The sequence below is a fragment of the Paenibacillus sp. JT22N12 genome, assembly GCF_056269365.1.
Map to the genome: position 1 here is coordinate 862891 of NZ_JBWDNU010000001.1, position 115343 is coordinate 978233.

The 115343-nt window shown below is 51.7% G+C and carries 103 protein-coding genes and 2 pseudogenes (1 of these 105 running past the window's edge); 21 read left to right on the plus strand and 84 right to left on the minus strand.

Annotated elements, in window-relative coordinates:
- The 3 genes in view from AC0YOA_RS03535 to AC0YOA_RS03545 are tightly spaced (at most 57 nt apart) and all read right to left on the minus strand, a layout consistent with a single transcriptional unit that may run on beyond the window.
- Positions 1–403, minus strand: partial view of an amidohydrolase family protein gene (locus AC0YOA_RS03535; RefSeq protein ID WP_475785427.1) — the 5' end (the start) only. The gene continues 581 nt to the left of window position 1, outside the view; the window shows 403 of its 984 coding nt (coding positions 1–403); its start codon is at positions 401–403; the stop codon falls past the left edge of the window.
- A 35-nt stretch (positions 404–438) separates the two neighbouring features.
- Positions 439–1338 carry an aldo/keto reductase gene (locus tag AC0YOA_RS03540; RefSeq protein WP_475785428.1) on the minus strand — a complete coding sequence of 300 codons (900 nt, stop codon included), beginning with the start codon at positions 1336–1338 and terminating at the stop codon, positions 439–441.
- 57 nt (positions 1339–1395) lie between these two features.
- Entirely contained in the window at positions 1396–2289 is an 894-nt protein-coding gene (locus AC0YOA_RS03545) for an AraC family transcriptional regulator (protein ID WP_475785429.1), read from the minus strand.
- Positions 2290–2410: 121 nt separating this feature from the next.
- Between AC0YOA_RS03545 and AC0YOA_RS03550 the strand changes: the two genes are divergently transcribed.
- Together AC0YOA_RS03550 and AC0YOA_RS03555 are read left to right on the plus strand one after the other, a co-directional pair.
- Positions 2411–3478: a Gfo/Idh/MocA family protein gene (locus AC0YOA_RS03550; protein WP_475785430.1), complete on the plus strand. Its 1068-nt coding sequence runs from the start codon at positions 2411–2413 to the stop codon at positions 3476–3478.
- 92 nt (positions 3479–3570) lie between these two features.
- On the plus strand, positions 3571–4314 hold the full coding sequence (locus AC0YOA_RS03555) for a phytanoyl-CoA dioxygenase family protein (RefSeq protein WP_475765876.1): 744 nt from the start codon (positions 3571–3573) through the stop codon (positions 4312–4314).
- A 239-nt stretch (positions 4315–4553) separates the two neighbouring features.
- On the opposite strand, the gene AC0YOA_RS03560 is transcribed toward AC0YOA_RS03555, so the two are convergent.
- The 5 genes from AC0YOA_RS03560 to AC0YOA_RS03580 all read right to left on the minus strand — a co-directional run bounded on the left by AC0YOA_RS03560 (position 4554) and on the right by AC0YOA_RS03580 (position 9125).
- Positions 4554–5885 carry an arsenic transporter gene (locus AC0YOA_RS03560; protein WP_475785431.1) on the minus strand — a complete coding sequence of 444 codons (1332 nt, stop codon included), beginning with the start codon at positions 5883–5885 and terminating at the stop codon, positions 4554–4556.
- Between the two features lie 661 nt (positions 5886–6546).
- A complete protein-coding gene (gene yidC / locus AC0YOA_RS03565; protein WP_475785432.1) occupies positions 6547–7467 on the minus strand; it encodes a membrane protein insertase YidC in 921 nt (306 codons plus the stop codon).
- The gene (locus AC0YOA_RS03570) at positions 7380–7754 is read right to left on the minus strand and encodes a hypothetical protein (protein WP_475785433.1); all 375 of its coding nucleotides are present in this window, start codon (positions 7752–7754) and stop codon (positions 7380–7382) included. The genes yidC and AC0YOA_RS03570 overlap by 88 nt, the downstream gene beginning before the upstream one ends.
- Positions 7755–7874: 120 nt before the next feature.
- Positions 7875–8294, minus strand: coding sequence for a DUF2203 family protein (locus tag AC0YOA_RS03575; RefSeq protein WP_475785797.1), 420 nt, complete (start codon positions 8292–8294; stop codon positions 7875–7877).
- A gap of 90 nt (positions 8295–8384) precedes the next feature.
- Positions 8385–9125 carry a GTP pyrophosphokinase gene (locus AC0YOA_RS03580; protein ID WP_475765870.1) on the minus strand — a complete coding sequence of 247 codons (741 nt, stop codon included), beginning with the start codon at positions 9123–9125 and terminating at the stop codon, positions 8385–8387.
- Positions 9126–9311: 186 nt separating this feature from the next.
- On the opposite strand from AC0YOA_RS03580, the gene AC0YOA_RS03585 reads away from it, so the two are divergent.
- From AC0YOA_RS03585 to AC0YOA_RS03600, 4 genes are read left to right on the plus strand one after another with little or no spacing between them, the layout of a single operon-like run.
- Complete coding sequence (locus tag AC0YOA_RS03585; RefSeq protein WP_475785434.1) at positions 9312–10838, plus strand: spore germination protein; 1527 nt, start codon at positions 9312–9314, stop codon at positions 10836–10838.
- Between the two features lie 5 nt (positions 10839–10843).
- A complete protein-coding gene (locus tag AC0YOA_RS03590; protein WP_475785435.1) occupies positions 10844–11971 on the plus strand; it encodes a Ger(x)C family spore germination protein in 1128 nt (375 codons plus the stop codon).
- 4 nt (positions 11972–11975) lie between these two features.
- Positions 11976–12221 (plus strand): hypothetical protein, encoded by a 246-nt coding sequence (locus tag AC0YOA_RS03595; RefSeq protein ID WP_475785436.1) that lies wholly within the window; start codon positions 11976–11978, stop codon positions 12219–12221.
- Between the two features lie 29 nt (positions 12222–12250).
- Positions 12251–13348, plus strand: a complete 1098-nt coding sequence (locus AC0YOA_RS03600) for a GerAB/ArcD/ProY family transporter (protein ID WP_475785437.1) — start codon at positions 12251–12253, stop codon at positions 13346–13348.
- Between the two features lie 164 nt (positions 13349–13512).
- Here AC0YOA_RS03600 and AC0YOA_RS03605 read toward each other — a convergent pair whose 3' ends face one another.
- The 3 genes from AC0YOA_RS03605 to AC0YOA_RS03615 form a co-directional block, all read right to left on the minus strand.
- On the minus strand, positions 13513–14481 hold the full coding sequence (locus tag AC0YOA_RS03605) for a 2-hydroxyacid dehydrogenase (protein ID WP_475785438.1): 969 nt from the start codon (positions 14479–14481) through the stop codon (positions 13513–13515).
- A gap of 344 nt (positions 14482–14825) precedes the next feature.
- Positions 14826–15782, minus strand: coding sequence for a phytanoyl-CoA dioxygenase family protein (locus AC0YOA_RS03610; protein WP_475785439.1), 957 nt, complete (start codon positions 15780–15782; stop codon positions 14826–14828).
- 55 nt (positions 15783–15837) lie between these two features.
- Positions 15838–17973, minus strand: a complete 2136-nt coding sequence (locus tag AC0YOA_RS03615; protein ID WP_475785440.1) for a glycoside hydrolase family 52 protein — start codon at positions 17971–17973, stop codon at positions 15838–15840.
- Positions 17974–18146: 173 nt separating this feature from the next.
- On the opposite strand from AC0YOA_RS03615, the gene AC0YOA_RS03620 reads away from it, so the two are divergent.
- Positions 18147–19064 (plus strand): AraC family transcriptional regulator, encoded by a 918-nt coding sequence (locus AC0YOA_RS03620; RefSeq protein WP_475785798.1) that lies wholly within the window; start codon positions 18147–18149, stop codon positions 19062–19064.
- On the opposite strand, the gene AC0YOA_RS03625 is transcribed toward AC0YOA_RS03620, so the two are convergent.
- From AC0YOA_RS03625 to AC0YOA_RS03645, 5 genes are all read right to left on the minus strand, one after another.
- On the minus strand, positions 19053–19811 hold the full coding sequence (locus tag AC0YOA_RS03625) for an SDR family NAD(P)-dependent oxidoreductase (protein ID WP_475785441.1): 759 nt from the start codon (positions 19809–19811) through the stop codon (positions 19053–19055). The two genes, AC0YOA_RS03620 and AC0YOA_RS03625, sit on opposite strands and share 12 nt — an antisense overlap.
- 272 nt (positions 19812–20083) lie before the next feature.
- Complete coding sequence (locus tag AC0YOA_RS03630) at positions 20084–21184, minus strand: SDR family oxidoreductase (protein ID WP_475785442.1); 1101 nt, start codon at positions 21182–21184, stop codon at positions 20084–20086.
- 113 nt (positions 21185–21297) lie between these two features.
- Positions 21298–22092, minus strand: coding sequence for an SDR family NAD(P)-dependent oxidoreductase (locus AC0YOA_RS03635; protein ID WP_475785443.1), 795 nt, complete (start codon positions 22090–22092; stop codon positions 21298–21300).
- Positions 22093–22253: 161 nt separating this feature from the next.
- The gene (locus AC0YOA_RS03640; protein WP_475765851.1) at positions 22254–22559 is read right to left on the minus strand and encodes an ArsR/SmtB family transcription factor; all 306 of its coding nucleotides are present in this window, start codon (positions 22557–22559) and stop codon (positions 22254–22256) included.
- Positions 22560–22712: 153 nt separating this feature from the next.
- A complete protein-coding gene (locus AC0YOA_RS03645; RefSeq protein ID WP_475765847.1) occupies positions 22713–23213 on the minus strand; it encodes a GNAT family N-acetyltransferase in 501 nt (166 codons plus the stop codon).
- A gap of 276 nt (positions 23214–23489) precedes the next feature.
- On the opposite strand from AC0YOA_RS03645, the gene AC0YOA_RS03650 reads away from it, so the two are divergent.
- From AC0YOA_RS03650 to AC0YOA_RS03660, 3 genes are all read left to right on the plus strand, one after another.
- Positions 23490–24671, plus strand: a complete 1182-nt coding sequence (locus tag AC0YOA_RS03650) for an FtsW/RodA/SpoVE family cell cycle protein (RefSeq protein WP_475785444.1) — start codon at positions 23490–23492, stop codon at positions 24669–24671.
- A gap of 263 nt (positions 24672–24934) precedes the next feature.
- Positions 24935–25561 (plus strand): SCO family protein, encoded by a 627-nt coding sequence (locus AC0YOA_RS03655; RefSeq protein ID WP_475785445.1) that lies wholly within the window; start codon positions 24935–24937, stop codon positions 25559–25561.
- Between the two features lie 30 nt (positions 25562–25591).
- Positions 25592–25960 carry a c-type cytochrome gene (locus AC0YOA_RS03660; protein ID WP_475785446.1) on the plus strand — a complete coding sequence of 123 codons (369 nt, stop codon included), beginning with the start codon at positions 25592–25594 and terminating at the stop codon, positions 25958–25960.
- A 130-nt stretch (positions 25961–26090) separates the two neighbouring features.
- Here AC0YOA_RS03660 and AC0YOA_RS03665 read toward each other — a convergent pair whose 3' ends face one another.
- The 8 genes from AC0YOA_RS03665 to AC0YOA_RS03700 all read right to left on the minus strand — a co-directional run bounded on the left by AC0YOA_RS03665 (position 26091) and on the right by AC0YOA_RS03700 (position 35211).
- A complete protein-coding gene (locus AC0YOA_RS03665) occupies positions 26091–26513 on the minus strand; it encodes a VOC family protein (RefSeq protein ID WP_475785447.1) in 423 nt (140 codons plus the stop codon).
- A 245-nt stretch (positions 26514–26758) separates the two neighbouring features.
- Positions 26759–27991 carry a hypothetical protein gene (locus AC0YOA_RS03670; RefSeq protein ID WP_475785448.1) on the minus strand — a complete coding sequence of 411 codons (1233 nt, stop codon included), beginning with the start codon at positions 27989–27991 and terminating at the stop codon, positions 26759–26761.
- Positions 27992–28210: 219 nt separating this feature from the next.
- The gene (locus AC0YOA_RS03675; RefSeq protein WP_475785449.1) at positions 28211–29284 is read right to left on the minus strand and encodes a Gfo/Idh/MocA family protein; all 1074 of its coding nucleotides are present in this window, start codon (positions 29282–29284) and stop codon (positions 28211–28213) included.
- On the minus strand, positions 29284–30138 hold the full coding sequence (locus AC0YOA_RS03680) for a phosphogluconate dehydrogenase C-terminal domain-containing protein (protein WP_475785450.1): 855 nt from the start codon (positions 30136–30138) through the stop codon (positions 29284–29286). The genes AC0YOA_RS03675 and AC0YOA_RS03680 overlap by 1 nt, the downstream gene beginning before the upstream one ends.
- Before the next feature lie 116 nt (positions 30139–30254).
- A complete protein-coding gene (locus AC0YOA_RS03685) occupies positions 30255–31589 on the minus strand; it encodes a glycoside hydrolase family 140 protein (RefSeq protein WP_475785451.1) in 1335 nt (444 codons plus the stop codon).
- 39 nt (positions 31590–31628) lie between these two features.
- Positions 31629–32513 (minus strand): carbohydrate ABC transporter permease, encoded by an 885-nt coding sequence (locus AC0YOA_RS03690; RefSeq protein ID WP_475785452.1) that lies wholly within the window; start codon positions 32511–32513, stop codon positions 31629–31631.
- 12 nt (positions 32514–32525) lie between these two features.
- Complete coding sequence (locus AC0YOA_RS03695) at positions 32526–33386, minus strand: ABC transporter permease (protein WP_379113148.1); 861 nt, start codon at positions 33384–33386, stop codon at positions 32526–32528.
- A 190-nt stretch (positions 33387–33576) separates the two neighbouring features.
- On the minus strand, positions 33577–35211 hold the full coding sequence (locus AC0YOA_RS03700) for an extracellular solute-binding protein (protein WP_475785453.1): 1635 nt from the start codon (positions 35209–35211) through the stop codon (positions 33577–33579).
- A 469-nt stretch (positions 35212–35680) separates the two neighbouring features.
- Between AC0YOA_RS03700 and AC0YOA_RS03705 the strand changes: the two genes are divergently transcribed.
- Both AC0YOA_RS03705 and AC0YOA_RS03710 read left to right on the plus strand, forming a co-directional pair.
- Positions 35681–36496 carry a sugar phosphate isomerase/epimerase family protein gene (locus tag AC0YOA_RS03705; RefSeq protein WP_475785454.1) on the plus strand — a complete coding sequence of 272 codons (816 nt, stop codon included), beginning with the start codon at positions 35681–35683 and terminating at the stop codon, positions 36494–36496.
- 1 nt (position 36497) lies between these two features.
- Positions 36498–37130 (plus strand): GntR family transcriptional regulator, encoded by a 633-nt coding sequence (locus AC0YOA_RS03710; protein WP_210039347.1) that lies wholly within the window; start codon positions 36498–36500, stop codon positions 37128–37130.
- A gap of 189 nt (positions 37131–37319) precedes the next feature.
- Here the strand turns inward: AC0YOA_RS03710 and AC0YOA_RS03715 are convergent, their stop codons facing one another.
- From AC0YOA_RS03715 to AC0YOA_RS03740, 6 genes are all read right to left on the minus strand, one after another.
- Positions 37320–37529, minus strand: a complete 210-nt coding sequence (locus tag AC0YOA_RS03715; protein ID WP_475785455.1) for a cysteine-rich CWC family protein — start codon at positions 37527–37529, stop codon at positions 37320–37322.
- A 183-nt stretch (positions 37530–37712) separates the two neighbouring features.
- Complete coding sequence (locus tag AC0YOA_RS03720) at positions 37713–38657, minus strand: DnaJ C-terminal domain-containing protein (RefSeq protein ID WP_475785456.1); 945 nt, start codon at positions 38655–38657, stop codon at positions 37713–37715.
- A 182-nt stretch (positions 38658–38839) separates the two neighbouring features.
- A complete protein-coding gene (locus AC0YOA_RS03725) occupies positions 38840–40891 on the minus strand; it encodes an MMPL family transporter (RefSeq protein ID WP_475785457.1) in 2052 nt (683 codons plus the stop codon).
- Between the two features lie 25 nt (positions 40892–40916).
- Positions 40917–42059, minus strand: coding sequence for an NAD(P)/FAD-dependent oxidoreductase (locus AC0YOA_RS03730; RefSeq protein WP_475785458.1), 1143 nt, complete (start codon positions 42057–42059; stop codon positions 40917–40919).
- Positions 42056–42799, minus strand: coding sequence for a methyltransferase domain-containing protein (locus AC0YOA_RS03735; protein ID WP_475785459.1), 744 nt, complete (start codon positions 42797–42799; stop codon positions 42056–42058). The genes AC0YOA_RS03730 and AC0YOA_RS03735 overlap by 4 nt, the downstream gene beginning before the upstream one ends.
- Positions 42792–43943: a type III polyketide synthase gene (locus AC0YOA_RS03740; protein ID WP_475785799.1), complete on the minus strand. Its 1152-nt coding sequence runs from the start codon at positions 43941–43943 to the stop codon at positions 42792–42794. The genes AC0YOA_RS03735 and AC0YOA_RS03740 overlap by 8 nt, the downstream gene beginning before the upstream one ends.
- Positions 43944–44155: 212 nt before the next feature.
- Between AC0YOA_RS03740 and AC0YOA_RS03745 the strand changes: the two genes are divergently transcribed.
- Positions 44156–45013, plus strand: a complete 858-nt coding sequence (locus AC0YOA_RS03745) for a hypothetical protein (RefSeq protein ID WP_475785460.1) — start codon at positions 44156–44158, stop codon at positions 45011–45013.
- Between the two features lie 213 nt (positions 45014–45226).
- Here the strand turns inward: AC0YOA_RS03745 and AC0YOA_RS03750 are convergent, their stop codons facing one another.
- From AC0YOA_RS03750 to hprK, 19 genes and pseudogenes are all read right to left on the minus strand, one after another.
- A complete protein-coding gene (locus AC0YOA_RS03750) occupies positions 45227–46858 on the minus strand; it encodes an NAD(P)H-hydrate dehydratase (protein WP_475785800.1) in 1632 nt (543 codons plus the stop codon).
- A gap of 186 nt (positions 46859–47044) precedes the next feature.
- Positions 47045–47713: a fructose-6-phosphate aldolase gene (gene fsa / locus AC0YOA_RS03755; RefSeq protein ID WP_475785461.1), complete on the minus strand. Its 669-nt coding sequence runs from the start codon at positions 47711–47713 to the stop codon at positions 47045–47047.
- Positions 47714–47840: 127 nt separating this feature from the next.
- Positions 47841–48818, minus strand: a complete 978-nt coding sequence (locus AC0YOA_RS03760) for an aldo/keto reductase (protein ID WP_475785462.1) — start codon at positions 48816–48818, stop codon at positions 47841–47843.
- A gap of 168 nt (positions 48819–48986) precedes the next feature.
- Positions 48987–49448: a DUF2269 family protein gene (locus tag AC0YOA_RS03765; RefSeq protein WP_475785463.1), complete on the minus strand. Its 462-nt coding sequence runs from the start codon at positions 49446–49448 to the stop codon at positions 48987–48989.
- Positions 49449–49454: 6 nt separating this feature from the next.
- Positions 49455–50057: a TetR/AcrR family transcriptional regulator gene (locus AC0YOA_RS03770; RefSeq protein WP_475785464.1), complete on the minus strand. Its 603-nt coding sequence runs from the start codon at positions 50055–50057 to the stop codon at positions 49455–49457.
- Between the two features lie 23 nt (positions 50058–50080).
- Positions 50081–50470: a DoxX family protein gene (locus AC0YOA_RS03775; protein ID WP_475785465.1), complete on the minus strand. Its 390-nt coding sequence runs from the start codon at positions 50468–50470 to the stop codon at positions 50081–50083.
- A 286-nt stretch (positions 50471–50756) separates the two neighbouring features.
- Positions 50757–51458 (minus strand): metal-dependent hydrolase, encoded by a 702-nt coding sequence (locus tag AC0YOA_RS03780; protein ID WP_475785466.1) that lies wholly within the window; start codon positions 51456–51458, stop codon positions 50757–50759.
- 109 nt (positions 51459–51567) lie between these two features.
- A complete protein-coding gene (locus tag AC0YOA_RS03785) occupies positions 51568–51972 on the minus strand; it encodes a CBS domain-containing protein (RefSeq protein ID WP_210039638.1) in 405 nt (134 codons plus the stop codon).
- Positions 51973–51996: 24 nt separating this feature from the next.
- Positions 51997–52338 (minus strand): annotated as a pseudogene (locus tag AC0YOA_RS03790) (YugN family protein); the annotation flags it as partial.
- Positions 52339–53150: 812 nt separating this feature from the next.
- A complete protein-coding gene (locus AC0YOA_RS03795) occupies positions 53151–54071 on the minus strand; it encodes a LysR family transcriptional regulator (RefSeq protein ID WP_475785467.1) in 921 nt (306 codons plus the stop codon).
- A 115-nt stretch (positions 54072–54186) separates the two neighbouring features.
- On the minus strand, positions 54187–54825 hold the full coding sequence (locus tag AC0YOA_RS03800; protein WP_475785468.1) for an HD domain-containing protein: 639 nt from the start codon (positions 54823–54825) through the stop codon (positions 54187–54189).
- A 181-nt stretch (positions 54826–55006) separates the two neighbouring features.
- Positions 55007–55357 carry a PH domain-containing protein gene (locus AC0YOA_RS03805; protein WP_475785469.1) on the minus strand — a complete coding sequence of 117 codons (351 nt, stop codon included), beginning with the start codon at positions 55355–55357 and terminating at the stop codon, positions 55007–55009.
- A gap of 128 nt (positions 55358–55485) precedes the next feature.
- The gene (locus AC0YOA_RS03810; RefSeq protein WP_475785470.1) at positions 55486–56304 is read right to left on the minus strand and encodes a hypothetical protein; all 819 of its coding nucleotides are present in this window, start codon (positions 56302–56304) and stop codon (positions 55486–55488) included.
- Between the two features lie 135 nt (positions 56305–56439).
- Positions 56440–58362, minus strand: coding sequence for an ABC transporter permease (locus AC0YOA_RS03815; protein ID WP_475785471.1), 1923 nt, complete (start codon positions 58360–58362; stop codon positions 56440–56442).
- Positions 58337–59116 carry an ABC transporter ATP-binding protein gene (locus tag AC0YOA_RS03820; RefSeq protein ID WP_475785472.1) on the minus strand — a complete coding sequence of 260 codons (780 nt, stop codon included), beginning with the start codon at positions 59114–59116 and terminating at the stop codon, positions 58337–58339. The genes AC0YOA_RS03815 and AC0YOA_RS03820 overlap by 26 nt, the downstream gene beginning before the upstream one ends.
- 197 nt (positions 59117–59313) lie before the next feature.
- Positions 59314–60468: a sensor histidine kinase gene (locus AC0YOA_RS03825; RefSeq protein WP_475785473.1), complete on the minus strand. Its 1155-nt coding sequence runs from the start codon at positions 60466–60468 to the stop codon at positions 59314–59316.
- Positions 60469–61173 carry a winged helix-turn-helix domain-containing protein gene (locus AC0YOA_RS03830; protein ID WP_475785474.1) on the minus strand — a complete coding sequence of 235 codons (705 nt, stop codon included), beginning with the start codon at positions 61171–61173 and terminating at the stop codon, positions 60469–60471.
- A gap of 147 nt (positions 61174–61320) precedes the next feature.
- A complete protein-coding gene (locus AC0YOA_RS03835) occupies positions 61321–61995 on the minus strand; it encodes an MBL fold metallo-hydrolase (protein WP_475785475.1) in 675 nt (224 codons plus the stop codon).
- Between the two features lie 122 nt (positions 61996–62117).
- Entirely contained in the window at positions 62118–63026 is a 909-nt protein-coding gene (gene hprK / locus AC0YOA_RS03840) for an HPr(Ser) kinase/phosphatase (protein ID WP_210039375.1), read from the minus strand.
- A gap of 166 nt (positions 63027–63192) precedes the next feature.
- Here hprK and AC0YOA_RS03845 point away from each other — a divergent pair, with 166 nt between their 5' ends.
- Positions 63193–63819, plus strand: coding sequence for an FMN-dependent NADH-azoreductase (locus AC0YOA_RS03845; RefSeq protein WP_475765795.1), 627 nt, complete (start codon positions 63193–63195; stop codon positions 63817–63819).
- A 201-nt stretch (positions 63820–64020) separates the two neighbouring features.
- On the opposite strand, the gene AC0YOA_RS03850 is transcribed toward AC0YOA_RS03845, so the two are convergent.
- Entirely contained in the window at positions 64021–64698 is a 678-nt protein-coding gene (locus AC0YOA_RS03850) for a TetR/AcrR family transcriptional regulator (RefSeq protein WP_475785476.1), read from the minus strand.
- Between the two features lie 203 nt (positions 64699–64901).
- Here AC0YOA_RS03850 and AC0YOA_RS03855 point away from each other — a divergent pair, with 203 nt between their 5' ends.
- The 4 genes from AC0YOA_RS03855 (at position 64902) to AC0YOA_RS03870 (ending at position 69099) form a co-directional block, all read left to right on the plus strand.
- On the plus strand, positions 64902–65942 hold the full coding sequence (locus tag AC0YOA_RS03855) for a ParB/RepB/Spo0J family partition protein (protein ID WP_475785477.1): 1041 nt from the start codon (positions 64902–64904) through the stop codon (positions 65940–65942).
- Between the two features lie 160 nt (positions 65943–66102).
- Complete coding sequence (locus AC0YOA_RS03860; protein ID WP_475785478.1) at positions 66103–66897, plus strand: SDR family NAD(P)-dependent oxidoreductase; 795 nt, start codon at positions 66103–66105, stop codon at positions 66895–66897.
- 42 nt (positions 66898–66939) lie between these two features.
- Positions 66940–67677, plus strand: coding sequence for an SDR family NAD(P)-dependent oxidoreductase (locus AC0YOA_RS03865; protein WP_475785479.1), 738 nt, complete (start codon positions 66940–66942; stop codon positions 67675–67677).
- A gap of 33 nt (positions 67678–67710) precedes the next feature.
- Positions 67711–69099 carry a mandelate racemase/muconate lactonizing enzyme family protein gene (locus AC0YOA_RS03870; RefSeq protein ID WP_475785480.1) on the plus strand — a complete coding sequence of 463 codons (1389 nt, stop codon included), beginning with the start codon at positions 67711–67713 and terminating at the stop codon, positions 69097–69099.
- 312 nt (positions 69100–69411) lie between these two features.
- Here AC0YOA_RS03870 and AC0YOA_RS03875 read toward each other — a convergent pair whose 3' ends face one another.
- The 4 genes from AC0YOA_RS03875 to AC0YOA_RS03890 all read right to left on the minus strand — a co-directional run bounded on the left by AC0YOA_RS03875 (position 69412) and on the right by AC0YOA_RS03890 (position 73640).
- The gene (locus AC0YOA_RS03875) at positions 69412–70374 is read right to left on the minus strand and encodes a mannonate dehydratase (RefSeq protein ID WP_475785481.1); all 963 of its coding nucleotides are present in this window, start codon (positions 70372–70374) and stop codon (positions 69412–69414) included.
- A gap of 98 nt (positions 70375–70472) precedes the next feature.
- Complete coding sequence (locus AC0YOA_RS03880; protein ID WP_475765783.1) at positions 70473–71813, minus strand: ABC transporter substrate-binding protein; 1341 nt, start codon at positions 71811–71813, stop codon at positions 70473–70475.
- Positions 71814–71850: 37 nt separating this feature from the next.
- Positions 71851–72684: a carbohydrate ABC transporter permease gene (locus AC0YOA_RS03885; protein WP_210039384.1), complete on the minus strand. Its 834-nt coding sequence runs from the start codon at positions 72682–72684 to the stop codon at positions 71851–71853.
- On the minus strand, positions 72681–73640 hold the full coding sequence (locus AC0YOA_RS03890; protein WP_475785482.1) for a carbohydrate ABC transporter permease: 960 nt from the start codon (positions 73638–73640) through the stop codon (positions 72681–72683). The genes AC0YOA_RS03885 and AC0YOA_RS03890 overlap by 4 nt, the downstream gene beginning before the upstream one ends.
- Before the next feature lie 313 nt (positions 73641–73953).
- On the opposite strand from AC0YOA_RS03890, the gene AC0YOA_RS03895 reads away from it, so the two are divergent.
- Positions 73954–74859, plus strand: a complete 906-nt coding sequence (locus AC0YOA_RS03895) for an RraA family protein (protein ID WP_475785483.1) — start codon at positions 73954–73956, stop codon at positions 74857–74859.
- Positions 74860–74935: 76 nt separating this feature from the next.
- Here the strand turns inward: AC0YOA_RS03895 and AC0YOA_RS03900 are convergent, their stop codons facing one another.
- The 11 genes from AC0YOA_RS03900 to AC0YOA_RS03950 form a co-directional block, all read right to left on the minus strand.
- A complete protein-coding gene (locus AC0YOA_RS03900) occupies positions 74936–76105 on the minus strand; it encodes a helix-turn-helix domain-containing protein (protein ID WP_475785484.1) in 1170 nt (389 codons plus the stop codon).
- Between the two features lie 56 nt (positions 76106–76161).
- Positions 76162–76818, minus strand: a complete 657-nt coding sequence (locus AC0YOA_RS03905) for a GntR family transcriptional regulator (protein ID WP_475785485.1) — start codon at positions 76816–76818, stop codon at positions 76162–76164.
- 356 nt (positions 76819–77174) lie between these two features.
- Positions 77175–77318, minus strand: coding sequence for a hypothetical protein (locus tag AC0YOA_RS03910; RefSeq protein WP_210039389.1), 144 nt, complete (start codon positions 77316–77318; stop codon positions 77175–77177).
- A 189-nt stretch (positions 77319–77507) separates the two neighbouring features.
- Positions 77508–79931 carry an alpha-mannosidase gene (locus AC0YOA_RS03915; RefSeq protein WP_475785486.1) on the minus strand — a complete coding sequence of 808 codons (2424 nt, stop codon included), beginning with the start codon at positions 79929–79931 and terminating at the stop codon, positions 77508–77510.
- Between the two features lie 21 nt (positions 79932–79952).
- Entirely contained in the window at positions 79953–81308 is a 1356-nt protein-coding gene (locus AC0YOA_RS03920) for a sedoheptulokinase (protein WP_475785487.1), read from the minus strand.
- 16 nt (positions 81309–81324) lie between these two features.
- Positions 81325–82590: an amidohydrolase family protein gene (locus tag AC0YOA_RS03925; RefSeq protein WP_475785488.1), complete on the minus strand. Its 1266-nt coding sequence runs from the start codon at positions 82588–82590 to the stop codon at positions 81325–81327.
- A 149-nt stretch (positions 82591–82739) separates the two neighbouring features.
- Positions 82740–84092, minus strand: coding sequence for an ABC transporter substrate-binding protein (locus tag AC0YOA_RS03930; RefSeq protein WP_475785489.1), 1353 nt, complete (start codon positions 84090–84092; stop codon positions 82740–82742).
- Between the two features lie 139 nt (positions 84093–84231).
- Positions 84232–85059, minus strand: a complete 828-nt coding sequence (locus AC0YOA_RS03935) for a carbohydrate ABC transporter permease (RefSeq protein WP_210039394.1) — start codon at positions 85057–85059, stop codon at positions 84232–84234.
- A gap of 12 nt (positions 85060–85071) precedes the next feature.
- The gene (locus AC0YOA_RS03940) at positions 85072–85944 is read right to left on the minus strand and encodes a carbohydrate ABC transporter permease (RefSeq protein ID WP_475785490.1); all 873 of its coding nucleotides are present in this window, start codon (positions 85942–85944) and stop codon (positions 85072–85074) included.
- A 13-nt stretch (positions 85945–85957) separates the two neighbouring features.
- Entirely contained in the window at positions 85958–86974 is a 1017-nt protein-coding gene (locus AC0YOA_RS03945; protein WP_475785491.1) for a LacI family DNA-binding transcriptional regulator, read from the minus strand.
- Between the two features lie 639 nt (positions 86975–87613).
- Complete coding sequence (locus AC0YOA_RS03950; protein WP_475785492.1) at positions 87614–88525, minus strand: AraC family transcriptional regulator; 912 nt, start codon at positions 88523–88525, stop codon at positions 87614–87616.
- 235 nt (positions 88526–88760) lie between these two features.
- Between AC0YOA_RS03950 and AC0YOA_RS03955 the strand changes: the two genes are divergently transcribed.
- Both AC0YOA_RS03955 and AC0YOA_RS03960 read left to right on the plus strand, forming a co-directional pair.
- Positions 88761–89786 carry an aldo/keto reductase gene (locus AC0YOA_RS03955; protein ID WP_475785493.1) on the plus strand — a complete coding sequence of 342 codons (1026 nt, stop codon included), beginning with the start codon at positions 88761–88763 and terminating at the stop codon, positions 89784–89786.
- A gap of 123 nt (positions 89787–89909) precedes the next feature.
- Positions 89910–89999: pseudogene (locus tag AC0YOA_RS03960) on the plus strand (ParA family protein); the annotation flags it as partial.
- A 43-nt stretch (positions 90000–90042) separates the two neighbouring features.
- On the opposite strand, the gene AC0YOA_RS03965 reads toward AC0YOA_RS03960, so the two are convergent.
- The 19 genes from AC0YOA_RS03965 to AC0YOA_RS04055 all read right to left on the minus strand — a co-directional run bounded on the left by AC0YOA_RS03965 (position 90043) and on the right by AC0YOA_RS04055 (position 115250).
- On the minus strand, positions 90043–92145 hold the full coding sequence (locus AC0YOA_RS03965; RefSeq protein WP_475785494.1) for an Ig-like domain-containing protein: 2103 nt from the start codon (positions 92143–92145) through the stop codon (positions 90043–90045).
- 360 nt (positions 92146–92505) lie between these two features.
- On the minus strand, positions 92506–93570 hold the full coding sequence (locus AC0YOA_RS03970; RefSeq protein ID WP_475785495.1) for a Gfo/Idh/MocA family protein: 1065 nt from the start codon (positions 93568–93570) through the stop codon (positions 92506–92508).
- Between the two features lie 135 nt (positions 93571–93705).
- Entirely contained in the window at positions 93706–93834 is a 129-nt protein-coding gene (locus tag AC0YOA_RS03975) for a hypothetical protein (RefSeq protein WP_475785496.1), read from the minus strand.
- An 89-nt stretch (positions 93835–93923) separates the two neighbouring features.
- Positions 93924–95483, minus strand: a complete 1560-nt coding sequence (locus AC0YOA_RS03980; RefSeq protein WP_475785497.1) for an ABC transporter substrate-binding protein — start codon at positions 95481–95483, stop codon at positions 93924–93926.
- Positions 95484–95621: 138 nt separating this feature from the next.
- Positions 95622–96500 (minus strand): carbohydrate ABC transporter permease, encoded by an 879-nt coding sequence (locus AC0YOA_RS03985; RefSeq protein ID WP_475785498.1) that lies wholly within the window; start codon positions 96498–96500, stop codon positions 95622–95624.
- 14 nt (positions 96501–96514) lie between these two features.
- On the minus strand, positions 96515–97483 hold the full coding sequence (locus AC0YOA_RS03990) for an ABC transporter permease (protein ID WP_475785499.1): 969 nt from the start codon (positions 97481–97483) through the stop codon (positions 96515–96517).
- Between the two features lie 228 nt (positions 97484–97711).
- The gene (locus tag AC0YOA_RS03995; protein WP_475785500.1) at positions 97712–100069 is read right to left on the minus strand and encodes a helix-turn-helix domain-containing protein; all 2358 of its coding nucleotides are present in this window, start codon (positions 100067–100069) and stop codon (positions 97712–97714) included.
- A gap of 516 nt (positions 100070–100585) precedes the next feature.
- Positions 100586–101344 (minus strand): glycerophosphodiester phosphodiesterase family protein, encoded by a 759-nt coding sequence (locus AC0YOA_RS04000; protein WP_475785501.1) that lies wholly within the window; start codon positions 101342–101344, stop codon positions 100586–100588.
- A 15-nt stretch (positions 101345–101359) separates the two neighbouring features.
- Complete coding sequence (locus tag AC0YOA_RS04005) at positions 101360–102709, minus strand: ABC transporter substrate-binding protein (RefSeq protein ID WP_475785502.1); 1350 nt, start codon at positions 102707–102709, stop codon at positions 101360–101362.
- A 58-nt stretch (positions 102710–102767) separates the two neighbouring features.
- Positions 102768–103601 carry a carbohydrate ABC transporter permease gene (locus AC0YOA_RS04010; RefSeq protein ID WP_379113111.1) on the minus strand — a complete coding sequence of 278 codons (834 nt, stop codon included), beginning with the start codon at positions 103599–103601 and terminating at the stop codon, positions 102768–102770.
- Positions 103602–103642: 41 nt separating this feature from the next.
- Complete coding sequence (locus tag AC0YOA_RS04015) at positions 103643–104521, minus strand: carbohydrate ABC transporter permease (RefSeq protein WP_210039407.1); 879 nt, start codon at positions 104519–104521, stop codon at positions 103643–103645.
- Positions 104511–105566: an ABC transporter ATP-binding protein gene (locus AC0YOA_RS04020; RefSeq protein ID WP_475785503.1), complete on the minus strand. Its 1056-nt coding sequence runs from the start codon at positions 105564–105566 to the stop codon at positions 104511–104513. The genes AC0YOA_RS04015 and AC0YOA_RS04020 overlap by 11 nt, the downstream gene beginning before the upstream one ends.
- 49 nt (positions 105567–105615) lie before the next feature.
- Entirely contained in the window at positions 105616–106377 is a 762-nt protein-coding gene (locus AC0YOA_RS04025) for a DeoR/GlpR family DNA-binding transcription regulator (RefSeq protein ID WP_210039409.1), read from the minus strand.
- A gap of 211 nt (positions 106378–106588) precedes the next feature.
- Complete coding sequence (locus tag AC0YOA_RS04030) at positions 106589–107737, minus strand: sn-glycerol-1-phosphate dehydrogenase (RefSeq protein WP_475785504.1); 1149 nt, start codon at positions 107735–107737, stop codon at positions 106589–106591.
- Positions 107734–108543: an HAD-IIA family hydrolase gene (locus AC0YOA_RS04035; protein ID WP_475785801.1), complete on the minus strand. Its 810-nt coding sequence runs from the start codon at positions 108541–108543 to the stop codon at positions 107734–107736. The genes AC0YOA_RS04030 and AC0YOA_RS04035 overlap by 4 nt, the downstream gene beginning before the upstream one ends.
- A gap of 343 nt (positions 108544–108886) precedes the next feature.
- Entirely contained in the window at positions 108887–109312 is a 426-nt protein-coding gene (locus AC0YOA_RS04040) for a DUF1284 domain-containing protein (RefSeq protein WP_475785505.1), read from the minus strand.
- A gap of 131 nt (positions 109313–109443) precedes the next feature.
- Positions 109444–110265, minus strand: coding sequence for a phytanoyl-CoA dioxygenase family protein (locus AC0YOA_RS04045; RefSeq protein ID WP_475785506.1), 822 nt, complete (start codon positions 110263–110265; stop codon positions 109444–109446).
- Between the two features lie 45 nt (positions 110266–110310).
- Positions 110311–112506: a heparinase II/III family protein gene (locus tag AC0YOA_RS04050; protein WP_475785507.1), complete on the minus strand. Its 2196-nt coding sequence runs from the start codon at positions 112504–112506 to the stop codon at positions 110311–110313.
- A 20-nt stretch (positions 112507–112526) separates the two neighbouring features.
- Positions 112527–115250, minus strand: a complete 2724-nt coding sequence (locus AC0YOA_RS04055) for an alpha-L-rhamnosidase (RefSeq protein WP_475785508.1) — start codon at positions 115248–115250, stop codon at positions 112527–112529.
- Between the last annotated feature and the right edge of the window lie 93 nt (positions 115251–115343).

Sequence of the window (115343 nt, forward strand, 5' to 3'; positions counted from 1 at the left end):
GATACTGCTCCAGCCAATTCAGATACATCCGGGTAAGCTCCTCCGAGTGGAAGGGAGTGAGGGCGAACACCCATTTCCCCTGCTCCCCGAGCAGCTTGAGAATGTCGGGATTGCCAAGCGCTTCGCCGGCTTCCATTCTGATGCCGATGACGCCCGCCTGAAGCTGCAGCAGAACAAGCTCCATACGCTGCTCCGGCGTTTGACCGAACGGGATTCCGACTCCCCGGATCGACTCCGGATAGTCGCGGATGCCTGCAAACAGGCTGGCGAACTCGGGAACGGCGTTGAACAGCACCATGACCGACTTCCGCAGTCCGAACCGCTTCATGTTGTTCACAAAATCCTCAATCCCGCCATAACGGGGCAGACCGATATGCGAATATGCATCTGCTGCATATGTCATGCGATCAATCCTCTCTCCTAGTATTTGGCTCATGCTCATAGCAGTCCGTTTCTCCTGTCATCCGATTCATAGATTTTGCCCGTAAAACGCGGTAGATCGGCAATATCGAACTCTGGTACAAATTCATCCAGAAGCCGGACGTTGCGCTCAACTTCCTCCGGCCATCTCGCGCCGACGTTCAGCATGTGGACTCTGGAATCCGACAGCAGAAACTTCAGGCAGAGCGCATATATATCCTCACTTGCAAGCAGTCCGGGAGCCAGATGCTCCAGCATCCGCTGAAAAATCCCCGAGGTCATCGGCCTCATAACGGCAACGCCGAGCTCTTTCTCCGCAGCCCTGTCAAGCAGGTGAAGCGCGGCATTCTGATAGATCAGGTTGTAATTGATCTGGATGACGTCGAACAAATCCGTATCGATCAATTCCAGAATGGAGCAGGCATCCTCCGTCGTGATTCCCAGCCATCTGACCTTGCCTTGCTCTCTTAATGTTTGCAGGGCCTCCATCGGCCCGCTGTTCAAGATGGCCTGCGAATCTTCATGCGAAAAGACGCCGCCATGAAACTGGATCACATCGACGTAATCCATTTTCAGCCGTGCAAGGCTGTCCTCCACGCCGCGAATGACGCCTTCCTTGCCGATGCCCGCCCAGGAATCGGGCCATGTCACCTTGGTAGCCACCAGGCATTGACTGCGTCTGCCCTGCAGGGCATCTCCGATGATGCTTTCGCTGTGTCCGCTGCCATAGGCGGGAGCCGTGTCGACATAATTAATGCCAGAATCCAGCGCTGCATGAACGACGCCGATCGCATCCGCTCTTCCCTGCTTGCTGTACGGGTCCCAGCCCTGCGCTTTGTTGACGCCCGAGAACGGATAGCCGCCCACGGCCAGACGGCTTACGTTCTGCCCTGTTTTGCCCAATGTCGTATACTTCACGGTTAACTCCTCCTTGTATGTAGCATGGTAGTTCGCGCCCACAAGCCCGGGATTCCGCTACAGCTGGCCGGCTTTCGCATAGGCCTGCTGCATCTTCAGCTTGCGGTAATCGGTGGGTACGACCCCTTTCTGTTCCCTGAACAAACGCGAGAAGGTTTTGTACGATCCGTATCCGACCTCATAGGCAATCTCCGTAATATTCATCATCGTCGAGACCAGAAGGCTGCAGGCATGGCGTATCCTCAGATCGTTCAAAAATTGAACGAATGTCAAATCCGTCATTTCCTTGATCCGTTCGCTGATCCGCGACATGCTCATGGAGAATTTCACCGCCAGATCGGACAGGGTAAGGCTTTCCTGGTAATGACTCTGAATATAGTGAATGATGCGCCATGTGGGATTGAGCTTGCCGGAGCCGTTTGCCGTCTCTGCGGACGCCAGTTGGCCTGCCCTGCGCTTCCGGTCGAAGAGCACCAAGAGCTCCGTCAGCTTCGCTCTGAGCATCGAGGCCCGCAGGCGCTCGCTTCCCTCATATTCATCAAGCATATCATGAAGATGATCGCAGAAGCGTTCATGATCGCGTCCGCCAAGCTGCACGAATGACGCCAGATCCTCATCTTCCGTCAGCAGACGGTCCAGTTCCGTTTGACCTCCCCCTTCCATGAGCAGACTCATGCTGAACATGCAGTTGACCAGGACAAGCGTCTGGCCTGGATCGGTATGAATCTCATGAATCTGGTAGGGCAGAATGAACGTGAAGGTACCCGGTATCATCGGATGCGGGATGCCGTTAATGGTCTCGTGCCCCTTCCCCTCGACCACATAAGAGAATTCGAGAAAATCATGCCGGTGGCTGGGATAGCCATTCTTAAGCCGGTTGATCTTGATATGCAGCGGAAGGGATGAATCCATGTTCGGGTACGATTTTAAATTTTTAGGGAAATAGGTCATGTGAGCGCTCCCCTATCGAAATATTGGGATATTCTTCGAAACAATTGGCATACATTTCTTCCGAATCTATTTTAACATGAAATGAAGCGTTTACGTACAAGCCAAAGGAGCGAAAAAACGAATGAGTAAAATCAGAATCGGGATTATTGGCGCAGGTAACATTGGTGGGGTTCATATGGGGGAATTCTCCAAACTCCCGCAGGAATGCGAAATCGCCGGTGTAACAGATCTTAATCTGGCACGCGCGGAGCAGCGCGCGGCGCAGTTCGACATCCCCAGAGTATTCCAAACGAACGATGAACTGATCAACAGCCCGGATATCGACGCTGTCATTATTGGAGTGCCGAATCAATTCCACGCTCCGCTTGCTGTTCAGGTGCTGGCTGCAGGGAAGCATGTGCTGCTGGAGAAGCCTATGGGACTGAATGTGGACGCAGCCCGTCAAATCGTAAGGGCCAGCCGCGAATCGGACAGAACCCTGATGGTCGCCCATCAGATGAGATGGGAATCGGTTCCCATGCAGATCAAGCAGCAGGTTGAAGCCGGAGAACTCGGCGACATCTATACCGCCAAAGCCGGTTGGTTCCGCCGCAAAGGCATTCCCGGCTGGGGAACCTGGTTTACCCAGAAGGAACAGTCCGGCGGCGGCCCTCTTATCGATATCGGCGTACATTTGCTCGATCTGGCTCTCCATCTGATGGGCAGTCCGAAGCCGGTTGCGGTCTCGGGTGCAACGTATGCCAAATTTGGTCCGGAACGCAAAGGCATCGGCACATGGGGAACCCCGGATTGGGATGGCCGCTATGATGTAGAGGATCTGGGAACGGCGATGATCCGGATGGAGGATGGCAGCACACTGACGCTGGAGGTCAGCTGGGCCGTTCATATGGATACCGACAATTCACCGTTCATTCATTTGATGGGAACGGAAGGCGGAGCCAGCTACCGGGGCGATGCAGGCAAGCTGCTGACAGAGAAATTCATGCGTCCGATTGATACCGAGCTGGGTACGCCGCAAAATGATGAAGGCGCACGACTTCGCCTGAGCCGCCACTTTCTGGAGTGCATCCGGGAAGGCAAACAGCCGCTGACAACCGCCATGACCGGCTTTACAAGCAATCTGGTGCTTGATGCGATTTACGAATCCTCCCGCACCGGACAAGAAGTGAAGCTGGACTGGACCATTTAATCCTTTTTTAATGGAGCATGAACGATAACAAGAATAAGCATCGCCGGTCTCCAAGCGGCGGTGCATTCTTGATATATAAGGAGGTACAGCCCATGAGTTTGCTCACATCAGAGCAGAAGCAATCCTTGGTCAATCAGGGTTTCCTTAAAGTTCCCGGTGTCATCCCGCCTATTATGGTGGATCATGCCATGCGTCATATCAACCATTCCATCGGGAACGGGATGAATGTCGAAGACATCACAAGGTACCGCGCACAGTCCTACTGCCCGGAGCTGCAGGGTGAAGCGCCGATCGTCGATTTGTTTAACCAAACGCCTGTCAAGAGCATGGTCGATTCGCTGCTCGGTGCGAATAACGCCCGTCCGGTCAACTATGGCCAGATTGCCATCCGTTTTCCTTCGCTGCAGGATCCGCCTAGAGCTTCCTCCCCCCATCTGGATGGCATGTATTCGCCGCACAACGGCGTTCCCGAAGGCACAATCGGCAACTTTACCATGCTCGTCGGCGTGCTGCTCTCGCCTGTCCGGCAGCAGCAAGCAGGCAATTTCACCGTTTGGCCGGGAACACACCGGATGTACGAGCAGTATTTTCGCGAGCATGGTGCGGACTCGCTGCTTAAGGGGATGCCGCCGGTTGAGCTTCCGCAGCCTGTTCAGACGACGGGGGAACCTGGAGATGTGTTTCTTGTACACTACCAGCTGGCGCATAGCGTTGCGCCTAATGTCTCGCCGTTTCCCAGATACGCTATCTTTTTTCGTGTGACGCATGTGGATCATCACAAGGATTGGCGGGCTCCTATGACCGATATTTGGCTTCATTGGCCTGGGGTCAAGTGAATTTTCGCACAGCAAGGCCGGAAACCTGCAGGTTCCCGGCCTCTATGCGGAGGTTTCCGTTTCGCCTCCTTTTCTTGCTGCACACGAATACCCATGCTTTTCGATTCATACTTACATAGAATGTGTTGTGCTTTACTCTCTTCTTGTGACCTTCTCTTTGGAGGTCTTTTTTTTGGGGTGATTCTGATTGAGTAATCCAATGTTAGCTTCCAGCCTGTTCAATTTAATTCCCTCCCGGATTAAAATAGCCAAGCGACCCAATAGGTCAGCACAACCAGTGTAAAAATAAGAGTGATCGGAATAACGATTGAAGTCACCTTAAAGTATTGGCCCCAGCTTATTTTCACGCCGCCCTTCTTGACAATATGCATCCACATCAAGGTAGCAAGTGTACCGATTGGCAGGAGCAGCGAACCGACATCGCTGCCGATTACACTCGCCAGATAGGAAATCTTCAGCATAAGCGGATCGAGTCCGATATTCGTCAGGGTAATCGTGCCGATCATCAATGCCGGATGGTTATTGAATAAATTGGATAGAATCGTCAGCAGAATGCCCATCGATACGCTTGCATTGAGCAGACTTCCCGTAACAATGGGATGGAGAAGCTGGATCAGCCACTGGGTTAAACCAATATTATTCAAGCCGTAAATAATTACATACATACCGAACGCGAAAATGAGGATATACCAGGGTGTTTTCTTTAACATATCTGCAGGTGAAATTTTCAAATACCTCCATCTCCACAGCAGCAAGAGCGTTGATCCGATTACCGCCATGACAGAGACGGGGAAATGAATGTAGGAAGCGACGAACAGACTTAGCCGAACGAGAAATACAAAAATCAGAATTTTGATCATAAATCTGTTCCGGTTCTCTTTTGGTGCGTCCCCCTTTAACGGATGGCTGCCCGGCATAAAATTCCATGTCGTCATTGTAGGTATTTTGGAGGGAATTACCCGGTAGAACACCGCGAACAGAAGAACGGCCAGCAGAACAAGTCCCAGCGATGCGGGGATGAACATCATCGCGGAATGCATATAAAGATCCATATGGACGATCTTGAGCGCAATCAGATTCACGATGTTGCTTACTCCTATCGGGGCGCTTGAGGCCGTAGCAATCAATGCGCCGGATATCAAATAAGGGATTTTTTGCGCATTCTTTAATCCCAAATTACGCAGCAGCATCAGCAGAATCGGGGTCGTGATCAGAATACTGCCATCATTATTCACGAACAGCGTCATGAGGAAACAAAACAAATTGGTGTACCAGAAAAGACGGATGCCTGATCCTTTCGCTTTTCTTGTCAGAATTTCGGCGGACCAGTAGAAGAAGCCGAAGCTCTCGAGCACAATTGCCATCACAATGGTGGCTATAATAGTAACGGCGGCGCCGCTTATGGTACCCGTGATGGTTCCAAGGTCAGCCAATGAAACACTTCCGCTTGCTATTACAAAAAAAGCTCCCACCGTTGCAGGTATTGCCTCATTGACATTCGGACGCCAGAATATAAAGCCGATCGTCAGCAGGAAGGAGCAGACGGTAATAATGACCATTAAGTCATTCATGATTAAACCTCTTTTCAGATTACGAGTTTTCTATTTATCCATTCTCCTTTGCCTTTAATGTTGTTTCACAGATTCATTACGTTCTCCCAAGGCCTCTCATAGATGGTCTCCCCCCTTAACATGCTTTAGATATTCAAGGATGTACTGTATGTATACGTGCAAGATAGATGGCTCGTACTGGTCAATAACCTCTATTCTATGAAAATCTGCTAGTATCAATCCTTGATGTTTATCTCTCAGTGATAGATGCAGAGCATAGATGATTACCTATATTTGCTGGACCCTGAATGCCAAAAAAAGCCCTTTTTCAAGGGCTCTGCCAAGGCGTATGTCTCATGACGGCTGTATTGCCTGTCACAATCGGCTTCCGTTTTACCTTTTCGGGAGAATGTCCTGATCTTCATCCTCGTCCCGGGGCAAACCTGCTTCCAAGCTCTGCCGAAGGCAGCAAGCAGGCATCCTTTCGGTCAAATAAGCGGTAGCGGCTGCCCGCGACAATGTCATCCACCTTGTCTCTGATCGTTTCATTTCTTTATTCAGCCGCTGCAGGCATGCAGCGCAAATAAGAAACAGGCTGGCGACGTCTATTGGCGGCGAAAGCTAAAAAACCCCGAAGCACAAGCTCCGGGGCTGTTCAATCCTATGATGTTCATGCTGATCGTTATGCTTTCAATCTGCGTTTGGGCGGATGCGCTTTGGGCGGATCAGGTATCACCGCAGGAACAATGTCCGGCGGATACAGCCGTTTGGCCAGCATCGTCTGCAGGACGACGATCAGACCGCCGACGCACCAGTAAAGCGGGATGGCGGCAGGAACCGAGAACGAGAAAAATCCCATCATCACCGGGGAAAGATAGATGATCCAGCTCATCCCCATTTGTCCGTTCATCGGAGGGTTGGCGGATTGCGTTATTTTAGCCTGAAGCAGATATACGGCTGCCGCCAGGAACGGCAGGATCTTATCCGGACTTCCCAGCTGGAACCACAAAAACGTATGCTGGGCCAGGTCCGGGGTCATCCGTATGGCATAATACAGTCCGGACAGAATCGGAATCTGCAGCAGCATCGGCAGACAGCCCAGGGCAAGCGGATTATACCCGTGCTTGCTGTAAACCGCCATCGTTTCCTGCTGCTGCTTGCGCTGCGACTCGGCATCCTTGTGTTTGGCGTACTTTTCCTTGATCGCATTGATCTCCGGCTGCATGGTACTCATCTTGCGTTTCATGATTTGCTGGCGCTTGTACTGGGATATCATGAACGGCAGCAGCGCCAGACGAACCAGCACCGTGATCGCGATCAGCGCTAGGCCGAAGCTGCCGCCGAACCAGTCGGCAAAATGTTCAATCATCCAGGAGAACGGAAATACGACGTAATGATTGAAAAATCCCGGCGTGTTGGCATCCACTGTGCCTGTTCCGCAGCCGGCAAGCAGCAGAATCATGGCGAAGCCACCGCCAAGCAGCACGATTCGCTGCCATTTACGGCGGCCTTTCTTTATGCCGCCTGCAGCCTCATTGCGCCGCTCTTCGCGGCGATTATTGTGAATAGCAGTTGCTTTCTTATCCAATTCCATGGTTTCCATAACCATCCTCCCTGTTGATCGTGTATGCACGTATTCAACAGGGTCGTACACGGGGATGAATCATCGTCGGGCGCTTCCTTGCGCTTGGTCTGCCGCGTGAGCCGCTGTCTCCTGGCCTGAACGATTCCGGAAGGCTGCGCAAGGCGCGGCAGCGGGTATGCCGCTTCGCCGACCTTTGTCCAATTCATCCCGGCTGCCGCCGGGACCCAGAATAAATAGAGATAAGCAAAAGAGCACAGAATACAAATGGACATAATATCCGCAAGCGCATCATGAAGCTCGAACAATGACAATCACCCCCATTCAAGTATTATCCGTTCATTCTAAACCAATTTGAAGCTGAAAGAATCGGTCGGAAGGCCGATGCAGATCCTTGTCGGAATATCTGCTTCTGCAGCTGCACTGCCTCATTCACCGGGAAGCGGCTTGCGTCCGGCAAATCCATCATGCCAGCCATGATAATGCGAGGCGCGCGGCTCCCCTTCCTTCCAGCATATCAGCACTTCCTCCCCATCCAGAACGGCGGGAAAATCTATCAACCCCGGGTTGATCATTTTCAGCAGCACGCCTTTTCTCGTGAAGTTCTCAATCAGCATTTCCGCTTCCATCTTGAGAAATTCGAGCCGACCCTCCCGTTCAAAGAAAGGATCCTGTGCGCCTCCTGCCGGGGCGGCTGCCTGCTTATGTAACGCCTTCCTCTTCTGCAGGTCGGAATACTGCTCTTCAAACCGTTTCGTCAATTCCTGCAGCTGGAGCAAGTCCTCCTTCAACTGCGGCAGAAGCGCATTTGCTTCATCAGGTGTAAACCCTCTCTTCTCCAGTTTAATCCTCTCCTTCGTGCAAGTATACGTTCATGCTGATTTCAACGAATATGTGCCTGGTCAGGCCCAGCCTATGGCATGATCAACGGGCAGGAATCAGGCTTTGTCTTCCATCAGCCTAAGAAAAGCCGGAGGAAGCTGGAACTGTTGATTGTTGATCACCAGCCGTTCTAATTCATCCATTTCATCCAGACGATGCTCTTCCTTTATGAGTCCGATTTCCTTATGCAGCCGTTCCATCTTCTGATCCAGCGCATTGGCCGATTCCGCGGCTTCCTTCAATTCCCGCAGAAGCTCCAGGGGTACGGACTGATTGTATTTATAAAATATTTTATGCTCCAGGCTGGCCCAGAAATCCATGGCGATGGTGCGGATCTGGATCTCCACGCATACATGCTCCTGGCGGTCGGACATGAAGATGGGCACATTGACCAGCAAATGAAGACTTTGATAGCCGTTTGACTTGGGCTTTTGAATATAATCCTTCACATCCAGAATTTCCAGATCATGCTGTTTCCTCAGCATATCGCTGACCCTGTAAATATCCGAAATAAACGAGCAGGTAATCCGCAGCCCCGCTATATCCTTGATATGGTGCCTGATGCTGGCAAACGAAATATCGCAATTCTTCCTCATAATTTTGTTCATGATGCTTTCCGGGGATTTCAGCCGTGATTTGGTATGCTCGATCGGATTGTAGTCATGCAGCATCTGAAATTCTTCCTGCAAAATTTCAATTCGGGTCTCGATCTCGCTCAAAGCAAATTTATACATCATCAGGAATCTCGTAATCTCTTGTTTAAAATTTTTGATCTGCGTAATCTGTTGAAAATCCATTCCTCAGTCATTCCTTTCGAATATGCGCCTTAAAAAACAAACTCTATCATTCCTTCATCATAACGTGCCGGTAGGAACAAAGCAAAACAGACAATTAACTGGATACGCTCCTGCATAAATATGATGCTTCGGCAAATAATACCATGGATCGAATATCAGCTCTTCCTTGGATGAGGGGGATTCTTAATGGAAATGAACTTTGAGGAGCATACAAAACAACAGAATAATGCCGATAGGATTTCCGTTGATCTTAAGACCAGTGAGCAGCATATCAAGGAAATATTTGCAAACTGCCAGGATATTATTTATGAACGCTTCCATTTCGGACCATCCTACGAGGGCTCTGCAGCCATGATTTATTGTGCGCCTCTTACGCAGGAGATGGATGGCGGCCAGTTGAACTCCGCGCTGCAGGATCTGGTTCCGGAATCTGGGGACATGGAAAGCATACAGATTGAAAATATACGCGAGTTCTTCGAGCGCAGAAGCTCGGCTTTCCAGTCTTACGAGCTGTTGACTGCTTATGACGAGATTACCGAGGCTGTGCTGGATGGTTACGCTATCCTGATTTTCGACGGCTGGGACAAAGTTGTCAGCCTGGACGCCGGCAGCGTCGAGAGGAGACAGGTGGAGGAGTCTACAAGCGAAGCCGTTGTCAACGGCCCGCGTGAAGGAATGGTCGAGCAGCTGGACAAGAATATTGCACTGATCCGTCTGCGCTTGCGAACACCGGATTTGAAGATTGAAATGTATCAGGCAGGCAAGCTGACCAAAACAAGATTTTTGGTGGGGTACGTGGATGGGAAAGTTGATCCTTCTGTTCTGGCAGAGCTGAAAAAACGCCTTGTGGGTGCAGACAAAGTCGATGCTCTGGATACCAATTACATCCGTGAATTTGTGGAGGACTCCGTCTATTCTCCCTTTTCCCAATATCGTGTTACAGAACGTCCGGATGTAGCGGTCGGCTCGCTTCTAGAAGGAAAAATCATCCTGATGGCCGACGGGACCACATCAGCCATGATTTGTCCGACCTTCTTTACCGAGCTGTTCCAGTCTGCCGAGGATTATTATCAGCGCCCGGTCTACGCATCGATGATCCGTTTCCTGCGGATTGCCGCATTCTTTATTGCGCTTACGCTGCCCAGCCTTTATATCGCCCTCTCCAATTTTCATCCGGAGCTGATACCGACTACCCTGCTGCTCAAGATTCTTGACACGAGGGAGGGCATTCCTTTCCCGGCTTTTATCGAAGCTGTAATCATGCAGTTCTTCTTCGAGCTGCTGCGCGAAGCGGGCATACGCCTGCCTCGTCCCATCGGCTCTGCTGTCAGTATCGTAGGCTGCTTGATCATCGGCGAAGCGTCGATCCGGGCAGGAATTGCCTCCCCCATCATGATTATCATTATTTCGCTGACAGGAATGGCGTCCTTCTCCATGCCGCAGTATGAGCTTGCGATCGCGCTGCGGATATTGTTATTTCCGCTTATGATTCTTGCATTCATGTGGGGAGGCTTCGGTCTGATGATCGGCTACATCCTCATTTTTCTCCATTTGGCGACTCTGCGGACCTTAGGAAAACCCTTCTTCTCCCCTATTGCTCCCATGCGGATGATGCAGATGCTTGACGTTTTCGTGCGCGTCCCGACCAAACTGAGAATGAGAGCGGCTGCTAAGGCAAAGCGGGCTGCGGATCTTAATACAGCAAAGGAATGATGAGGGTGAGATGGATAGCCTTGCTTCTATGCGTCTGTCTGCTTGGCGGCTGCAGCGGGAAAGAGTTGATTGAGCGGGGATTCATTCTGGGGGTTGCTCTGGATCTGGATGAGAACGACAACCTTATTCTGACTTCACAATTCTATAAGCCGTCGAGAGGTGAAACCGATCCATCCGGCTCCTATGTCAATATCCGCACGGGGGGCAGCACCATGTTTGACGCAGCGCGCAACATTACGATGCGTCTGGGCCGTAAAGCGCAATGGAGCCATATGCAGACCATATTAGTCGGTGAGAAAATGGTTAAGTCCGAAAGATGGAAAGAAGTTCTCGATTTTTTCTACCGCGACGATGAACCGAGGCTTACAACGCGGATTGCAGTCACAAAAGGAAATGCAAGCTCATACCTGTACGCCAAACCCTATATGGAAACGACCATCAGCCGGCAAACCCATGAGGTTGAAGGATCGTCCTATTACTATTCGGGCAAGACGATCCAGATGTCGCTGCTTGATCTCAGACTGGAGCTGGACAGCGCTGTAGAGACGGCGGTTCTGCCTTATATGACCTTTGACGATGTCCCGCGGAAGGATCCGTATTTCAAAGGAGCAGCCGTGGTCAATAAAAACAAAATGATTGAGCTTCTCAAGGCGAATGAGGTAGAAGCCTATCACATGCTCAAAAATACCTATCATGAAGGCATTATTGTTCTTCCCTGCGGTGAATCGGATAAAGGGGATTCCATTGAAGTCGTTTCCTTCCATACCAAGCTCTCCACCAGACTGAAGCAGGGAATACCTCAGGTTCATGCAGCTATCAAGGTTAATGTCACCGTGCGCGAGCTTATCTGCCATTCACTGGCAACAACCGCCGAAGCCTACGCTTACCAGGGTGAAATCGTCAAACAAATTGAAAAACAGCTGACATCCTTCACGCAAACCATGAAGAAAAGCAAGATTGATCTTCTTGGCATTGGAAACGGGATCTATCAGCATCATCCCCGGGAGTGGGATACCATGAAAAAAGATTGGGGCGATCATTTAAAGCAGGCAGAATTCAAATTTGATATCAAGGTCTCTTTATCCAACACGGGACTGGAAGACGGCAAATCGGCGCTGGATGAAGGAGGATAAGCAGTTGATAATCAGAATCATGATCTCGCTGTTGTTTTATCTCGTCACTGTTGTGGGAATTTATGCACGATCACATGCGAACACCCGCAAAGAGAACATGGTTATTGTCGTATTGCTGTGCTGTTCGCTGTATTTTTCACTCAGCTTTATTCTGGGTCAGACCTGGCCGGGTATTGATGATCTGGCAGTCGCTCTTCTGCTTAAGCCCATGAAAATGATTATGCAGTTGATTAATGTGCATTCGTATTAACCTGTTTATCCGTTGGAGGAGGCCAGTAAATGAATGAAAAAGAATGGGTAAGCCCATCCCAAATTGCCTTGCTGCTGCTGGCCTTTACGCTCGGCTCCTCGATTGTTTTTATTCCTGGTCCAGTCATCGCAGCTGCCGGCAACGGGGCCTGGCTGTCAGTAATCATCTCGGGAGCCGCAGGGATTCCCGGGCTTCTGAGCATCTTGTACCTGCATCATATTTACCCGAGCAAATCTTCCTTCCAATATCTTGGAGACGTTTTCGGCAAATGGATTGGTACGCTGTTCTCCTTGCTGATCCTGTTTGTACTCATTCTGATGATCTCTAATATTACCGTCGGTGTAGGGTCCTTCTTCTCCAGCACCATGATGGTGGAGACCCCTACCTATGTATTTAATTTCCTCATTCTGATGGTCTGCGCACTGACAGCTCTAGCCGGAATCGAAGTAACCGCCCGTTTATTTATCCTGTTCCTTATGATGATGCTGGCTACGATTTTCGTTATTTTGTTCCTCGACCTGGGGAAATACCATCCTGAAAATTTACTGCCACAGCTCACTAAGGGCATCTCTCCAATTATGCATGGAGCCATAATTACCCACGGCTTTCCTTATTCCGAGATGTTTGTCTTCTCCGCGCTGCTTTTTTTTATACGCCCTGCCAAAAACGAATCGATTGGCAAGTTTATGTTTTTCGCCTATTTCGCTAATATGATTATTTTTCTTGGAGTCGTATTATGCGCCAGTATGATCTTTGGAAAAGCGGCGGGAACACGCAACTTCACCTTGTATGAGATGGCACGGGTTATTGAAATCACCGGCGTCTTCGAGAGGATTGAAATGATTGCCGGTATTACGTTGATCGCCGGCTCCTATATCAAATCGACGATAGCGCTGCTCGCGCTCAGCTCGGGCTTCGCCCATATTTTCAAGCTGAAGGACAGCAGGACGGTCATCCTTCCCGTCTCGCTGCTGATGTTTTTCATTTCTATGAGCATGTTCTCGACGGAAATGGAATCCAACACCTTCTGGACGCTGATTTGGCCCGCCATCACGACCTGCGCCACAATTCCCATTGTGCTGGCAGCGGTTGTCACCCTGATCAAGAACGCATTTAAAGGAAGCTGATTATCGTTTTAAAAAAATAATTTCATCACATCCGTTCAAATAAAGCAGACATTGGCAGACATGACAATAAGATCGCCTGCTTCGGAACGGCTTTTTTGAACTGCTTGCCATTCATCCGTCAGACGACCTTTTTTTGTCAGAGATTCAACTATCCAACAAGCTGGTTATTTTAATTCTTCTACAATATTCGGCGGGGTTTGACCGCTTAATGCCGCGACCAGGTTTTGCGCTGCTAGCATCGCCATATCGAATCTGGTCCTGGCGGTAGCCGAACCGATATGCGGCAGTGTCAGCACCTGCGGCATTTGAAGCAGAGGATTGGAGACCTCGACCGGTTCCTTCGCGTAAACATCGAGACCCGCTCCCTTGATTCGTCCTTCCTGAAGCGCCTCAATGAGCGCTTTCTCGTCAACTGTTCCCCCTCTGGACGCATTGATGAAGATCGCCGAGCGCTTCATAAGCTGAAATTCGTCCCGCCCAATCAAGCCTTCTGTCTGCGGCGTCAACGGTGCCATCAGCACAATAAAATCCGATTCAGCGAGCAGCTGCTCCAGAGACGCATAGCTGACCCCAAGCTGTTCTTCCGCTTCCGGCTTCCGGCTGCGGTTATAATAGAGCACATTCATATCAAAGCCGTATCTTGCCCTCCGGGCAATGGTTTCTCCAATTCTCCCCATCCCGATAATTCCCAATGTGGCATGATGCACATCTGTACCGAACCATTTCTCGCCAACCTCCGGCTTCCACTGCCCCTGTTTTACATAAAGGTCCAGCTCCGCCACTCTTCTGGCCGTTCCCAGTATGAGTGCGAACACCAGGTCAGCAACAGTATCGTTCAGGACATCAGGCGTATTGGTGCCGATAATGCCCCGTTCCTTCATCGCTCCGACATCAAAATGATTGTAACCGACACTGATGCTGCTCACTACTTTCAGATGAGGCGCATGTTCAAGCAGTTCGGCATCAATTTTCGTGCCTGCCGTAAGCAGCCCCTTCACATGTCCAACCTTGGACAGCAGCGTTTCACGCGGTATCGGTCCCGTACCGTCCCATTTGTCAATCTCACAATGCTCGGCTATGTAAGCTTCTACCTCGTCCGGAATGCGCCGGTCGATAAATATGCCAGGTTTCATACTGATTCTCCTCTCAGGATCCTGCCCGCATAACTTGCGGCATGATCCAATTATAGAACCAAACGGCTGATTGCAAAAGCCATGAGTGGCAAATTTATACGATCATTGCTTGATTTCGCCGCATCATGTGTGTTCTGTAACAGGAGACAGTAAGAAGAAACAGCTGTACCGTCCTTTGGCGGCAAAGTTATTTTCTTCCCTCAAACCTTATACAATTTTACAGGTGTGAAACTTATAGATGCTATAAGGTCAAAAAAAAATAGAGCCCTGTTCCGGCAGGCTCTATCTTTATACATTCCTGGTTTCATTGCTGTAACTGCCCTGCCGCTTACCCGAAGCCGGCTTTAAGAATAAATACCCGCTTCCCTGATGCTGAGCTCAAGCGGCGAATATTCGCTGCTTCCGTCCCTCTTCAGCTGCAGGCGTTCCTGCAGCGGCGTCGTCCGGTTGCACATGAACCGCGGGACTCCCGAATGGTTCTGCGATGAAGCATGATACAGAAAAGGGTGGCAGAGAAATACATCCCCCGGTGAGCCGGTTGTCTCCAGCACTCTCAGCTGCACACCGTCTTCATCGGTATACCAGCGCTTCATGAAAGTTTCAATCCTGCTGCCGACGGTATCGCTCCCCCTCACGTCCCCGGCTTTAAGACCATTATGAAGCGGAAGCGAATCCGGGGCGGATGTACCCGTCAATTCGGCCAGCCACGGATGGCTCCGGTTGGCCAACGCGATTGCATCCTTATGCTCCAGACCGCCGGGATGCCGGGAGAGAAGCCTGGCGACGACTTTATGGGAGCCTTCTGCAATTAATGTGCCTCCCCCGCGGTGGCCAACCTCCGAAAACAAGCATAAACAGAGCAGCCCCTGATCCGGGCTGTCGACCGCGTGACGGAAGTGGATTCCGTCCCAATGCCAGCCTTTGACCGGAACATCCCATGGTTTATCGGCATCAAGGGCAAAATTGACCGGCCACCAGCCGTAAGCAGCCTGAAATTCCGTTTCCCTGTATACGCTTCGGTTCACCAGACGCCCTGCTCCTACCAAATCCTCAATTCCGTCGGCCAGCCGAGGCGTATTGCAGCGTTGAAATTCCTCTGTGGAATAGTTCTCGTTGATCCGGATCAACGACTGCATCCAGGTTGTGCGATCCTGCTTCCTTACTCCCCGATCCTCCAGCTTGTTCCACAAATAATCCTGCGCGGCAAGCGCTGCTTCGCGCGGGAATGCTTCATCGAGCTTCACCCAGCCGAGTTCAATAAACTGTTCGATCTGGCTCTTGTTCAACACCTTGCCTGTCATAGCGATCCCTCACTTTTCGCGATTGATAATGCCCTGCAAGCAGCCTCCGGCCTTCTTACTGGTGAACGAGCCGGTTTCCTTTTTTCTCAAATAGCCAAAGAATCGCCGTGACGCCGCGCGGGTAATATTTGCTGCCGATGATTTCCCCGGACAAAATTTGATCGCTCCAGCACCAGTAGGAGAGCTGCGGATGCAGCAGCCAGTTGACATGGGCCGCATCCGCCGCCGCGCCCTGCTCCTCCCATGGCAGATTCATAATTTCTCTGGCGATATACTGGGCCAAATAGATTTTGCTCAACCATGAATTGTTGCTCGTCGACGAGAGCTTCCACGCTCCGTCCCCGAACAGGCATACGCCCGGCTCAAGAACCGTCTTCAGATGTGTCGCCAGCGCCTCCAGATAACCGCCGAAGCGCCCGCCCGGACTCAGCGCATCCTCGCAGCCGGTAAAGTACGGGAAGATCAGACCTTCGATTGCCGGAATAATCCGGGAATCGTTATTCTCGCCGATGACCGCAGGAATGTATCCCTTCTCTGTCAGCTGTGCCGTTACGGACGCCGCGCAGCGGTCGGCCTGCCGGCCCGCTTCTTCGGAAAGCTCCGCCAGCTTCTCGTCTGCAAACAGCTTCTCCATCGCTACATAGGCAGCCCAGCATTTCCCGGCCAAATAAATATTGTTCCGCGACTGGCCCAAAGAAACGTCCAGGCTGTCGTAGGTGGAAATCTCCGCCCCTCCCTGCGTGCGGGAGCTGTCGAGTCCCATCAGACCATTGCGCTTCTCCGCTTCAGGATGATCCCTGTTCAGCATGCTGTCGAAGCATTGGCGGATTACAGGCAGCATTTCCTCCCTGAACCCGGCATCTCCGGTCTGCTCGATGTACACAAGGGCGCAGAGCAGCCAGTTGACGAGTTCCTCATGGCTCATATACGAGAAGCAGTCGTCAATACCGGCCAGCTCGTAGGCGGAATATTGGGGACGCGAGAAGACGTTCGCCACACCGACATCGTGGGTAAATGCTATTCCCCCGGGATATTCCCGTTCGTCGCCGGGGAAACGCACCTTGTCCTCGTAGCTGTAGCGCTTCACGAACAGCTCCAGCTCATTGCGGACCGTCCACGGATTCATCTTCAGTTCATAGAACAGCTGATCCGCCGTCAGGTCCAGCGTATTCATCATCCTGTACTCGCCTTCATTGACGATCCAGATCGGCTCATCCGCCGCCTCCAGCAGCTGGGTGCTGCCGTAATAGCTGTGAATCGCATGATTCAGCATGAACCGCTGATCCTCGCTCAGAGCTTCCGCCTCGATCCAGCGGTCGGCCGCCTCACAGGACGCGGTCAGTCCGGCAAAGCGGGCCAGAGCAAAGTCTGCCACATCCTCGATGCTCGCAAAATAACGCGAGTAGTAATAAGACGCGTCGATGCCGGAAGTGACCAGCCCTCCGCGGTAGAAGCATACCGCGAACCGGTAGGTCCGCTTCTTGCCGGCCGGCACCTCCATCAGCAGAGCCCCTGTGCCGCCGAGGCCAAAGGCCAGATTATGGGGAAGCCTCTCTCCCAGAATTTTTTCCAGCGAGAATCCGAGCGCCGGCGTCACGCCGTCATCATCGGAAACGATGGCGGTGGAGCGTCCTTGGCCAATCCCGGTGAAGTGGTCCCCGCCCGTATCGCTCAGTCGGCGCATGGCGCTGTACCGGTCGCTTCCTTCATAGCCGAAGAAGCCTCTGCGCGCGGACGTTCCATGCGTATTGTCGAGCGTCAGCTCGGCGAACACGGCGGGCACGATCGCCTCCTTCATTGCGGCTTCATCCGCTTTACCCGGCTCGGGCACGGGACGGACAGGCGAGTAGATGCGGAATGTCAAATCCCCCGCCTGCCAGGTGTCGGTACCGGTCCTGAATTCACGTGTAATCGCTTTCTCGGGAAAGTGAACGATTCCGGTTGTTTTATCCTTTTCTCCCTGCTTCTCAACATCATAGCGGGCGCTCTCGTCCTCTACCGAGCCGAAGAATGGAAGCGCTTCATAATAATCGCCGCCGCTGGCCTGAAAACCGATATACACATTCTCGTCGGCCGGTCTGCCCAGCTCGAGTCCAAGCCCTCCGTTCTTGCCGCGGAACCCCAATGTAAAGCTGGCAAAAGCGCCTATCGGCGAATGATGCGCGTTAAAAAATTTATTAGACTGTGCCATAAGTCGTATCCCCCTCATCTCCATGGTCGCCATGCTGACGTGGCGAGTCACGTTCATCCTAGCACAATCGAATAGGGGTGACCATTGCCAAATCGATCAACAATTTACCCAAATCGGGCCATTCATGCTATACTGGGACCAACCAAATCCGCAAGCCAAAGGGGATAACTATGATGGCCGGCTTCTTTCCTCCGCCGACTCTGGGCCATATTATCGAAGAAACGATACTGCCCGACGTGAATACCACCGTGAACCTGTTCGCTATCCACCTGCGCCGCGTCAGCGGGGGGTGGGAATATCCGCTTCACGAGCATACGCAATTCGAGATCAATTATGTATTGGAAGGCCAGCAGCTTATGAACGCGGACGGGAGCAGGCTGCTGCAGGAGGCAGGCGATCTGATCCTGTTCCGGCCCGGATATGCCCATTCCAGCAGAAGCGGCAATGACGAACCGTTCACTTATTTCTGTCTCCATTTCAATATTGACGACCAGCTGTTCCTGTCCATGCTCAGCAGGATCAGGCAGACGCTCTTCCGCCGCGACAGCATGCTGACGCGTCAAGTGGAGCCTGTCCTGTCCAGGCTGATCGACATCGTCCGTGTGGCCGGGAGCGCAACCATGACCCAGCGGATGCGGCTGCATTCGGCGATCTTCGAATTATTCGGGACATTGTGGGAAGCCGTATCGAATGAGGCCGATCTGCTCTCTTCGTCTGCGTATGAGAAAGCAGAACTGGCCCATCAGATCCGCAATCGATTGCAGGGTCTGATGAGCCAGCATTTCAAACAGGGCGCCGATGCCCAGAGGCATTACGGCATTGACGATATCGCAGCGGAGCTTGGCATCAGCGTCTCCCATTGCAACCGTGTATTCCGGAGCGTATACGGCATCTCCCCGCGCGCCTATCTGTCCGGACTTGTTCTGCACGAGGCCAAGCTGCTGCTGTCCAATCCGCTGCTGACCGTACAGCAGATCTCTTCTGTCCTCGGCTACCGGGACATCGCCCACTTCAGCCGCCAATTCAAGCGGTGGTCGGGGGTTTCGCCGAGCGATTACCGGCATTCGGCTCAAGGCGAATTAATCCATTAGCTGCCCGCCGTTGACCTCGATAATTTCGCCCGTGATGTAATTCGCAAAATCCGAAGCGAGAAATAAAGCCGCGCCTACCGATTCCCGGGGCGTACCCTCGCGTCCCATAGGAATGGTAGCCAGCGTCTTGCTCCTGATCTCCGGAGGCGTGAAGCGGTCATGGAAAGGCGTTGCAATGACACCCGGAGAAATCGCATTCACGGTAATGCCGTATTCGATCAGATCCTTGGCCAGCCCGCGCGTCAGTGTGCTGACTCCTCCCTTGGAGGCGGCATAGGCAGCCGAGCCGAAGCCGCCCCCGTTTCGGGCGGCTATCGATGTGACGTTGATTACTTTGCCCGCGGAGGAGTTTCTGAGCAGCGGAAGCGCCGCCTTCGTCACCAGATACACCGACTTCAGATTTACATTCATCACTTCATCCCATAACTCTTCATCCAGATCGACGAGACGGGCCCGTTTAATCAATGCACCCGCATTGTTCATCAATATATCGATGCGGTCCCAGCTTCCCCTGATCTCTGCCACCATCCGCTCCACCTCCGGACGGCTTCCCACATCGCCGGCGACCAGCATGGCCTTGCGTCCCAACGCGGTAATTTCCGCAGCGACCTCCTCCGCCTGCTGCATATTGCTGTTGCCATGAACGATAACATCGGCTCCATGCCTCGCAAATTCGACAGCCGCGGCTCTGCCGATGCCCGTGCTGCTTCCTGTCACCCAAACGACTTTTCCGGCAAACGTATACATCCACGCACTCTCCTTTTTTAACTTATAGAAGTTATATAATGATTCACATCTATATCCTTCTATAAGTTCTTGGTGAAGAAGCCTGCTTGCCGCCATGGGGACGAAAACAGGATTCTTCATGCTGAAAGCGATTGCTTATCTTAGAATTACTTCTACTTTGCCTCCTGCTTTCCTGCCTGAGGCCGGCTATTATACAGCGGTTTGCCATATCCGGCGCAGCAATAATAAAACAAAGAAGAGTGCATGATGCAGTTCGTCCGTACGTTCCTTCTTCAAGGAATCACCTTGCGCCTGCGCAAATCGTCGAAAATATCCATAAACATCGTTTCCGTCTCCACATACTCGTGGAAGCCGAAGCGGCGCGCCTTCGATCCGTCTGCGAACAGATCATAATCCCAGGAGAAGACAAAGTCAGCGAAGCCCCAGGAGGATACATCCTTATAGGCATGCCGTTCAAGGCCATGCCTCCCGATCATCGAATCCCACAAGCCCGCTTTGTCGGCCATGACGACATCAAGCTGCATGGGCAGGGGCGGCGCCGTCTCCAGATCAAAATAGCGGGCGATTTTCGGCCACATTTCGCTCCATCGGAACAAATCGCCGTTGTTGATGTTGAAGGCCTGATTCGCACAGCGTATGTCTGTGGCAGCCCAGACGGTGGCCTTGGCAAGTAGGCCGGCATCGGTCATTTCGAGGAGCTTGTCATAGGCCCCCGGCTTGCCGGGAAAACGCAGCGGCAGTCCCAGTTCCTTGCAGATCGAGGCATAGACGGCGATCGCTACAGCCAGATTCATCGGGTTGCCAAGCGCGAAGCCTCCGACAACCGAAGGGCGGATAGCCGACCAGGTCCAGTTTTTGCCCTTCTGCCGGTTCTCCAGATAGTTCTGCTGATCGACATTGAATTCAGGCGGCATGTGGCCGGCATCCGTCTCACGGGCCGGTGTCTTGAACGGACCCAGATGCGCGCCGTACACCTTGTAGCCCTGCATCAGACTTATATGCGTCAAGTGGGGAGAAGCCTCTTCAATCGCTTCAACCGCATGGACCAGCATCCTGAGATTCGGTTCCACAAGCTCAGCCCAGCCCGGACGGTCCTGATAAGCCGCATAGAAAATATGCGTAACCTGGCTGAGGCTTCCCAGCTTCTCACGGGTATCCTGCTGATCGAGCAAATCCACCGCCACATGCCTGACATGGCCTGCCGCCTCCCCGCCCCGCCTGGACAACCCGATAATATCCCAATCTCCTGTTCCCTCAAGATAATTGATAAGATTGCGGCCTATAATACCTTGTGCCCCCACTACAAGAGCTGTATTATTCTTTGCTGCCCGGCTGCCCGGTTCCGATGCTGCATATTGAGAATGGTTATCCATTATGATTATCCTCTTTTCTATTTATATAGATTTATAGATGTTATCAGCAGAAAAGAAAGCGTGCATCTCCACTCATTATGACTGAAGCAATGATGCAAGCTTTCAGATGACCATTAAATAACGCTTCGGACCAATCCACCATCCACTCTCAAGGCGGCTCCATTAACGGCAGAGGCTAACGGACTGCAAACGAACGCGGTAAAATCAGCGATCTCCTCAGGACGGATCAGCCTTTGAATGATGGAAGTCGGGCGGTTTTCCTTCATAAACTTTCTTTCCGCCTCGGCAACGGATAAATTCCCTTCCGGATACAGCGTCTCCAGCATCTGCTCCACCCCTTCAGTCAGCGTAGAACCCGGCAGGACGGCATTGACAGTCACATTGGTTCCTTTGGCAAGCTCCGCCAAGCTGCGCGACACGGCGAGCTGCATCGTTTTGGTCGCACTGTAGTGGGCCATCTCCGGCGCCGGCACAATAGCCGATTCGCTTGCCACGAAGATGATCCTTCCTTCTCCGCGCCCGATCATACCATTCAGATAATGACGGCTCAGCCTGACTCCGCTCATTATGTTGACCTCAAAAAATCTGAACCAGTCCTCATCCCGGATCTCAAAGAAATCAGCAGGCTCGAATATCCCCAAATTATTGACCAGGATCTCAATCTCGGGAAACTGTCCGATAATGTCCTGGCAGCCCTGCTCCGTCCCCAGATCAGCCGCCGCGGGCTTCAGCATGGAACCGGGATATTGCGCTCCGATCTCCTGAATGACAGCATTCACTTTATCCGGATGGCGTCCGTTAATTAACACGGTGGCTCCTTCACGGGCCAATGCGGCCGCAATCGCCTTGCCAATTCCGGCGGTTGATCCGGTTACCAGCGCAGTCTTACCTTTTAATTGCAAATCCATGATTGTTACCTCCTATTGTTAAAGTAATTAAAAATAGCTACCAAACCAAAGGCGTGCTCTTCCTATATTCTCCTTTAACCCTCTAATCATACTTACGAAAATCCAGATATCTAATATTCTAGATATAAAAGCTCAAAAAAAATGGGATGGAAGGCTGGCTGCTAAAGCTCCTTCTCTATGTACTCGGCAAATTCGCGAATCGTCTGTTCGTTGCGGCGGTAATACGTCCACTGCCCGACCCGCTCTGAGTCCAGCAGACCTGCCTTCTGCATCGTATGCAAATAACTCGAGATGACAGATTGGGCAAGCCCCGCCTTCTCCTGAATATCCTTTACGCACACGCCCGGTTTGGTTTGGGTGTCCGTCTCATAATGCCTGCCGAAATGTTCAGCGGGATTCCTGAGCCATAACAAAATCTGACGTCGGGTTTCATTGGACAGCGCTTTGAAAACAAGTAAATGTTCCATATTCATATTATATCTATATTTATAGATTTGTAAATATCTATTTGCAAAAAAAAGAATGATCCTGGAATGGACCATTCAAGCCTGCAGCGTTTTTTTTGACTCTTGAAGGAAGAGGTGCAACGGCTATCGCCGCGTTAGCTTCCGGGATGGCTTTCAAAGTGCCCCGGGATGAATGGCTTTACGGAGCAGATGCATCGTTCCGTCCCCATTATCGGTTTCGAAGGCATGAAAACGTTCATACCCTCTGCGTTCATACATGGACAGAAGCCAGGGATGTTTCTCCGCCGTCGCCAAGGTTACCGCAGATGCGCCCAGGCGCTCGCCTATGACCGTTTCCTCCACCCATGTGAGCAGCCTGCCTCCGAAGCCCCGGCCCTGATAAGCCGGATCTACGGCAAACCACTTGATGAAAGGAAGATCGGTTATGGACTTGATTTCGCCGTTCTTGGACAGCGTCACCGTGGCTGTGATCAAACCGTCAATTTCCAGCACATAACATTCATTATGCCTTATATTATCCTCAATCAGGGCAAGATCCGCATTCGCCGCGGGCCAATGAAGCTCAAGCTCCCGGATCGTTGCATAGGCTTCGTAGATAATGTGAAGCAGTCTGGGAGCATCCTGAAGGACGGCCAGACGATATATTTCGCTCATGTTTTCACCTCTGCTGTGTAATGTTTAAATATCCGCATTGTTTTAATTGGAATCGTAAAACAACTGTATCATCATCTCTTCCCTGCGGCTAATCAATTTATTCTATAAGCCTATACAAGCTTGTGAAAATATCAGCGTCTGCAAAGTTCGATTAAAGAGTTGGATTATGATAATATTGCTTAATGGGTATTCGGATAATTGCAGCAGCTAAAAATCGTAACTTTATGCCCTGCTCTATCGTCTATTTTATATCGCTGTATTTCCGGGAGGTCAAGGATGGTTTTTTTGCTTAAGAAAATACTAGGCAAGCTGGACGGGATGATTTTGCTCCTTTTGCTTGTCTTTATGACAATCAGTATATTCTGCATATACAGCGCAACATGGAAGGATCCCACCTTTGCCGGCTCCTATATAAAAATGATTTATTTTTATGTACTGGGCTTCGCCGTCGTTTTTGGCATGCTGTTTTTCAATTATAAAATTTTGTTGAAGCTGTCCCCTATTCTATATTTAATTGGGCTTGGTCTCCTGGTCTTATTGTTTTTTCGGGGACAAACCATTAACAATGCCCAGGGTTGGTTCACGGTCGGCCAGTTCAGCTTTCAGCCCGCCGAGCTTTGCAAGCTGCTTCTGATTCTGTTTCTGGCCTATTTTCTCTCCAAGCGCGAGGTGGAATCGCTCAGTCTGCTCAAGGAAGTTATCCCGATGGGCGTCATAACCTTCGTTCCGTTCCTGCTGGTGCTGATGCAGCCGGATCTGGGTAACTCCATCGGATATGTCATCATCTTCATCGTGGTTTGCTGGATGGGGAATATCCGTTACCGGCATGCCCTGATCGGTCTTGTCGTTGTCGCCGTGGTAAGCGGCGCTTCATTGTACAGCTACATCACATACCATGAACAAGTGAAAACCTTCATGACTTCTTACGGCAAAGCCTATTGGCTCGATCGGATCGATGCCGTGCTGCTGCCGGAGCAGGCCTCCGAGAAAGCGACCTATCATGTGGAACGTGCGGTCATTGCCATCGGATCGGGGTCGCTCGAAGGGGACGGCTATCTCAAGGGAAGCTCGATTCAAAGCGGACGCGTCCCGTATACCTATTCCGACTCTATCTTTGTCGTCATCGGGGAAGAATTCGGATTCCTCGGCTGCTCCATACTGCTCATGCTCTATTTCTTCCTGATTTACCGGATGACCATCATCTCTCTAAGCCTTTCAAGCAAAAGGGGCATCTACATTATAGCGGGAATCTCCGCCATGTTCCTGTTTCAAATCTTTGAGAACATCGGAATGCTGATCGGCATTATGCCCATCACCGGGATCACCCTGCCTTTCATCAGCTATGGAGGCACATCCTTATTGATTAACATGATTTCGATCGGACTGGTGCTGAACATCCGGATCTATGACGATGTGGAGACGGAAGCGATGACCGTCGGCCAGCCCTCAGTATCCTGACTGACCCCAAGGCCCATTCTCAACCCGCACGAGTATATGAAACGCGCAGCCCACGTGGTTTGCGCGTTTTTTTTCTGGCTCTTAACCCTGTCTGTTTGTGAATATTGTGTGAAACGAAAAAATCCGAATCATGGCTGAATTCCGCTCCCTGCGGGGGCGGAGACTTCGGGCTGCCGCAGCGCATAGCCCAAACGGGTCATAGCACGGAAACAGAGGGTTTGCTAGAATGAAACACATCTTGCAAGCGTCTGGGGGCCTTGATTTTGAAAATTAAACAATCGGATCGGAAATTTGTTGTCGCTGTCGTCATTCTGCTTATCGTCATGGCCGGTTATTTCGCTTACAGTATGCTCGGCAATAATACCGGCAAGCTTCCCGTTGTCATGGATTCACCGGACTTCACTCTTCAGGGTCTGGACGGAAATCCATTCACCTACAGCGCGAACAACACGGGGAATGTTCACATCATTGAATTTATGTTTACCCAATGCCCGGATATTTGTCCCGCAACGACCTACAATCTCGTGCAAATACAGGAGGAGCTCAAGAAAGAGGCCCTGTTCGGCAGTAAAGTGAATTTCCTGGCGATCTCCTTCGACCCTGCCAACGATACGCCGCAGGTTCTGCGCAAATATGCCGACAGGCTTGGCATGGACATGTCCGGCTGGTCCATTCTCACCGGGAAGGAAGAAGACACAAAGAAGCTCGCGGAGAAGTTTGGCATTTCCATCACGAAGATGCCCGACGGCACATTCGTACATACAGCCACCTCTCTGCTGCTGATTGACGACAAGCAGCGTGTTCGCAAGGTCTACCGGATGGGTAATGATATGGACAATGAGCTGATTCTCAAGGATATCCGTACGCTGGTCGACGAGAAAGGTGCCTGACTTTCGAATACACCATAAGGAGAGATGGCCATGCAAAAATGGACGATGTTTGTTTTAGTATGTATCGCAGGCGCATTATGTGTCGGTTTGCTGCTGTTCAACCTTCCTGCCAAGGAAGAGGAGACAGCGGGGAATGAACCGCCTGCTGTTTCCATACCTGATATCCCGGTGGATGCCCAGGCGGCGGAAGAAGTGTTCAAGAGCAACTGCGTCGCCTGTCATGGCGATCAGCTCCAGGGCGGAATGGGTCCCAATCTGACAGCCGTCGGAAGCAGCATGGACAAAGAGAGCATTTATACCCAAATCGTGCAGGGCGGCAATGGGATGCCGGGCTTTGAGGGCAAGCTGACCGATGAGGAAATTGCCAATCTGGCAAAATGGCTGGCTGCGAAAAAATGATACCCCGCAAAATGGTTTAAATTGTGCAGGCGTTCTGAATAAACCAAAAGAACCATCGCGGATTTTTGCGATGGTTCTTTATGGCAGCCGGCCGTTTCCTGCCAGCTATGAGGATACCCATTTTCAAACCTTAGCCTTGTTCCGGGTTGACTGCATTTTCATCCATATGCACGAACTCCCAGAGATGACCGTCAATATCCTGGAAACTCCATTGGTACATAAAACCAAGATCCACCGGATCGCTGGAAGGCGTTCCGCCTGCTGCCAGAGCGCGGTTTACGATTTCATTGATCTTATCCTTGCTCGCCGCCGACAATGCCACAATGACTTCCGTGCTTTTTGCTGTATCGGCAATTTCCTTGGTGGTGAAGGTTTTAAAGAAGCTTTCAACCAGCAGCATAACAAATATATTTTCGCTGACAATCATGCATGTTGCATTCTCATCGGTAAACTGCGGGTTGAATTCAAAACCGATGGTACTGAAAAAATCGACGCTTTTGTTCAAATCCTTAACCGGTAAATTCACAAAAATTTTATCTGCCGTCACTGCCATAACCGATCACCTCTATGGTTTAGTAGCTTGCCATTCTTTCCCTTGATCTTAAGCTCCCGGACATTGAACACTTGCTGATTTGGCGCCCTCCCTTACAAGCAGCTTACCAGTGCCTGAACTGTTTAACTCTATATTCGATCTGAGTATAACATAGAGAATATGAGATGATTTCTTATGAATTGCTATTTTCCCAGGTTCTGAACAGACAGCTCGGACATTGAAATAATCCGCCAATTGCGGGGACTTCAGGCGTTATCCGGTTCCTGCGTAGCCTCTGCCTCTTCCAGCGCCCGGATCATCCTGGACAGCCTCTTCTGAAGCTGGGCAATATCGGAATACGCGGCTGTGGTCAGCCTCATTAGCTCCGCGGCGGCTTTCTGACTGGCCGCCCTTTCTGCCGGACTCCGGTCATAGTCATCATCGGCAAGAAGCGAATGCGTGTCGAACTGGGCGAGCCTGCCGATCGGCCTTCCCTGGGCCAGCAGCTCGTATACGGCTGATACGTCGGCAGCGTCCATCGCGCCGCGCGCTCCCTTCAACGGGCTGCTGTCCATCAGCTGATCCAGCAATTCTGCAAGTCCGCTGTAATCTTCCGTTGATATGCCGGGATGTGCCATATACTCCGTTTCACGGCCAGCGGAAACAGCCAGTCCTCCGTACAGCTCTTTCAGAGAATACAAGGTTTCCCCGACATCCAGACCCGGATGCATGTCAATCTCGACAAGGATATCTGTCACCGTTCTCACATCGAGCCTTGGTTTCACGACCGTTTGTCTCTCAATAAGCGCCTCCGCCCTGACAGGCAGCGCGGGGACATTGACCTCTTTGAAACTGTACTGCAGCCTGAGATCGTCTGACAGCCTTCCTTTATATAAGCGGCCATCTTCGGATTCCATCCGGAATATTCGTCTGGCGGGATTCAACAAGATCAAGCTCCCCTTCACGCGAAACCTATCCGCCGATTCGGTTGTTTCATTGATCAATCCGCAGCCATCTTGAAGCTGGCGCATGCTCAGATCCACAGAATTCCGCTCACCGCCTGGCGCAGCCCATTCGATGCTTGCGGAAGCAGACAGATCCAGCAAAACGCGCAAAAAATGCTCATATGCGGCGGCAGCCATGAGGGGCAACTTTCCAAGCCGCTCCTGAAGCGCCTTCAGGTCCCCGGTATCGCCAAGCAGCCTGACCATATTCCCTGCCGCACGCGTTGCCGAGGTCACTCCGAACAGATCAGCAGTACCCTGGGAGGCAAGCCGGACGGCATGATCGCCGCGCTCCCTTATTTTGAAGATATTATCTGCGACAATGAAAGCCGGCGGCTTTCTTGAACCCCTCTTCCAGCGCTCGTCGAGGGAGTAGATAACGGCCTGCAGAGCTGCCACCAGCTCGTCCGTAACGCGTCCGGCCTCTTCATGGGGGCCGTCAGCGGCTGTCAGATACAAGCTGATCACATCCCGCCCGCTAATCCCGGCTTCCATTTCCGTTGTATTTTCAAAAAAACCAGACAGTTTGCCCACCTCAACGATCAAGTGAAAGTTATAGCATAACTATAGTATAAATCACCCAATCAGACAAAATAGTCCAAAAAAAAGAAAACCCAAATATATGGGCTTTCCCGATATGCTGCTGCCGCAGCGGCCTGCTTTGAATTCAAAGAATTCACTCTGCAATGACTGGAATGGCACGCTTGCGCTGATCTAGGGTTCAATCTGAACCGCTTGATGACTTTCAATGCTGCGGTACGTATCGAATACCAGCCGGAGCGTTCGGAGGTTGTCGTCTCCCGAGGTCTGAAATGGCCTGCCCGATGTGAGACAGTCGATAAAATGCGTCTGCAGCCGGAAGTGGCTTTCCTCATGATCAAGCTCCGTCTGTTCCGCCACTACCGTTTCATAGCCGTTATTATCGATGATAACGATTTTCCCTTGATCTCCATACATTTTAAGTGTCGCTTTGCTTCCATCGACAACGAAATGCTCGACGAAACGGGCATCGACCTGATCTTCAATGACGGGTCCCGTCAATTCCCGGCGCGATACCCAGCATAGGTCCATCATTCCGTAAAAGTCATCGTATCCCAGCGTGACGACGCCGGAATCCTCCCCATTTACATGTCTGCTGAACGACCTGGCTTCCGCATAAAGCCTCTTTGGTTCCCCAAAGAGAAAACGCCACGTATCGAACCAGTGCGGGCCCATTTCATAGAACATCAGTCTGGGCATTTCCGCCAGGAACGGCTGCGGGAGGCTCGCCCCCGGCACCATTCGTTCAGTGAAGAAATCCGAATGGATGAACCGGGCGACACGAATATCGCCAAGAGCGCCGGAATCCAGCACCTGCTTGATAGTCTGGATGGGCTGCAGCCAGCGCCAGTTCTCGGTCACCATCAGGCGTACGCCAGCATCCCGGGCGGCCGCAACTATCGCCTCCGCCTCCTCATAGCTCGGTGCGAAGGGCTTCTGGCACATGACAGCCTTGCCCGCCGCGGCTGCCGTTCTGACCATGGCAAGATGCGTTTCGGGAGGGGTGACGAGATCGACAATATCAATATCCGCTTTCGCCAGCATCTCTTCAAGCGAACTGTATAGACGTTCATGAGGAACCCCGTATTCGTCGGCCTTTTTCACCAGCTTCTCCGTGCTTCTGTTGCACAGGGCATGAATCTGAACACCGGGAATCCGGCTCCATGCCTTCAGATGCTTCCCGGACCAGAAGCCGGTGCCAACCAGTCCAACCTTATACATGCCATGCGCCTCCTGTTCCACTGCCATTATTTCAGCCCTTCCGCTCTGTCCGGATGAAGCATCATGTCTACCTGCTCATAGATCTTCTCGGGCTTGTAGAGGTCCTGCCAGCCTTCCTTGATCATGGCTTTGCGCCCGTAATCGATCGCGATCAGACAAGCGTCGGAGAACGGGTTTACTTTCTCGAATACGATGCCAAGCTGGATGTTGATATGTCCCAGCATGAAATCCTTGGCCGCCTCGTAAGGGACCCCGTTCTTCACCGCTTCCTCCATGGCCTCGCCCAGAATCGTCACCACCATCGAACCGATCGTTTCTGCCATTGCCGGCTCAAGCATGGCCATCTGCTCCAGGGTTATCCGGTGCGACCTCATGACAGGGGCGTACATCTCCCTGGCCAACTCTTCGCCAATTTGATAATGCTCCTCGGGTCCCTGCATCAGAGCGCATACGATAGCCTGCTTCGCAGCGACGCCGCCGAAGAAATCCCGTTTCGCCTCGGGCGTTACTTCATCGTTGAATACAGGCGGGTGGCAGGGGTGCGTGACAAAATAGGTGATATCCCCCCGCTGTGGAAGCTTGCCGAGATAAGCTGCCGCCGGATCGAGCATCATTAAGATAGCGCCCTTCTTCATAGCCGGCACGACGGAGGCAGACACGTCGCCGATAGCGGCATCCGGCACAGCCAGAATAATGATATCCGCATCAATCAGCGCTTCCTGCTGGGGAGTTGTCGCAAGTCCCCGTTCGGAGAGCCGTTCGATGCCCCGTTCGCTGATTTCCACATAATGAACATTTAATGTTCCTTTTTTCAAATTATCGGCAATTCTGCATCCCATTTTGCCGCCGGCGCCGATTAGCGCGATCGTTTGTGTACGCATAAATCCTCCTGATTATAGATGAATTTGAGTATGCCGGATTAGCAAACCGGGAAAATCGCGCCGGTGGTATCCTGAATATGGCTAAGACGAATGTCCCTGTCCTTCAACTCCTGAGCTTAAGGTGCCGCATAGCCCTTGGAATCATCGTCCAGGATCAGAACCCAGTCGTCGTTTCTTCCGCTTGATGGCGGGAAAAATTTGACCTCCGCTTCGTTCTTGTACAGGCCTGCCGGCTGCGTCTCGCCGGTCCGTGGATCATACCAGCTCGCACGGATACTCTCCCCCGCAATGATTCCCATCCTGACCTGGAAAGGGAGTCCATTCGGGCTGTAGATGAAGGCATAGTCGGCGCCGCGGCTTGCCTGGATATGATTGGCGCCGCTATCATTGCCGATAACCAGGCTTTGATCCGGAATACGGTCAAAGAACGGTCTGGATTCGATCAGCCTGCGGGCATGACGCATCTGCATGGCACCCGGACGGACGATGGCCTGCCTCCAATGCATAATAAAATAATCGCTTTGCTCCGTAGTCATCGACCAGACGCTGTGATGTCCGTACGTATGTCCGAATGCGCCGGCGAATAAAGCCCAATATGCCGCTTGTCTGACATCCGCCGCATCGAAGTAGCCGTTCAATGCCTTGAAATTGATCGGGTGATCCTCATAGCATGGCTCGGCATCCAGGGTCGGTTTGACAGGAGCCAATCCATAATCGTGGCTAACATGCTCGTTATTGGCGGTGTTGAGCGCACCGTGACCGGATTGAATCATATTGAAATCAAGCCAGCTCTCGTCATGAAGCTGCTGCGATGAGGATTTTCCGCCCATGGGATGGAACGTGATCAGGTGTTCTCCGCCATCCGCCTGCTTAATCCCTTCCGCCATGCCCTGGATAACATCGAAATGCTTGCTGGTCACAAGCGGCCTGTCTCCGCCAAGAATCCAGATAATATTGCTGTTCGCCTTGTATCTGCTGCCGATCCACTCCCCGTATGCCTTGGCATTGCTCTTCGTAAAGATCTCCGGACCTTTGCCCCACATGCCGTTGAACTTGTCCCCCCAGGTGGGCAGAAGCCCGATATAGAGTCCCAGCTCCGCTGCCGTATTAATGATGAAATCCATATGATCCCAATAGCCGTATGCCCCGTCTTGCGCCAGATCGGGCAGAAGCGGATCGTATTCCCCTTGGCCGTTCTGAAGCAGGGGCAATCTGCCGTATGCGTTCTCAACGGTGAGACCCTCGAACTCTGACAGGGCCACAGCCTGAATAACGGTAAAGCCCGCTTCCGCCCGGTTTTGCAAATATTCCAGCGCCTCTTCTTTATTTAATCTATGAAATAGCTCCCATGCTGTATCGCCCAGCCAGAAGAACGGAGTGCCGTCCTCCTGTGCCAGATAACGCCGGTTGTCGCTGACTTTCAACTTCTGAAGTTTGCTGCTTGTCGTCATGGTAACTATCAACCTCTCTTATTGGGATTTATTATGCAATTAACCTTTCACGCTGCCGAGCCGGATCCCGCTGACGAAATACTTTTGCAGGAACGGGTAGGCAAGCAGGATCGGAATAGCGGCAACAATCATCTGCGCGCCTTTAACGGAGCGGTCGTTCAGTTTGGCTAATCGCTCAGCTTCAGTGGCCGACATGGTGGCAAAGTTGAATTTCACAACAATCGTCTGCAAATAGCTCTGCAGCGGATAGTTCTTCGCATTTTGCATATAAATCAATCCGTCGAACCAGGAGTTCCAGTGTGCGACCAGACAGAACAGCGTAATCGTGGCGATTGCCGGCGTGGAGACAGGTACGTAAATCTGCCAGAGCGTTCTCCAGTGGCTGGCGCCGTCAATATTGGCCGCATCCTCCATCTCCTCCGGAACCTGGCGGAAGAAGTTCAACATGAGAATAACATTGAACACCGTCACGGCGCCAGGCAGCACAAGCGCCCAGATCGTATTCATAATGCCAAGCTCCTTGACCAGAATATAGGTCGGAATCAGACCGCCGTTGAAAAGCATGGTGAAGAAGAACACCCACACATACACCGCTCTCATGCGGAATTTTTCCTTGCTTTTGGACAGCGGATAGGCCAGCAGAATAACCAGCACGACGTTCAAGGTGGTACCGATTGCCGCCCGCTCCAGCGTGATGCCGAAGGCCCGCCAGAATGCCTCCCGGTTGAGAACGTATGAATAGGGCTCCCACGTGAAGCGAACGGGCCAGAAGCGTACCAGATTTCCCGTTACGGCGGAGTTGTCGCTTAAGGAAATCGCAAGAATATGGATGAACGGAATGAAGCAAAGGACACAGACCAGAGACAGGAAGATAATGTTGAATATGTTGAATACTTTTTGCCCTGTCGTTTGTCTTGCGGGCATAGTCTTCCCTCCTTAGAAAAGTCGGTAGTTGAACAGGCGGTATGCAGTCAGGTAGGATATCGAAATCAGGATAAAGGACACGAAGGATTTCAATAATCCGACGGCAGTCGATGGGCCGAATTGAGCTTGCAGAAGTCCCATGCGGTACACCATCGTGTCGACGATATCGCCTGATTCATAGACCTGCGGACTGTACAGATTGAAGATCTGATCGAAACCCGCATCCAGTACACTTCCGAGACTGAGCACCATCAAAAGTACGATGATCATATGCATGCCCGGCAGCGTGACATGCCAGGTCTGTTTCCATCTGCCCGCGCCGTCCACGGCAGCCGCTTCGTAGAGGGAAGGATCAATGCTCGTAATCGCCGCCAGATAAATAACGGTGTTGAAGCCAAATGTCTTCCACACGTCGGAAGCGACCATCGTATACGGAAACCAACTGTTCTCACCGAGGAAATAAATCGGCTTGATTCCGAAAATGCCCAGGAAGCTGTTCACGATACCTCCGGATGGGGATAAGATATCGACCAGAATGCCGCCCAAAATAATCCACGAAAGAAAATAAGGAAAATAAATAACGGTTTGCATGACACGCTTGAACAGCACATTGCGGATTTCATTCAATAACAAGGCGAATGTGATCGGTACGATCAGTCCCATAACGATCTTCATAATGGCAATGAACAATGTGTTCCAAATCACCTGCCAAATGTTCGGCATCGAAAAAACATACTTGAAGTTGCCAAATCCAACCCAGTCCTGGTTACCGAAAAGACCCTTGAGCGGTATAAAGTTCTGAAACGCAATCGTAACGCCGATCATCGGGATGTATGAGAAAATAATAACAAGAACCAGTCCCGGAAGCAGCATCAGATGGAGCGGCAGCTCTCTTTTCTTCCTGTATTTACCCCCGACTGCGCCGGTTTTCAGCTTCTTCGGGGCCGTTATTTCAGTTTGCATGCAGCTCCCTCATTCCAGCTTATAGTATAGATAACAGCTGCAGGTGCCCTTGCAATGCCATCCAGGCACCTGCGTAGGATCCATCGCAAATTTGCTGTCTTTACTTACCCAATGCGGCGTTTACCTCCTGTACGACCTGCTCGCCGCCGAGATTGTTCCATTCCTTCACCATATTGTCAAATCCGCTATCCGCATCGGTCTTGCCCAGAATGATGCCGGTGAGCGTCGTGACGATCAGCTCATCCATCGAGCTTCCTCTTGTAACCTCGGTCGGCGTCGGAGCACCCAAGTACGCATCCCACATAACCTGATCCGGATACGTATCGTCAATGAACGCAAACGGCGTATCTGTGGGGCCGAACATCATCGAGATGGACCAGTTGCCGTCCTCCATGGATTTGTAGAAGCCTTGCCCTGACCCCTTCAGGCTGTCCGTAGTACCATCCTTGAGCGCCTGCTTGATATCCTGATGTCCCTTAAGGTCAATCATCGGATCCAGCGTGTATACCGGAGACATCCACCAAATCCCGTCCACGCCATTCTCGCCGAAGTATTTGTTGAATTCGGCATTTTCGCCAAACAAGGCCTCAACGTAAACATTCATCATTTTGATCAGGTTCTCCGGATGCTGCGTTCCTTTCTTCACGACCAACCAGCCGTCGGCTGCAATCTTCAATGGAATAGTCGGTTTATCGCCAGTCTTGGTCGGGAGCGGAACAACGATCCACTTGGCCGCCTGATCATTCGCAAGTGTCTTCTCCGCAGTGAACGCCATCCAATGCGGCCCGTAAAACATGCCTGTCTTGCCTGCTGCTACGGATTCCATTGCTTTGGGATTGTCCTTCGACCCGAATTCCTTGTCGAGCAGACCTTCCTTGAACATCGTCTGGAGAAGGGCAAGCGGCTCCTTCATTTCCGGCTGTACGACACCGCGGTCCACCTTGCCGTCCTTCTCGATCCAATTGAGAGGGTAAGCGTTATAAGCCCAGAACAGCCCCTGCATGTTGTACCGGAAATCATTGTCGATTTCCAGACCGAAGGTGTCGTCCTGGCCGTTGCCGTCAGGGTCGTTCTTCGCGAATGCCCTTGCAATTGCAAGGACGTCATCCATTGTTTTGGGACGTGCGAGGCCAAGCTTGGTCAGCCAGTCCTCGCGGATCCAGAGATGATTATAGCCATTGGTTGAAGGCATCTTCAGCGGAATGCCGTATCTTTTGCTGTCGCTTGTGACGGGCTCGAAGATCCGGTCCGTTTCACTTTCGATGATGCTTTTGAGCAGCGGCGAGGCGTACTGGTCGTAGAGAGGACCCATTTCCTCAACGGCTCCCGCATCCATCAGCTGCTTCATATCGGCTGGCTGGTCGACCTGGAATATATCCGGCAGATCTCCCGAAGCCATGGACAGCTTGAGCTTCTGATCGTACGACGTAGTATCAGGGGCCAACATTTTGTATTCAACCGTTACCCCCACTTTATCCTTGAACATGCGGGTCCAGCGGTTGTCGGTAAGCGTTTCTCCGGTCTGCTCTTTCAATTTGGCGATATTCTCATCATTTTCATTCAAATTTCTGCCGAACGTATAGGTGATTGGTTCATTGCCTGAAGGGTCGGCTGCATTGCTGCCCTCTGCTGCTCCTTCGTTACCCCCTGCATTGTTACCATTTGAATTGGAACAACCAACGATTGCGGCGATCATAAGCATGGCTAGACACAATAGAGACCATTTTTTTATCACTAGCGCAAACCTCCCAGATCTAATTTTGTATTGATAACGCCAGCCTTGCGCATGATTCTTCTCAGGCAGATTTTTATGAAGCGCTTACAACTCAAATCAAATACATCTCGTTGTGATTAACCCCATACATATTGATTCGGGCATCCCGTCCATTTGGAAGCAGTGGCCTACCCGGATATGCGTTTGGCAATCCCCCTTTTCCTGTACCTGTAATGATCATCTTTGACCGGCAGCCTATCCCCGGCCGGCGCCAATGCCGCCTGCAGTGCTCACCGCTCGCTGGCTAGAGCCGGATTCAGCCGTCCACCAGTGTTTGACTCGCCCCATTGATATGCCTCAACCAAAAATCGTTTACGAATACACAATACAACATTGTATTCAAATTGTATACAATAAATATTTATTTTATTGACATGCGCTCTTTCCAGCTGTTAATCTAGAATTGTATTCAATAATGGAGGAGCCATTTATGAAATTTGGTCTCAGTACTTATACGCTTACTTGGTCCATCGGCGTACCCGGATATTCCGCACCGGTCCGTCCTCTTGGCGCAATTGGCCTGATCGAGCTTGCCGCCTCGCACGGTCTGGAGCTGGTGCAGATTGCGGATAATCTGCCGCTTCAACATTGCGGCACCGCGGAGCTTGCAAAGATCCGGAAAGCGGCTGAAAGCTGCGGCGTGCAGATTGAAATTGGAACGCGCGGCACGGAGCCTGCCCATCTTCTCCGGTACTTGTCCATAGCGCAGCAGCTGGATGCTGTCCTTGTGCGCACGCTGATTACAAGACCGGGCATCGACGAGGCCGGTCAGGAAATTCAAAGCATTCTTCCTGCTTTCGAAGCGGCCGGGGTGACTCTTGCAATCGAGAATCACGGGCTTCATACAACAGCACAGCTTGCCGGTCTGCTGCAGGGACTCGGCAGCGCCTATGCCGGCTGCTGTCTCGATACCGTCAATTCCTTCGGCGCGCTAGAAGGCCCGGAAATGGTTATTCAAGGGCTGGCCCCCTTCATCGTGAACCTGCATATCAAGGACTTCGAAATCACACGCGTCGATCACCAAATGGGCTTCGTCATCCTCGGTACGCCGGCAGGGGCAGGTCGCCTGGATATTCCCGGACTGTGGAAGGAAATCATGCGCCGCGACAGGAATCCGACGGCCATATTGGAGCTTTGGACGCCTTATCAAGGTTCCGTTGAGGATACAATTGCCCTGGAGAACCGCTGGCTGGCCGAAAGCATCGCATATTTGAATTCACTGGAACTGGAAGGAAGGAAGGACTGACATGGCCGTTACACTGAAGGAAAAAGCTTATGCCCAGCTTCGTGAGCTGATCATGAGCGGAGATATTCACACGAGCGGACATCTGACGGAGAAGTATCTGGTCGAGCTGCTCCAGATGAGCCGCACCCCGATCAGGGCGGCGCTGGAACGTCTGGCTGCCGAAGGCGTTGTGCTCTACTCGCCGAACAAGGGACTCAGCCTGCCTGAGCATTCCTTCCGGAGAGTCGTTGATTTTTTTGATTTCCGGATCGCCATTGAAGGTCATATTGTTTATAAATTGGCTTCGCGCATCTGGGAGGAATCGGAGATCGCCTGGTTCAGGAACAATCTGGCGGAGCAAAACGAGCATAAGCAGAATCTCGATTACGCTGCCTTCACCAAGGCGGACACGCTGTTCCACAGCCAGCTCGCGATTCTTTACGACAATCAGGAAATTGTCCAGACGATGGAGCAGCTCCAGGACAAGCTCTTCCTCGTCGCTTTGGGCGTGCTGAAGAAGGATAACGCCAGGATTCAACGCTCCTATGAAGACCACTGCGACATCTTCGAGTTCATATTGGCGAATAAGCCGGAAGAAGCACGGGCTAAAATGATCGAGCATCTGGAGTTTGGCGCGAGAATTCTCGTTTTCTAAAACTGTCTGCCCCGTACCGCAGCTGCTTCCCCGATCGCCGCTGGGTCAGATTTGAACCGGCCGCCATTCTGCCGCTCTTAAAGATGCGCGCCGGAAATAAAAATCAGCTCTGGCCTAAGCGCTCAATCACAGAAAAGGGATAAGGTTCTCGTCATCCGTAGATGTCAGCACCTTATCCCTTATGTTGTGTCACGCCTGCTCTGCTTCTTTCAGATGTTTATCGAGACAAGTGCTGCAAATACAGGATTTTCTCACCTGGCTTGCCGGTAAGCGTTCCAATAATTCTTCGGGAAATACTGCCCCGTAGCACCAGCACGAGCCCTGCGGATCACCCGCCGGATTTCCGCATTTGTTGTCCCCGCCGCAGATGGGACAGCGTTTAACATCCTCTTGTATCATGGCTTATTCGGCCCCTGTCGAGTCCCTGAACGGACATCTGCGGGCTTCCCCGTCCTTTCTCCAATAACTGGATCTGTCAATATGAGCTGGTGTTGTAAGCGCGAATGAGACCGCCGCGAAATGAAGCTGCAAACCATTCTCCGCATCATGCGCTCCATCACAAGGGGCAAACGCCTCACTCAATCAAGCAAGCCGCGGATCAAAGCTTTGCTCCTTGGCCAGCTCGCTGTACAGCTCCTTCACCTTCTCCGAGCCTGCGCTGGGCACGGTTACCTCCACCGTAATGTAGAGGTCCCCGGCAGTTCCATCAGGCTTGCGCATCCCTTTGCCCGATAGCCGCAGCTTCTGCCCTGCGCCGATACCTGGCGGCACCTTCACACTCAGCATGCTCCCGCCGGGCAGGCGAATCTTCGCCTCCGCGCCAAGCGCCGCGTGCCAGGGAGCTACCAGCAGCTTCGCGGCAAGATCGTAACCATCGACCGCATACTGCGGATCCGGTTTGATCTGCAAGGTTACATACAAGTCTCCTTTGATGCCTTTTGCGGTGACGCCGCCCATTCCCTTCAAGCGGATACGCTGGCCGCTGGCTACAGATTCCGGGAGCGTGATGTTCAATTCCTTCTCCCCCACTTGAACGCGGACCTTGCCTCCCCGGACGATTTCATCGAGCGTTACGGATAAAGCGGCATCCTGGTCCGCCGGATCATCGCGGGTATCCCAGCCGTTTTCATTGAAAAAACCGCGCCCGGCCTGCGATCCTCCAAAAAACTGCCGGTACAGATCATCAAAGTCCGCTTGTCCCGCCTGGGAATTGGCCGTGCGGAAGCTTCCTCCCGCCCCCTGCCCGTTGAAGCCGCCGCTTTGCCCATAACCTCCGTTTGCCGACTGTCCGGCATGAGTCCGTTCGCGCCAATGCTGCCCATAGCGGTCGTAGCTTTCCCTTGATTCATCGTCGGATAGCACTTCATAAGCTTCCTGTCCTTCTTTGAAGCGCTGCTCCGCTTCAGGCTTTTTGTTCACGTCCGGGTGATTGGCTTTAGCCATTTTTTTATAGGCTTTTTTGATATCTTCCTTGCTTGCCTTGCGGTCAACGCCAAGAATAGCATAATAATCCTTTGCCTGTGCCATCGGCTCCACCCCCTACACTTGGTCAGATAAGGTCAAACCAGCTTTAATAAAAAGCACACGGCATAACGGTCATACCACCCGCTGCTTGTGCGTTATCCATGTTCCTCTTGATTGTCTTTATTATACATCTTCTGGCTAAATCAATCAAAACAGCGCCTCTGAATAAGGGCACGGCAATGCCTTTATTTCAGCCAACGGGGCGCCCACCAGTTCCATTTGCCAAGCCAATTCATAAGGGAGGGCACCAGTATCAGGCGAATTACCGTCGCGTCGACAAAAACAGCCGCTGCAATGCCAACACCCAGCTGCCGCACACCGGCAACCTCTCCGAAAGCAAATGGAGCAGTGACTGCAACCATGATTGCGGCAGCCGAAGTAATAATTCTGCCTGTTGTGACAAGTCCCCATCTTACCGAGTACTCATTATCGCCTGTTTGCCGATGGATCTCATAAATCCGCGATACCAGAAATACGCCATAATCCATGCTGATGCCAAAAGCCAGTCCGAATATAAAAACAGGAATCATGATTGCAATGCTGCCCGGCCCCATGCCGAAGAATCCTCCCTGGAAGACCCAGACGAGAATGCCGAATGAAGCGCCAATGCTCATAAAATTCATCAGAATCGTCTTGAGGGGAATCAGAACGGAGCGGAATGCGAAGAACAGCACGGCAAAATTGGAAACAAAGATAAATGCCAGAACCTGATGGATATGGTCAAAGACTGCATCGTATACCTCCTGCTGATACTTGGCTTCTCCTCCCAACAGGAACGGGCTTGCTGATGCAGCCCCCCGCCACTCCCATTCCCTGAGCCAGGACATCACTTCACGTGAAGAAGGCTCTCCGGCGAGCATCACTTGAAGCGACGGATATTCACCCCTGAGCTCATCCACCCGAAGCACACGGGGATCGGTTTTCAGTGCGAGGGTGAGCGGGCCGGGATCGATCGGATTCCGATTGTCCTGCTCCTGCCGCTCCTCCCCGTCCACGATATAGACAGTTGAAACGGAAGGGGAAACAAACTCGGCTTGATAAACATCGAAGGCCAGGCGGGACTTATAGTCTGGCGGCAGGGAACCGGCATCCGGGACCACCAGCTTCATACCTGCAGCAGGCAGAATACAGATGCCCAGAAGGAAGAACGCCAGCACAGCAGACCGGCGTGGTCTGTTCATGATAAAGGATGACCATGCATGCCAGACAGGGGTCCTACGGATCGTCCGTGCAGAGCTCCGCTTCACCTGAATCGCAGGCCACAGCATGGCCAGCAGTGCCGGAACCAGCGTTAGTGCGGCCAGCGCCGACACAACAAGCACCGTCATGGCCCCGATAGCGACAGTCGTAAAAATAGGCAGCGGGATAAACAAAATCCCGAGCAGTCCAAAAAACACGCTTAGAGCGGAATACAAGATTGCTCTCCCTGCGCTTTTCATCGTTGTGATCATCGCTTGTTCCAGTACCTCGCCGCTCGTCAGCTCTTCCCGGAAACGGCTGACCAGCATCAAGGCAAAATCGATACTGAGGGCAAGTCCCACCATCGGGATTACGTTCAGGACAAAGTTCGACAGTCCGATCTGGGTTCCGGCCATGTACATGATCCCCATAGAGCCTGCAACCACTGTTAATCCAACCATCACAGGGATGACGGCCGCTGCGATGCCACCGAAAGCGAGCAATAAAATGATAAAGGCGGCAGGGATTCCGATTGTCTCCGCCTGTCTCATATCATGCTCGCTTGCCTGGTTGACATCAGCCTGCACCGGCGCTTTCCCGGTTATGCCAACCGCCATATCCCGGTCAACCGGCAGCCTGCTGCGCAAATCCTCCAGAACTGAGGCCCGATCGCTGATCCCAATATCGGAAGATAGCAGCGCGTAGGCATAATTCCCCCTCATTCTTCCGGCCCCGTCAATTGGGGACCATGCTTGATTCACTCCTTCTGCAGCTTGAAGCTGCCGCATCGTCTGCTCAATGAACCGTCTGAATACTACCGGAGATACCGATGCTCTCTTCTCGAATACGAGAATAACAGGCTCCTCGGGGATATGAAAGTCAGCTGCGAGAATCCGCTTGACCTGTTCACTGGCTCCTGAAGGAGAAAGGCCGTGATCCTGCAGAACACCAGGCAGCCGGGAAGCAAAGAACCCAAAAAAGGCCAGGAAGACCGCCCAGAGGAGAAGGATTATTTTCGGATGGCGAAGCGACATCACCGCAAGCAGATGGAAGCCCATAACCATGCTCCTAACGGATGTATTTCTACGAATAATCGCTCAATCTTGTTGCCTGAACCATGCCGAATGCCAGCCGGGGCGTAAATTGCGCTGCGCCCAATACCAACCGGGGCAGCACAGGGACGCCGAACATCCATTGAAGCCGTCTTCCCCATCGCAGAGGACGCCGGAACTCGCGAAGAACCGATTGTGTGTAGAGATGCTCCCATTCCTGGAGAGAAATTTTCCCGCGCAGATAGCCGCCAGCAAGAGGAGCGCACAGCTCTGCCGACCGCAAAGCCATTGACATGCCGTCCCCGCATAATGGCGGAATCAAGACCGTTGCGTCGCCCACCTGGGGAACAGCATTCCAGGCCAGCAGCTCCCGCTTCAGATTGACCGGCGCGACAGCCGCTTGCGTGCCCGCAGCCGGAACAGCATCGGCCAGACGCCCGGACAGCCGTGAATTTCTGCCAGCTGCGGCATGGATCATTCCAAGAACGGATTTGTCTTCTGTATGCCCGAATGTCCCCTGCCGCAGAAGAGCGGCTGCATTGACATAGCCGTCCTCGACCGGCGAAATTCCCAGATACCCGCCAGGGAAAAAATACAGCTCGACAACCGGCTCCTTACCGATTACCGAAAAATGGGACTTCACCCCCATATACCTGTCCTTTAAGGAACGCTCGGGCTGATTGCTGCCGGGAAGACCCGCGCGCGGATTAGCGCCCCATGCGGCAATGACAATCCGTGCCTGATAGGAGACCCTTCGCTTGCTCTGCATGGCCTCAACGAGGTATCCCGATCCGCTTGTATAGACGGAGGTCACGGTTGTGTCCGTCTGCACCTGGACACCGGCCCGCAGCGCCTCGCGGTGAAGCTCGGAGTCCAGCCGATAGCGGCTTATTCCAAGCGCCGTCCCGGGCAGCGGGATTTCCAGCGGCTTCCCGCGATTGAAGATCAGACGCGTCCGGGTGATCAAGCAAGGACCGATCTGATCCAGCGCTTCCTGCAAGCCCAGCGCCTTCAGCATGCTCTGGGATTCCGGAGAGAGAAATTCGCCGCACACTTTATGGCGGGGAAACGAATGCCGGTCAACCAGCAGCGTGTTCCAGCCCTGCCCGGCCAGCGACAGGGCCATGCTGCTTCCGGCAATTCCCGCACCCAGCACAATGGCGTCATACATCATACATTCCAACTCCTATGGAAGGATCGTTTAGGGCTTGTCTTTTGAATGACAACAGCATATCGGAACAAAGGCCGCCAGGAATAGGTCATATGGGGATTTTCAAGAGCCAGTTGAAGCTTCCTCCAATCAGATGATCGAAAGCCTTTTGCCACCGATAATGGTCCATCATGCCTGATATACGGGTTTTTGGAAATCAGCCGCGCCGTAAGCCATACCGCCGACCAAGGTATAAAGTGGCGGTGAATGTCATTGATCACAACTCCGAGACGCGACACGTCAAGCAGCCTTTCGACCACCCCGGGGAGCTCGTCCTCCGGAAAATGGTGAACAAACTGCGTTCCCGTTACCACGTCCGCAATGCCTTCCTGCAGGGCAAACAAATCCTTCCGGATCACCTTGACCCGCGGTTCGTTCCGGAAGAGTATCCTGGCTTCCACACAGGCTTCCTCCGTAAGATCAACCAAAGTGATGGTCATGGCAATCTTGTTCCTGTCCGCCCAATTCAGAAGATGTGCGTTCACATCTCCCGAGCCGGAGCCCGCATCCAGAATGGACAAGGAGGCAGGCCTTCCTGCATCCACCCATAATCGTCTGACTCCGAGGAGTGTAGGCGCCGCAGCCGCGAAGATCCGGTTCAAGCGGCGCAAATGCCGCAGCGCCTCGCGCAGCTCCGGGCCGCCTCTTGCGAAGTCATCCATCAGTTCCGGCTCGACGGCGCGCTGCCTCAACCCTTTAAACACTTGAACTCACAACAGGCTGCTTTTTAATAATGGTGGCCGGCAGGTAGGTGAATTTGATTATTTCCACCGTAAGCCCTGGTCCGAATGCCAGCGCAAGCCCGCTTACCCGGCTTGAACCGGCTGCTTCCAGCGTCCGCCTCATCTCGTCCAGCACGAACAATAGGGTGGCTGAGGATACGTTCCCGTAATCGCGAAGCACGGTCCGGCTCGGTGCTGTCTGCTCATCTGTAAGCTCGAACGCCTCCTGCAGGGCATCGACAATTCCCCGGCCTCCGGGATGGATCGCCCATAATTCAGGCATAACGTCATCCGGCAGCAGGCGTTTCACTTCCGCTGGAATGACTTGTCCGATCAGTCTGGGGATCACCGTGGACAAATACAGATCGAAGCCGTGAACGCCAACCTCCCAGACCATTTCTTCGGACGAGTCCGGCAGCAAGGCGGAAAGCTCTTCTCCCAGCTGGAACAACCCCTTGTGGGCGGTGCGAGCCGGACCGACAATACATGCGGACGCTCCATCTCCGAAGAATGAAGCCGCGTAAAGTGCTTCCCTCTTGCTGGAGGGCTGGATATGCAGCGTACACAGCTCGACACTGACGATTAATATATGTGCCGCTGGATCTCCAGCAGCAAGCTGCCTCGCGAGGCAAATAGCTTTCAATCCGGCTGCGCAGCCCAGAAAATTGAGCGGAATCCGGTTAACAGTAGAGCTGAGTCCCAGCTGCTTGGTTATCGCCGCATCCATACCCGGAAGAAACTGTCCCGTGCAGCTGACTGTAATCAGGTGGGTCACCTCAGACGGCGCTATACCACTATCCTGAAGGGCAGCCCTTGCGGCTTTCATACCAAGAGGAACCGACTCCCGCTTGTATATTTGCATCCGCTGGGCGGTAGATGGCGCTTCAACAGTGGAATTATGCGGAAAATAACGGCAGCTATCTGCATCCTGCAGCAAATTCGGCTCGCAGGTGTAGCGTGTTTCCACAGCGCACTGCTTAAAAATCCGTTTGGCCCAGCGTCTGGAATCGGAATGATCCCGGAGCGCATCGGACAGCCGCTGCGAAACGTCATTTTGATCCATTTTATAGTCCGGGACGGCCGTACCGATCCCCAATATCGCAATAACCGGAGTTGCCTGCTCCATCACCAGCATCAGTCCCTCCTGCTTGTTTGCATGCCTTCCCCGTGCTTTAAGAGAGGCTGGACATGCCGCTAACTCTATCTATTCCTATTCATTTTTCCCGCATATATGACAGTCATCACAGGCAGGACGGCTTGCTCAAGGTATGGATAAAGGTATAAAAACAGGAAGAAGTACGATACTGGTAAGTAAAACAAGATTATGGAGATATGTTTATGAGCGCAAATTCTTATTGGTACCTGGGTTTGGCGATTCTAAGCGCGGCTCTTCTCCTCTATATCTTTATCAAAAAAAGAGAAGTGCGCGGCGTGCTGCTGTTCATAGCCATGATCGGCTTTGGATATATGATTGAGACCATTATCTATACATTTCTGGGAAGCTATCAGTATTATCCGAAATTCATAAAAGATAATGCTTATTTCGACAGCAATTTAGGCGCTAAAGCCTCGAACGCCCTATCCCTGCCGATCATTGCCGTATTCCTGTCGTCTTTTCAACTGGGCTGGATCTGGATACTGGTGTTTACCGGGATGTTTGTCGGAATCGAGTGGTTGTTCCGGGAGCTTCATATCTACGCCGATAACTGGTGGCGGCTGGGCTATACGGCTATTGGTCTTCTGCTTTATTTCCCCTTTGCCAAATGGTTGTATCACAGCATGTTCCGCCCTCTGAGCGGATTTGTTCTCGGACTTTTGCTTTTCCTGATTGCGTTAGCGATTTCCGATACTTTGAATATTGTTCCCATTATGGCCTTCTCGAACCGGGTTTATGAGCCTGGCTGGTTCCAGAATCCGTCCCATGATATATCAGCCTTCGGAACGGTCTACTGTATTAGTATCAGTCTATTCACGGTGATGATTGTAACCCGATACTGGAGGCATACTTGGGTGAAATACCTGTTCGCCCTGCTGTGTATCATGGGTGTGGAAATGGCTCTGAAGGCAGCGGGAATCCAGCGGAGCCTCGTCTGGTGGGATGAGTGGTACTTCCTGCTGATCAATTTCGGATTGCTCGCCATCACTCAGGCAATCTGCAACTACTTGATGAAGGGACCCCCGATTTGGAAAATGTAAGCGGTATGACTCTCCAATTATATGGCTGCAGCTGCCGCATCAACCTCCAAAAGAATAGCAAATAAGCATGGCGGACTGCTCGCAGGCAGCCCGCCATGCTTATTTTGCGACATGATTTGGCATATTCAGTGGGTTTACGTTATTGAGCACCCTGTGACGGGGAGTGCAAACATCGCTGCTGCCCAGCTTCATGTCCTGCATGGGAAACCCGGCTTACAAAGCATCAATAATATCGCCCGCAATGATCGAAGCATTGGACCATCTGGATGCAGCAGCCCGATCCCCCGCCATACCGTGCCAGAATACCCCGAGGGCAGCGGCCTGAATCGCATCCAGACCTTGGGCGAGCAGGCTGCCGATTATACCTGCAAGCACATCCCCCGAACCCCCGGTAGACATCCCCGGATTCCCCGTCGTATTGACAAAGACATCTCCATCAGGAGCCGCTACCACCGTTCGAGCCCCTTTAAGCACAACGATCACATCCTGCTCCCTGGCAAATCTGCGCGCAATCCCGATCCGGTCACGCTGCACCTCCGGCGTGCTTAACCCGCACAACCGCGCCATTTCGCCGGGATGCGGCGTAATAATCGTTGCTGCCTCCCGCCGCTGCCAGGCAGCCGGAGCCTGCGCACTGTCATTTGCTTCAACAGACAGATCCTGTGACCTTTCGTTTGCGAGCTTCCTGTAAGCGGCCCACATATTGAGCGCATCGGCATCGATAACCATCGGCGCTTCGATACCTTCCCACAGCTCCTGAAGCCATTTCGCGTCGCCCTCCCATCTGCCGAGACCCGGCCCGATCACGACCGCCTGTTTTCCCTTGGCCGCTGCGAGCAGTTCCGGTATATGCGCTGTTCCCCATTGGCCGCTCCCGCCATCGTCAAGACCGAGGAGCATCGCCTCCGGCAGCACTCCCATCATTGCCGGTGCCAGACGCCCCGGCAGCGCCCAGCTGACCAGCCCGCTGCCGCCTCTTAATGCGGCTTTCGTGCACAATACGCCCGCGCCGCTCATTGCAGCGGAGCCAGCCAGAACCAGCACATGACCATAAGTGCCTTTATGGGAATCCTGCGGCCTGTTTTGGGGAAATTGCAGATTTAACTTGCGGGTCAACCCGGAGGTATCCAGCACATATGTATTTACGCCAATAAATTTGGCCAGATCCGCCGCAATGCCGATAGAACGAACCACAACCCTGCCGGCTGCTTCGGCTCCCGGGTGCAGCAGCAGACCGCGCTTGCTATACGCAAGCGCCACTGTCAGATCCGCCTTCACGCAAGCATCGGATACCGCTCCTGTATCCGCATCCAGCCCGCTTGGGATATCTGCCGATATAATGGGCAGTCCGCTGGAATTTGCCGCCCGAATGAGCGAAGCGTACGGTTCGCGGGGATCGCCTGTCGTCCCTGTTCCCAGCAAGGCATCAATAATGCCGTCCCAGCTGCGCCAGGAAATTTCCCAGGAACCGTCTTCCTTCACGGCTTCCGGAAGTTCTGTCAAGCCGAGCTTCCGTACAATATCGCGCTGCAGCGCCGCTTCAGCCCTCAACTCATCAGGATGCACCGCATAAACAATACCAACTTCATACCCCATCTCAGCCAGATGTCTTGCACAGACAAGCCCGTCCCCGCCGTTGTTCCCTTTGCCGGCAAGAATCAGCCAGCGGAACCCGCTGCCTTGTCCATTCCGTCCGCATTCCTGGCCCTGCTTGCGTGCAAATTCCACCGCTTCCTCCGCAATCGCCCGCCCGGCATTCTCCATCAGGACCATTGCCGGCAGGCCGGTCGCTTCAATGGCATGCCGGTCTATTTCCCTCATTTCTGCTGCAGTAACCAGATACATCTCATTTACTGTCATCGGATAATCCCTCCTTTCATCATTGAACTATACATCCCCGTTTCCGGCTGAAATGAACCGTACAGCCCGATTCCTTCCATTATATCCATAAGCGGCAAAGGTCAAAAAAGCCCAAACCTTCTGGCAGGAAGGTTCAGGCTCCGTACGATTGCCTAGCTGTAACCGATGCTTCTAGTTCTTGACAGCCTTCACCCAGTCGGCAGCGAATTTCTCGATGCCTTGGTCTGTCAAAGGATGTTTCGTCAGCTGCTCGATAACGCTGTATGGGATAGTCGCAATATGCGCGCCAGCCATCGCTACGCGGGTAACGTGATCCGGGTGGCGGACGGAAGCGGCGATGATTTGCGCATCCAGATTATGCACGCGGAACAGCTCGGCGATTTTCGCGACCAGCAGGACGCCGTCTTCCGAAATATCGTCCAGGCGGCCCAGGAACGGAGAAACATAAGCTGCGCCTGCACGGGCGGCGAGCAGCGCCTGGTTCACGGTGAAGATCAGCGTTACATTGACTTTGACGCCTTTTTTGGCGAGGTAACGGCAAGTTTCCAGGCCTGCGAGGGTCATAGGGACTTTGATGGTGACGTTCTTGTCGCCGCCATTTATTTTGATCAGCTCATCGGCTTCGGCTTTCATATCTTCAGCAGTGATCGCGTCTGGCGTTACTTCTGCGGAAACAGATTCAACCTCAGGCACAAGCTGCAAAATTTCAGCAATACGGTCTTCGAATTTGATGCCTTCCTTGGCAACCAGGGACGGATTGGTCGTAACTCCGGACAAAACTCCAATTTTGTATGCTTTCTTGATATCCTCGATATTTGCACTGTCAATAAAGAATTTCATTTCCCTAACCTCCAGTATTTTTGTCTGCTCACGGCTTGTCCAACGGATTGAAGCACAAGAATATCTTGCATGAACAATGTCGCATCATCAATTATTATAGAACATATGCCAAAATAATGTAAGGGCGCTAGGATGGCAGGCGGAAGAGAGCAAACGGCTCGCCGTAACGGAATGAACGGCTGAGCTCGTCCAGCTCTGCCGCAAGCTCCGCACCGATGGCAAGCGGAACACTTGCCAGATTCTCGGTAACCTGCCCGGCTTTAGTGGCCCCGACAATAACGGTTGAGACTGCAGGCCTGCGGATCAGCCAGGCGATCGACAGCACTCCGGGACTGTACCCGTGGGCCTCCGCCAATCGTGCGATCTCCTGCCCCAAACGGATCTTGTCGCCGCCGAGATATCTTTTGAAATTAGGATCCTTATCCGCCCGCGAGCCTACCGGCGCGGCTTCCGGTGAATTATATTTGCCTGTCAGAATGCCCCCCGCCAGCGGGAAATAAGGAATGATGCCCACGCCCTGATCGAGGCACATCGGGACAAGCTCATTCTCAGGAATGCGATCCGCCAGGGAATAACTGACCTGATTGGATACAAAACGGTTGAGTCCCGACTTTTCCGAGATGCCAATCGCCTTCATCAGCTCCCAGGCGGCATAATTGGAAGCCCCGATATATCGGACCTTCCCTGCACGCACCATATCGTCCAAAGCGCGCAGCGTTTCTTCAAGCGGCGTATTGGGATCGAATGTGTGGATTTGGTAAAGGTCAATATAATCGGTCTTCAGCCGCTTCAGGCTTGCTTCCAGCTCCATCATCAAATGATGCCGGGATGAGCCTCTTTCATTGGGGCCGTCACCCTTTACAAGCCCGGCTTTGGTTGCCAGTACGACCTGATGCCGATGCCCCTCCAGCGCCTCACCGATTATTTTCTCGGATTCGGATTTGGTGTAGATATTCGCGGTATCGATAAAATTAATTCCATTTTCCAGGGCATGATGAATAATTCCCATGGATGCCTCTCTGTCCGCTCTTGTACCAAATGAATTCGTGCCCAGTCCCAGAACGGAGACCTTCACTCCGCTTGCCCCAAGATAACGATATTCCATACCAGCCACACTCCTGTCCAGATATGTAAAAAGCTCCAGAGCTTTATCATACCCTATTTGGACAGATCGAGTGAAGACATCTGCTTGAGAAACGAAAACCGTCAATCCAATCGGCTCTATTATTATACGCGGCTGATCAAATGATACCTAAAAGGCAAGCGGCTGCTTTTAAAAAGGCTTGCTGATCATAAAAAACAAAATCACAACGGGCGCAAGCGTCGCCAATGTGCCAAATACCGCCCAATACGCGGACATTCTCCGGTATGCTTGGGAAACCCCGCCGCCGCTGACCGCTTCCGCGCTGAGCCTGATCATTCCCCTCTGAAGCGGCATCAGCACCGCGGCCCACAGAATGCCCGTGATAACGAACAAAATCAACGAGGCTGTCAGCCAGCTCATCCCCCACATTGCGTAACCAGACTTCACAGCCATCATGATGCCCGATACCACGATCAGCACAAGTCCTGGCAGCGTAAAGGCATAATCGGCCAGCATCACATTCTTCGCCGTCTGGTGAATCATGGCCGGATCGCCCTTCACATCGGCCCGGACCTTCCAAAATGCCGCTGTTATAATATTGCCCAGAAACAGCACACAGCCGATAAGATGAATGAATAATAGAAGCTTCATGGCTTGTTAGTCCTCCTTTTTGCGTCCGGGCTGCAGAATCCCGGATATAAACCAGGCATATTCTTTCGCGCCAAAAGCGGAATCCGCGGCCCCAAAGAAGCTCCGCATCCGCAGTCCAAAAGTAATCAGCTCAAACAGCTCGGCCGTTTGATCCGGATCAAGGCCAGCAGGAATAACTCCGGCGTTCTGGCCTGTTACTATCCAGCTTTTGGAGGTTGCAACCGCCTGGTTATAAAATTTGCCGACGATTTGAGCAACCTCCGGCCGGTCGCTTTTGCCGATTAAATACATCAGAATGAGATTGGCCGCGTTATTGCGGTTCTCTAGTTGCGCAAATCCGCTTGAAATGGTATTCATCGGTCCATCGAATTCCTTCGTCCCTGCAGCTTTCATGAAATTCTCATTCTTCTGTTCGAGCTTTGCTTCGAGTACTTGGGCAAACAATTCGTCTTTTCCTGATACATAATGAAATATGGCCCCTTTGGACAGCCCGGAGCGCTGCATAATATCGTTTAAGGTCGTTTTGCTGCAGCCTTGTTCCAGAATCAGCTCCTCCGTTGTCTCCAGCAGCAGCCGCTTGGTCTGTTCACGCCGGTCTTCCTGTTTCATCCTTGAATCCGTCCTTTCTATTGTCAGGTTGTCACAGCCTGCAGCGGAAGCCACCCGGCCAGTATGACGGCAGCCAGGAAAATAATTTGCAGTACCGTACGCGGCATCAGTGAAAATACCGGCTTGCCGCCAAGCGTGAGCTTGTGATTGGCTGCGTATACGTTAGCCGGAAACATAGCCAGCAGCATGAGCGCAAGAGCGGCCGCAGCAATGGCTGCCGTCGCGGGTATGACCATCCCTATGGCTCCGGCAACTTCCAGCCATCCCGTCAGCGTAACCACGAATGCAGGGCGGGGCAGCCTTGGAGGAACCATCGCAATCAGCTCCCTGCGAAGCTTTCCCCAGTGCCCCGAGGCAGTCAGCAGAAACATCACTGCCACCCCAAAGCGGAGCGCAATCCCCCAATCATTCACATATTCCCATCCTAACCACCCGATTATCCGAAAAACAAGAAAAGAACCCATAAGACCAATAAGCGGCGCCATGCTTCCATTCACCATCCTTAATCGAATCATTTTATATTGCTATTATATATACCGACCATCGGTTTGTAAATAAGAAATCACATCTTTTTCTTTCGTTTATCGTTTACGGTTTCCAAATACAGCTTCTTCAAAGCTGGAAGGAGAAAGCCCTCAGGATCCAAAGATCCTGAGGGCTTTCTCTCTTTCGAACCGGCAGCGCCTCGCGATAGGCCGCTTAATTCTGTGCGTGGAGTTCGATCCGCTCGCCCGGTGCCAGCACCTGGCCTCTCAAGCCTTGTTCCTCCAGAGACTTGACGAACGCGCTCCCGTCCTGGCGGATAGGCGGGAAAGTGTCGTAATGAACAGGTATGGTCAGCTTGGCGCCGTACCACTTTGCTGCCTGCAAAGCATCTTCCGGGTCCATTGTGAAATGGCCGCCGATTGGAACAAAAGCGACATCGATCTTATAACGCTCGCCGAGCATCTTCATATCGCCAAATAATGATGTATCGCCAGCATGAAGAATCGTTAGTCCTTCGGCACGGATGATATAACCCGCCGGCATCCCTGCGTACATGATCCGCTGCTCGTCCTCCAGCACGATACCCGAGCTGTGGAAGGCCTGTATCATTTTGGCCTGCGCGAAGCCAAGATCGAACGTTCCGCCCATGTTCATGCCGACGGTTTTGACGCCTTTCCAGGACATATAGGTCGCAAGCTCTACAATGGCAACGACCGGAGCGTCGTTATTGCGGGCAATCGGCTCCGCATCCAGAATATGATCGCCATGCGCATGCGTGAGCAGAATAGCGTCGGTCTTGATCTCTTCCGGCTTGATAGTTGTGAGCGGGTTGCCGCTCAGGAAAGGATCAATCAGCAGCGACTTGCCATCTGTTACAAGCTGTACACAAGAGTGTCCATGAAATATAATTTCCATTGTTTTATATTCCTCCATCCTACTTATGGTTCAACGTAATCATACCTATAAAAAGCCCCCGAGATCAAGTTGATCCCGAGGGCTTCACGATTTCTACATGAATGATGAATCAGGCCTGCTCCGGAAGCGAGATTTGACCCAGTGCTTCTCCAGCCTCGTGGGCCAGGATTTTACGCGAGGCAATATCCCCCAGCGCTACGATGCCGAGCAGCCGTCCATTGTCCACTACGGGAAGGCGGCGGACCTGCTCTTTTGCCATAATCCTGGCCGCTTCCTCTATCGTCGCGCTTGGCAATATTGTTGTGATATCCTTGCTGACGATCTCGCCGACCGTCACCGACTCGTCCTGATGATCCGCATAGCCGCGGATAACCAGATCGCGGTCCGTAATGACGCCTGCCAGTTCCTTGCCCTCGCCAATGACCGGAAGAAATCCGATATTGCGTTCTTTCATCAGCAGGGCGGCATCATGCAGGCTCGCATGGACCGGCACCGTGACGCAGTCTCTGGTCATAATTTCCTTCACGCCCTCAGAGTGGCTAAGCAGACTTTGCAGCTCCGACAATTTGCGCCGGGACACCCTCAGGACGGGCTCCGGAATCGGCGACTCATAATCCAGGCCATGCGGGAAAGTGGCTCTGCCGATATAGGCGTCTCCCAGCTGCAGCACCGCATAAGGAGATTCCAGCTTGCCCTCGATGGCTCTGGCATTGAAGCGGAGAAAATAATCCTCGCCATCGGATTTTTCTTCTATTTTCAAATCATACGTAGCCCGTGTATATTCCCACTGCCAACGAACGAAACCAAGCTTCGTCGTTACTTCGTCCAGATAAGCAAGATCATTGACAATTCCTTTAATGCCCGCATTTTCAATAATCATACGAAAAACCTCCTAAAGCATTTTTTGCTGCTTACGCGCCAATACTTCCTTCTACTCCTACATTACTTTAGAATCATCCCTGTGTATGCGGCCAATTAGGGCTAAACTGTGCCCTTTTCATGGCTATTGTTTGAATTTTTCGATAAGAGGAGAAGGAAACGCCAATAAGCTGCCTCACATGCTGAAGACAAGGCTGTCCAGCTTCAGAATTTTATCGCTTTCCAGCAGGCATCAACGGTTTGCTGGAGCTGAAGCTGCTCCTGGCGAAAAAGCCCAAAACACGTTATTTGACAGGTTCCTTCGCGAGATTTTTTATTTTTATGAGATTCATATTGACGGACCGCGGCTATGACCGTTTTCATATGTTCATTACGACCAGAATGGCAAAATAGAGCTGCGGCACGCAGCGGTAATTATCATTTATATAGCGGCTCTCAATCTGCGTCGAAGCTGGTTTATCCGTGCATCTGCACGCCAAGACGGGAAGGGTCTCTCAATGGAGTGACCCTTCCCGTTCACCGTTCAATCTCTGCTGTGCCGGGCTGCAAACACTAAAGAAGTTCGAATTTGAGCTCAATCAAAGGGGTGAATGATGCTTCCTTGCAACCCGCCCGTTTCCCTAACTCTTGTCCCCCATCCGCCAGACCTTTACCGTACAGATAAACGTCACCGATGCAAGAGCGAAGATGCAGCGTTGATCACCAACTACCTGGCCATGGTCATTCCCGAGGCTTAGAAATCCCGCCGACACAGTGACGAATAACAGCACCCGGCATAGACAAGACAGATTTGTAAAACCGCCGGAAAGCATTTTATAGCTCTCTTGATGTTGGTAAGGTGCGGTCGGGAAGACCCGAAACCTCAGCACCCCGGTGCAAAAGCTCTATAAACTCGCGTGCCGCAAACCCGGTATACCTGTCCCGGTGATGAATGACGCCAATTTTTCTGTGTAAGGCGGGGGCATTCAATTTCAAAATCTGGATTTTATCATTATGGGCCAGATTCAGAAGCGTCCTGGAAAGAATCGAGATTCCCGCCTGCTCCTCTACCAGATTGATAATGGACACGGCTGAATCCGTCTCGATAACCGGCGTTATATGGATCCCCTCGGCGCGGCAAGCCAGATCCATCTGCTCCCGGCAGCGGTAATTTTGCGGAAACAAGATAAAGGGCAAATCCCTGATTTCGGCCATGTCAGCCTCATCCCGTTCAGCCAGCGGATGGCCGCTGGAAACAACCAGACATAACTCTTCGTCGTACAAAGGAATCTCGGTGATCCGCTCATCTTCGACAGGAAGGATCGTAATCGCCAAATCAAGCTCGCTTCGAAGAATACGCTCCGCCACATCATCCGAGCTGACAACCTTGACCAGAATATGGGGATGGCTCCGATGATAATCCAGCAGCAGCGATGAGACAAGCTGGCTCAGCTCGCCCGGCAGCGCGCCTACAGCAAGGCTGCCCCGCTTGATCTTTTGCAGCTCGCTGATCTCTTCACGTGCGCTGCTTAGACTGTTGAAGACTTGTCCGCAGTGCTTCAGCAGCAGTTGTCCCGCTTCCGTAATAGCAATCTTCTTGCCGATCCGGTCGAACAAAGGAACTCCCAGTTCATCCTCCAGCGCTTTGATTTGATGGCTGAGCGTAGGCTGGGTCACATTTAATTTCTCCGCGGCCCGCGTAAAATGCTTTTCCTGGCATATCGCCGCAAAATACTCCAGCTGTCTGATTTCCATAACTTCCCCCTCAACCAGTTTACCGTACAAAAAAATAACTATCCCCACTATACAGGAAAACAATCCCCGATACCGGGGATTGTCTGATTTTTGTCCTGCTGATTCAATTCTGGGGCTATTCCTTCCAGGGCGAATGTAGCACGCAATCGCAGAAGCTTGTCCGCTTGTAGCCGGGAAGCAGGAGCTCGCATACATCTGCTTTGATATTGCCGAATGTGGTTTCCGGCTTATGTCTGAAGCCCTCCAGGAATGCATGCAGGATCTTGTTCTTGAAATCGCCGCGCGGGAATGCGGATACCACCTGCTCACGCACCTCTTCAGAGATGCCCTCATAGTTTTCTCCCATAACATCATAGCCTACACCGGAATAAATCAGGGCAACCTCAGGCTCCTTGTACTGGGCAACCCCGATTGTCGTGTGCAGGGCGATGGCATCCCATACCAGACGAACGGCTTCATCCGGAACGCCATGCTGCTGCAGAAAGCTGCGTGCGGCATTGGCGCCATCCACTTCAAATCGTTTATCCGGGCTGCTGTAGGTTTTTGTAAGTCCCAAATCATGAAACAGCGCGCTGATGTAAAGCAGTTCGGCATCGTACTTCCATTGCGCTTGCTCGCCCTGGAGAGCACCGAACAGATAGACGCGATGCGAGTGATTCCATAGCAGAGAATCACCATGTTCTCTCAGAAGCTCAGCCGCCTCCAAAGCCAGCTTGCTGTCGGGAATGATTATATCCGCTATCCTTGTCGTCATTTAGTTGTCCCCCTCATTATCATGTTGCTGCTTCTAAAGCATACTGGAAGCGATAATGATTCATCAATATTATTGTTTCTATGATTATGATAGATAATACACATGATAACATACAAAAAAAGAAGCTCACCTTTAGCCGGCAGCTCCATCTCCCTGCAATATAATACATCTAAAAACCGGATCAGACCTGAATTTCCGTAAGCTCATGCGTCTGGTTCTTGATTCGGGCATTCTCGGCAGCGATGCCCAACGTATCCATCACCTTGATGCTGTCTTTAATATTCCGCAGCGTATACGTAGGAGAGCTTGTGTCCGTGGAAAGAATGGTAATGTCGCCTAATTTCATCATTCGCTCAAACAAATTCCGCTTCAAGGAAACATCGCGAATCCGGTACAGCTGAATTTCCTCGCGTTTCTTGGTGAGCATTCCTCTCTCCACGATAATTCTGCGGTCTGTGATCGTATACTTCGTAAAGCTCGGAATCCCGAAATTAAATGGCTTCCCTTCCCAAAGGACGTTCTCGCTAGGCATCTCAACAACTCCCTGAATAGGATGATTATGCTTCTTATTGTACAATGGATGCCGGCATAGCTCAACGAGTATCTCTGCCAGTATCCTTCCAGAAGCAGGGAGTTGTTGTAAACGCAGGGCGGGAATTTCTAATTAATCAAACGCACCATCTGCATCACCGGCCGGTTATCGCCGGGCAGCACCGCTTCGGCGGCCTGCAGCTGGGAGGATCCATCCCCGTCGACGAAAATGCCGTCCACCAGCTGCCCGTCGCCGACGGTTTCCAGAATAGCGTCCCGGAAATCCGATAATGTTCCTTCCATCCCGCTGACCACGAGATAGATCATGCCCTTGCTGTCATACACCATAGCCGACCTCAGCCGCTTATCATCGGGGAAGGGCGCATTTTCTTGATCGGCCTGCTGCCGCCAGATGTCATCGTGACCAATGCTCATGCTGATCCCGCCTTGCGCCCAGAAGCGGTTGGGGTCGGTTACCTTCAGCTCCGACGCTTTGGCCACGATCTGCACGCTCAGCTCGTCCTTCGCCCCATCCCAGGCAAGCGTGCCGCGGGGGTATTTGACATTTTCATAGCCTGATCCATACTCTTCCTCTGCGCCTGCTACCGGGAATCCATCGACCATCGCAATACTCAGCAAATCGCCTTCGAAGAAAAATCCGCCGTTAATGCCATAATAATCGGACAGGGTAACATTCTGGTCTATACGTTCCAGGGTTACGTTCGAGGGACGGCTTTTCAGGATATCAAGCTCGATGCCGTTGGACGCTTTTGTTGTCATATACTCATAATTTGCGGCCGGATGGGATACGGTCGAGCGTGAACCGTCGGATTGCAGCCGATGCAGGAGCAGCATGAAAATAACCGCAAACATTAGGATCAACCCGCCGATTACGGCTGCCGCGATCCAGATGCGCTGCCTTGAAGATCGTGGATGTGTTGAATTCATTTTGAGCCAATGCCTCGTTTCCCTCTACATTGACTCTAGTATAACGTATTTTCCACTCCTTAAGAATCCTGCTTTTTGACAGGTTGATGCCATATTGTGCGTTTTATGGTCTTTCGTATCATTTCGCAGGATTGCTTACTGGATGCTCGTAATTTTGTTCATATACGCTCTTCTCGTGAGCAGAAAATAAATGAGCTGCATGAGGAAGACGATCCCGATGACAACCATTCCGTACTGCCAGACGCTGACTGCCATTACATTCCCCAATATCACATAGGCAAAGGAAGCATGAATGACACCAACAGCGAACGGTACGAAGAAAATGATGCCGATTTGCAAGGAGGTAATTTTCCGCAATTCCTTGATGGTCATCCCGATCCGCCTTAGCGATTTGTACTGCGCCTGATCCTCCTGCAGCTCCGTGAACAGCTTGAAATAAATCATGCTTCCGGAAGCGATAAAGAACAGGAAGCTGATAAAAATACCGATAAACAGCGTCAGAGCGCTCAGCTGTTTGCCGTCCAGATACTGCGATACTCTTTCATGAAAGCCCCCGCGCAGCTCCTGCGGAATTTGGTCATGGATTTTTTTCACTGTGGCATTGAGAGATTCCCAATCGTTCAATTCATACCCATAATACACGGACTTGTCATGGTCCGGCAGCTTGGCGGCAACCTGATCAAATTGAGTATCGCTAAGGACAAACAGCTCCATACCGATCAGATTCACGATCGTTTTGTTTCGTTGTCCTTCCAGCTTCAGGGAAAGCGGCAGATCACCGGCAGAGGCTGAAATCACATCGCCTTCCTGGATGGATTCATTGAAGTCACCGCTAAAGGGATAGATATACATAGCGTGACCTTCGTTAACGTTGATCGGTTCAATGCCTTTCATCCTTGCAGCCTGGCTGTTGTAATCGCGCTGAGCTATCAGAACGGCTTCGGAATCCTCGTTCAACTGCCCGTTGTGATACGTTATGGGGACGTTCACCATTTCCAGCTTATAGTTTACCGATACCCCGTCATTCTTCAAGATTTCATTGACTTTGTCAGGCTGGATGAGATCATGCTTGTTCAGGCCCGCCTCTTCAATAGAGAAGGTTTGGGGGAAATAGCCCAGTAATTGCTGCTGCCCGCTCTGATAATAAATGTAAAAGGTGCCGGATGCCGTAAGGATTACCGCGCTCAGTATCGAAACCATGAACAGCACCCTGGCATTGTCCTTCAATTTGAACACCATCTGGGACACCGTCAGCATATTCGTGCGTTTGTAATACAAGGCATGCGTCTTTTGAAGCTTGCGAAAAAGCGCTATGCTGCTTTGTGTAAACAGGAAATAGGTTCCGACAACAACCAGAAATAAAATCGGGAGAGTCAGTAGAATAAAGGTTAGCCTTGTTGTAATGAGGGCCAAACCGTAACCGCCAATCAGACTAACGATCGATAGCGCGATCAGCCATGGGGAGAAAACAGGCACTTTCTTCGGCTTCCTGGCTGCCTTCAGCAGATCGATAATCTGGCTTCTGCCCACCCTTGACAACGTGAAAAGCGTAATGACCTGGAAGAGCACGAAGAAACCGGCTGCCGTAATGATAATCGCTTTCGTTACAATCGCGAACGGAATCGGATTGGTCACATCCAGCAGCTCCGACAATGCCATGAAGAATAATTTGGAGAACAGCGTTCCAAATCCGATGCCCGCAATAATTGCAGCCAACGCGATTACCGTATTCTCATAGAAAACCAGGCGGCGGATCTGCCTGTGCGTCATGCCGAATAAGGACAGCAAGCCAAACTCCTTCTTGCGCGACTTCAGGAAAGCCGAATTGGAGTACAGGACAAAGAAGAAGGAAAAAATAATGATGAGATATTCACAATCGACCAATCCGCTGCGGATTTTGCTAGCTGCATCGATATGCCCGTTCACCACGCCGGGATGATAAATAAAAGCCGCAAATATAAAGAAAATCATGACGGAAAACGTACTGCTCAGGAAGTAGGCGATATATTGATGCCAATTTCCCTGCACATTCTTAAGAGCGAGCTGGCGAAAGGTCATCAAAATTCCCTCCCAACAGGCTGACGGCATCCAGTATTTGCTGAAAGAATACTTGGCGGTTCGATCCTCTTCTGATTTCCGAGAAGAATGCGCCGTCCTTGATAAATACGATCCGGCTGCAATAGCTCGCTGCAAACGGATCATGCGTCACCATCATCAAGGTCGCTTTTTGCTGCTCGTTCAAATCTTTGACCGCTTCCATCAAGTCTGTGGCTGATTTCGAATCCAGATTTCCCGTAGGCTCGTCTGCCAGCAGAATAGCGGGTTTATGAATCATGGCGCGTGCCGCTGAGGCCCTCTGCTGCTGTCCGCCCGACACCTCGTATGTCCGCTTGTCCAGAATGTGGTTGATATTGAGCAGCGAAGCTATTTCCTTAACCCTTCTGTCGATTTCCGGATTGCTTTTATTCTCCAGAACGAGCGGAAGAATGATATTCTCTTTGATTGAAAGCGTATCAAGCAGATTGAAATCCTGGAATATAAATCCCAGCTGACGGCGGCGGAACAGCGCAAGCTTGTCGTTCTTCAGCCGGCTTGGATCGGTTCCGTTGATTTCAATGCTGCCAGAGGTAGGAGCGTCGATGGTCGCCAGCAAATTGAGCAGTGTCGTTTTCCCGCTTCCGGAAGGTCCCATCACCCCGACAAATTCACCCGCCTCGATGCGAAGATCGAAATTTTCCAATGCCTTGTACGTAACATTCCCATTCCTGGCGCCATATATTTTCGTCAATGCACGCGCTTCTAACACAGCCATTCTTAATTCCTCCCAGCCCTAAAAGTACGGTGAATACATGCGAAGCAGGCGGAAAACAGCATCGGAAGACGTTTCCGCATGCGCAGCAAGTTTTTTTTACCGGACTTTTAAACTTCTTGACTGAAGTATAAGGCGAAAGGAATACAAGCTTCCATCGATTCACCTTTCAGTTTTCCGCGGCATTTCTTACAACGCTGTCACATTTCCCGTTGCATGCTGTCATGTATCAGCGGATGGTTATCAAACCGGATGGTGACGGCCGTGCCTTCCCCTTGCCGGGACTCGACAGAAATTCGGTGCCCCAGACGGGCGCATATCTGCTGAATCAAATAAAGGCCCATGCCTGTCGCTTCGGCGACAAGCCGGCCATTCTCACCTGTGAAGAACGGATCGAATACTCGCGGCAAATCCTGCTCCGGAATACCTATTCCCTCATCCGCGATACAGAGCCTGCATCCATGACCTTCCTTCTCAAGGGTTATCAAGAGCTTGCGGGCCCCGCTTCCCTGATTCGCCCTTGTGTATTTAATCGCATTGGAGAGCAGCTGATTGAGCACAAAACGGAGCCACTTTTCGTCGGTTTTCACAACCATGCCCGAACCGTCCGTTATAATTTTTGGAAATATGGAGCTGCGTATCCATACTTTCTTGTGTTCATTGACAACTTCACGCGCCAGCTGCATCAGATCCACCCTCTGACTGGTAAGATCCAGCTCAAACTTCTCCAGCCGCGCAGTATGAAGCATCATCTCCAATGCATTCTCAATGCGCTGCGTTTCTTCATGGAGGCTGTCCAGCAGCTCTCTCATTTCCTGCGCATGCAGGGTGGCCGCCTGTTCCCGTTTGCCGCCCCGCTCATCGCGCTCCGAGCTTTGCCGCATATTCAACCGCTGCATCTCCACCGCCTGCTGAATGAGCAGATGAATGACGGACACCGGCGTTTTCATCTGATGAACCCACTGGTTCGTAAAATGGTGATGCTGCTCCTGCTGCTCGCGGTAGGCGGCCAGCCGGCTGGCATACTGCCCATAGTTATCCAGAACCAGCTGCTCCATCGCCCGCTGCTCCCGGGTTGCCCCATCCTGAAGACTCAAAATCTGCTCAATGGATTCATGCTCCTGCGAAATCGCCAGCATCCGGCGGTAATAGGGCCGCTGCCGCAGGTAATCGATCGCCAGGAAGAGAGCAAGCAGGGCAAACGACAGGACGAAGATGTAGACGATATTGCCCGTCCGCAGCGAGACGCCTAATCCCAGGAAGTCCAGGTCCACAATGAGCACCATCAGACCGGTATTCAATATATACAAAAACATATAGCCCCATCGGTCCGCCAAAAAGGCGCTCAGCTTCACTTACGCATCCCTCCAGCTGTTCTGCAGACGGTATCCCTGTCCTCTTATCGTGTCGATCGCCCTGGTTATGCCCAGCATCTCCAGCTTCTTCCTCACTCTCGTGACATTCACCGTCAATGTATTGTCATCGACAAAGTCAATATTGTCCCATAAAGCTTCCAGAAGCTCCTCCCGCGGAACGATGCTCTCCGCCTGCCGCGCCAGACATTCCAGCAAACGGAATTCGATCGGGCTTAATTCCACCTTGCTGTCCTTCCATTCCGCCGTCTGTTTTCCCCGGTCCAGATAAAGCCCCTCGAAATGAAACAAATCCCTGTTCGTCTGGGGCTCTGCGGCGTATTCGCCATAAGTCCTCCGCAGGACGCCTTTGACTTTAGCCAGCACTACTTCCAGATGGAACGGCTTGGTAATGTAATCATCGCCGCCGTTCTCAATAGCCATCACCTGGTCCATCTGGCCCACGCGCGCGGAAATGAATATGATCGGCACATTGGAGATGGAACGAATTTGCCGGCACCAGTAATATCCGTCGTAATAGGGCAAATTGATATCCAGCAGAACAAGATCCGGTCCGCTTGTCATAAATTCGTTCTTGACATCGCGAAATGATGCCGCCTTTACGACTTGATGACCGTATTTTTCAAGATGACCACCCAAAATATTCGCGATTTTGCGGTCGTCCTCCACCATAAAAATTCGATACATGGCCTGTTCACCTTTTTGACTTTTCTTTTACTATATATGACGGAGAAATTCTGTAAAAAGATTCAAGGAATGGCACAGCAAAAAGGAACCCGCCATAACCAGCGGATTCCTTCTTGATGATGATGGCTGACCATCTATAATGATGAATTAAATTGCAGCATCTTGCCCGCTCACAATTTCTTTCAGCCGTTCTTGTATACGGTTTATAACAATCCCGCCGTGATACGTAATCACGGTATCGATATCCAGAGCCTGAAACTTGGAAATCGATTCCATCGCTGTATCCCACTCAGGCGTATGTGTCGGTGACGGCGGCATAAGGACTCCATCATGCGAGGTCAGGGCATCCCCTGTGATGAGCGTTTTGCTGGGTTCATGGTACAAGCTGATATGATCAGGCGAATGACCGGGGGTATAAATAACCCGGATCCCCCCTGCATAAGGGAGTACTTCTCCATCATGGAGAATGCGGTCGACCTTCGTAGGCGTGAATAATGTTCCGCCTTTAATCAAAGGTGTTTCTCCTGATAAATAAGGAATAATAGCTTCATGAGCCAATACCTGCACCCGGCCCTCGCAGGCCTCCAGCAGTTCCCGCAGACTTCCGATGTGGTCGAGGTCCTGGTGCGTGATGATGATCTTGGTCAATCTCCCGAGCGGCACGGATTCGCTCTCAAGCGCCCGGCGGAACACGTCCAGCTTGCCCGGTGTTCCTGTGTCCACAAGGATCGCTTCCTCGTCGCCGCGCAAGAGGGCCGCATGAACAACGAATCCGGCATTCAGCTCCAGCCTTAAGGGTTTAATTCCTGAGCTTGTCTCCATTCTTATCCCTCCAATTTCAATAGTTATCGAATCTCGCAATTTCTATTATAGTGCAAAGTCATTGTGAAGGCGAAATTGCAGAGTGACAGACGTCATGTTAAGTTTTTATTAATTTACCGCTGTTATTCGCTCTGCAGCCGCTTCATGAATTCTTCCGCGGCGCTGTAGCCCTGCTGCTTCAGGTACCAGTTGTTGGCCGCCGCCTCAATCAGACTGGCCACATCCCGGCCGGGCTGCAGCTGAATTTCAATATATGGAATGCGCACATCGAGATATTCGGAGAATTTGGGCGTAAGCTCGAGCTCATTATTCAGAGCCTGATCCTTCCATTGGGTCAGCTCAATATCAAGCACGATCCGGGACTGTTCCTGGAATGCCTTGCGCCCATACAGGCGGACAACGTTAACCAGGCCGATGCTGCGCAGCGCGAGGAATTCCTTCGTGGATTCATTATGGGTGCCCAGCAGTGTATGGGGACTTAGTTTTTTGAGCATGACTACATCATCGGCAACCAGCCGATGGCCGCGGTGGATCAGCGTATGCGCTGTCTCGCTTTTGCCAATGCCCGATTTTCCCCTCAGCAGAATGCCAATCCCCGATACGTTGACGCACACGCCATGAATGGCAATTTCCGGCGCCAGGGACTGAATCAGATACGCATCCAGCTTGGTAATGAATTCGGTCGTCGGCTCAGCGGTGCGCAGCAGCGGAATGCCTTCCTGCTGGCAGTATTTCATCAAATATTTCAGGCCCTCCTGGCCTGAGGTCACAATAAAACAAGGCGGATGGTATTTCACGATATTGCCGACATGCAGGTTCCGTTCCTCTTCTGTCAGCTTATGTAAATAATTGATTTCCTTCCTGCCCAGCACCTGAACATGCTCCATCGGGAAGAAGTCAAAATAACCGACGAATTCCAGGCCCGGGCGATGCGCTCTTGAGCGTGTAATGAGCCGCCCCAGCTGCTCCTCCCCAGTGAGCACCTCCAGCTTGAATAAATCTATTAAACACTTCACAGCAACAGACTTCATCAGCTTTCCCCCCAGCATTGAATTCTATTATTTCTATTATAAGGATGAAAAATATTAAAATCCAATTTGTACTTATAATTTATCCTAACTTTAGACTAGACAACGCAAAATTATGTGTTACTATATAAATGTGAGTTGATTACATTACACCACTGGAGGCGTTTAAATGTCACATGTATTATTTATTAAAGCTAACAACCGTCCGTCTGATCAAGCCGTTTCAGTTAAACTTTATGAGAGTTTTCTGAAAACATACAAAGAAAACAATCCGGACGATCTGGTTACCGAATTGAATCTGTTCGAAGCCGATCTGCCTTACTACGATAACGATATGCTTACCGGTCTTTTCAAGCTTTCCAAAGGCTTCGAAACGACACCTGAGGAGCAAAAAGCAGCTGATCTGGCCAACACTTATCTGGATCAATTTATTGGCGCGGACAAAGTCGTATTTGCATTCCCGCTTTGGAACTTTACCATTCCGGCTCAGCTGCTGACTTACCTCTTCTACTTGAATCAAGCCGGCAAAGCGTTCAAATATACCGAACAAGGACCTGTCGGTCTGCTCGGCGGCAAAAAAATCGCGCTGCTTCAAGCTCGCGGCGGCGTTTACACGGACAGCCCGATGGCCAGCTTTGAAATGTCCTTGAACTATGTGAAAAACACGCTGTCTTTCTGGGGCATCACAGATCCTGAAGTGGTTGTGGTTGAAGGCCATAATCAATTCCCTGACCGCGCTGAAACGATCGTTTCGGAAGGCGTCGCCAAAGCAGCCGAGCTTGCTGCAGCATTTTAATTAAAATCTCTTCATGCAGAAACCGTATCATCCATACAGGGATGATGCGTTTTTTTCTTTGGAACTATTAGAAAAGTATAAAGTTCCACCATCCATTGCTTATATTTTTGAGGAAGAAGCTAATTAGATGCAAAAATCCCCACCGGATTCCCGCAGAGGATTTTGGCAAGTCATTTATTTCAGCTTGAGGAATCCCGCCAATCAGAGGGCGCGGTTAAACTTTTGAACGATATGATCGATAATGGGATCGATCCTGGAATCGTCAATGAGCGGCAGTTTATCCACTTTGAATAATTGAATCTTCTTAAACTGGTAGTAATCATAAAGCACCTGCTGGATTGATGCCTGATTGAGCATCAAATATTTCACATGGATGATTTCCCGCAGCAGCACATCGTCCTGCAGTGTAATGAACTTCTCATTCAGATGATTAAAGATGCCCCTCGCCATGCCGTCCCGATAAAATTCGGCGATCTGCTGCTCACGCGTCTGCATGGCGTCTTTCAAACGGCTGTATGAATCCGGATAGATAGCCTGAAGCTCCTTCAGAAATGCACTCCCGATATGCCTGATGAGCAGAACGGATTGCTCGAACAGGAATTGAAAGCGTGTGCCGTATGAAATCTCCGTACCCTCCTCATCTGTTTGAATGACCAGCGAATTTATATAATCCACATAGACGTCCACAACACCTTCAAGCACTTCCTCTTTGGATGAAAAGTGCTTGTACATCGTTGCACGGCTGACGTCCATCCGTTTGGCAATATCATCCATCCTTAATTGTTGGAAACCATCCTTCAAGGCGGCAGATATCAGTTTTTTCAATAATTTTTCTCTTATTTTATTATGTTGATGATCGATGTTTTCCGTCACTTTCATTCAACCTCCTTGATGCTATTCTTCATTATACACAAATTCGCGGGCCGGTTTGCTTTTGTTCCGGGCAATCAGCCAAAGCGATCTTTGGTACAGGCACTAGCCCTTGCAGCCCTATCCCATTGCTTGGAGCGTGTTATATAATACCTATGTCCCTGCTTATGCTTTATCAGCGGGCGGCTGAATTCAAGGATAGGAGAACTCTCATGGACATTATCGAAATTCCCACACATTTGATAGACGAAGATACCGATCAGCCCCGGTACCAGTTTGATGAAGAAGCTCTGCAGGAGCTGATGAGGAGCATTGAGGAGCTTGGGCTTCTCTCCCCGATTAAAGTCAGAACAACGAATGACGGACGATATAAAATCATTTACGGAAACCGCAGGTACAAGGCCTGCCAGACGCTGAATCTGGCTGCTATTCCCTGTATTGTCTCCACCGTTACGGACGAGATGGAGATTTACCTGGAACAGATTGCGGAAAATTTGACAAGGGAAGGCTTCTCGCCGATTGAGGAAGCCGAAGCCTTCAACAAGCTGCTCCACGATCCCAAGTTCAGCAGCTCGGCCAAATTTCTCTCCAGCAAGCTGGGGAAGCCGGAATCCTATATCAAAAATAAAGTGGAGCTTCTTAAATTCGGCAAAGCCGTCAAGAAACTGGTTGTGGGCGGTACCCAGATCCGGAAGGACAAGCTGACGGAGGATCAAATCCTTCCGCTCAAAGACCTGCCAATCGAGCACCGTGATCCGCTCGCCTTAATTGCCGCAAGAGATGAGCTTCCTGTCAGCGATGTGAAGAAGATCGCCCGCCTATTCAAGGATAAGGATATTTCCGCGCCAACGAAGGACAAGCTGCTGTATAAAACCGGTCATGAGCTGCTGGAAACCTGGTCGGTGCGGGAGCTGAACAAAGCCGAGCGGACCAAGCCCGCAGAGCCCAAACCGGCTGCGGAGAAGAAAGTGAAACCGGAGAAGCAGGCTGTGCAGCAGCAGGAAGCCCATCCAGATGTGCAAGCTCATGCCGCAAGTCCGGTCTCACCATTGGAAGTCCGGCTGCAGCAGCTTCTTGTCACGCTACCCGCTGCGGATACTCTTGCGGTTGAGTCTCTGCCCTCCCTTGAAGAAATAGCAGCTGCCGGCCAAGACAAATTGCTGGGCGACGTGAACCTGCTTATTACTCATATCGAGCAGCATCTGCAGGAATGGACGAGGATCAAAACGCTTTTGGAACAGTCAAAACCTTGAACTTTCCCCCACGAGCAAGCCATTGCGGCGAGCCGAACAAGATTTCAAAGAAAACAAACAAAATCATAACTTTACGGCATCGCCACCCGTTGGTCCGTTCACTAAGATTAAATGGCAAAGGTTAATTGTCATCTCATGGGGTGGCGTTCGGAGGGGATCTATGAAACTGTACAACAAAGTAATTTTCATTACGGATGCGGACAGTCCATCAGGCAAGGCGGTTGTTAACCGGTTGTCAGGGGAAGGCACTCATTTTATTCTGAACAGCATGTCGGAAGGCGCACTCATCGAAGCGGAGCTTGCGAAGGTACAAGCAGCCGGCTCCAAAGCCTATGTCACCAATACCGATCTGTGCCGAGCTGCCGACGTGACTGCCATGCTCAATCAGGCCGAGCAGATACTCGGGCCGGTAGATGTTCTTATTCATAATAACGATCTGCTGATACCGGCGCTTGCAGAATCTTGCGAAGAAGACGTATTTCTGGAAATCATGGACACCAACGCAAAATCCGCATTCATCTGCTCCCAGGCTGTAGGAAAACAAATGGCCGCCAGGCAATCCGGAAGAATTATTTATGTCTCCTCTATTCATGCCGAGAAGCCGACCGGCTCTTCCTTTGCCTACAGCGCTTCCAAGGGAGCCGTCAAGATGCTCTCCAAGGAAGCTGCGCTGGTGCTGGGCCGTCAAGGCATTCAGGTCAACACCATTGAGCTTGGTCCTGTGAAGGGTGACAATGAACGGTTCTCAAGCGGATTCTCGGCTCTCTATGATGATTATGAGCGCAAAGTCCCGAATGAGCTGCCAAGCAGCTATGAGGATCTGGGCCACCTTGTTTTATTCCTCTGTTCCGATGAAACCCGCTATATAAACGGATCTGATATTCGACTTGACGGCGGTTTTCTGCTGCATTATATGGATCACAAGAAAAAGCCGGCACCGTCCATTGGCGGCTGAGTAAACGGATAGAGGAAACAACGACTGGCGGGGTGATGTAGGATGTCCATATCGGATAAAGTTGCGCTGGTCACCGGCGCAGGAACAGGAATTGGCAAAGGCGTCGCCATAGAGCTGGCACGGCGCGGAGTCAAAGTCGCCGTCCACTACAATCAAAGCAGCGCCGGAGCCGTCCATACCAGGCAGCAAATCGAAGAATTCGGCGGTCAGGCATTCATCGTTCAGGGCAATGTCGCCCACAAGCGGGAGATTGAGTCTATGGTGCAGCAGGTCGCTGACCACTATGGCGGAATCGATATTCTCGTCAACAACGCCGCCCTTCAGCTGAATCACGGGTTCTTCGATCATACGGAAGAGACCTACGATACGATGATGCATATTAATCTCAAAGGATATTGGCAGTGCATCCAGGCTGTCGTGCCCTATATGAAAATCAAAAACTCAGGTCGCATTATCAATATTTCCTCCGTGCATGCCAAACGTCCGACCGACTTCGATGCCGTGTATGCCATGACTAAGGGCGGCATCCGGATGCTTGGGCGGGAAAGTGCCATAGAATTGGGTAAATATGGTATTACTGTAAATACGATTGAGCCCGGCGCTGTCGATGTCGGGAAGTATAGCACCTCCAGAGCACCGGAAATACGCAGGCGATTTCCGCTGGGCCGTGTAGGAATACCTCACGATGTGGCGCAGCTGGTCTGCTTTATCGCCTCGGATGAAAGCGAATTCATGTCCGGTGCGGCCATCCGTCTGGACGGCGCCAGCATGCTGTTGTGAGAAACCAAATCCACTATTCAAGGAGCGAATGACATGGTTAATAAACAAGCCTTTGAAGAAACGCTTGCCCACGTACGGACGGGCTCAAGCCCATCTGAGCTTCGCATCACCGATGTCCGTTTCACCGACGTTGTCGGCGGCCCTTTCCACAGCAGTCTGATCAAAGTCTACACCAATCAGGGCCTCGTCGGATTTGGCGAGGTGCGCGACGGCGCTGAAAAGGTCTATGCGCAAATGCTCAAAAGCCGCATCCTGGGCGAAAATCCCTGCAACATCGACAAGCTGTTCCGCCGGATCAAGCAGTTTGGCGGCCATTCCCGCCAAGGCGGCGGCGTAAGCGGGCTGGAAATCGCCCTGTGGGATCTGGCAGGCAAAGCCTACGGCGTGCCGATCTATCAAATGCTTGGCGGCAAATTCCGCGACAGCATACGGATGTACTGCGATACGGAAATCGTAGGCAAGGATACGGGTACGGCGATGGGAAATGCGCTTAAGAAACGGATGGAAGCCGGCTTCACCTTTCTCAAGATGGATCTTGGCATTGGGCAAATCATCAATGAACCCGGCGCACTCAGCGCCCCGCTTGGCTTCCTGGAAGAGATGAGAGCAAAGTCCAAAAACCGCTATAATCAAAACTTTAACGAAATGTCGGATGAGCAGATTCGAGACATCACAAACCGCCACTACGACATTTACAACATCCCGCACCCCTTCACAGGCATTCACGTAACCGAGAAAGGCCTCGACCTGCTGGAGCAGTATGTTGCCGACGTCCGTGCGGTTATCGGTTATCAGGTTCCGCTTGCCGTTGACCACTTTGGCCATATCGGTCTTGAGGACTGCATCAAGCTGGGCCGCCGTGTCGAAAAATTCAATCTGGCCTGGATGGAGGATATGATCCCCTGGCAGTATACCGAGCAGTATGCAAAATTGTCGCGTGCGGTAACCACTCCGATTTGTACCGGGGAGGATATCTATCTGAAGGAAAATTTCCGTCCGCTTCTCCAGGCTGGCGGCGTGTCCGTTATCCACCCCGATGTCCTGACGACGGGCGGTATTCTGGAAACGAAGAAAATCGGCGATATGGCGCAGGATTATGGCGTTGCCATGGCGATTCATATGGCTGAGAGCCCGATTGCTTGCCTGGCGGCTGCTCACGTCGCCGCAGCGACAGAGAACTTCCTCGCTCTCGAGTATCATTCCTGCGAGGTGGAGTGGTGGGATGATATTATCATCAGCAGCAGGCTGCCGAAGAAGCTGGTGCAGAACGGTTTCATCACGATGACGGATGCGCCGGGACTCGGTATTGACGATCTTAATGATGACGTGCTCGCAGAGCATCTCCATCCCGATATCAAAGGCCTATGGGAGCCGACGGACAACTGGAACAAATTTTATTCCAATGACCGTCTTTGGAGCTAAGGGCCGGTCAGTTCCTGACTAATGAACGATTGCGGGAAGAGATCATATGCTGTCATTTTGGCGGCGCAGTCGGCTTCTTCCCTCAAACCGTATAGTCATTTACAGGCGTGAACCTTATAAATTCCATAAGGGCAAAAAGAACCTGCAGCCTCTCCAGTTGGAGAGAATCTGCAGGTTCTTTGCTGATCATTCCCGGACAAGTCGGCTAATTTAGTCCAGCAAGACGAAACGGCTTCGCCGTCTGAATTCTATAAGAACAAAGGAAAAAGAGGAGGAATATTCATCCCTCCCCTCTTTCATCGTCCCGGTAAATCAGCCTGCCGAAGCAGCCTCCATCAAGCCTCTGATATAACCGACCCCATAGAGCCTGCCCAGCAGCTCATAGCCGGGATTATCGTTATTCTCGCCTTCCATGGTCGGCACATGATCCGGTCTTGCCGGTCCGCTGTAGCCAACTTCGTAATAGGTCCGCATCGCTTTCAGCATATCTGTTTTGCCATCGTCGTGAAAGGTTTCCTCGAATTTTTCCGGGGTTCCCTTCACATCGCGGAAATGCACGAAAAATAATTTGTCCTGCCCGGCAAAATCGCGAATGACCTGGGGGATATCGTCCCCGGCCGTTGCCAAGGTTCCCTGACATAACGTAATGCCGTTATACGGATTCGGCACCAAATCGATCGCCCGCTGCAGGGCGGATGCGCTGCGCAGAATACGCGAGACTCCGCGGATCGGCGTGATCGGCGGGTCATCCGGATGAAGCGCCAGCTTTACCTTGGCTTCCTCCGCGACCGGAACGATCCGCTCCATGAAATAGTGCAGATTCTCCCACAGCTGTTCCTCCGTCACAATCCCCGCCTCTGTAAGAGGAGCATCCTGCATCAAGCTGTGATCATAGCTGGATACCAGCGCTCCGCCTCGTGTACGGGTCGTTGTGGAAGTGCGGAACCAGTTGAACTGGGCCATGAAATTATAGCACAGCACCGGAATTCCGGCCGCACCCATATTGATCAGGAACTTCTGGAAGACTTCGATCTCAGCGTCCCGCTCAGGTGTGCCAAGCTTGATATTGTTGCTCGGGGGCATCGATTCAATGACAGACAGTGTAAGGCCATGATCCGCATAACGCTGCTTCATCCGGATAAGGGGCATCAAATCCCACGGCTTATCTGTCTTCTCCTCCCATGGAAGGCCGCCGACCGCGTAATTCACATTCATCTGCTTCGCAAGCTGCCACAAGCGGGTAGGCTGGGAAGAGAAAAATTCTGCCAACTGCATAGTTTAAGCTCCTCTCTGTATTTCAAAATTGTTCATTGCTGCGCAGCGCGGGCAGTTTCCCGCACACGCTGCGCATTGCATTAAGTCGGCAGAGATTATTAAGCCCCCGCTGCTTTTTCGGCCAGTTCCTTGCCCATTTTATCGATTTTGTTATAAGCTTCCTCGATTGATTGCTGCCCGAACGTTACAGCATCCATTTCTTTCTTGTAGGTGTCCACCCACTCCGAGAAGCCCGCAGCCGGCGAATAGAACGGCAGCGCCTTTTCGACCGAAAGATCATAGATTTCTTTGCCCAGTTTATCCTTCTCTCCGAGCGTCGGTTCAAGGGTTTTGTAGATTTCCGGATTAATCGGAATACCGCGGGTCAATCCCAGCGCTTTTCCGGCTTCAGGATCCGTGATGAACCACTTGACGAAATTTTTGGCCTCATCCTTATTCTTGGAGTTGGCGCTGACGCTCAGGAAGATGGTCGATTGCGCCCAGCCCCCTCCTGCCGGCCCTGTCGGCATATTAACAACTCCGACTTTGCCAGGCATCAGCTGCTCCAATGCGCTGACCGAGCCTGTTGTTGCCCCTCGCGTCATCACAACGCCTGACGCCATCGGATCGGCTTGCGGGTCATTCTCCAGGAACGAGGCGGCTTTCTCCGCCGGAGGTACGATTTTATTTTTGCGGAAATCCTCATAGGTCTGATAGAAGGTCATGAATAAATCCTTGTCGAGCGTAAATTTCTTGCCGCCATCGGACATGATCGGATCTTTGCCCATGGAGGTCTGGTAATAGTTGAAGCCGTCCCAGGCTGTCGTGTCGCCAATCGGATATTTACCTTCCGGCAGCTTGGCGCGGGCGTCCTTCGCCCATTGGAAATATTCGTCATAGGTCCAGTTCTGCTGGGGAAGCGGGATGCCGTACTGTTCCAGCTCCGTCTTGTTGAACGCCATACCCTGCGCGTTTTGGGTGAGCGGAATGCCATACAGTTTGCCGTCGATTTTCAGATTCTCCACGACATTGGGATCCACAATCCCGCTCAGATCAATGTCCGACAGGTCTTCAAGCTGCCCCCTGGACACATATTCCTGAATGTAAGCGGCATCCATTTGCAGCACATCCGTAATCGACTTGGATGCCGCAAGGGTCGGCAGCTTCTGCCAGAATGCATCCCAGGCCATGAATTCGGGCTTGAAGGTCACGCCCGCATGCTGCTGGGAATAGAGATCCAGCGCTTTTTGGGTCGCTTCGTGGCGTTCGTCGGTACCCCACCACATAATGCTCAGCGTCTTGGCGCCTCCGGTCTCTTTGACCGTTTCGTTGCCTGAAGCATTCCCGTTTTCGCTCTCGGCTGCGCCATTCCCGCCGCCGTTTCCTCCGCTGCAAGCCGTTACCAGCAGCAGCAGCGCCAAACTTATAAATGCCAGGACTGCAGATCTTTGTCTTCTCATTCCCTTTGAACCCCTCTCAATTTTTATTATGATGCGCTTATCCCTTCAACCCGGTTGTGGCTATGCCCTCCACGAAATGCTTCTGGGCAAAAAGAAAGATAATCGCGGAAGGCAAAATGGACAGCAGAGACATGGCAAGCAGCTGGCCCCATTGAATATCGAATTGATCGATAAACATGCGCAGCGCGAGACCGACAGTAAACTTCTCGACAGAGCTTAGATAAAGCACCTGTGCGAAGAAATCATCCCAGCTCCAGATAAAGGTAAAAATTGCAACCGTAACAAGCGCCGGCTTGATCAGAGGAAATATAATCCGCAGGAATATACCGTAAACAGAGGCGCCGTCTATCTTGGCCGCTTCGTCCAGATCACGCGGAATACCGCGGATAAATTGCACCAGCAGGAAGATAAAGAACGCCCCGCCGCCGAAGAAATGCGGCAGCACCAGCGGTACATAGCTATCCACCCAGCCCAGCTTGTTGAAGAGAATATACTGCGGGACAACTGTGACCTGGCCTGGCAGCATCATAGTCAGCAGCAGAATCGAGAACCAGAAGCCGCGAAACTTGAAATTAAGCCGGCCGAAGCCGTAAGCCACAATGGCAGCAGTCAGCACGCCGCCGGTTACATTGCCAAGCTCCATCAGGAGCGTGTTGCCGAAGAAATGAGCGAAGGTGTAGTCGTTTGAGAAATTCCATCCATTGCTGTAATTTTCCCACATCGGCGTTGACGGCCACAGCGTGGGCAGGCTCAGCTCGGCCGTCTTCTTCAGGGAAGCTCCGATCCACCAAATGACCGGGTACAGCATCAGGAGAGAGAAGGCCGTAAGAAACAAGTGATTGGAGAGCTTCCCCCGAACGGTCGTATTCATTTTGCCTTCCCTCCATCCGACTCGTAGAATACCCAATAACGCGACGCCAGGAAATTAAGGACGGTCAGAACAGCGACAATCGCAAGTAATATCCAGGCCAATGCGGAAGCGTAACCCATCTGATAATGCTTAAAAGCCTTCTCATATAGAAACAACGCGTACATATAAGTGGAATTGACCGGTCCGCCCTTGGTGATGATGAAGGCCGAGGTGAAGGTCTGGAAGGAACCGATGACGCCGAGTACCAGATTGAAGAACATAACCGGCGAAAGCATGGGAAGCGTAATGCTGATAAACTTGCGGAAGCGTCCGGCGCCATCTACGGAAGCGGATTCATACAGCTCTTGAGGAACCTGCTTGAGGCCTGCCAGAAAAATAACCATCGTTGAGCCGAACTGCCAGGTGTTCAGAAGGATCAGCGTACCAAGCGAGGTGTCGGGATTTGATATCCAGCCAACGCCTTCAATGCCGAACCAGGCCAGCACCTGATTGATATAGCCGTCCAGACCGAACATATTCCGCCACAGGGCAGCCACGGCGATACTTCCGCCGATCAGTGAAGGAAAATAAATCGCCGTGCGGTAAATATTCATTCCCCGGATGCTTTTGCTCAGCGCCATCGCAACCATCAGCGAGAAGAAGAGCTTCAGAGGAACCGAGATCAGTACGAACAGGAATGTCACGCTGAGAGATTTGGTGAAGGTCGAGTCGTCGGTGAATATGTTGACGTAGTTGTCCGTCCCTATCCAGACGGGATCTTCAAGCAGCGAATACTCCGTAAAGGATAAATAAAACGATTGGCCGATTGGCCATAAGGTCAGCAGCAAAAATCCGATCAGCCATGGGGAAATGAATATATAACCGGCTAAATTGGTTTCTCCCTTGTTTTTGCGCTTTCTTCCGGGAACTTTTACCGTCTCTTCGTACGGTGTCTGAGATAACGGTTCAGCAGTCACCCACGGATCTCCTCCTCTTATCTAAATCTGTTTGTCGTGCCGGATAATACTTCTTTACTGTATACGAAAGCGGTTTCATTGCGAAAGGTGACGAAATTATGAATTTGTTTGATTTATTTCACGATCTCATTTCATCCCTTTTTCATCTGCTTATGTCCCCGGAAAAGGGTGGAAAAATTATATACTTATCGAAAATGCCTTAAAAAACTCGCATCGACAAAATCGGGAATGTCCCTAACAATAGATGCTAGAGCCATCAGATTCAAGGTTTTGCACGGCATACACACTATACTTGTTGGAAGAGGTGCTCCACATGAAATTTGACAATCCGGAAGATATTATCCAGCTTACACCGCTTTGGGAAGGAGAACGATTCTCTAACGGGCGTCCGAAGGTTTCCGAGGATGTGCTGAAGCGCATGCGTAAAATAACTTTGGAGGAAGCCTGGGGCCCGCTATGGAACAGAGGTTATACGTTTCAGTTCGAGGGAGATTTCAAAATCATCCACCCCGATAAAATTATGGTGGGCCGGGCGGTTACCGCCGTTATGGTACCCAAGCGTCCCGATCTGCACGAAACCCTGCTGAATTACGGGCATGAGCAGGAAGGCCGGAAAGGCTTTTTCAATCAATGGGTCATCGATTCGCTGGTTGAGGATGATGTCGTTGTCGTGGATATGTTCGATAAAGTCCATCTGGGCACTTATGTAGGAGGCAATCTGTCCACCGCTATTTCCACCCGCACCAAACGCGGAGGAGCGGTCGTCTGGGGAGGCATTCGCGACAATCAGCAGGTCGTTGAAATTGAAGATATCAATATCTACTACCGGGGAAGCGATCCTACTGCGATTACGGATGTGACGATGGTCGGCATGAACGTGCCTACACGCATCGGCAAGGCCATCTGTCTTCCCGGCGATATTGTGCTTGGCACGCCTTCAGGCGTTATCTTTATCCCTCCCCATCTTGCGGAGCTGACTGTCGTACAGGCGGAGAAATCCCAGGTGCGCGACATCTTCGGCTTCATTCGCCTCAAGGGTGGCGTTTATTCTACAGCCCAGATCGATACCGCATGGACATTGGATATGTGGCAGGACTTCATGAATTGGTTCGAAAACGATCCGACTGCTGCGGAGTATCGTCATTTGTCCTGGGAGAAGGAGCTTGCGGAAGCGCAGAAATCGGACAGCAGCGGCTCCAATCATGATGTGCGGCTCTAATCGGTAAGCAAGCCTCACGCAAGAAGGACTCTGGAAAGAGCGGATCAGCCGCTTCCAGAGTCCTTCTTTTTTTGTTTTATTTGCCGACCGATTCCCGGTATTCCGTCGGGGACAGACCGACTTTTTTCTTGAAAATCTGACTAAAATAACGGGGATCCTGATATCCCACCTGCTCCGCCACCTCGTAATTTTTGTAATGTGTGGTTTTGAGCAGCTCCTTGGCCTTGCCGATCCGGATGTCCGTCAGATGCTCGATGAACGTTCTGCCCGTGTTCAGCTTGAAGAGCAGGCTCAGATAGGTCGGTGTCATATATACCTTCTGTGCCACGCTCTGCAGGGATACCGCCTGGCATTCCTGCTCCATGTGATGGATCGTTTTCTTGATGATGCTGCGGTGGCTCTCCTTCTGATCGGGCGACATCACTTCTCTGACGCCCGAGAAGAAATGGCTGACGTACGTCTTAATTTCCTGAAGCGTCTGCATCTTCACGATGGACATGATTTCAAACTTGTTGTAAGCGTTAACATAATTGGTATTGGCAAGCAATCTTTTCTCGGTTTCAATAAGCAGGCGGACTGTCAGCTCGTACATATTCTTAATATCGATCGGACCGTTCTCAAGCAGCCTGTCGTAAAACTCGTTGACGGCCTCTTCGATTTCCGCGGTGGAATCAGCCGCTTTCAAGGAATCCAGCAATTCCTTCTCCCTGTCAGCCGGATAATCGCTCGTGGACACATACCGGCGAAGCTCGCTGAAGTAGATAATCTGCCCCGTTCCACGATAGAATTTGTTTTTCAGCGCGCGGGAAGCCTGCCTGTATGATTGATTGATGTCGTAAAGATGGCTGCATGGCTTGCCTACGCCGATATTCACGGGAAGGTTGAACTGCTGGCTCAGCATATTTTGAATCGCTTCCAGGAACTCCTTGGATACCCAGGAGAACAGCAGTCCGATCCGGTTTTGTTCATCCATAAATACGACGCTTCCGCCGGAGACCTGCTGCTGCAAATAATCCCTCATCCTTTCGACCAGGAGCACCATTTCGTGCTCGTCATCATCCGGAGATACCGGCTCCAGCAGCGCCAGCGCCGGATAGGTATAATACGGATTCAAATTCAGGCGGGACAGGCTCTCCTTCAAATTCGCGCCAGCGCTTTTCCGCCCCAGCACAAGATCCTGAAGAAAACGGTCTCTCATCCAGGTCAAGATTACATCGTCCTTGAACAACAGCCCTTCGCTTAGCATGCTCCATTTCCCCTTTTATGAAAGGATGGTAATGCAAGTGCATGAGACTCATGAAGCTAATCCAGATCAATCAGCTTGTAGGCGTGCATATGCTCGATAAAAGCGGCCTCCGCCGCATCCGCATCTCCCGACCTCAGAGCGTCCATGAGAAGCTGATGCCACTCTGCCAGCACATTGGTTGTATAATGCCTGTTCGAAATCGCCATAAACCGCATGACTTTGGTGCGCATATTATTCCACAGCTCCAGAACCGCGTGATTGTCGCATCGCTTATAGAAGAATCCGTGGAAATCCATGTCAAGCTCCAATATGGCCAGCAGTTCATTTTGTTTGGTAGCTTTATCCATCTTGCAGATGATCGTATTCAAGTGACTGTAATCCTCTTCCGTCATGAGCGGCATCGATTGTCTGACCGCGAAGCCCTCGATGATCTCGCGAAGGACGAAGATATCCTTGATTTCCTTGGGCGTTATCGTGGATACGACCGAGCCCTTGTTGGGAATGCCCGTAATGAGGCCCTCCTGCTTCAATCTCTCCAGCGCCTCCCGCACCGGAGCCTGGCTGATCTGGAATTTGCCAGCAATCTCCGTAACGATCAGCCGGGTGCCCGGCTGAAGGTCGCCTGCGAGAATTTCCCTCTTCAAATCCGCATAAACATGTTCACTAATCGAGTTGATTGGATAATCTACCTGACTGCCCCGTATGGCTTTCACTGCTCCTCTCAAGATTATCGATTATCGATAATCTTTCGCTTAGGTTTATTATAGAGGTTGTTGCTGATGGAAACAACAGTTGTTTTTTGGTGTTTTTTGTCGTTTTTCGTCTAACAATGACGATTGTTATTGTACATCCGTTTATTATGCGATAGATGATTATCAGGTCCTGCCCCGGAAACCGACGAATAAAGCTGCTGCGCAAAGCGAAAACATCTCCCGATATTCATACGAGAATAAGAAAACCTTACAGACATTAACAGGCGTGAAGCTTGAACCTGCTATGAGGTCAAGAAAAAAACGGCTGCACCGTCAATGAACGGATACAGCCGCTTCTTCTTTGGTTTCTGACCTTGTCAGCCCGTTGACGGACTGTTTGGCACATGGCCCTTCTGGTTGCGATTCTCCGAGGTGGAGGCAGCCAGATGATCTTCCGCTTGCTTGGATCTGGTCTCCAGGGCCAGGTTTTTGGCATCAATAGACTGCTTTTTACGAGCCATGCTGCTTACCTCCCGATACTGCGGCTTGCCTTGATCTCGCAAGGCAGTAATAGGTTAACCAAGATTAGAGAAGATTAACAATTCTGGGCGGGCAAACAAGCTGACACAGCCCGGAAAGCGACAATCCGGCTGGAACAGCGGTCGCAAGCCCAAATTGTCCCGCCGCATTTCCTTCAATCGGCCCCCCTTCTACCATTCGAGCAAATCTGTCTCGACAATCACCGCTTCCGGATCAAGGGGAATGCGGAAAGTCTTGATCTCGGATGGACGGAACGACGCGCGGATGGTTCTTCCCCACTTGGGAAGGCTGACCTCGGCCGTTACGGCCCGTTTATCCGTCTCATAGCAGCGGACGATGAGATCGTCGTTATCCTCCGCTTTCTTGATGGCGCTGACGATAATATTGCTGCTGTCGACCGTGACAAAAGAATCCGTTTGCGGCAGCTTGCCCTCATGATAGGTTTCAATCACCGCAACCGGCTTGCAGTTAAGCTCGGCTGCGCGTTGGACGACACCCGATTGCTCCCAGGACCCTTCATGCGGCAGCAGCGAATACGAGAACCGTTGAACGCCCTGGTCGATGAACGTATATTCGCCGTCCGGATCGGGAACAAAGGGAACATGATGCGCATAGATGGGACTGCGCAGTACGGTTAAAGCCAGCTCCTTGTTATGAATGCTGTAGCTGTACTTGGCATCATTGATGAGGCTCACGCCATAAACCTGGTTGGTGCCCTGAACAAGTCCGGTATAATCCACCCAGCTCTGCCCCGGCTCTTCTTCCCCGTTATGCTCGCGCTCGATCGTACCGTAAGGAATCTCATACGTATGCTTGCTGAACACGACATTCATCGGGAATACCAGCTTCAGCATCTTGAACTGCTCACGCCAATCAACGGTAATATGGACATCGATCCCGTCACGTCCCGCATACATGGAGAAATCCTGAATCAGCCTGGAGCTGCCGTATTCACTGACAACCCGGATGACCGACTTGACCGGTCCATGCTCTACCCGGAACACTCTCGTCGCCTTGAAGGCGCCGATGACCTGATTGAAATGCAGGACATCATGGCTCCATGTGTCCGACTTATCCTCAATAACTACGGGTTTGGCCGCCTCGCCCCCAAATACCTCATGACCTGCCTTCTTGTCCCTCAGGCTGGCGATATATCCGGTATCCCGGTCGAATTCAAGCCGGTACCGGTCATTTTCCAGCACCAGGTCGCTTGCTTGAATGGGTACTCCCACAGGCTTAAGCGACTCGGATTGCAGAACCAGCCGGTACGTCCTGTAGCCGAGCGAAGGCAGATCGGCCAGGAAGCTGAGCCGGTAACGCCCCCTCGCGGATGCCTGTGACTGCACGGTCTGGAAGGGGATAACCTGACCGCTGTCATCCAGCAGCACTGTCTTGTCTGTAACCCCGCCTGTTTCCAACTCAACATTCACGAGGCTTGACCATGCATGCGGATTAAACACAACAATCGGCTTCATGCTTTCATCCTGTTCAATGCCGATGTTCCAGGATAAGGACTGTACGGCATAATTGAGCGAACGGTCGGCTATCGCCATGGCTTCCCCATACAAATACATGGCATCCTGGTAGGCAGGCTCCAGACTGGTTCCCGCCATAATATCATGGAACTGGTTGAACAAGACGTTTTTCCAGGCACGGTCGAACTCCTTGGGGTACGGCTGGCCGGTAATCCATGAGGCAAGAGCGGAATATTTCTCGGCGGCAATCAACCGGTTCTCGGCCTGCCGGTTCCACTGCTTGATGCCTGAATGGGCCGCATAACAGCCGCTGGCATGATGCTGGAGATCATCATGGACAACAGGAAATTCCAGTCCCTTCTCCTCCATGTCACGGAAATAACGGTCCGGCGTGGAGAATTCCAGCTTCGGCAGGTCCGCTTCCCCGTTCAGCTTGCGGATGCTGGCGATGTTTTCCTTCGTTGGACCGCCGCCATGATTGCCGACACCGTAGAACAGCATCAGGTCGCTAACGGGCTCCTTGAATTCTGCCAATGTACGGCGGACGTGATTGTCCAGCTCCTTGCCCCAGGACAAGTATTCAAACATGATGCGGAAGGTCAGCACCTTGGAGCCGTCGTCGGACTGCCACCAGAATAAACGGCCGGGAAGCCCCTTCTCATTGGGCATGGGACGCATCATCACATAATAGTCCATGCCGCTCTTCTTCAAAATCTGCGGCAGCATGGCGTTATGGCCGAAGCTGTCCACATTGTAGCCTACCTTGGCGGTTACGCTGAACTTCTCGTGAAAATACCGCTGTCCATACAGCCCTTGGCGGACAAAGGACTCGCCGCCTGGAATATTGCAGTCAGGCTGAATCCACCACCCGCCAACGATATTCCAGCGCTTCTCCTGCACACGCTCTTTAATTTCCTGAAACATCGCTGGATCGTTATTTTCGACCCATTCATACATGGCCGCAGAACTTGAGGTGAAGATGAAATCCTCTGATTCCTTCATCCGGTCGAGCGCGGAACGGAAGGTCGCCTTGGCTTCCTGAAACCCTTCCTGCCACTGCCACAGCCATACGGGATCCAGGTGCGCATTGCCGATCATATACAGTTTCTTGTCTTTCATTCTCTCATCAGCTCCCAATCATTATGAATCCGCCGCGTCTGCTTTCAATCTCATCAATCCATTAGCCGCATGAACAGCGGCTCCGCAGGCGGCTTCCTCCTCCACCACGGACAACAGCAGAGGACGGCCCAGCTTCACCTGAAGCAGCCGCTGCAGAGCCGGATTCCTGCGGATGCCGTTGCCTGAGCCAACCAGGCAGCTTACAGCTTCCAGGCGGGAAGCAGGCAGCAGCCGTACAAAAGCAAGCAGTTCCTCCGTCATGCCCTGCAGAAACCCGGCAATAATCGCTCCCGGCCGCATATTCAGGGCATTCAGGCCTGTAATTGTTCCCGCCGCATCCGGCTTATCCCTTGTTCCATAAAATTGCGTTCCAACCAGAGGCAAAGCCTCATCTGCCTCCAATGAAGCGACCGCAAGCCGGTTCATGGTGTCGAACATTGCGGACTCACTCATCTCCTGTCCCGTGAAGGTTTGGCAGATCTCCCTGAAGAAGCGCTCCAGCAGCTCATAGGATTTGCCGCCGCTTAGCGACGCTCCCACGAGCAGATAACCCCCGCCCGGGAAAGGGCGTGTGTCCAAGCCTGCTATATTCTCATAAGTATTGCTGTACACCGAAATCTGCGAGCCCGTACCGACATTAACCAACAGGGAATCCTCTGCCTTGGCAACAGCTCCGATAAAGCTGGCCTGATTGTCTCCAATAGCGCAAAATACCGGCTTGCCGTCCCCCGTTCGCCCAACAAGGGGATTATCGTTGCCCGCAAGCATCGGCAATATGGATGGATCAATGCCGGCCTTGTTGAACGCATCCCTGTCAAATTCCCTGTTCCTGAGGTCAAAGAGACCCAGAGATGCGGCATTCGACGCATCCATAACCGGGGCAGAGCTGCCGCACAGCCGCATCGCCAGATAATCTCCGATGGTGCACAGGCGCCTGGCCTGCGCGGGAACCATTTTGCTGCGTACATTGTAGAAATGCGTCACCAATCCATAACCGGTAGAGACCGGATAGCCTGTTCGTTCCCTCAGCCTGCCCGCATAAGAAAGGCCGGTCTCAAGCTGCTGGTCCCCCCGGCTATCCTGCCATGTATATAAGGGGCTTGCATGCTTCCCCCTCTCATCCACATACAGAATCCCATGCATCTGACAGGAGATGCCGATACCCTCCACCTGCGGCCAATAGGCTGCGCAGGCCGCAATCAATTCCTCCACGGACGCGATAATACGCTCCGGGTCCTGCAGCTGCTCCCAGCTGTGCGCTGCCTGTATGGCGGCATCATTCGGGCAGGAGACCATCTTGACCGCATCACCGCTGATTTTTTCCCGGATCAGGATACATATGGATGTTGTACCCACATCAATGCCTGCCGTATACATAACGGATCCCCCTTGTTTAAGCTTTCATATCACCCAGCTTGTACAGATCGATCAGGTTATTGCGGAATATCCGGTCGGCGAAGGCCATGGCCTGTTTTTCTCCCATTGCGCCTTCCTCCATTTTCTCCGTCAGCACCTCCGCAACAAGATTTCTGGCCAGCTTCTGATGCGCATAGGTACCCTCGATATAATTATAATCGCCGCCAAAGCCCTGAATTTTGTTTTGCGGCACCATTTCAATCATCTGATGCATGATTTGTTTGGCCGCCGTCGGTGAAATGATATACATCCAGGTAAAATCAGCATAAACATTGGGGAAATTTTTGGCAATGCTCAAATAGCTCGTAGCATACGGATAGCCGCAGTGGAGCAGCACAAATTTGGCTTCGCTGTATTCAAGCAGCAGGGGGATCAATCCCTCCACATTGGAATTCGAAATAAGATTGCCATTGCCCGAAACACTGGTTTCATGATGCCCGGTATGGATTTGAATGGGCAATCCGTAAGCGATGGAACGCTGGATAATAAAATGAATCAAATAATCCTGAAGCGGCTGTGTTTCCTCCTGGGACAAGCTTTGCGCAAGCGAAGAGGCACGCAGCCGGTTGAAGACCTGCTCCGCCTCGAACATCGTCGGCTTCGAGCTTGCCAATGTCCGCCAATACGCATGACCCAGCTTGGTTGCCACCATTCCCTCCTGCACATATCTATGCAGCAAGGCATCCACGGCCTCCAGGTACTGCCGCAAATCATGCGCATTTATTCCGGCGTTCTTCTCCACATCGTGAAGGTCCTGCAGCGATCGCAGCTTGAAGGTGAAATCCATAAACATGATGGGGCGGAAGCGATCGTAATCCAGCTCTGTCGTCTGGATCAGCGTGAAGGCCAGATCGATTCCCGAGCGTTCCACCATAACTTTATGATACCAATCGGGATCGTGGGTTGCCTGCTTCACCTTGTCATTGGCCTGCATAATCCCGTCCACGGACCAGTCACGCAGGTCATACAAATCCTCCATTGCCGTGCGGAACATGCGCGCATAGGTCGTGTTGCTTGTTTGCTGCCAGTATGATAAGAAAATACCCGCTTTCTCTTCATCGCCGAGCTGGCTCCGCCTGCTCAGGATGCCGCGCTCCATGCCGGCCGTGACCAAATCGGAGTCCAGATAATGCATCAATGAGAAAAAATCATGGTTTTCTTTTTTTCTGATTTGGGGTGTTGCCAGATGCTCATGACCGTCTATCATACGGATTTGTTGTATATATTCATGAATGCTGCTCATGGTTGTCTCTCCTTCCAAGCCTTTAGACCTGTGGTTAACCGGCGGAGCATGAGGAAACTGTCCGGAGAAGCATTAGGGACAATTTCCGCATGCGCAGTCCGCTTAACCACCGGCCTTGTAAAACGGATTATTTGAGTGCGCGAGGCATGTTAGTCGACGCTAAGCTCAGGGAACGTATTTTTGACTTCTTTCTTGAATGCCGCGACAACATCGTCATAGCTGGATTTATTCGTGACCCCTTCGCCTGCGACCTTTCTCCATTTGCTCAAAATATCCTCGCCGTATTTGTCCGCCTTCACGGCAGGCATCTGCTTGATTGTTTCATAATAAGGCTTCAGAATGTTTTGATCACCGAAAAAGCTCGATTTGAAGGAATCCAGATTTTTCTCATAAACGGTTGCGTTCCCCGGCATGTTCCCGGTTTTACCGAGATTGTACTCCTGCCATTCCGGACTTGCGATATATTTGATGAATTCGTAAGCAAGATCTTTATTCTCTGATTTCTCATAGATACCGCGGTACGTACCGCCCATATAGAAGCCTTCCGGCGTTTTGGCAACGCCGAATTTGCCAACTGCCTTGTCATCTTTGTTATCGATCATGAAACTGGCCCATGCAGGCATGGAAGTCAGAATGACGCTGCCGTCATTCAAGGCATTGCCCCAGCCGGCCGACATGAACGGAAGCTTCGCATCCACATTGCCCGCATCGACCTGCTTTTGTATTTCATAGGTGTCTTTCCACCGGGTGTCGATATTGAGCTTGCCGTCCTTGACCCAAGGCTCCGTGTTGTAAGCCGCAAGGTCGAACAGGTCGCCGGAGCTCTCGATCAGATGGACTTTGCCTCCGCTGTCCTGGGCAACCTTCTTGCCCAGCTCAATGATCTTGTCCCAGCTGCTGACCATTTCGCTGATTTTATCGGGATCATCCGTTCCAAGATATTTCTTGGCATTGTCGCGGAGATACCAGAAGCCGCCCGGCGAGGAATGATCGGAAATCGCACGCACCTTGCCGTCAGCGGAGCGTCCCAGAGCCTGAACATAAGGAATGTAGTCCTTGAGCAGATCCTCCGCACCCATTGCAGAGAGGTCGGTCAGAAATTTGGAATCAATAAACTTGCCGATATAGCCCCGTTCCAGATCGAAGATATCCGGAACGCCCTTGCCGGACTGAAGAACAGAGAGCAGCTTGGTCTGATACTGGTCGCCGGGGAATAATTGAACGTCTATCGTGACGCCCGGATTCTTCTCCTCAAACTTGGCCGCCATATCCTTTACCTGATCGAAGAACGTCCATATGACCAGCTTGCCTTCAAGCTTGGCCGGCGCGTTCCCGTTATCGCCCGTCGTCCCCGCGTTCGTTCCTTCACCGGCTGCTGCGCCGGGATCATTGGCCGCGGGCGCGTTCCCGTTGTTCGCATTATTGCTCTTGCCGCAGCCCGCCAGCAATCCCGTCACCAATACAACTGCAAACAGCAATGACAACCATTTTTTCGTGTTCAAAACGATCTCCCCTTTAAGAGTTATTGAACTTGCTGTCCAGACCCATGTACATGTACGAAGCGCTTACACTCTTGCCAATCCGAGCTCTTGCCAATCCTTGGCACCACCTCTTTCAATGGAATCGGCTGCCCGCTTACGGTCAGCCCTTAACCGCTCCTGCTGCGACGCCGCTTATAATCTTCTTGGACATGATGGAGAAGAATATCAGCAGCGGTACGACAGAAATGACAATACCGACATATTGGGCGCCGAAATCGGATGAAAACTGCGATTTCACACTGGCAATCATGACCGGAAGCGTCTGAAGATCACCATCAAAGAGAACAATCATCGGCGTGAGAAAATCATTCCATTTACCGATAAAAGAGAATATCGCCAGCGTCGCCAGCGCCGGACCCATCAAACTCAGAATAATCCGGTGAAAAATCTGCAGTTCTCCGTATCCGTCCACCCTGGCGGATTCAATAATTTCAGTCGGCACCGAATTGTCCGCAAATTGGCGCATCAGGAAGATTCCGAAGGCATTGTAGAGGGACTGCAGCAGCAGCGGCCAGTACGTATTGAGCATATGAAGCGTATCCATCAGTTTGTAGAAGCCGATAATGCCAAGCTGGCCCGGTATCATCATCGTGCCCAGAACGAACAGAAACAGCGCATTTTTGAAGCGGAAATTATATTTGGAGAAGCCGTAGCCGGCCAGTGCCGCGAAATACACATTAATAATTGTTGAAGTGACGGTAATAAATACAGTATTGGCGAATCCCCGCCAAATATTGACGGAAGCTACGAGCCGGTTGTAGTTATCCGCAAGCTGATCGCCCGGCAGAAGCAGCAGCTCCCTTGCTATTTCCGAATTGGAATGCGTGGACGTAATGATCATGCTGTAGAACGGGACCAGGCAGACCAGCGCCACAACGACCAGCAGAATGTAGAGAAACCAGCTGGAAATTTTTGTTTTTGCAACCATGTTGATTCCTCCTTATTCCCTTAGCCTTGCAGCGAATGTAGTGATTGCGGTAAAGAACATGACGACGGCAAAGATCCCGAAGGCAATAGCCGAACCATAGCTGTAATCGAAGGTTTTGAAAGCCGTTTCATACAAATACATAATCATCGTTCTCGTCGCATTGCCGGGACCGTCTCCCAGCATCAACGGCGCATCGAACAGCTGCAGTCCGCCGATGACCGAGGTAATCATCGTGAAGAGAAACACGGGCCGCAGCATCGGCAGCGTTATTTTCATCGCAGTCTGGCGTTTGGTCGCGCCGTCCATGGCAGCCGCCTCGTACACTTCATCGGGGATAGCCTGCAGTCCGGCGATGAAGACGATCATATTAAAACCAAAATACTGCCAGCAAATGACGCCCGCCACGATAATCCGCGACCACCAGGGGTTGTTGAACCAGTTGACGGGATCGTCGATCAATCCTATCTGGAGCAGCAGCTTATTGATACTCCCGGTCTGCCAGTCGAACATCAGGCTGAACATGACACCCAATGTAACCGGTGTCACAATATGCGGAAAATAATACACGGCCCGGAAGAAATGCTTCCCTCTGATGAATTTCTCATTCAGAACCAGGGCCAGAATCAAGGCCAGAACCAGCTGCGGAACAATGGATAATATCCATATAATCAGCGTGTTGCCTATCGTCTGGTAGAAAAAGCTGTCATGCAGCAGCCTCGTGTAATTCGCCACCCCGACATAAATGGGATCGGAGAATCCGTCCCATTTGGTAAAGCTCAGGTACAAGGTGTACAGAATCGGCACGAGACCGATAAGCGCAAAACCGATAAAGAATGGCGAAATAAACAGGTAGCCGTACATGGATTTATTGATTTTATTGTTCATAGGCCTCCACCCCCTACTGTGAATGATGGTTCAAGTTGTCGCAGGAATCACGGATGACCAGCTGCGGCTTTAATAAATGACTGCTCTGGTGCATCTCTTCATACCCATCGATTTTGCCGAATAATCCTTCAGCCGCATGAATGCCGATGGCTTCGAAGGGCTGGCGCACCGTTGTCAGGGACGGGTATACCCATTCTGATATCGTAATATCGTCGAAGCCGACAATCGACATCTGGCCCGGTACGTTCAAGCCGTGCTCCTGGATGGCCCGGAGCGCTCCGATTGCAGTTTCGTCATTGGAGGCAATAACAGCGGTGAAGCCCTGCTGCTGAAGCAGCTTTTTCATAGCCTGGTATCCGCCCTGATTGCTCCAGTTCGACTCCACCACCCATTCCGGATGATAGTCCAGCTTCAAGGCTTCCATTGCCTGCTTATAGCCCTTCAACCGGTATTTGTTGGCGCCGGCGTTCTCCGGACCGGCAATGTAGGCGATGCTTCTATGCCCCTTCTGATGCAGATAAGCCACAATATCCGAGGTGCCGGCCGCATTATCCACATCCACCGAGAACAGTCCGTCCAGCTCGCCATGATCGCCGATCAGAGCAATGGGGTATTCCGTATCCCTGATCTTGATCAAGTCCTTGGCTTCCCGTTTCAGAAAGCTGACCAGTATAATGCCGTCCACCTGACCTTCGTACAGCAAATTAAGGAAAGATATCTCATTCTCATAATTTGACGTCCAGCTGTAAAATATACAGTTGTAGCCTTTTTTCTTGGCGACCCGCTCAATGCCGCTAATGATTCCGGAGTAGAAAATATTCGAGATATTGTCCACAACGACACCGATCGTATTAGTCTTGTTCATTACTAATTTGCGGGCATTGGCATTGCGGTGGAAGTTCAGCTCCTCTATCGCTTTCTCCAATGCGTCCTGTGTCGCTTTTTTTACCTTTTGCCCATTAAGATAGCGGGATACGGTGCTTTTCGAAGTATTGGCCAGCCTGGCGACATCATGAATTGTAGATCCCATTGGTCTTACCTGCTTTCCGGCGAGATGTTTCCCAAATTGAATGCGCTTTTTTGGGAACGTTCCCATTTTATCATGAATATAGTCCAATGCCACGCATTAATCCCTCTTTTATGGATAAATGCGGACGCGCAGCCTATGGCGGCCAGGTTCGTTCCTTTCTTTAAAAAACGATTGAAATCTAAAGGCGCGGTATTATACTTTTGCGCTGCCGGCAACCTTCCTGCTCTCGAAAATATACTAGCAAGAGATGAAAATTTACTTCTATTTTCGAGGTTTTGGGAACGTTCCCAAATTCGGTGAAATAAAAAGTCCCAGCTTCATCAAACGCCCGGTCTGTGAAATGAATGCTGCGGCTTTCTTTTTGGGAACGTTCCCAAATTACAATGAAAGAAAATTTATAAGTTGATAATAATAGCTAGTCGATGAGATGTCAATGCTTTTTATAAAAATAAAAGCGGTTCCTCCCTGACTGTCATGGAAACGGTCAATCCTCGCCCCAGCCATTTGGACACCGATTAAAGACAATGAGCAGTGGCCTCTTCAAAATTGCATCAGATACCGCAGTTGGAGCTGCGGCACTCAGCTTCTGCAAAGCTGTATGGATGCGAGTTTGGTAAGCTGTACTCCAAGCTGTTTCTCTCACTGTTCTGCCAATTGCTCGCCCTCACTGCGGGAACGGATATACTGCACGGGCGAGAGTCCAAACAACCTCTTGTACTCACGGCTAAACTGAGTCGAGCTATGGTAGCCCGTGCTAAGCGCCGTTTCTGTTACATTTGCGCCGCCAAGCAAAAGCCTGCGAGCCTCCTGTAGACGAAGTTGTTTCTGGTATTGCAAAGGAGTCATACCCGTCACTTCTTTGAATTTGTAATGTAGGCTGGACACACTCATATTCCCCAGTTCAGCCAGTTTTTCAATGTTAAAGCCGTGATCAAAATTACGGGTTATCCAGTCAATCACTCTGCTGATACCAGAAGCCTCTTGATGCCATAACATGTTGTGGTAAAAGCGTGTGCCATCTTCGTGATCCAGCAGCCAGTAGATGATTTCCCGTTTTACAGTTGGAGCGAGGTATCTGGCGGCCGTGGGGTTTTGCGCGAGCCGGAGCAGTTTCTCGAAGCCCTCCAATACCTCATGTCTTGGTCTTCCAACAAAAATGCCCGGGTAATGTTCATCCTTCGGCTTGAGTTTCAGGGCGGCCTCGGTTGCGACAGCGGCCACCTCACCTGATTGTAATTCAATCTGCAGTGCTAAAAATGGCGCATCTGCGGTAGCCTCCAGTACCTGCCCCATAACCGGCATACTAACGCTTGTGGCGAGATAATTCCCTGGCTTGTATTCAATTATGTCTTCTCCAAACTGTAAGTGCGTCTTCCCCTGCAAAATAATGCATAGAGAAGGCTTCAGCGGGCCCTTTGCCAGGACCGTTGCACTGTTGTTCTTCAATAAACGGAGAAAAGGGATGGCAGTCTGAAGCTTATTTGTACGTATTTGTAAACTCAGGTTCAAAAGCCGTTCCATGACCTGGATGTTCGCCTGATTCATGTCCATGCACTTATTCCTTTGTCTTGAGAATGTATTCTTAGCTAATATCAGAACACTTTACAGCTGAAAAAACAATTTGCTTTGGATGATTAGGCATACATTCTGTATGATTTAACTATCAAGCAAAGAGAAAAAAGAACATAATTGCGAATGTACCGGTACAAAACGCATGTACGGCTTTTACTAAGTGATCATTATCGTCAAGGTATAGAATGTTAAATATCTAAGGAGGTTATACCTAATGAAGTATAAACAACTTGGGAATACAGGGCTTTTGGTTTCGCAGCTTGCGTTAGGGACAATGACGTTCACCGGCGGAAAGGATAACTTTAAGGTTCTCGGTTCTATAAGTCAAGAAGAAGCTGACAAGATGATTCAGAAAAGTGTGGATATTGGAATCAATTTCTTTGATACGGCTGATATTTATGCTGATGGTGAGAGTGAAATTACGCTTGGGCAATCTATCCGCAATCTTGGTATTGCGCGAAAAAATGTTGTGATCGCTACTAAAGTAGCTGGACGAGTTGGCTTGGGACGTAACGATATTGGAGCTTCAAGAGGACACATTACGAATGCAGTTGAAGCGAGTCTGAAGAGGCTACAAACCGATTACATCGATTTGTATCAGATCCATTCCGATGATTTCTTGACACCGATTGAAGAAACCTTAGGTGCTCTAGATGATCTGGTATCACAAGGAAAAGTGCGATATATTGGAGTATCAAACTGGCAAGCTTGGAAGATTGCCGATGCGCTTGGCATTTCGGAGCGTAAAAATCTAGCCCGCTTTGAAACGATGCAGGGATATTATTCGCTTGCCAGCCGAGACTTGGAGCGGGAATTGGAACCTATGATGAAAGCGAAGAAGATGGGACTCTTGGTGTGGGGTCCACTTGCCGGTGGCCTGCTGTCAGGAAGATATGATCGGCACAATCAGATCGCAGAGGATTCGCGCCGCTCGGTAGCTGATTTCCCGATTGTGGACAAGGAACGTGCCTGGAATATCATTGATACGTTAAAGCCGATTGCGAAAGCGCATGGAACAAGTATTGCCAGTGTCGCCCTCGCTTGGTTGCTAACTAGACCAGTCGTAACCTCTGTTCTTATTGGAGCGAAGCGACTTGATCAGTTGGAAGAAAATCTGGCAGCAGCAAAATTGGAGTTGACGGATGAAGAAATTCATTGTCTTGACGAAGTGAGCGCACTGCCGCCGGAATATCCAGGCTGGATGATTGAACATCAAAAGAAAGACCGCCTGGAGCCTTAAGAGCATTCAATAAATTCACGATTGTAATGCCCGTGCCAAGCTTTTATATATAGCTATTCCTTCAAGAAAGCCGGTTGCCTGATATTCAGCGTAACCGGCTTTTTTGCATTAAAGGTTTAAAACATATCTAAGATGATCGCCCTCGTAAATCAGAAAGGAGGCGTGGGCAAAACGACAACAGCGGTCAACCTTGGCATTGGATCAGTCGGGAAACATGCAGGATCCGCCAAATAAAGTGAAGGAAGAAGTTCAGCTCTTATCCTGCTGTATCCGTGCCGCCAAATATGACGTGATAGGTCCCGGTTCCTTCTTTCGTCTTGAGGCCGTTCCAACCTGCCGCATCCGTGATGCCGCTGACAAAGCCCATCCGGTACGTTTTACTGCCCTCAAGGGCCCTGCCCAGATTCAAGGTTACCTGCGTCACGACCTTCGACTTATCCTGCAATTGATCGGAGGCAATCGCAATCGGGTTTCCGTCAGAGTCGCTGATGCGGATAAAGGATGCACTTACATTTTTCACTGGCTCGCTGAAATATACCGTTACCGTCCTGTTGTTGATTGCGACCGCGGTTGCCGCGTACGGCTGGGGATTGAGCACTTCGGTCCCGGCAAATAATTTCTTGTTGGCGTTATTGGATGTATTCAGCCCCGTAATGCCGCTGACAGCTGCTGTATAGACATGACCGGGCCGGAACAATGAAGGATTGCCGTCATCCGAAGTGCGAATCTGGAACGTAATGACATGATCGGCTCCCGGTTTGCGCTGCAGATAATATCTCCAGCCGGAAGTGGAGATGTTCGCTCCATCCCGGGTCAGTACAGTCAGCTTGAGTCCGGACAGGTTAACGCCTGCCAGGGGCTGACTGAAATAGACATCGACCGTATTTTCGTTGACTGGCAGAATATTATTCACGAGCAGCGTCGCTGCCGGGTTGCGGCCGTTGCCGTAGAAGGAACGCTGGGTATTCTCGGCAATGACATTGCCGGATAAATCCCTGATCGCGTTCACGGTCAGTTTATAGCTCTGGCCCGAAATCTGGCCGCCTGTGGTCAGGGTTACCGTCAAATCCGCTGCCTTGTATACAGCCTGTATCGGCAGGCCAAGGCCGCCGTCAAAGTTAAAAAAGACGGGATTGCCGGCATATAAAGGATCCAGCTTCTCGTTAAATGTCAGCACGACCTTATTCGTGCCTGCGGCAATTTTCGTGATGACCGGCGGTGAATTGTCCACCACAGCGCCAAAATGCAGCCCGCTGGCAGCGTCCATCACGTTGCCTGCCAGATCTTTGACATTGTTGACCGAAAGCGTGTAAAGCGTTCCCGATGCCTGCTTCACGGTCAGAATTGTTACCTTCTTCTTGTCGGAAGAAAGGCTGATGCTTCGGATGACCAAGCCATTGTTGAATTGGTAATTCGCGGTGTTCGTAGCTGAAACGGCATCAACCGGCTCGCTGAAAACCACGTCGATCGAGGCATCGGCATTGATTTTGGATGAAGTTATCTTCGGTTTGGTGAGATCGCCGCTCAGTGCTGTGAACGACCATGTCCTTCCTTCAACCGACAGCCGGTACACGGTGCCCGCGATATGTTTATTCGTTGTAAGCGTGATGACATTGCCGGTGCTGTTCAATGCGGCGCTTTGAATCATCAATGTATTTCCACTGGCGTTCACGATGCTGAACTGCCCTTTCGTCACGCTGCTGACCGGAACCTTCAGCTTGATCTGAACCGTGGTGCTGGACGCCGGAACCACCGATTCCACCTGAAGTACCTCGCGCTCCGGATTTTGACCCGGATTCATCTCCAGATAAACCGCATAAGACGCGTTAACGAGCATTGAGCGCCGCGCTACCACTGTATAATCCGATTGCTCGGGAATCCAGTTTTTGTACAAAGCATTGCCGACATCAGCCTTTGCCCAGGCAGATACCTTACCGTAAACGGCGGTGGAGCCTGCGCTGGAATTCCCATAAGCCCGCACAAGCACAGCAGCCAGCTGCTCCACAGTCACATTGGTCAAGGGCGCGAATTTACCGTTTCCCATCCCTTTCATCAAGCCGGATTTGGTGACGGCTTGAATTTCGCCAAAGGACCATCTGGTTTTCAGCACATCGCTGTAAACCGGTGATGCCGGTTCCTCTCTGAGCTCCCATAAACGGAATAAAACCGCAGCGAACTGTTCGCGGGACATCGGGTCGCCCAGACGGGATGTTCCGTCGGCAAAGCCTGTGAAAATCCCCTTATCGCGCAGAAACTGGAATTTCTGCTCTGTATTGAGCTCTGCCGCTCCCGCTTGCAATGGAGGCAGGCATGCCAGAAGAATCAGTGCTGCCAGGACAATCATTCGTAATCTTCTCACTTTCAAACCCTCCCAAAGAATAAAATATTATACGCTTCCACCCCGAAGCATGCAGTGAAATTTCGATCATCCTTTTTACGCAAAAATGATACATAATGTTTCATGATATCAGCGGAGAAAATAAAATAATTATTAGTATCTTCAGACGGCAAAAAAAGCCGGCCCCCGGTACAACGATCCGGTTTGGCCAGCTTTATTGTGGACTACTTATATCAAATTCTGATGTGTGGAGTAGCTAAGGGTACAACAGCTATTCCACACAAGTGACAGGCGGATATCTTGCTTATAACAATTGCGAGTTTCGAAAAGACGTTTTTCGCATGCGCTGCCGGCATGATCACCGGATTATTAAACCAATTTCTATAATTGAATTTCTTTGTTCTGCTTCGCCGACTCATAGATTGCCGACAGAATCTTGATCATGTCCACGCCATGCTCCGGCAGAATAATAGGCTCCGCGCGGCCTTTCAGCACATCGACAAAGTGGAACAGATGGCTGTCATGATCATTCATCCCTTTGCCGGGCAGACTGGGGCTTACGTCGGATACGGTACCTGCAATTTCCGTAAACAGCTTCAGCTTGCCGTTCTTGAAGGCAGCCCCTGATTTCGTTCCCCTCAGCTCATAGAAATTGCATTCCTCCTCCACATTGGAGGCCCAGCTGAACTCGATCTGCAGGGTGGCCCCGTTATCGAAGCGGATAAATCCGGTTGCCAAATCCTCCACATCGAAGGTCCCATCATCCCGCTTCTCGCCGAATTGGCTGTGAACCGAGTCGCTGAGGGTATTGTCGGCAAATTTCGTATAGACGGCTCCCGATACCGCGGTCGGCTTGGGATTGCCCATCAGCCAGACTGCGACATCGATAAAATGCACGCCAAGATCGATCAGCGATCCGCCGCCCGACAGCTCCTTGGTTGTGAACCATCCGCCTTTGCCGGGAATACCGCGCCGGCGCAGCCAGCCGCAGCGGCCTGTATAGATTTCGCCCATATTCCCTTCTTCTATGTACTTCTTCATAAATTGGGTCGCTGCGCTGAAACGGTTGTTGCGCATGGTCATCAGTGTGCGCCCGCTTCGCGCTGCCGCATCCGCCATTTTCTGAGCTTCTTGCGGGCTGATCGCATCCGGCTTCTCGCAGAAGACATGCTTTCCGGCATTAAGCGCTGCAACCGCAATCTCGGAATGATATAGATTGGGCGTGCAAATATCAACGACGTCAATGTCCGCCTTCTCCAGCAGCTCCCGGTAATCGGTATAAACCTCCGCTATCCCGTATTTCTCCGCGAACCGCTCCGCCTTCTCGCGGTTGATATCGCATACGGCCGTTATGACCGCTTCCCGGTTCGCCGTCCATGCCGGCGCATGCGCGACAGTCGCGATGCCTCCCGCTCCGATAATGGCTGCTTTGATTTGATTATCCATGTTGTTTACCTCTCCCTATGACTCCAAATTATCCGGAAGCCGCCCCCGAATCAAAGCAAGGGGCAGCTCCCGGACCCAATAGCTGAACCAGATGAATTCACTCATCCATATATATGCTGTCCCATTGCAAATTATTTAAGGTGTAACCGCACCCAGCGTGAGCGGTGAGCTCGGGCTAGACGCATAAAGCTGGAAGTAGCCTTCATCCAGAGTCGGATTGCTGGAATCCGTCAGACTGAACACTTCGGTTCTGTCCACATTCAAGGTCAGTTCGACCGGATTTCGTTGTTGGGGACGAACATTCTCCCGTTGCAGCTTGGCGAATGTTCGTCCAATGAACCCGGAGGATATTATTATTTGCCGTTCTTGGCAACCCAATCAGCCAGCTGCTGATTAATGGCAGCCTGGATTTTGTCGTAGCCGGCTTTCTTCAACGCTTCGAGATACTTGGGCAGCATTTCTGCCGGATCGACCGTTCCCGTCTCAAGCGGAACCTTATACTCCGCATTGACCGCGCTTACGGCTGCTGATTCTGTTTTCAGGTCGGAATCGTTAAAATGAAATCCACTGAGCGGTGGAACCGCGGCTTCCTCATTCAGCTTCTTCGTCTGCTCGAACACATCGGCCGGCTGATTCTCGCGCACCAGACCGTTAAATTGATTGCCGAATACCCAGTCGATATTGGGAGCATAACCCGAGTTTTCAAGCGGTTTGTATACACCGTCGACCTCTTCGTAATGCTTGCCTTTAATGCCGTAGGAGAGCAGCTTATACAATTCCTTGTCGTTGTTGACCAGCTCCAGAAGCATCAAGGCTCTTTCCGGATTTTTCGATGTATTGCTGATTGCGTTCATCGTGGCCGTTACCCCTGTGAACTGCGGCTCGGTAATGCGCTGCATCACCACTTCATTGCCGCCGTTCTTGGACGGATAGGACACATCTCCGCCCGGCTTGAAGGTAACATCTGTAATGACGGCCACATTGCCCTTGGCGAGCAGCTGGTTCCAGTCCTTCACCGTAGCCAGATCCTGATAGATATACCCTTTCTCATACCAGCTGTGCATCAGTTCCAAATAGGATTTGTACTGCGGCGTGGCCAACTTGTCGATATTTTTGTACGGATCATCGGGATTGTAGGTGATGCCTCCGCTGTAATCCTTCAGAACGGGATCCTGCGGACCGTTATTCCCGGCCTGGAACGCAAACGGGATGACATCCGGCTCATTTTTCTTCAGCGTCTCGAGGAAAGGCTCCAGATCCTCCAGCGACTTCACCTGCGTTGTATCAAAATTGTATTTGTCTGTAAACCGCTTCTGGAAGACGAAGCCGAACGCCGTAGCTGCGACCTGATAGCTCGGAACTGCATAAATTTTGCCGTCCGTATCCGCTTTCACATCTTCCCAGAACCGGGCAGGCATCATATCGTTGAATGTTTTTGGCGCGTATTTGGGGAGCAGGTCGTCAAGGGCCAGAAAAGCGCCTTTCTTGACATTCTCGTTGTACTTCAGCAGCCAGGAGGCTGTTGTCCAGACGATATCGATCGGCTCGCCGGATGAAATCGAAACATTAAGCTTCTGGTCATAGCTGCCGAAGTCAACCGGCTTCAGCTTCACGGTTGCATTCAAATCCGTATTATCCTTCAAATACTGGTTAACCGCGTCCTCGACTGCCTGCTGATCCGGCTGCTGCTGGCTTGTTCCGTAATACCAGCTAAGCTCTACTTGAGGAAGCTCCTCGGGTGCGTCGGGTGCGTCGCTCCCGGCAGGTGCAGCGGCGTCTTGTCCATTGGCTGGATTATTTGCGGCAACGGGTTCATTCCGGTTATTGCCGTTCTTCGTGCTGCTGCAGCCTGCCAGGATCATCATCAAAGCCAATACCAGCAGCCCAAGCTTATACGTGTTGTTCTGTTTCATGTGTAAACCTCCCATTAATGCTCATCATCTATAAATATAATAATATGGAGATCATGCCCTGTCTTCCTTATTCTCCCTCCCTCTGGCGCGATCTCTTCATGTATTATCCTGAAACGGCGTATTCAGTAAGGCAGGCAGCTAGCCTTTCAGTGAGCCTACCGTAAGCCCCTGGACAAAATAACGCTGAAAGAACGGAAAGACCAGCATCATCGGACCGGCAGCTATTACCACCATTGCCATCCGCGCCGACATTGTAGGAAACTGGTTCATATCCAGGCCGATGCCGAATTTGTCCAGATTTTGCGTAATGACCTCCATACTGTTGAGCATCCGCACCAGCATCAGCTGCAGAGGAACCAGATCGGGATTATCAATGAACAACAGCGCCTGAAACCATTCATTCCAGTAGTTGAACGCAATCAGGAGGCCCATGGTCGCAAGCGCCGGAGTGGACAGCGGCATGATGATGGTGAAGAAAATACGCCATTCCCGCGCCCCGTCCATCTTCGCCGACTCAATGATTTCCATCGGGATTTTGGACAGGAACCCTTTCAGCACCATTACATTCCAGGCATTCAGCAGCCCCGGCAGCACCAGCGCCCACAGCGTATCCTTCGTATGCAGATACTGCGTCATCAGAATATAGAAGGGTACGAGCCCCCCGCTGAAAAGCATCGTAAAAAACACATAAAAGCTCGTGGCGTTCTTGTATTTGTAATCCGGCCGGGAGATCGAATAAGCAATCATCGATGTGATCAGCAGCCCCGCAGCCGTGCCAATCAAGGTGACCAGCGCCGTAATGCCGTAGGCTCTGATGATGATATCCGGCACTTTGAAAATATACCGGTAAGCCGATAAGGTGAAGGAATCCGGAATGAAGTGGTAACCGGATTTGGTCAGAAATGCTTCGCTCGACAAGGAGACTGAGATAACCAGAATGAACGGGATAATCATCAATAGGCTTAAAATGATAAAAAACAGATTGATGAAGGGTGCGGATTTATTGGCCTGCTGCATGTCTCTTCCCCTTCCTAAAACAACGCGTTGTCGTCATTTATTTTTTTCACGATATAGTTGGCTGTAATCACCAGGAAGAATCCTACGACCGATTGGTAAAGCCCGGTAGCCGATGACATTCCGATATCCCCCAGCTCCCTCAAGGCGCGGAACACATAGGTGTCGATAATATCCGTCGAAGCGAACGTAAACGGCGAATTGTTCGGCACAAAATAATGCAGGCCAAAGTCGCCCCGGAATATGCCGCCAATGGACAGGATCAGCATGATGGATATAAGCGGAGTCAGCAGCGGCAGGGTGATTTTCATGGCCATCTGCAGCCTAGTGGCGCCATCTATCCGGGCCGCTTCATAATACTCCCCGCTGATCCCCATTATCCCGGCAAAATAAATGAGGGTTCCAAAGCCGATAGCCTTCCACTCATGCACCAGAATGAGAATATACGACCAGGGGCCGGATTCGAAGTACCATTTGTGCGCCGTCATCCCCAGGGATAACAGGGTTTGATTGAGGAATCCCGATGCATGGTCCAGAAAAGCCAGCGTAATGTAGCCGACGACAACCCAGGATACAAAATAAGGGAGGAACAATACCGTCTGATGGACCTTAACCCACCGTTTGTTTACCTGGCTGAGCAGAATGGCCAGGATCAATGCGGCTATCGTCCCGATAATAATATAAGATAAGGAGTACAACACCGTGTTTCTCGTGATTCTCCATGCGTTCTCCGAAGCGAACAGAAATTCAAAATTTTTGAGCCCTACCCACTCGCTCCCCAAAATCCCCTTGTCATACCGGTAATTTTTAAACGCGACGATGACGCCGAACATCGGCAGGTAAGAAAAGATGAATAAATAGACGATGCCCGGCAGCGACAAACCGAACAATTCTATGTTCTGTTTGAACCCTGATCCCTTCTTCTCTCTCTTGGCAAGCTTTCCCGCCGCAGCTGTCTGAACCAAAGCTGTTTCTTTGTCCGCCATTCTTTTGCTCACTCCTCTTTAACTTGTGCTGCGCTTTGCTCTACCTGTATCTTCGCTGATTGCGGTCGTCATAAGAAGTCCAAAATCCCGATATTATTCCCAAATTCCAATCCAAAATGCCGCAAAAAGTCCAAAACGGCCCTGATCAGCCCCTTTAGACAAAAAGAAGACAGCTTCTCCGACTTGCGAGGAGCTGTCTTCAGCTAAAATGCTGCACCTGGCGGTTCGTTACTTGTCCACGCTAAGGCTGTTCTTGATCCGGTAATCCTTCGGCGTGGTGCCGTACTTGTTCTTGAACAGACGAAAGAAATTGCTGCGCGTGCCGAAGCCGATCTTATCGATCAGCTCGTTGATGGTGTAGTTGTCCTCTTCCAGATAGATGACGGCCTGCCGGAGCCTGAGCTCATTGATATACTCGGAGACCGCGATACCGAGCAGCTTCTTGAACAGCTTGCCGATATAGTCGGGCGAGAGCTTCATCACGTCCCCGATTTTCTGCAGGCTGAGACTGATATCGGAATAATTTTGCTCAATGATATCCTTCACCGTTTCTACCAATATCTCATTCCGCTCCTGCTCCGGATTCTTCTTGTTCTCATTGATTTCCCGGTAAACATCCAGAAGAATATTTTTCATGCTCTCAAGCGAATCACTGTCCATGATTTTGCGGTCAATATCGGACATCTGGATAGTCACAGGGACAATCCGGTTATCATTCATCTCCTTGATCCCATTCTTCATCAGAATGAAGACATGCAGGGCCATATAAACCATATAATCATAGTTCAATGTGGAGATATATTCGAAAATCCTGTCCAGCGTCTTTCGGAACGCTTCCGGCTGCAGCGACTTCATGCTCTCCATCAGCTTCTTCTCAAGCTCCGGGGGAAGGCTCGCCTCCGTCTGCGCCGCATTCTCCTTGATCATGGAAGGAACAAGGATGGACTGGCCTCCATAAACCAGCTTGTAGCGGAGCAGCTGCAGGCAGCCGAGATATTGATCATGCAAGGGAGCATAGTCGGCAATCACTTCCCCGAGAGCTGCAGAGAATTTCACCCGGTACATCCGGGCGATTGCGTCCTGGATTTGACTCATCACCCCGCGCACCCCCGTCTCAGTCAGCTCCGCTTCGTCTCTTGTGCTGATAACCGCGACAAGATGCTCGCTTTTCATCTCGATAGCCTCGCAAAGATAGGTCCGGGACAACATCTCCTGAGCAATATTCGCAATGGCAAAATGCAGCAGGCTCCGTTCCTTCTCATCCCCGGAGTTGGCCGAATCAGTCGATCCATCCAATTTCATGACGCTTAGCATGCAGGGACCCGCAGGGTTCATCGCAAGCTTATGCTGTTGAATCCATCCCAGAAGCTGCTCCCTCGATAAAGCCTGGCTGTCGGTCACAATCTTCCGGATATAATAGGAGCGCACAATGCTGCGCGTGGTATGCTGCTCACTGCGGGCGGCCTTCAGACGCTGGATCGTTTGTTCGTACACACTGGACATATAAGTCAGCTCGTCTCCGCCGGGCGGTTCCGTCTCGGCTTCTCCCCCTGCGTCTCCCCGGATAAAGCTGACCAGCTTGCCGAGCGGCCGGTACAGCCGATGGGATACGCCAAGAATGGTCAACAGCGACAGCAGGACGAAAATCAAGGTCAGGACAATGGATGTATTTTTAAGCGATTCCGCTTTCTTTACCAAACTCTCATAGGGCTGGATGCTGACGAGAGTCCAGCCGTTGATGCCGGTATTCAAGTAGTTGACGATTTTCTTCTTATCCGAAATCGAATAATTGAAGGCTCCGCTGCCATCGTCTGCCCTTGTCGCTGCATCAATCCGGTCCATAATCGCTTGCCTGAAATCACCGGTTAATTCGGGCGTGTCGGTGTCGGGCGTTATGACGCTGCCATCATCGCTCATAATAAATACATTTTCATTTTCCTCCCAGGCAAGCTGGTTGATCAGTTTGATATTATCGAACAGCCACTGCGGCTTGATATTCAGAATAAAAGCGCTTTGACCCGGCTGATAGACAATGGAATCATAATTGAAGATAGAGAAGAAATCGGCCTTTCCCCCCTCTTGGCCGTCAAGACTCATGGGGAGCATTTTCAGCTTGGGGATGGGCTTGCCGGCTTTTAACATCTTCCTTAACGCTGCATAAATCGGCGCATCGCGGTCCTGCAGCACAGGGTCGCCGCCCCATACGAACTGGTCCGTATTGACGTTGTAAATAATAATGGAGTGAATAAAAGGCGTGTAGTCGGCAAATTTATCAATTCTCAACCGTTTTCGGAGCATCTCGAAGACATCGGAGTTATCCGTTGCGGTCATCAGCGGAATCACATCATTATCGTAATAAAGCGAGGTCACCAGCTTCTGGATCACGTCATTCAAATATGTGACATTGAATTTGATCTGGGAGAGCACCTTCTTGTTGGCTTCCCGCTGCATGTCCAGCACGATCTTCTCGGAGTTGTAATACAGCGCGCTTGAGAACAGGGCAAGCAGCAGCAGAACCAGAATGGAGAAGCTCACAATGATCCGCCCAAGATATTTCTTGGACTTATACAAATGAAAAATATTCATTAATCGGTCCTCTCCCAGCTATCCAGGTTCTCAGTTCTCGAAATTAAAACGCTTACATTGGATAATATATGGCTTGTTAATGTAGCTATTATAAAGAAATCCCGGATTGATATCAATTGATTTTCTAGTACGGCATTGAAAAAGCAAGCGGGCGAAGTCACGGTTCAGTATGGCTTCTGTCGTATTCAGAAGCAAGGTAACCCGGAGGCGTAATAAGATCAGGAACCGGACCGCCTTCGTCCTTGCCAGATCCGCTCATAATCCCCCACCCCGGCCATTTTCCTCGCTGGAGTCGTTTCCTGTTACTGATGAGCTCCGGATCCATACTCCAGCAAGGTTTTTTCTGCTTATAGCACCGTGATCCACAGTTACCGCACGTGTAATAAGGTTTTTCCTCGCTGCAGCGGACTAATAGCTGTCCTGGTCGGCCCGCTGCTTTTCTTTCTTGCTGCTATAAAAAAAATAGCCTCCGTTCCCTTATCGGGCGGAGGCTTCCTTGTAATCCTGGCAGCTTGCTCAAGCTTGCTGCTTTAATATCTCCATGGCAGGCACCGGATCGTTGCAGGTCATTAAAGTGGCGCCGCATGCCAGTCCATGGCGGACCTGGGCTTCATTGTCCGGGCAGTAACACCAGACCAGCAGCCCCTTATGCTTGTATTCTTCCACGATTTCCGGCGTGAGCTGTCCCATTTCAATGCCGATGGCCCACAGCTTCGAATAAGTTCCCTCATCGCCCGGGACAAAATTGGACATTTTCGTCCCCGGGAAGCCCTGCGTCCTCAGCTTGTAAACATCGTGCAGGTACGCGATAACCGCAGCATCAAAACACGCAAACACGCAGCGCTCCAGATAACCGTACTCCTTCAGAATGGCAACGGTCAGATCAACGGCTTCCATCGCATCATGGTTGGATTTGATCTCCACATTCAGCAGCACATCCGGATAAGAACGCAGCAGCTCGCACAGCTCTGCGAGAGTCGGGATGTCAAGCCCGGCAAATTCGGGATCGAACCAGCTGCCCGCATCCAGCTGCTTGAGCTCGGCAAGACTGAACCCGCCGACTTTTCCCGAACCATTCGTCGTGCGGTCTACGGTCGCATCATGCAGCACCATGACTGCCTTGTCGCTGGACAGCCGCAGATCAAACTCCAGCATATCCACGCCCAGCTCCAGTGACTTGCGGAATGCGAGCAGCGTATTTTCGGGATAATCCGATTTATAGCCTCTATGGGCCGCTACAATAATGCCGGGTTGATTCGCAATACGTTCGATCATACGGTTCATTCCCTCCTACTCAGCGAGAATACGCTCTGCTTCTTTCTTGAATGTATCAAGCGTAGACGGAATATCCTTGCTGTCATACATAATCGCCTCGATCGCGGAGAAGAATTCATGCATAACCTCCGGCCAAGCTACATCCTTATTCGTATCTGTCGCATATTGCAGCTGATCGTAAGCCACTTTGCGGTTCGGCTCCTTTGCCCACAGATCCTGGATTTCCTTCGATTCAACCATTTTCTTGGTGAAAGGCAGATAACCGGATGACATAATGAATGGCAGGGCGCCTTGCGGATCCGTCTCCATCCAATTGATGAACTCCCATGCCGCTTCCTTGTTTTTTGAACCCGACAGCATGGCGACATTGGCGCCTCCGGTAGGGTTGGCGAATACTTTATCCTGCGGCAGGAAGGCCGTCACATAATCAAAGTCCACCGCATCCGCGAGCGAGCCGATGCTTCCGGTCGATCCGAACATCATCGCGACCTTGCCGTCAACAAACATTTGCGTCACGATATTGCCTGAATCCTGCGCCGGCGGATAATACAGGGCGCCAGAGCTTTGAAGATCCTTCAGGTAACTGAATACTTTGACGCCTACTCCATTATCGCCAAACCCGATCGAGGTATTGTCGGCATTGAAGAAGGTTCCTTCGGCTTGTGAAATCATCGCAATCGGATACCAGGTATCATAAGGCATCGTAAAGCCATAACGTGTTACCTGATCTTTATCTTTGACAACCAGTGCATTGGCAACCTTCTTCATCTCATCCCAGGTCGTTGGTACGGCAAGGCCCTTCTCGTCCAGCAGTGTTTTATTCACATGCAGGATTGGCGTGGAACGGTTAAGCGGCAGGGAAACCAGCTTGTCGTTGAAGATGGAATGGCCCATGAGACCTTCCGTAAAGTCATCCTTGCTCACACCCGAGGTTTCCATGTAAGGGTTCAGGTCTTCCAGAACATCCGAATCCGCGAACATTTGAACATAAGCGCGCTCAAGCATGCTCACATCCGGCGCGGTACCTGACGCAATCGCCTGCTGAAGCTTGGTCACTTCATCATCATAGCTGCCCTGGAATGTTCCGACAACTTCAATGTCTTCATGGGAATCATTAAAACGTTTGATGAGCGCATCCATATATTCGGCATTTTTGCCGGTCAGGGAGTGCCAGAATTGAACAGTTGTTTTCTCGCCCGATGCCGTGTCCGTTGCCGGTGCCGGATCTGCTGCGTTGGTTGTGGATGAATCATTTGTCGTATTGGCGGCTGCACCGTTATTTGTGTTGTTCGCTGTGCTCCCACAGCCTGCCAGAATGCTGATAAGCATCGTTACCATCAAAATAAGAATAAATTTGTTCTTCATGCTGGTTTTCCCTCCATTATTTGTTTTTATCTTTTTTATTTAAAAGGGATCAAATGCGCTATTTAATCCCTGAATAAACGAAAGCTCTCACAATCTGTCTGGAACAAATGATATACATAATCAGAATCGGTACAACCAATACCACATTGCCCGCCATAATAATATGCCAGTGGCTGATCCCTTCGGTTTCCCGCAGCATCGCAATACCGATCGTCAGCGGCCGTATTGCCGTCGTATCCGTCATGATCAAGGGCCAGAAATATTCGTTCCAATGACTGACAAAGCTGAACAGCGCTATTGTCGCCAACGCTGATTTGGACATCGGAATCATGATCTTCCAGATCAATTTGAATTCGCTGGCATTATCCAGCCTGGCCGCTTCGATAATTTCCTCCGGAACCTGCATGAAATACTGGCGCAGCAGGAAGATGCCGAAGGCATTGGACATGAACGGAATGATTTGCGGCAGCAGCGTCTTGATCAGCCCCCAGTCGCCCATCATCATATAAACCGGAATGAAGGTGACCTGACCGGGAATCATAAAGGCCAGCAGAACCATACCGAAGAACAGCTTGTTTCCGGCAAATTTATATTTGGCAAAGGCGTAAGCTGCCGGTACCATAATAATCAACTGGAGCAGGATGATCGAGACCGTGATAATGACAGAGTTTCTGGCGTACATCAGAAACGGGCCCGCCTGCATCGCTTCGGCGAAATTCACCCACTGCGGCCAGGCCGGAATCAATGTGGGCGGAAAGGTCAGCGTCTCTTTGTACGTCTGCAGAGAGGTGGAAACCATCCACAGGAACGGAAAAACAAATATCATCAGAAGAACGGCTTTCAAGATAAATCCCAGTGAGTATCTCACGGCTTTGAAATCAAATGTCTTCAAGTGGGAATCCCCTTTGCGTTTCAGGTTTATGAGCCGCCGGTTTATTGAAAATGAACCCTTTTGGACAATAAACGGAAGTAAATGAAGGTGAGCAGGGCAATAATCGCCATCAGAACCACGCCGGTTGCCGAGGAATAACCGATATTCGTGGTCCGGAAGCTGTAAATATAATAGACGATCGTATTGGTTGCGTCGTTGGGACCGCCTCCGGTCATCACCTGCACCGTATCAAATACTTTAAAGGAGCCAATTGTCATGATTACCAGAATAAAAAACAGCTGCGGTGAAATAAGCGGCAGGGTGATTTTGTAGAACACCTTGAATTTGCTGGCATTATCGAGCGCTGCCGCCTCATAGATGCTGGGCGTGATGCTTTGCAGGGCAGCTACGATAATCAAGGTGTAATAACCGATTCCCTGCCACACCGATACGATAATGACCGAGATGAGCGCCGTCTTCGAGCTTTGCAGCCACTGCGACGTCGGCAGTCCGACCGCCTTCAGCAAATAATTGAGCATGCCCAGGTTAGGCTCCATAATCCACAGCCAGATCAGCGATACCGACACGATAGAGACGATATGCGGGGTGAAGATGCCGGCCTGGACAATTGCGTTAAACTTGCTTTTCTTGCTCAGCCACACGGCGATGAGCAGGGCAATGAGCAATGTCAGCACTACAACGCCAAGGGTATATAGAGCGGTATTGCCCAAGGCTTTGTAGAAGTCCCCCCGGCTGAAAATCTCGCTGTAATTGTCAAGACCGATAAATTTGCTCTTGGCCTTGTTCATCAGATTGTATTTGAAGAAGCTCAGATAAATCAGATAGAGCATCGGATAAATAACGAACAAGGCAATACCGAGCATCGCAGGCGCAATCATGGCATAGGGACGCAGCCGCTGCCCTATCGTTTTATGCTCCATGCGGAATACCTCGCAGCGCCTCCAGATGATCCTTGAACAAGGCGTGCTCCGTGCTGATGCGGCTTCCGTCCGATTCGAAGAATACCAATTTATCTGCTGCTACGCCCAGATGCACGTCTTGATCAACCGTGAAGCGGTCTTCCACGCATTTGATCATAAAAGCATGCTGGCCGCATCTCACCTGATAAATCGTCTCCGAGCCCAGCATCTCTCTGGTGATGATTCTGCCTCTTGCGGCGTAATGAAGCCCGGAGTGCTCATGGGTCAACTCCGCGCTCTCCGGACGGAAGCCGAATTTCACTCCGCCTCTGCCAAGCTCTCCCACATTCATCGGCGGAACGCCGATAAATTGAGCGGTAAACAGATTGTTCGGCTGGCGGTACATCACATCCGGCGGAGCCTCCTGCTGAATGGTCCCTTTGTTCATGAGCACAATCGTATCGGCCATCGACATCGCCTCGACCTGGTCATGCGTCACATAAACAAAGGTGGTGCCGAGCTTCTTGTGCAGCTCGATCAGCTCAATGCGCATCTGCACCCTGAGCTTCGCATCCAGGTTGGAAAGGGGCTCGTCCATCAGGAAAACCGACGGCTTCTTCACCATCGCCCGGGCCAGGGCAACCCGCTGGCGCTGCCCGCCTGACAAAGTGGACGGCTTGCGGTCCAGATATTCGGCAAGGCCTACCGTTGCGCTGATGGTCTCCACCAGCTCCGTTCTTTCCGCTTTGGGCACCTTGTTGTTCTTCAGCCCAAACTCGATATTCTCTCTCACCGACATGGTGGGATAAATGGCATAATTCTGGAAAACCATCGCCACTCCCCGCTGGCCGGGGGCAATTCGCGTTACATCCTTGCCGTTAATCAGCACCGAGCCGGAGGACTGCGGATCAATGCCCGCAATCATGCGCAGCAGGGTTGTCTTCCCGCAGCCGGAAGGACCGACCAGCACGGTGAATTTGCCATCCTCTATTTTCAAGTCCAGATCTTTAATGACGACATTCTTCTCGAACTGCTTGGTCACGCGGACAAATTCTATGGACGCCAAGGGCTGATGCCTCCTTGCAAAATATATTTCAGGTAATGGCTCGACCGGATCAGACGGTATACACGGTTATGCCCGCATCGCGGAAGAGCTTAAGATCCTGTTCCAGAGCTTCCTTACCGGTAATCAGCGTATGAATGGCGCTGTTGGGCGCTACGGTATGAAGCGCGGGCTTGCCTATTTTGCTGTCGTCCGTAACGACGAAGATTTCCCGCGCTGCCCGGATCATCGCCTGCTTGGCGGGAACCAGCTGCGCCTCCGGATGCATCAGACCGTGCTGCGGATGCAGAGCCGGCGTACCGATAAATGCTTTGAGGGCATGCAGCGAACGCAGCACATGCTCCGTGAACATGCCGTTCAGCATATAGCTGGAGGGATACAGCTCTCCGCCTGTCAGAATCACTTTGATCCGGGGCGCATCCCGCAGCTCTGCGGCCACATTCATATCGTTGGTCACCACCGTAATATCCGAGCGGTGCACCAGATTTCTGGCAATATACTGCGTCGTGGTTCCGGAATCGATAATAATGTGATCCCCGTCCTCCACGAGACTTGCTGCCATTTTGCCGATTCTCATTTTCTGCTCCAGATTCTGGGTTGACCGTTCGTTGAAGGAAGGCTCGTCATGCGTCCACTGCTCCACGATAACCCCGCCATGGGTTCTCTTGAGCTTGCCCTCCTGTTCAATCTCGGCCAGATCGCGTCTTATTGTCGCTTCGTGGACACCAAATTCTCCGGCTAGCGTACTGATCGTTGAGCTGTTATGAAGCCGGACATATTCCACAATTCTCATTTTTCTCTCTGCTGCCAACAAACGAAGTCCCTCCCCATGCAAGTTCATTCACTATAATGTTTGTTTATATCCATCGTTGCGTAAATTCGTTCATTTTGATTATAGGGATGGACTATCAAACGAAGGTTAAATCCATATGAAGATCATGTAAGGATAAGGGAGCAAATCCTGGAAATCCGATAGAAGGCCTAACTGCGCATGCAGAAGCAATTCCGCCTGCTCAACCGGTTAGTCAACGGTTTTCCAGTTCATTGTAGGCCTTAAGCAACGTACGGCGTTCAGGCCTGACATGATGGGCTTCGCGCAGGCTGCGTTCAAGCAGTTCCCTGCTTACGGAGAGATCCTCCACGGACAGCGGACCGCCAACCTGCCGCAATAACTCTTTGAGCGCCCCCGCAGGCGGGATCTGTGCGATCTCCTGCGTAATTTCGCTCCATCCGGCTATAATTCGCCTGCTTTGGTTCGCATGCTCCCCCGCATTATTCCCGTGCCACTGCTCCGGTCCCTCTTCCGCAAGCTTGTGGTACAGCTGGCTGATCTCCATACAGGCGACGCCTACTTTGGCGCCGTGCAGCAGCTGCCTGCGGCCAAGGCGGATATATTCCATCTCCCAATAATGCGAGAGATGATGCTCCGCCCCTGAAGCCGGGTGGGATTGACCGAACTGCAGCATGGCAAGCCCGGAATCGATCAGGGAGCGGATCAGAATCTGAATGCCTTCCTGCTGCCTGTCTGCAATAAGCTGTGCATGATTGACGCATTCCATAAGGGCGGATCGCGTCATATCCGCAGCGGCTTGCAGATAGGGCTCGTCGGCGGTGATCGTTCCGAACCGCCAATCGAACAATGAAGTGTATTTGCCCAGCATATCGCCGAAGCCTGCAGCCACCATGGCAGGCGGCGCCTCGACCAGGATGTCGAGATCGGCAAAGATTGCATCCGGGCCAATGGCCGGAATTGTTTTTTTCTCGCCCCTGATGATAATCGGGGCGCCCTTGGAATTGAACCCGTCGACGGACGGAGCCGTCGGCACGGAGATAAAAGGAATCCCTGTCGTATAAGCGGAATAACGGACAATATCATGCAGGGTCCCACCGCCTACCGCTATGACTGCCTGTGCATGATGGCGTTGAATATCCAGAATCAGCTGAATGAGCGACGCTTCATCGGCGATCACATCATCCTGGGCATCCGGCTTGATGAAGGTAATGTGGACCTTAATGCCTGACCGTGTGAGCGATGAAGCCAATGCCTCGCCCGCCGCCTTATAAGTTGCCAAGTCGGCAGCGAGAACCACCTGATGGTGCGATTTCTGTTCCAGATAGGCAGCTACCTCCCCGGCAGCGCCGGGATGAATTCGAATGAGATCCAGTTCAGTCATCGTTGTAATCCCTTCTCCGTCGGGGCCAGAATGGATGTCACATCGGCCAGCGAGGGCCAGATCCAGTCCGGCTGAATATGGCTCGCCTCCGCTTCCTCCATGCTCACCGAGCCTGTTAGAACCAGCGCGGTTTGCATGCCTGCTTTCTTGCCCAGCCGGATATCCGACTCCAGACTGTCTCCGATTACGAGACAACGCTCGGGCGGAAGCTGCAGAACGTTCAATGCGGCTTCGGCCATCAGCTGCGAGGGTTTGCCGATCACGATATCGACCTCTCTTCCTGTTGCCGATACAATCGCCCCGATCATCCCCGCCACATCGATGGAGTCGCCGTCATCCCGCGGAAACGTCTTGTCTGCGTTTGTCGCGATAATTCTGGCGCCATGTCTCACAGCGCGAAAAGCATCATTCAACTCCTCATAGGTTAATGTCTCGTGGAGGGTAATAACCAGCCACTCCGCAAGCTCCGGCTTTTCCGCCATCAGAATATCCCCAGCCTCCAATTCATCCTTCAAACCTTGATCGCCCAATACCCACACGGGGGAGCTTTCGTAATAGTCCTTGAGAAACCGGGCTGTTACCGTCGAGGTCAGAAGGATTTCCTCCTCGCCGATATCAAGACCAAGCCTGCCAAGTTTGTCATGGCACATTTTCCGGGAGATATTCCCGCGATTGCTCAGAAAGACGATGCGTTTGCCGAGTTGTTTCAGCATGGCGACAGCTTCTGCTGCTCCATCGATCAAATTCGAGCCCTTATAAACCGTCCCGTCCAAATCAATAACAAATCCCTCTATGCTTGTTTTCATCATCCGTATCCAGCCTTTCACGAGCATGGCTTGCCATCTGCATAATTCTTCCATTTGCGCAGATTCAAGCGTATTTTTTGCTTAATTATGCACTCTTTTGCTCAGGTTCACTATAAAGTTATACTGTTATGCGAATGTCATCAGCATGTTTAGAATATGTAAATTTGTTCCGGCCTCCATCCCTCATGGTCTTCAGCGTGCAGCACGCCTGACTTTCCGGACGCAATAAAAAAACCGAAGCCCCAATCGGCTTCGGTTCATCACTGCGTGTTTATGCAAATTAAGTGTGCGCGTCTGTGCAGCTTTGTATTGCGCGATTAATCAGCCGTTTTTATATTTAGGGTCATTGCGGATTGATAGCGGCGGGCAGAGGCATGCCTTCCGCTATATATTGTACGCCTTCCTGACAGACGCCATAGGATTGCCAAGGACAGCTCGCGCACAAATGGCCGATATCCGCCGGCACCACCTTTTGCGATATCCGGTCGCATACTTTCCGCCAGCTGAGGCTCTCTCCCGGCTTAAACCCAAGCTTGGCCAGAACGGCATCATCCAGCTGATGAACGGTTCCCCTGCAATGATTCAATTCGTCCGGCGGATACGCCCGGCAGATGTCGTCCGGACCGGTTACAAGCTCCACCACTGATTCCGGCTCGGTCCGCAAAGTCTCATATATAGCTGTCATATTCGCGCAGAAATCCGCAGAATAGCCCATGCCCCGATACCCGAGAAGACATAGCAAGTGATGTCCGCGCAATCGGATCGCCATCGTCCCCAACTCCCCTGCCCATGATTATTCATATGTTAACCATTATAACAGAAGAGAGGTTAACCTATCACATGGAATTTATCTGGGAGCCGCAGCAGGTGAGGCCTTTTCGAAGACTTCTCAACGGTATTTCAGTGCGGAGCTCCTTCAAATTCATTCCCGCAAGCTCCCGGACTTTCTGTTCTCGCCCTGTTAACGACCTCACCCTGCCCATTATATAAATCATCATGGATATGATGGCCGATGCGAAGCGTGGACGCCCCGACATAATGACAAATAAAAGAACGCCGGAAACGGTCAAGAGACCGGTTGGGATACGATCCGTGAATGGTGCTGCCATTGAAAAACAGCACATCGCCCGCATCCATGTCTACAGGCACAATCCTGCCGCCCTCCGGCAGATTGACCTCATCGCGAAAATAGGAAAGCGCCGGATCCGCCTCATGCGGACATTCGATATCCAGATTCTGCGTCCGGGGTACGATAACCAGGCCGCCGTTCTCCTGATCAGCCGGATCAATCGCGGTCCAGGCTGCAATGCACGTCCCCGGCTCCACGCGCAAATAGTAATTGTCCTGGTGCAGCGCCTGCCCTCTGCCGCCGGGCGGTTTGAAGTAGAACATGCTCTGCGCCGCCAACGCCTCTTCCTGGAACAGCTCCTTCAGCAAAGCCATGACCGGAGGATGCAGCATATAGCTCTTGGCTCTGCCGATTACCCTGTGCGGATACAAAATCCGCGGAAACAGCTTCAGCGGATCGCCCTTCGCCTCCTCCGGCGAAGCGGGCTCGAAATATCCGGGAAGCATGCCTTCTGCCTGTATGCGCATGAACGTCTCTTTAATTTCGGCAACCTCTTCTGGCTGAAACAAACCTTTGGCGATCAGATAACCTTCTTCATGAAACTGTTTTTTCTCCGCTTCGCTCAAGCGATGCCTGCCGTTTCCCGCTGACATTCAATCACCCTCCATTCACCCTTTTGCCTGATGCCCCTTACTGTGTCAGCTGAAGCTCCCGTCCCAGGCTCTCCATTTATGGTCGGCCGTGCGAAAGGATGAGCTGTGGAACTGATAGGAAGACATCTGCGGCGTTCTGAACAAGGAAGCTCCATCATAAACAATGCCGCAGCCGTTGACGAAGCCATACCGGCCCGGTCCTGACGGCCCCTGGCGGACAAAGGAAAAATCGGCATCGGTATGGATCGGACCGTAATCCAGCCTGCTCCGGTCCCATTCGTATTTTGGAAAATCCCTGCTGCCGCTGACCAGCCCCTTATCCAGATCCAGCTTGTATGCCAGATGACAAGTCCTGCCATCCGCCTCATACTGAAGCGATAAGCAATCCTTCTCCTGCGTGAGCCGGATGATCTTCACCCTGCGCTTCAGCCGGGCCGATTGCTCATCCAGTGCGAAGGGGGTAAGCACCGTGACAAAGCAGTTCATCGTTCCGGCCCGGACCTGGCTGCTGTCCAGTTCGTAGACCATCTCACTGTCCGCATAACATCTGCGGATCGTTTCGTGCCCCGTCTGCCTGCCGCTTCCCGGGAACTCGATCAGCAGTGCCAGCTCCTTCCGGTTGATGATGGGATTTGTGTCGCCAGGATGCTGGCGGATATGCTGCACCTGACCGGTATACCAGCCATCGCCGGCCTCCAGCACCACGCCCGGATGCCACAGATTGGCCGTACTGAGCTGCCGGCTGCCCAGCGACTTCGTCCAATCCACCACAATAAATACGCCTTCCTCCTTCAAATAAGTCATCGCCCGGTCCCATATCACACCGTGATAGGGATCCGTCACCCGGGTCCGGCTGTAAACCAGCTCCTCGAAGGTCTGAAAATGCAGCTTCTCCGCTGCCACACGCCTGTACGTACCGTCATCGTGGATAAAATCATAGAGGGAGCCGTCCGCATCCCGCTCGCCTTCCCGGAACACTAGCCGGTTATGATAAAGATCGGCGCGGTATTTGCCATTGGGAGCGGAATCGCGGTAACCTCCGTCATGTAATAAAATATGCGGCCCGCGGGCAAAAAACACGATGGAATTCTCATCCGCATGTCCATGGTGAGCCTTTTCCGCCGGCGCCTGAATCGTCCGCCGTAAATATTCCCTGGCGACATAGGCATAATCGCCTTCATCGCGATAATTAAGCAGGAGATACGTGGAATCCTCCTCCCAGCCGTCGCGGAAGGCGATTTTCTTCCCGATCACATCCTCCAGCACCAGCTCGCTCTGCCAATCAGGCTTGACCGGCTCAAGCCCATCATCCGCCCAGAGACAGGCGTTTGAGAAATAAGCGGCAAGATAGACCGAGGGCGGCCCCTCCTGATGGGACAGCGCATAGTCCCAGATTTTGCGGGCGGCATATTTCATATGACCGCATCTGTATACAGCAGCCCCTTTCTCCAGACAGGCCAGCCACAAATACCAGAACGAATTGTAATGGGCGTCTCCGAAATCCGGCAGCTGACCATAGGGCGTCAAGATATGCGTAATGTAATCAAAATAATACCTTGTCTGCGGCTTCGCATAATAGTCCGCTTCCTTGTCTGTATGCTGCGCAACCATGATGCAGGATCCAAGCCACAGAGGCAAATACAGCTCGGCATCCTCGATGGACCAGCCGCCCATGGATTCCTGGGCCAGGTAATCGCGAAGCTTCGCCCATTCCCGCGTTTCTTCCGTATCGCCCAGCGCCGCAACCGCCAGAGAAACCGTGAAGGCCCGTAGCATGGAGCGGTTATGCGCCCCCCACTCCGGATAATGCATGACGGCTTGCACGGAGCTGCGGATGGAATCCTCTATCTGGCGCTTGTCCTCCCGGGAGAGCAGCGCCGAATCCTTCATAAACAAATACCCCTGGATGTAATGGGTCCCCTGGAACATTGGATCAAACGATGTGATGCCCTTCTCATATTCCGGATGTCGGTCCCGGAGAGAGTCCGGCACAATCTCCTTGAACGACTCGATGGAGAGCAGCATTTGTCTTGCCTGCACCCCGTACTCTTTCTCGCCGGTAATATGATACAGAAAACCTTCGGTCTGCGCCTGGATAGCCAGGTTTCCCGGAGGGATGTACATGCCGAGAAACTGGTCGGGACGATACGATTCCCGCCAATGCGAAATAGCGGCCTCGTACTGCTTCCTCCCCTCCAGAACCGCCTTCTTGATGTAGTCCAGATACGTTTGCTTGTTCATACCAGGCTCCTCTCTTCAAGTTAAGAAACAACAAACTGATATTGTCCCGATCCCGTATGCAGAAGAAGATGATCCGGCTGTTCTCCGGCAACGGCAATGCCCTCGGCCTGCTCCAGTTCCGCTCCATTCTCAAGCACCTGCTGCCCCGGAAGCCGCGGAATCCGTATGGTCGCGGTCGTGTTGGCAGGAATGCGGACATGCATATGCAGCTCCGGTCCGTTGACCCGCCAATTGCAGACAATCGGTCCCCGGACGGATTCGTAGAGGCAGTTCACATAATCAAGCCCGCCTCCAATTCGGGGATGAATGAGGATATGCTTGTAGCCCGGCTGCTCCTCATCCAGATCAATCCCGCCGACGAACCGGTAGATCCATTCGCCTACAGAACCCAGTGCATAATGGTTGAAGGAATTCATTCCCGGCCTTTGAAAACCCTTCGCTTCCGTCCAGCCATCCCAGCGTTCCCAGATCGTCGTCGCACCCTGCAAAATGGAATAATACCAGGACGGATAGCTTTGCTGGTTCAGCAGCCGGTAAGCAATCTCCTCGTGACCGGCCTCCACCAGCACCGTCAGCAGATATTTGGTGCCATGAATGCCTGTCGACATATGCCAATCGCTCTCTTCCAGCAGGTACAGAATGCGGTTGACCGCGTACGCCCTTTTCTCCTCAGGCAGCAGATTCATGGATAAAGCCAGCGCGTAAACCGACTGCGTATCTCCTTTGATCTTCCCTTCTCCATTCACATAAGCGTCATTAAAAGCCGCTCTTACTTCGGTATGCAGCTTTTCAAACCGCAAGGCGTCTTCGGCTTTTCCAATCAGGGCGGCCATTCGCGCCATCAGCTGCACGGAGTAGGCATAATAGGCCGTCGCGAAGACGTCATAAGGGGTCGTGGAATGGATGGAGGTATTGGGATAATCATCCGCTCCCCTCGCTTCCGCCATGGAGAGCCAATCGCCGAACTGCGGCAGATCCTCGCGCAGATGACCGGGATGCAGGTCGCTCAGGAACCCGATCCAGCGGGTCATGGCATCATAGTGCCGCTTGATGATGGCTGCATCTCCATAAACCTGATACATCATCCAGGGAACGAGAATGCCTGCGTCTCCCCATCCGGCAGAAGCTGTGTGATCATAGGTCATATCCCCGCCATGCTCCGTTTTGCCGCCCGCGATAAACGGGGCAAAATCCGTAAAAGCTCCCGTCGGCCGCTGCGCATCCGTCAAGTCTGTCAGCCATTTGCTGAAGAAAGGGGCGGTGTCCATCAGATAACTTGCCGTCCGGAAGAATACCTGGGCATCCCCGCTCCAGCCGAGTCGTTCATCCCGCTGCGGGCAGTCGGTCGGCACACTGACGAAGTTGCCCCGCTGTGTCCATTCAATATTTTGCAGCAGCTGGTTGAGCAGCGGATTGGACGTATCCATGAACCCGGTTTGAGCAAGGTCGGAATGGACCACAATACCGGTTATATCCGTAAGCTCAAGATCCCCGTCATCATCGCTGCTTATTTCCGCATAACGAAATCCATGCAGCGTAAAATGAGGCTCATAAATCTCCCCCTCCGGACTGCCCTTCAGCACATAAGTATCAATCTGCCTGGATAAACGCAGATTCTCCGTATAGAGTCTGCCTTGCGCATCCAGAGCTTCCCCATGACGCAGTATAATGGTGGTTCCGGTTTTCCCGCGCATTAGAATCCGCAAATAACCTACCATGTTCTGTCCCATATCCACGATCCGGCTGCCGCTTTCCATCACCGTCATCGACACAGGCGCAAGCTTCTTCACACTGCGGATTGGCGGACACAGACCCGATACGATCCGGCCTTTATAATCGTAGAAAATATCCGCTTTGCTCCAGGCCGAATCATCATAACCCCGGTCCTCCCATCCTGGCATTTCAAGCCGGGCGTCATAAGTCTCCCCCATATGAAAATCGGTTGCCAGCAGCGGACCGAACGAAGCCTTCCAAGAAGGCCCGGAAACGACCGATTGCGAAGATCCGTCTTCATAGTCCACATTCAACTGCAGCTGAATGCGCGGATCCTTGCCGTAGCGCTGGTAGCCATACATGCCGACATAGCCGGAATACCAGCCATGTCCGAGCAGAACACCAAGCGCATTCTCGCCCCCGGCAAGCGCTGCAGTCACATCGTAAGCCTGGTACTGGAGGCGGATATTGTAATCCGTCCATTCCGGCGCGAGGATGTCTTCCCCGATGCGGCTTCCATTGACATAGAGCTCGTAAGCGCCAAGAGCCGCCGCATACAGCATGGCTTTCCGGATCTGCCGGCGGGCCTTGAAGGTTCCGCGCAAATAAACGGCCGGCTTGGGCCGTTCATGAGTCGGCTGATGGCCGGATTTCAGACCGATCCATTTGCCCTGCCATTCCTTGCGGGAGAGCAGTCCCATCGACCAATGTGCCGTCCTGCTCCATGGCGATTCCTGCCCTGCCTGATCCCAGACCTTCACCTTCCATACATATTCGCAGCCGGAAGCCAGCTCCCGGCCTTCATATGGAATGGGATTCGACAGATCCGACTGGACCCTGCCGCTGTCCCACATATCTCCGATATCCTGTTCCAGCTGCTGCCGGCTTGAAGCCGCCAGAATGCGGTAAGCGGTTTGGCCCGAGCCGCGTCCGGCTGAATCCAGCATCCAGCCGAGCCTCGGCTCCGGGACATCGATTCCGGCCGGATTCAGCAGGTATTCGGCGCGGAGATTATATGCTTGCAAAACCATTCGCTTCTCCTCCTTCAGCCTGATTCTCCTCTTCACCGTGCTTCGATGCGAAGAGACCGCTTAAGAAGTCAGCGGTCTCACGGCACTTTCCTG

Excerpts from the sequence above, each read along its gene's own strand:
- AC0YOA_RS03545 (WP_475785429.1), bottom strand. The coding sequence starts at position 2,289 with ATGACCTATTTCCCTAAAAATTTAAAATCGTACCCGAACATGGATTCA.
- AC0YOA_RS03550 (WP_475785430.1), top strand. The coding sequence starts at position 2,411 with ATGAGTAAAATCAGAATCGGGATTATTGGCGCAGGTAACATTGGTGGG.
- AC0YOA_RS03555 (WP_475765876.1), top strand. The coding sequence starts at position 3,571 with ATGAGTTTGCTCACATCAGAGCAGAAGCAATCCTTGGTCAATCAGGGT.
- AC0YOA_RS03560 (WP_475785431.1), bottom strand. The coding sequence starts at position 5,885 with ATGAATGACTTAATGGTCATTATTACCGTCTGCTCCTTCCTGCTGACG.
- yidC (WP_475785432.1), bottom strand. The coding sequence starts at position 7,467 with ATGGAAACCATGGAATTGGATAAGAAAGCAACTGCTATTCACAATAAT.
- AC0YOA_RS03580 (WP_475765870.1), bottom strand. The coding sequence starts at position 9,125 with ATGGATTTTCAACAGATTACGCAGATCAAAAATTTTAAACAAGAGATT.
- AC0YOA_RS03585 (WP_475785434.1), top strand. The coding sequence starts at position 9,312 with ATGGAAATGAACTTTGAGGAGCATACAAAACAACAGAATAATGCCGAT.
- AC0YOA_RS03600 (WP_475785437.1), top strand. The coding sequence starts at position 12,251 with ATGAATGAAAAAGAATGGGTAAGCCCATCCCAAATTGCCTTGCTGCTG.
- AC0YOA_RS03605 (WP_475785438.1), bottom strand. The coding sequence starts at position 14,481 with ATGAAACCTGGCATATTTATCGACCGGCGCATTCCGGACGAGGTAGAA.
- AC0YOA_RS03610 (WP_475785439.1), bottom strand. The coding sequence starts at position 15,782 with ATGACAGGCAAGGTGTTGAACAAGAGCCAGATCGAACAGTTTATTGAA.
- AC0YOA_RS03615 (WP_475785440.1), bottom strand. The coding sequence starts at position 17,973 with ATGGCACAGTCTAATAAATTTTTTAACGCGCATCATTCGCCGATAGGC.
- AC0YOA_RS03620 (WP_475785798.1), top strand. The coding sequence starts at position 18,147 with ATGGCCGGCTTCTTTCCTCCGCCGACTCTGGGCCATATTATCGAAGAA.
- AC0YOA_RS03625 (WP_475785441.1), bottom strand. The coding sequence starts at position 19,811 with ATGTATACGTTTGCCGGAAAAGTCGTTTGGGTGACAGGAAGCAGCACG.
- AC0YOA_RS03630 (WP_475785442.1), bottom strand. The coding sequence starts at position 21,184 with ATGGATAACCATTCTCAATATGCAGCATCGGAACCGGGCAGCCGGGCA.
- AC0YOA_RS03635 (WP_475785443.1), bottom strand. The coding sequence starts at position 22,092 with ATGGATTTGCAATTAAAAGGTAAGACTGCGCTGGTAACCGGATCAACC.
- AC0YOA_RS03640 (WP_475765851.1), bottom strand. The coding sequence starts at position 22,559 with ATGGAACATTTACTTGTTTTCAAAGCGCTGTCCAATGAAACCCGACGT.
- AC0YOA_RS03645 (WP_475765847.1), bottom strand. The coding sequence starts at position 23,213 with ATGAGCGAAATATATCGTCTGGCCGTCCTTCAGGATGCTCCCAGACTG.
- AC0YOA_RS03650 (WP_475785444.1), top strand. The coding sequence starts at position 23,490 with ATGGTTTTTTTGCTTAAGAAAATACTAGGCAAGCTGGACGGGATGATT.
- AC0YOA_RS03660 (WP_475785446.1), top strand. The coding sequence starts at position 25,592 with ATGCAAAAATGGACGATGTTTGTTTTAGTATGTATCGCAGGCGCATTA.
- AC0YOA_RS03665 (WP_475785447.1), bottom strand. The coding sequence starts at position 26,513 with ATGGCAGTGACGGCAGATAAAATTTTTGTGAATTTACCGGTTAAGGAT.
- AC0YOA_RS03670 (WP_475785448.1), bottom strand. The coding sequence starts at position 27,991 with ATGGAAGCCGGGATTAGCGGGCGGGATGTGATCAGCTTGTATCTGACA.
- AC0YOA_RS03675 (WP_475785449.1), bottom strand. The coding sequence starts at position 29,284 with ATGGCAGTGGAACAGGAGGCGCATGGCATGTATAAGGTTGGACTGGTT.
- AC0YOA_RS03680 (WP_475785450.1), bottom strand. The coding sequence starts at position 30,138 with ATGCGTACACAAACGATCGCGCTAATCGGCGCCGGCGGCAAAATGGGA.
- AC0YOA_RS03685 (WP_475785451.1), bottom strand. The coding sequence starts at position 31,589 with ATGACGACAAGCAGCAAACTTCAGAAGTTGAAAGTCAGCGACAACCGG.
- AC0YOA_RS03690 (WP_475785452.1), bottom strand. The coding sequence starts at position 32,513 with ATGCCCGCAAGACAAACGACAGGGCAAAAAGTATTCAACATATTCAAC.
- AC0YOA_RS03695 (WP_379113148.1), bottom strand. The coding sequence starts at position 33,386 with ATGCTGCTTCCGGGACTGGTTCTTGTTATTATTTTCTCATACATCCCG.
- AC0YOA_RS03705 (WP_475785454.1), top strand. The coding sequence starts at position 35,681 with ATGAAATTTGGTCTCAGTACTTATACGCTTACTTGGTCCATCGGCGTA.
- AC0YOA_RS03710 (WP_210039347.1), top strand. The coding sequence starts at position 36,498 with ATGGCCGTTACACTGAAGGAAAAAGCTTATGCCCAGCTTCGTGAGCTG.
- AC0YOA_RS03715 (WP_475785455.1), bottom strand. The coding sequence starts at position 37,529 with ATGATACAAGAGGATGTTAAACGCTGTCCCATCTGCGGCGGGGACAAC.
- AC0YOA_RS03720 (WP_475785456.1), bottom strand. The coding sequence starts at position 38,657 with ATGGCACAGGCAAAGGATTATTATGCTATTCTTGGCGTTGACCGCAAG.
- AC0YOA_RS03725 (WP_475785457.1), bottom strand. The coding sequence starts at position 40,891 with ATGGGCTTCCATCTGCTTGCGGTGATGTCGCTTCGCCATCCGAAAATA.
- AC0YOA_RS03730 (WP_475785458.1), bottom strand. The coding sequence starts at position 42,059 with ATGATGTATGACGCCATTGTGCTGGGTGCGGGAATTGCCGGAAGCAGC.
- AC0YOA_RS03740 (WP_475785799.1), bottom strand. The coding sequence starts at position 43,943 with ATGGAGCAGGCAACTCCGGTTATTGCGATATTGGGGATCGGTACGGCC.
- AC0YOA_RS03745 (WP_475785460.1), top strand. The coding sequence starts at position 44,156 with ATGAGCGCAAATTCTTATTGGTACCTGGGTTTGGCGATTCTAAGCGCG.
- AC0YOA_RS03750 (WP_475785800.1), bottom strand. The coding sequence starts at position 46,858 with ATGTATCTGGTTACTGCAGCAGAAATGAGGGAAATAGACCGGCATGCC.
- fsa (WP_475785461.1), bottom strand. The coding sequence starts at position 47,713 with ATGAAATTCTTTATTGACAGTGCAAATATCGAGGATATCAAGAAAGCA.
- AC0YOA_RS03760 (WP_475785462.1), bottom strand. The coding sequence starts at position 48,818 with ATGGAATATCGTTATCTTGGGGCAAGCGGAGTGAAGGTCTCCGTTCTG.
- AC0YOA_RS03765 (WP_475785463.1), bottom strand. The coding sequence starts at position 49,448 with ATGAAGCTTCTATTATTCATTCATCTTATCGGCTGTGTGCTGTTTCTG.
- AC0YOA_RS03770 (WP_475785464.1), bottom strand. The coding sequence starts at position 50,057 with ATGAAACAGGAAGACCGGCGTGAACAGACCAAGCGGCTGCTGCTGGAG.
- AC0YOA_RS03780 (WP_475785466.1), bottom strand. The coding sequence starts at position 51,458 with ATGGAAATTATATTTCATGGACACTCTTGTGTACAGCTTGTAACAGAT.
- AC0YOA_RS03785 (WP_210039638.1), bottom strand. The coding sequence starts at position 51,972 with ATGACCAGAGACTGCGTCACGGTGCCGGTCCATGCGAGCCTGCATGAT.
- AC0YOA_RS03795 (WP_475785467.1), bottom strand. The coding sequence starts at position 54,071 with ATGGAAATCAGACAGCTGGAGTATTTTGCGGCGATATGCCAGGAAAAG.
- AC0YOA_RS03800 (WP_475785468.1), bottom strand. The coding sequence starts at position 54,825 with ATGACGACAAGGATAGCGGATATAATCATTCCCGACAGCAAGCTGGCT.
- AC0YOA_RS03805 (WP_475785469.1), bottom strand. The coding sequence starts at position 55,357 with ATGCCTAGCGAGAACGTCCTTTGGGAAGGGAAGCCATTTAATTTCGGG.
- AC0YOA_RS03810 (WP_475785470.1), bottom strand. The coding sequence starts at position 56,304 with ATGAATTCAACACATCCACGATCTTCAAGGCAGCGCATCTGGATCGCG.
- AC0YOA_RS03815 (WP_475785471.1), bottom strand. The coding sequence starts at position 58,362 with ATGACCTTTCGCCAGCTCGCTCTTAAGAATGTGCAGGGAAATTGGCAT.
- AC0YOA_RS03820 (WP_475785472.1), bottom strand. The coding sequence starts at position 59,116 with ATGGCTGTGTTAGAAGCGCGTGCATTGACGAAAATATATGGCGCCAGG.
- AC0YOA_RS03830 (WP_475785474.1), bottom strand. The coding sequence starts at position 61,173 with ATGTATCGAATTTTTATGGTGGAGGACGACCGCAAAATCGCGAATATT.
- AC0YOA_RS03835 (WP_475785475.1), bottom strand. The coding sequence starts at position 61,995 with ATGGAGACAAGCTCAGGAATTAAACCCTTAAGGCTGGAGCTGAATGCC.
- hprK (WP_210039375.1), bottom strand. The coding sequence starts at position 63,026 with ATGAAGTCTGTTGCTGTGAAGTGTTTAATAGATTTATTCAAGCTGGAG.
- AC0YOA_RS03845 (WP_475765795.1), top strand. The coding sequence starts at position 63,193 with ATGTCACATGTATTATTTATTAAAGCTAACAACCGTCCGTCTGATCAA.
- AC0YOA_RS03850 (WP_475785476.1), bottom strand. The coding sequence starts at position 64,698 with ATGAAAGTGACGGAAAACATCGATCATCAACATAATAAAATAAGAGAA.
- AC0YOA_RS03855 (WP_475785477.1), top strand. The coding sequence starts at position 64,902 with ATGGACATTATCGAAATTCCCACACATTTGATAGACGAAGATACCGAT.
- AC0YOA_RS03860 (WP_475785478.1), top strand. The coding sequence starts at position 66,103 with ATGAAACTGTACAACAAAGTAATTTTCATTACGGATGCGGACAGTCCA.
- AC0YOA_RS03865 (WP_475785479.1), top strand. The coding sequence starts at position 66,940 with ATGTCCATATCGGATAAAGTTGCGCTGGTCACCGGCGCAGGAACAGGA.
- AC0YOA_RS03870 (WP_475785480.1), top strand. The coding sequence starts at position 67,711 with ATGGTTAATAAACAAGCCTTTGAAGAAACGCTTGCCCACGTACGGACG.
- AC0YOA_RS03875 (WP_475785481.1), bottom strand. The coding sequence starts at position 70,374 with ATGCAGTTGGCAGAATTTTTCTCTTCCCAGCCTACCCGCTTGTGGCAG.
- AC0YOA_RS03880 (WP_475765783.1), bottom strand. The coding sequence starts at position 71,813 with ATGAGAAGACAAAGATCTGCAGTCCTGGCATTTATAAGTTTGGCGCTG.
- AC0YOA_RS03885 (WP_210039384.1), bottom strand. The coding sequence starts at position 72,684 with ATGAATACGACCGTTCGGGGGAAGCTCTCCAATCACTTGTTTCTTACG.
- AC0YOA_RS03895 (WP_475785483.1), top strand. The coding sequence starts at position 73,954 with ATGAAATTTGACAATCCGGAAGATATTATCCAGCTTACACCGCTTTGG.
- AC0YOA_RS03900 (WP_475785484.1), bottom strand. The coding sequence starts at position 76,105 with ATGCTAAGCGAAGGGCTGTTGTTCAAGGACGATGTAATCTTGACCTGG.
- AC0YOA_RS03910 (WP_210039389.1), bottom strand. The coding sequence starts at position 77,318 with ATGGCTCGTAAAAAGCAGTCTATTGATGCCAAAAACCTGGCCCTGGAG.
- AC0YOA_RS03915 (WP_475785486.1), bottom strand. The coding sequence starts at position 79,931 with ATGAAAGACAAGAAACTGTATATGATCGGCAATGCGCACCTGGATCCC.
- AC0YOA_RS03920 (WP_475785487.1), bottom strand. The coding sequence starts at position 81,308 with ATGTATACGGCAGGCATTGATGTGGGTACAACATCCATATGTATCCTG.
- AC0YOA_RS03925 (WP_475785488.1), bottom strand. The coding sequence starts at position 82,590 with ATGAGCAGCATTCATGAATATATACAACAAATCCGTATGATAGACGGT.
- AC0YOA_RS03935 (WP_210039394.1), bottom strand. The coding sequence starts at position 85,059 with ATGGTTGCAAAAACAAAAATTTCCAGCTGGTTTCTCTACATTCTGCTG.
- AC0YOA_RS03940 (WP_475785490.1), bottom strand. The coding sequence starts at position 85,944 with ATGAACAATAAAATCAATAAATCCATGTACGGCTACCTGTTTATTTCG.
- AC0YOA_RS03945 (WP_475785491.1), bottom strand. The coding sequence starts at position 86,974 with ATGGGATCTACAATTCATGATGTCGCCAGGCTGGCCAATACTTCGAAA.
- AC0YOA_RS03950 (WP_475785492.1), bottom strand. The coding sequence starts at position 88,525 with ATGGACATGAATCAGGCGAACATCCAGGTCATGGAACGGCTTTTGAAC.
- AC0YOA_RS03955 (WP_475785493.1), top strand. The coding sequence starts at position 88,761 with ATGAAGTATAAACAACTTGGGAATACAGGGCTTTTGGTTTCGCAGCTT.
- AC0YOA_RS03970 (WP_475785495.1), bottom strand. The coding sequence starts at position 93,570 with ATGGATAATCAAATCAAAGCAGCCATTATCGGAGCGGGAGGCATCGCG.
- AC0YOA_RS03980 (WP_475785497.1), bottom strand. The coding sequence starts at position 95,483 with ATGAAACAGAACAACACGTATAAGCTTGGGCTGCTGGTATTGGCTTTG.
- AC0YOA_RS03985 (WP_475785498.1), bottom strand. The coding sequence starts at position 96,500 with ATGCAGCAGGCCAATAAATCCGCACCCTTCATCAATCTGTTTTTTATC.
- AC0YOA_RS03990 (WP_475785499.1), bottom strand. The coding sequence starts at position 97,483 with ATGGCGGACAAAGAAACAGCTTTGGTTCAGACAGCTGCGGCGGGAAAG.
- AC0YOA_RS03995 (WP_475785500.1), bottom strand. The coding sequence starts at position 100,069 with ATGAATATTTTTCATTTGTATAAGTCCAAGAAATATCTTGGGCGGATC.
- AC0YOA_RS04000 (WP_475785501.1), bottom strand. The coding sequence starts at position 101,344 with ATGATCGAACGTATTGCGAATCAACCCGGCATTATTGTAGCGGCCCAT.
- AC0YOA_RS04005 (WP_475785502.1), bottom strand. The coding sequence starts at position 102,709 with ATGAAGAACAAATTTATTCTTATTTTGATGGTAACGATGCTTATCAGC.
- AC0YOA_RS04015 (WP_210039407.1), bottom strand. The coding sequence starts at position 104,521 with ATGGAGCATAAAACGATAGGGCAGCGGCTGCGTCCCTATGCCATGATT.
- AC0YOA_RS04030 (WP_475785504.1), bottom strand. The coding sequence starts at position 107,737 with ATGACTGAACTGGATCTCATTCGAATTCATCCCGGCGCTGCCGGGGAG.
- AC0YOA_RS04035 (WP_475785801.1), bottom strand. The coding sequence starts at position 108,543 with ATGAAAACAAGCATAGAGGGATTTGTTATTGATTTGGACGGGACGGTT.
- AC0YOA_RS04040 (WP_475785505.1), bottom strand. The coding sequence starts at position 109,312 with ATGGCGATCCGATTGCGCGGACATCACTTGCTATGTCTTCTCGGGTAT.
- AC0YOA_RS04045 (WP_475785506.1), bottom strand. The coding sequence starts at position 110,265 with ATGTCAGCGGGAAACGGCAGGCATCGCTTGAGCGAAGCGGAGAAAAAA.
- AC0YOA_RS04050 (WP_475785507.1), bottom strand. The coding sequence starts at position 112,506 with ATGAACAAGCAAACGTATCTGGACTACATCAAGAAGGCGGTTCTGGAG.
- AC0YOA_RS04055 (WP_475785508.1), bottom strand. The coding sequence starts at position 115,250 with ATGGTTTTGCAAGCATATAATCTCCGCGCCGAATACCTGCTGAATCCG.